86 protein-coding genes, 1 pseudogene and 1 riboswitch (1 of these 88 cut by a window edge) are annotated in these 101,339 nt (G+C 52.2%); of the genes and pseudogenes, 26 read left to right on the forward strand and 61 right to left on the reverse strand.

What is annotated here, in order from left to right:
• The 6 genes from AC0YOA_RS21045 to desA form a co-directional block, all read right to left on the reverse strand.
• On the reverse strand, window positions 1–286 hold the beginning of the coding sequence (locus AC0YOA_RS21045) for an extracellular solute-binding protein (protein WP_475788344.1). It extends 1,283 nt beyond the left edge of the window; only the first 286 of its 1,569 coding nucleotides appear in the window; it begins with the start codon at window positions 284–286; the stop codon falls past the left edge of the window.
• Window positions 287–613: 327 nt separating this feature from the next.
• The gene (locus tag AC0YOA_RS21050; RefSeq protein WP_475788263.1) at window positions 614–2,836 is read right to left on the reverse strand and encodes a helix-turn-helix domain-containing protein; all 2,223 of its coding nucleotides are present in this window, start codon (window positions 2,834–2,836) and stop codon (window positions 614–616) included.
• A gap of 406 nt (window positions 2,837–3,242) precedes the next feature.
• Window positions 3,243–3,968, reverse strand: a complete 726-nt coding sequence (locus AC0YOA_RS21055; protein WP_475788264.1) for a metallophosphoesterase family protein — start codon at window positions 3,966–3,968, stop codon at window positions 3,243–3,245.
• 12 nt (window positions 3,969–3,980) lie between these two features.
• Window positions 3,981–4,580, reverse strand: coding sequence for a response regulator (locus tag AC0YOA_RS21060; protein ID WP_475788265.1), 600 nt, complete (start codon window positions 4,578–4,580; stop codon window positions 3,981–3,983).
• Window positions 4,577–5,713: a histidine kinase gene (locus tag AC0YOA_RS21065; protein ID WP_210038737.1), complete on the reverse strand. Its 1,137-nt coding sequence runs from the start codon at window positions 5,711–5,713 to the stop codon at window positions 4,577–4,579. The genes AC0YOA_RS21060 and AC0YOA_RS21065 overlap by 4 nt, the downstream gene beginning before the upstream one ends.
• Window positions 5,714–5,748: 35 nt before the next feature.
• A complete protein-coding gene (gene desA, locus AC0YOA_RS21070; protein ID WP_475788266.1) occupies window positions 5,749–6,846 on the reverse strand; it encodes a Delta(5) desaturase DesA in 1,098 nt (365 codons plus the stop codon).
• A gap of 289 nt (window positions 6,847–7,135) precedes the next feature.
• Between desA and AC0YOA_RS21075 the strand changes: the two genes are divergently transcribed.
• Window positions 7,136–8,464: an FAD-dependent oxidoreductase gene (locus AC0YOA_RS21075; protein WP_475788267.1), complete on the forward strand. Its 1,329-nt coding sequence runs from the start codon at window positions 7,136–7,138 to the stop codon at window positions 8,462–8,464.
• Between the two features lie 128 nt (window positions 8,465–8,592).
• On the opposite strand, the gene AC0YOA_RS21080 is transcribed toward AC0YOA_RS21075, so the two are convergent.
• From AC0YOA_RS21080 to AC0YOA_RS21150, 15 genes are all read right to left on the reverse strand, one after another.
• Window positions 8,593–9,588, reverse strand: coding sequence for a phytanoyl-CoA dioxygenase family protein (locus tag AC0YOA_RS21080; RefSeq protein WP_475788268.1), 996 nt, complete (start codon window positions 9,586–9,588; stop codon window positions 8,593–8,595).
• Between the two features lie 91 nt (window positions 9,589–9,679).
• Entirely contained in the window at window positions 9,680–10,579 is a 900-nt protein-coding gene (locus AC0YOA_RS21085) for an AraC family transcriptional regulator (protein ID WP_210038731.1), read from the reverse strand.
• A 199-nt stretch (window positions 10,580–10,778) separates the two neighbouring features.
• On the reverse strand, window positions 10,779–11,840 hold the full coding sequence (locus tag AC0YOA_RS21090; protein ID WP_475788269.1) for an NAD(P)/FAD-dependent oxidoreductase: 1,062 nt from the start codon (window positions 11,838–11,840) through the stop codon (window positions 10,779–10,781).
• 32 nt (window positions 11,841–11,872) lie between these two features.
• Entirely contained in the window at window positions 11,873–12,871 is a 999-nt protein-coding gene (locus tag AC0YOA_RS21095) for a FecCD family ABC transporter permease (protein WP_475788270.1), read from the reverse strand.
• The gene (locus AC0YOA_RS21100; protein WP_475788271.1) at window positions 12,864–13,874 is read right to left on the reverse strand and encodes a FecCD family ABC transporter permease; all 1,011 of its coding nucleotides are present in this window, start codon (window positions 13,872–13,874) and stop codon (window positions 12,864–12,866) included. Before AC0YOA_RS21100 ends, AC0YOA_RS21095 begins: the two co-directional genes overlap by 8 nt.
• Window positions 13,875–14,000: 126 nt before the next feature.
• A complete protein-coding gene (locus AC0YOA_RS21105) occupies window positions 14,001–15,992 on the reverse strand; it encodes an ABC transporter substrate-binding protein (protein ID WP_475788272.1) in 1,992 nt (663 codons plus the stop codon).
• Between the two features lie 654 nt (window positions 15,993–16,646).
• Window positions 16,647–20,753: an IPT/TIG domain-containing protein gene (locus tag AC0YOA_RS21110; protein WP_475788273.1), complete on the reverse strand. Its 4,107-nt coding sequence runs from the start codon at window positions 20,751–20,753 to the stop codon at window positions 16,647–16,649.
• A 796-nt stretch (window positions 20,754–21,549) separates the two neighbouring features.
• Window positions 21,550–22,641, reverse strand: coding sequence for a PdaC/SigV domain-containing protein (locus AC0YOA_RS21115; RefSeq protein WP_475788274.1), 1,092 nt, complete (start codon window positions 22,639–22,641; stop codon window positions 21,550–21,552).
• Window positions 22,642–22,799: 158 nt separating this feature from the next.
• Complete coding sequence (locus tag AC0YOA_RS21120) at window positions 22,800–23,774, reverse strand: ABC transporter substrate-binding protein (RefSeq protein WP_475788275.1); 975 nt, start codon at window positions 23,772–23,774, stop codon at window positions 22,800–22,802.
• A 123-nt stretch (window positions 23,775–23,897) separates the two neighbouring features.
• Window positions 23,898–24,743, reverse strand: coding sequence for a helix-turn-helix domain-containing protein (locus AC0YOA_RS21125; RefSeq protein WP_475788276.1), 846 nt, complete (start codon window positions 24,741–24,743; stop codon window positions 23,898–23,900).
• A 46-nt stretch (window positions 24,744–24,789) separates the two neighbouring features.
• Window positions 24,790–25,944, reverse strand: coding sequence for a response regulator (locus AC0YOA_RS21130; protein WP_475788277.1), 1,155 nt, complete (start codon window positions 25,942–25,944; stop codon window positions 24,790–24,792).
• Entirely contained in the window at window positions 25,941–27,752 is a 1,812-nt protein-coding gene (locus tag AC0YOA_RS21135) for a sensor histidine kinase (protein WP_475788278.1), read from the reverse strand. The genes AC0YOA_RS21130 and AC0YOA_RS21135 overlap by 4 nt, the downstream gene beginning before the upstream one ends.
• A 227-nt stretch (window positions 27,753–27,979) precedes the next feature.
• Window positions 27,980–28,996: an LLM class flavin-dependent oxidoreductase gene (locus AC0YOA_RS21140; RefSeq protein ID WP_475788279.1), complete on the reverse strand. Its 1,017-nt coding sequence runs from the start codon at window positions 28,994–28,996 to the stop codon at window positions 27,980–27,982.
• Window positions 28,997–29,091: 95 nt separating this feature from the next.
• Window positions 29,092–30,015, reverse strand: coding sequence for a S66 peptidase family protein (locus AC0YOA_RS21145; RefSeq protein WP_475770206.1), 924 nt, complete (start codon window positions 30,013–30,015; stop codon window positions 29,092–29,094).
• 144 nt (window positions 30,016–30,159) lie between these two features.
• The gene (locus AC0YOA_RS21150) at window positions 30,160–30,447 is read right to left on the reverse strand and encodes a DUF6509 family protein (protein ID WP_210038717.1); all 288 of its coding nucleotides are present in this window, start codon (window positions 30,445–30,447) and stop codon (window positions 30,160–30,162) included.
• Between the two features lie 199 nt (window positions 30,448–30,646).
• On the opposite strand from AC0YOA_RS21150, the gene AC0YOA_RS21155 reads away from it, so the two are divergent.
• The gene (locus AC0YOA_RS21155; protein ID WP_475788280.1) at window positions 30,647–31,180 is read left to right on the forward strand and encodes a GrpB family protein; all 534 of its coding nucleotides are present in this window, start codon (window positions 30,647–30,649) and stop codon (window positions 31,178–31,180) included.
• A 123-nt stretch (window positions 31,181–31,303) separates the two neighbouring features.
• On the opposite strand, the gene AC0YOA_RS21160 is transcribed toward AC0YOA_RS21155, so the two are convergent.
• Window positions 31,304–32,137, reverse strand: a complete 834-nt coding sequence (locus tag AC0YOA_RS21160) for a sugar phosphate isomerase/epimerase family protein (RefSeq protein WP_475770208.1) — start codon at window positions 32,135–32,137, stop codon at window positions 31,304–31,306.
• A gap of 211 nt (window positions 32,138–32,348) precedes the next feature.
• Here AC0YOA_RS21160 and AC0YOA_RS21165 point away from each other — a divergent pair, with 211 nt between their 5' ends.
• The 5 genes from AC0YOA_RS21165 to AC0YOA_RS21185 all read left to right on the forward strand — a co-directional run bounded on the left by AC0YOA_RS21165 (window position 32,349) and on the right by AC0YOA_RS21185 (window position 35,487).
• The gene (locus AC0YOA_RS21165; protein WP_210038714.1) at window positions 32,349–33,389 is read left to right on the forward strand and encodes a LacI family DNA-binding transcriptional regulator; all 1,041 of its coding nucleotides are present in this window, start codon (window positions 32,349–32,351) and stop codon (window positions 33,387–33,389) included.
• An 80-nt stretch (window positions 33,390–33,469) separates the two neighbouring features.
• The gene (locus AC0YOA_RS21170) at window positions 33,470–34,168 is read left to right on the forward strand and encodes an SDR family oxidoreductase (protein ID WP_475788281.1); all 699 of its coding nucleotides are present in this window, start codon (window positions 33,470–33,472) and stop codon (window positions 34,166–34,168) included.
• Window positions 34,169–34,474: 306 nt separating this feature from the next.
• Window positions 34,475–34,810 carry an ArsR/SmtB family transcription factor gene (locus tag AC0YOA_RS21175; protein WP_475788282.1) on the forward strand — a complete coding sequence of 112 codons (336 nt, stop codon included), beginning with the start codon at window positions 34,475–34,477 and terminating at the stop codon, window positions 34,808–34,810.
• Between the two features lie 96 nt (window positions 34,811–34,906).
• Window positions 34,907–35,029 carry a hypothetical protein gene (locus tag AC0YOA_RS21180; RefSeq protein WP_475788283.1) on the forward strand — a complete coding sequence of 41 codons (123 nt, stop codon included), beginning with the start codon at window positions 34,907–34,909 and terminating at the stop codon, window positions 35,027–35,029.
• 35 nt (window positions 35,030–35,064) lie between these two features.
• On the forward strand, window positions 35,065–35,487 hold the full coding sequence (locus tag AC0YOA_RS21185) for a DoxX family protein (RefSeq protein ID WP_475788284.1): 423 nt from the start codon (window positions 35,065–35,067) through the stop codon (window positions 35,485–35,487).
• A 146-nt stretch (window positions 35,488–35,633) separates the two neighbouring features.
• Here AC0YOA_RS21185 and AC0YOA_RS21190 read toward each other — a convergent pair whose 3' ends face one another.
• Window positions 35,634–36,530: an aldo/keto reductase gene (locus tag AC0YOA_RS21190; protein WP_475788285.1), complete on the reverse strand. Its 897-nt coding sequence runs from the start codon at window positions 36,528–36,530 to the stop codon at window positions 35,634–35,636.
• Window positions 36,531–36,874: 344 nt separating this feature from the next.
• On the reverse strand, window positions 36,875–37,660 hold the full coding sequence (locus tag AC0YOA_RS21195; protein ID WP_475788286.1) for an arylamine N-acetyltransferase family protein: 786 nt from the start codon (window positions 37,658–37,660) through the stop codon (window positions 36,875–36,877).
• A 253-nt stretch (window positions 37,661–37,913) separates the two neighbouring features.
• On the opposite strand from AC0YOA_RS21195, the gene AC0YOA_RS21200 reads away from it, so the two are divergent.
• The 3 genes from AC0YOA_RS21200 (at window position 37,914) to AC0YOA_RS21210 (ending at window position 41,110) form a co-directional block, all read left to right on the forward strand.
• Window positions 37,914–39,167 carry an ABC transporter substrate-binding protein gene (locus AC0YOA_RS21200; RefSeq protein WP_475788287.1) on the forward strand — a complete coding sequence of 418 codons (1,254 nt, stop codon included), beginning with the start codon at window positions 37,914–37,916 and terminating at the stop codon, window positions 39,165–39,167.
• A 126-nt stretch (window positions 39,168–39,293) separates the two neighbouring features.
• Window positions 39,294–40,253, forward strand: coding sequence for a carbohydrate ABC transporter permease (locus tag AC0YOA_RS21205; RefSeq protein WP_475770215.1), 960 nt, complete (start codon window positions 39,294–39,296; stop codon window positions 40,251–40,253).
• Between the two features lie 29 nt (window positions 40,254–40,282).
• Window positions 40,283–41,110, forward strand: a complete 828-nt coding sequence (locus AC0YOA_RS21210) for a carbohydrate ABC transporter permease (protein WP_475788288.1) — start codon at window positions 40,283–40,285, stop codon at window positions 41,108–41,110.
• A 173-nt stretch (window positions 41,111–41,283) separates the two neighbouring features.
• Here the strand turns inward: AC0YOA_RS21210 and AC0YOA_RS21215 are convergent, their stop codons facing one another.
• The 8 genes from AC0YOA_RS21215 to AC0YOA_RS21250 all read right to left on the reverse strand — a co-directional run bounded on the left by AC0YOA_RS21215 (window position 41,284) and on the right by AC0YOA_RS21250 (window position 49,668).
• A complete protein-coding gene (locus tag AC0YOA_RS21215; RefSeq protein WP_475788289.1) occupies window positions 41,284–42,291 on the reverse strand; it encodes a PHP domain-containing protein in 1,008 nt (335 codons plus the stop codon).
• Window positions 42,288–43,133, reverse strand: coding sequence for an alkaline phosphatase family protein (locus AC0YOA_RS21220; RefSeq protein WP_475788290.1), 846 nt, complete (start codon window positions 43,131–43,133; stop codon window positions 42,288–42,290). Before AC0YOA_RS21220 ends, AC0YOA_RS21215 begins: the two co-directional genes overlap by 4 nt.
• Before the next feature lie 4 nt (window positions 43,134–43,137).
• On the reverse strand, window positions 43,138–43,947 hold the full coding sequence (locus AC0YOA_RS21225; protein ID WP_475788291.1) for a DeoR/GlpR family DNA-binding transcription regulator: 810 nt from the start codon (window positions 43,945–43,947) through the stop codon (window positions 43,138–43,140).
• A 73-nt stretch (window positions 43,948–44,020) separates the two neighbouring features.
• Window positions 44,021–45,088 (reverse strand): ABC transporter ATP-binding protein, encoded by a 1,068-nt coding sequence (locus AC0YOA_RS21230; RefSeq protein ID WP_475788292.1) that lies wholly within the window; start codon window positions 45,086–45,088, stop codon window positions 44,021–44,023.
• On the reverse strand, window positions 45,085–46,011 hold the full coding sequence (locus AC0YOA_RS21235) for an ABC transporter permease (protein ID WP_475788293.1): 927 nt from the start codon (window positions 46,009–46,011) through the stop codon (window positions 45,085–45,087). The genes AC0YOA_RS21230 and AC0YOA_RS21235 overlap by 4 nt, the downstream gene beginning before the upstream one ends.
• A gap of 42 nt (window positions 46,012–46,053) precedes the next feature.
• The gene (locus AC0YOA_RS21240; protein ID WP_475770221.1) at window positions 46,054–46,938 is read right to left on the reverse strand and encodes an ABC transporter permease; all 885 of its coding nucleotides are present in this window, start codon (window positions 46,936–46,938) and stop codon (window positions 46,054–46,056) included.
• Between the two features lie 116 nt (window positions 46,939–47,054).
• Complete coding sequence (locus AC0YOA_RS21245; RefSeq protein WP_475788294.1) at window positions 47,055–48,203, reverse strand: ABC transporter substrate-binding protein; 1,149 nt, start codon at window positions 48,201–48,203, stop codon at window positions 47,055–47,057.
• A gap of 946 nt (window positions 48,204–49,149) precedes the next feature.
• Window positions 49,150–49,668, reverse strand: a complete 519-nt coding sequence (locus tag AC0YOA_RS21250; protein ID WP_475788295.1) for a CcdC protein domain-containing protein — start codon at window positions 49,666–49,668, stop codon at window positions 49,150–49,152.
• A 214-nt stretch (window positions 49,669–49,882) separates the two neighbouring features.
• Here AC0YOA_RS21250 and AC0YOA_RS21255 point away from each other — a divergent pair, with 214 nt between their 5' ends.
• Window positions 49,883–51,043, forward strand: a complete 1,161-nt coding sequence (locus AC0YOA_RS21255) for a sensor histidine kinase (RefSeq protein ID WP_210038699.1) — start codon at window positions 49,883–49,885, stop codon at window positions 51,041–51,043.
• A gap of 17 nt (window positions 51,044–51,060) precedes the next feature.
• Complete coding sequence (locus tag AC0YOA_RS21260; RefSeq protein ID WP_475788296.1) at window positions 51,061–51,732, forward strand: response regulator; 672 nt, start codon at window positions 51,061–51,063, stop codon at window positions 51,730–51,732.
• Between the two features lie 8 nt (window positions 51,733–51,740).
• Here AC0YOA_RS21260 and AC0YOA_RS21265 read toward each other — a convergent pair whose 3' ends face one another.
• The 8 genes from AC0YOA_RS21265 to AC0YOA_RS21300 all read right to left on the reverse strand — a co-directional run bounded on the left by AC0YOA_RS21265 (window position 51,741) and on the right by AC0YOA_RS21300 (window position 59,899).
• On the reverse strand, window positions 51,741–52,595 hold the full coding sequence (locus AC0YOA_RS21265; protein WP_475788297.1) for an alpha/beta fold hydrolase: 855 nt from the start codon (window positions 52,593–52,595) through the stop codon (window positions 51,741–51,743).
• A gap of 121 nt (window positions 52,596–52,716) precedes the next feature.
• A complete protein-coding gene (locus AC0YOA_RS21270; protein ID WP_475788298.1) occupies window positions 52,717–54,192 on the reverse strand; it encodes a multicopper oxidase family protein in 1,476 nt (491 codons plus the stop codon).
• The gene (locus tag AC0YOA_RS21275) at window positions 54,192–55,667 is read right to left on the reverse strand and encodes an MFS transporter (protein WP_475788299.1); all 1,476 of its coding nucleotides are present in this window, start codon (window positions 55,665–55,667) and stop codon (window positions 54,192–54,194) included. The genes AC0YOA_RS21270 and AC0YOA_RS21275 overlap by 1 nt, the downstream gene beginning before the upstream one ends.
• A 193-nt stretch (window positions 55,668–55,860) precedes the next feature.
• Window positions 55,861–56,382, reverse strand: a complete 522-nt coding sequence (locus tag AC0YOA_RS21280) for a TetR/AcrR family transcriptional regulator (protein ID WP_475788300.1) — start codon at window positions 56,380–56,382, stop codon at window positions 55,861–55,863.
• A gap of 172 nt (window positions 56,383–56,554) precedes the next feature.
• Entirely contained in the window at window positions 56,555–57,418 is an 864-nt protein-coding gene (gene sigJ / locus AC0YOA_RS21285) for an RNA polymerase sigma factor SigJ (RefSeq protein ID WP_475788301.1), read from the reverse strand.
• 3 nt (window positions 57,419–57,421) lie between these two features.
• On the reverse strand, window positions 57,422–58,657 hold the full coding sequence (locus AC0YOA_RS21290; protein WP_475788302.1) for a phytoene desaturase family protein: 1,236 nt from the start codon (window positions 58,655–58,657) through the stop codon (window positions 57,422–57,424).
• Window positions 58,658–58,920: 263 nt separating this feature from the next.
• On the reverse strand, window positions 58,921–59,520 hold the full coding sequence (locus AC0YOA_RS21295; RefSeq protein ID WP_475788303.1) for a GNAT family N-acetyltransferase: 600 nt from the start codon (window positions 59,518–59,520) through the stop codon (window positions 58,921–58,923).
• 229 nt (window positions 59,521–59,749) lie between these two features.
• A complete protein-coding gene (locus AC0YOA_RS21300; RefSeq protein WP_475788304.1) occupies window positions 59,750–59,899 on the reverse strand; it encodes a hypothetical protein in 150 nt (49 codons plus the stop codon).
• 52 nt (window positions 59,900–59,951) lie between these two features.
• On the opposite strand from AC0YOA_RS21300, the gene AC0YOA_RS21305 reads away from it, so the two are divergent.
• On the forward strand, window positions 59,952–63,635 hold the full coding sequence (locus AC0YOA_RS21305; RefSeq protein ID WP_475788305.1) for a glucuronyl esterase domain-containing protein: 3,684 nt from the start codon (window positions 59,952–59,954) through the stop codon (window positions 63,633–63,635).
• A 109-nt stretch (window positions 63,636–63,744) separates the two neighbouring features.
• Here the strand turns inward: AC0YOA_RS21305 and AC0YOA_RS21310 are convergent, their stop codons facing one another.
• The 3 genes from AC0YOA_RS21310 to AC0YOA_RS21320 form a co-directional block, all read right to left on the reverse strand.
• Window positions 63,745–64,632 carry a fructose bisphosphate aldolase gene (locus tag AC0YOA_RS21310; RefSeq protein WP_475788306.1) on the reverse strand — a complete coding sequence of 296 codons (888 nt, stop codon included), beginning with the start codon at window positions 64,630–64,632 and terminating at the stop codon, window positions 63,745–63,747.
• Between the two features lie 317 nt (window positions 64,633–64,949).
• Window positions 64,950–65,441 carry a DinB family protein gene (locus AC0YOA_RS21315; RefSeq protein ID WP_475788307.1) on the reverse strand — a complete coding sequence of 164 codons (492 nt, stop codon included), beginning with the start codon at window positions 65,439–65,441 and terminating at the stop codon, window positions 64,950–64,952.
• A gap of 125 nt (window positions 65,442–65,566) precedes the next feature.
• Window positions 65,567–66,430, reverse strand: a complete 864-nt coding sequence (locus AC0YOA_RS21320; protein ID WP_475788308.1) for an NADPH-dependent F420 reductase — start codon at window positions 66,428–66,430, stop codon at window positions 65,567–65,569.
• A 209-nt stretch (window positions 66,431–66,639) separates the two neighbouring features.
• Between AC0YOA_RS21320 and AC0YOA_RS21325 the strand changes: the two genes are divergently transcribed.
• A complete protein-coding gene (locus AC0YOA_RS21325) occupies window positions 66,640–67,251 on the forward strand; it encodes a TetR/AcrR family transcriptional regulator (protein ID WP_475788309.1) in 612 nt (203 codons plus the stop codon).
• Window positions 67,252–67,450: 199 nt separating this feature from the next.
• Here the strand turns inward: AC0YOA_RS21325 and AC0YOA_RS21330 are convergent, their stop codons facing one another.
• The 11 genes and pseudogenes from AC0YOA_RS21330 to AC0YOA_RS21380 form a co-directional block, all read right to left on the reverse strand.
• Window positions 67,451–68,095 (reverse strand): formylglycine-generating enzyme family protein, encoded by a 645-nt coding sequence (locus AC0YOA_RS21330; protein WP_475788345.1) that lies wholly within the window; start codon window positions 68,093–68,095, stop codon window positions 67,451–67,453.
• 60 nt (window positions 68,096–68,155) lie between these two features.
• Complete coding sequence (locus AC0YOA_RS21335; RefSeq protein WP_475770240.1) at window positions 68,156–68,524, reverse strand: DUF4180 domain-containing protein; 369 nt, start codon at window positions 68,522–68,524, stop codon at window positions 68,156–68,158.
• Between the two features lie 27 nt (window positions 68,525–68,551).
• The gene (locus tag AC0YOA_RS21340) at window positions 68,552–69,205 is read right to left on the reverse strand and encodes a TetR/AcrR family transcriptional regulator (protein WP_475788310.1); all 654 of its coding nucleotides are present in this window, start codon (window positions 69,203–69,205) and stop codon (window positions 68,552–68,554) included.
• A 131-nt stretch (window positions 69,206–69,336) separates the two neighbouring features.
• A complete protein-coding gene (locus AC0YOA_RS21345; protein ID WP_475788311.1) occupies window positions 69,337–70,785 on the reverse strand; it encodes an MFS transporter in 1,449 nt (482 codons plus the stop codon).
• Window positions 70,782–71,843: a bifunctional transcriptional activator/DNA repair enzyme AdaA gene (locus tag AC0YOA_RS21350; protein WP_475788312.1), complete on the reverse strand. Its 1,062-nt coding sequence runs from the start codon at window positions 71,841–71,843 to the stop codon at window positions 70,782–70,784. Before AC0YOA_RS21350 ends, AC0YOA_RS21345 begins: the two co-directional genes overlap by 4 nt.
• A gap of 106 nt (window positions 71,844–71,949) precedes the next feature.
• Window positions 71,950–72,441 (reverse strand): annotated as a pseudogene (locus AC0YOA_RS21355) (FtsX-like permease family protein); the annotation flags it as partial.
• Window positions 72,442–72,667: 226 nt separating this feature from the next.
• Window positions 72,668–73,231, reverse strand: a complete 564-nt coding sequence (locus AC0YOA_RS21360) for a TetR/AcrR family transcriptional regulator (RefSeq protein ID WP_475788313.1) — start codon at window positions 73,229–73,231, stop codon at window positions 72,668–72,670.
• A gap of 167 nt (window positions 73,232–73,398) precedes the next feature.
• Window positions 73,399–74,478, reverse strand: coding sequence for an efflux RND transporter periplasmic adaptor subunit (locus AC0YOA_RS21365; RefSeq protein ID WP_475788314.1), 1,080 nt, complete (start codon window positions 74,476–74,478; stop codon window positions 73,399–73,401).
• Between the two features lie 29 nt (window positions 74,479–74,507).
• Entirely contained in the window at window positions 74,508–75,866 is a 1,359-nt protein-coding gene (locus AC0YOA_RS21370; RefSeq protein WP_475788315.1) for an ABC transporter permease, read from the reverse strand.
• Entirely contained in the window at window positions 75,863–76,573 is a 711-nt protein-coding gene (locus tag AC0YOA_RS21375; RefSeq protein ID WP_210038679.1) for an ABC transporter ATP-binding protein, read from the reverse strand. The genes AC0YOA_RS21370 and AC0YOA_RS21375 overlap by 4 nt, the downstream gene beginning before the upstream one ends.
• Before the next feature lie 203 nt (window positions 76,574–76,776).
• Window positions 76,777–78,054, reverse strand: a complete 1,278-nt coding sequence (locus tag AC0YOA_RS21380) for a phytoene desaturase family protein (protein ID WP_475788316.1) — start codon at window positions 78,052–78,054, stop codon at window positions 76,777–76,779.
• A 199-nt stretch (window positions 78,055–78,253) separates the two neighbouring features.
• Between AC0YOA_RS21380 and AC0YOA_RS21385 the strand changes: the two genes are divergently transcribed.
• On the forward strand, window positions 78,254–79,030 hold the full coding sequence (locus tag AC0YOA_RS21385) for an ArsR/SmtB family transcription factor (protein ID WP_475788317.1): 777 nt from the start codon (window positions 78,254–78,256) through the stop codon (window positions 79,028–79,030).
• A gap of 150 nt (window positions 79,031–79,180) precedes the next feature.
• On the opposite strand, the gene AC0YOA_RS21390 is transcribed toward AC0YOA_RS21385, so the two are convergent.
• The 3 genes from AC0YOA_RS21390 to AC0YOA_RS21400 form a co-directional block, all read right to left on the reverse strand.
• A complete protein-coding gene (locus AC0YOA_RS21390) occupies window positions 79,181–79,798 on the reverse strand; it encodes a hypothetical protein (protein WP_475788318.1) in 618 nt (205 codons plus the stop codon).
• Window positions 79,791–81,404, reverse strand: a complete 1,614-nt coding sequence (locus AC0YOA_RS21395; RefSeq protein WP_475788319.1) for a sensor histidine kinase — start codon at window positions 81,402–81,404, stop codon at window positions 79,791–79,793. The genes AC0YOA_RS21390 and AC0YOA_RS21395 overlap by 8 nt, the downstream gene beginning before the upstream one ends.
• A 140-nt stretch (window positions 81,405–81,544) precedes the next feature.
• Entirely contained in the window at window positions 81,545–82,225 is a 681-nt protein-coding gene (locus AC0YOA_RS21400) for a response regulator transcription factor (RefSeq protein WP_475788320.1), read from the reverse strand.
• A gap of 427 nt (window positions 82,226–82,652) precedes the next feature.
• On the opposite strand from AC0YOA_RS21400, the gene AC0YOA_RS21405 reads away from it, so the two are divergent.
• The 11 genes from AC0YOA_RS21405 (at window position 82,653) to AC0YOA_RS21455 (ending at window position 95,856) form a co-directional block, all read left to right on the forward strand.
• Window positions 82,653–84,260: a gamma-glutamyltransferase family protein gene (locus AC0YOA_RS21405; protein ID WP_475788321.1), complete on the forward strand. Its 1,608-nt coding sequence runs from the start codon at window positions 82,653–82,655 to the stop codon at window positions 84,258–84,260.
• Window positions 84,261–84,610: 350 nt separating this feature from the next.
• On the forward strand, window positions 84,611–85,924 hold the full coding sequence (locus tag AC0YOA_RS21410) for an extracellular solute-binding protein (protein WP_210038674.1): 1,314 nt from the start codon (window positions 84,611–84,613) through the stop codon (window positions 85,922–85,924).
• A 49-nt stretch (window positions 85,925–85,973) separates the two neighbouring features.
• Window positions 85,974–86,789, forward strand: a complete 816-nt coding sequence (locus AC0YOA_RS21415) for a sugar phosphate isomerase/epimerase family protein (protein WP_475788322.1) — start codon at window positions 85,974–85,976, stop codon at window positions 86,787–86,789.
• 3 nt (window positions 86,790–86,792) lie between these two features.
• Complete coding sequence (locus AC0YOA_RS21420) at window positions 86,793–87,926, forward strand: Gfo/Idh/MocA family protein (RefSeq protein ID WP_379113488.1); 1,134 nt, start codon at window positions 86,793–86,795, stop codon at window positions 87,924–87,926.
• 104 nt (window positions 87,927–88,030) lie between these two features.
• On the forward strand, window positions 88,031–88,903 hold the full coding sequence (locus AC0YOA_RS21425) for a carbohydrate ABC transporter permease (RefSeq protein ID WP_475788323.1): 873 nt from the start codon (window positions 88,031–88,033) through the stop codon (window positions 88,901–88,903).
• A gap of 32 nt (window positions 88,904–88,935) precedes the next feature.
• The gene (locus AC0YOA_RS21430; protein ID WP_210038670.1) at window positions 88,936–89,763 is read left to right on the forward strand and encodes a carbohydrate ABC transporter permease; all 828 of its coding nucleotides are present in this window, start codon (window positions 88,936–88,938) and stop codon (window positions 89,761–89,763) included.
• A 218-nt stretch (window positions 89,764–89,981) separates the two neighbouring features.
• The gene (locus AC0YOA_RS21435) at window positions 89,982–91,772 is read left to right on the forward strand and encodes a sensor histidine kinase (RefSeq protein ID WP_475788324.1); all 1,791 of its coding nucleotides are present in this window, start codon (window positions 89,982–89,984) and stop codon (window positions 91,770–91,772) included.
• Window positions 91,769–93,364: a response regulator gene (locus tag AC0YOA_RS21440; protein ID WP_475788325.1), complete on the forward strand. Its 1,596-nt coding sequence runs from the start codon at window positions 91,769–91,771 to the stop codon at window positions 93,362–93,364. The genes AC0YOA_RS21435 and AC0YOA_RS21440 overlap by 4 nt, the downstream gene beginning before the upstream one ends.
• Window positions 93,365–93,373: 9 nt before the next feature.
• On the forward strand, window positions 93,374–94,588 hold the full coding sequence (locus tag AC0YOA_RS21445; RefSeq protein ID WP_475770261.1) for an MFS transporter: 1,215 nt from the start codon (window positions 93,374–93,376) through the stop codon (window positions 94,586–94,588).
• Window positions 94,589–94,665: 77 nt separating this feature from the next.
• Window positions 94,666–94,745: riboswitch (ZMP/ZTP riboswitch) on the forward strand.
• Window positions 94,746–94,811: 66 nt separating this feature from the next.
• Window positions 94,812–95,393 (forward strand): DJ-1/PfpI family protein, encoded by a 582-nt coding sequence (locus AC0YOA_RS21450; protein WP_475788326.1) that lies wholly within the window; start codon window positions 94,812–94,814, stop codon window positions 95,391–95,393.
• A gap of 145 nt (window positions 95,394–95,538) precedes the next feature.
• On the forward strand, window positions 95,539–95,856 hold the full coding sequence (locus tag AC0YOA_RS21455; protein ID WP_475788327.1) for an NIPSNAP family protein: 318 nt from the start codon (window positions 95,539–95,541) through the stop codon (window positions 95,854–95,856).
• 521 nt (window positions 95,857–96,377) lie between these two features.
• Here AC0YOA_RS21455 and AC0YOA_RS21460 read toward each other — a convergent pair.
• The 4 genes from AC0YOA_RS21460 to AC0YOA_RS21475 form a co-directional block, all read right to left on the reverse strand.
• On the reverse strand, window positions 96,378–97,817 hold the full coding sequence (locus tag AC0YOA_RS21460; protein WP_475788328.1) for a sensor histidine kinase: 1,440 nt from the start codon (window positions 97,815–97,817) through the stop codon (window positions 96,378–96,380).
• Window positions 97,814–98,473: a response regulator transcription factor gene (locus tag AC0YOA_RS21465; RefSeq protein WP_475788329.1), complete on the reverse strand. Its 660-nt coding sequence runs from the start codon at window positions 98,471–98,473 to the stop codon at window positions 97,814–97,816. The genes AC0YOA_RS21460 and AC0YOA_RS21465 overlap by 4 nt, the downstream gene beginning before the upstream one ends.
• A gap of 214 nt (window positions 98,474–98,687) precedes the next feature.
• Complete coding sequence (locus AC0YOA_RS21470; protein ID WP_475788330.1) at window positions 98,688–99,881, reverse strand: HupE/UreJ family protein; 1,194 nt, start codon at window positions 99,879–99,881, stop codon at window positions 98,688–98,690.
• Window positions 99,882–99,958: 77 nt separating this feature from the next.
• On the reverse strand, window positions 99,959–101,339 hold a 1,381-nt coding region (locus tag AC0YOA_RS21475; protein WP_475788331.1), incomplete at its 5' end, for an Ig-like domain-containing protein.

Raw genomic sequence — 101,339 nt, forward strand, 5'->3', positions numbered from 1 at the left:
TCATGACATTGACTTTGTCGGTGGCGTCCGTACGCGGGATCGGCACGAATTCCACTTTAATGTTGTTCGGATCGCCGAAATTCGTCTGCACATAATCAGTCCAATAATTGTCGGTTACAGTAACTCCCGCAGGAGAATTGCCCCTGTCGAAAATACCGACCTTCAAGGTAACCTGCTCCGGCTTCGCCGTGGAGCCCCCTGTCGATGCGGAGGAATTGCCCGCCTCATTCCCGCCCTGCGAGCATCCCGCCAGCAGACCGAATGATGCGACAACCGCCAGCATCATACTCAACCCTTTCCTTCTCATAAAACACCTCGCCATCTTTTTTTAAAATATAAGAAAGCATAGAATTCGACCTGCACTTTGCTTATATTTTTGAGTGAAGAAACTTACTGCGCCTCATAAGGAAGGGCGGAGCATGCCGTTTCTTCTCTGCATCTCAAGTTATAGCGCTTCTTAAAAAGCAGGGCAATTTACACGTTTCCGCGGAACAAACAAAAAAGCAGATTGGCGCATCTGCCTGGAGTTTTGTATGGAGCAAACGAAATTCAGTTAACATACGAAAGGTCGGAAATCCCCGAAAACCCGCATAACGCCTAGCTTTCCGGCTTTTCACATTCCCTCTTGCGTTCTGCTGGGGTGCATCAGCCTGCGATAGTCGCCGGGAGACACGCCAACCATTTTCTTGAAAATCCTGCCGAAGGAAATGGCATGCTCGTATCCGACCTGCCGCGAAATTTCATTGATCGATTGATCGGTTTCACGCAGCAGCTTTTGCGCCTGGCCAACGCGCAGCCCGATCAGAAAATCGACAAACTTGACACCGAATTCTTCCTTGAACAGCTGGCTGGCATATTTCCCGTTCATGCCGAACCGTTCGCTGATATGATTCAGGGACAAGTCGGAATTCGCGTAATTGTCCTCGATATACTTTTTCACATCATAGATGATATGAGTATTGCTGCCGGATTCCAGAATCGTGACGTATTTATCGTACAGCTCGCCGATCAACGACTCATATATTGCCCGGATCTCCGTCATCGCCCCCGTCTCCTTGAGCGCCTCTGCCATCCGGGGATAGGTGACCGTATCCCAATATTCATTGATCTCCGGCGATATCTCCTCCATCTCGCGGGCGAAACGGTGGGTCAAATAGTTCAGGAGCAGCTGCATCTCTTCGTTCCTCAGCACCCGCTCCTCCAGATGATCGAAAATCCGGGCAAAATCGTCCATCCAGGCCGGCGCAGGAATTCGGAAATGATGAATCAGATCCTCCAGCCATTTGAAATAAAGCGAATCGACGCGATTTTCCTTGTCCCTGATTTGCTGATAGACGATAATCCGGTTGTTTCCGGCCGTCATCTTATATTGAAGAGCGGCGAGCGCCTCGCTGAAGGACGTCTTGATATCCGGCCAATCGTCTGCAGATGAGCCGATACCGATCGTTACCGAGAAGACCAGATCGCCCGCCGCCCATTTGCGCAGCCTGTCCATCATGGCGTCGATGGTATGCGGCTTGGCTTCCGGATCCGGATGAAGCTGAACCAGGAGAGCCAACCGGTCGCCGGATATCCACTCCGAGCCGACGACCATTGCGCCGGAATGCCGCCATTTCCCGGCCGCCTTGTCCAGCTGTTCCTTGGAAGCAAGCAGTTCCTGCCGGTCACGACGCAGCAGAGGGACATATTTATCAATTTCCATAATCGCGATTACCAAACCGCACTTATCCTCCGGCAATCCGAACAGACGAGCGTATTCCTGCCACTCCTGCATTGGGATGGTTTTCTCGTCCTCCTGCAGCTCATAGAAAAATTGCTTGCGCCTGACATGCACGCTCTCGGCCTCCTGCCGGTCGATCAAATCCATACGGACCATCATCGTATCGAATGCGTGCTCGATAATCGAGAACTCGTCGCTATTAGCCGCCTTTGTCTCCTGCTGATAGGATGAAACCCGCCTTACAATGTTCTCGATCGGCTGATAGTTTCTCCGGGTGACATACATGATATACGCAATAATGGCAGCCAGAGACAGGATAATGATCGCCAAGGGCATCAGTGAGCGTATCGCAGCCTGAGCAAACAGATTGGTACTGATCGTTCCGCTCGAATAATGCCAGCCGATGTAATCCGATTCCAGGTCAGTGAGCGGCTTCGCCCTCGGCGAAGCGGGACGCGTCGAATAGATCGGGCTGCCCTTCACGTCGGCGATGTCCATGAATTCCTTGGTGCCGCCTCTGAGCTTGCTTGCCATCGACAGCAGCAGATCGGCCTTTACGTTCAGCACGATGATGCCCTCATTGCCGATGGAGTTTTTGGTAATCGAAATAATTCTCTCCGGCGGATCGATCAACGGAAACTCGGAATATTTGCGGATGGGCGACCAGTGAACGCTCTGGGACTTATTTTGCACCTCCTGTACAAATTGCCTGTCCGTAAAGTCCTCAAGCTTCGCGGCATATCCGCCTGTCAGCACCATCTGGTCCTTGTTTCTGTAAAAATAGATCGAATGAATCAGCGGGTTGTTGCGGATCTTGGCAATTTCACTGGACGCTTTGTAGTTGATCAGACTCGGCTCGTAGGCGCTGCCGTTGAAATAATCGTTGATCGCCTCGTTCTTGACGATCTGATTGGCGAGCATCAGCTCGATATTTTTGAGCGAGGTCGTCATGCCGTCCACGACATGGTCCGCATACGTGCGGTTGGTCTTTTCGGTTTCCTTGACCACATTGTTGTATGTAACGGCAAAAACGATCGCGATAATGACGGCTCCGGAGACGAACAGAGTCGAGAGGTGGGAAAGCAGAAACCGCTTGTACCATTTTTTGTTTTCCATATCAACCTCGCCCCTTCCATTTGAGCTTTTTACCGGCAGCGGATTTCCTATACCGCAGGAAGAAACAGCCCTGCCTTCCTCTGACGGCGTAGTTGGTTTTTTCCCTCAACCTGACAGGCATTTGGATGCTATCTTGGCAAACAAAATAAAGCCGGCTATCTCCATCATACCCCCGATGTGTTATCGCAGTGTTGTCAGCGGGAAATTTGCCGGAAACAAGTAGAATTGGCTGGCGCCGTCCTTTGGCGGAGCATCAAAATTCAAATATAATCAATATATGGAACATTTTATTTTATCCTATGCTATGAAAAAAGAGCCGCTTCGAAAAATCGAAGCGGCTCTTTTTATGGAGAATAAAGGAATTTAATTGACGATGCTGCATGAAGTTTGCGCTTTTTCCGCCCCGCTACAGATTCACGCTGGCATTGCGCAGGATTCTTGCCATCATTTCGGCATTGGGATACTGCCCTTCCCCATACTGACGGATAACCTCTTCGATATCAAAATCAACGCGCTCAATTGAACAGCTGATTGAACCCTGAACCGCCTCGACAATGGCGTAAGAGGCTTTCTTCATCCCGTCAAATGGCAGGCCTACGCTCCCGATATTCATAAGCACCCTGCCTTTGATATAACGTATGTAAGGCTTATGAATATGAGCATATATGAAAATATCCGCATCCGCCCCCGACATAAGCTTCTCCTCCAGCAGCTCGTCCTCCCCGCCTGGAAGAACAACGTCGAACAGGCTGTCCGGCGTGGCATGAAACGCGCTGACGGAGACGCCTTCCATATCCAGATGAAGTCTGGTCGGCAGCCCGTTCAAATATCCGATATCCTGTTGATCCAGCCGTGATACCGTCCAGTCCCGTTCCGTATTCATCATGTCGATGACCTTATCGGGAACCTCCCCAGGAAGAACGCCCCGGACGACCCACTCGTCCGCGTTTCCCTTAATAACGCGGGTATGCAGCGACTGGACCAGAGCAAGAGAGCCCTTCGGATCGGGTCCGCGGTAGCACAGATCGCCAAGCACATAGATTTGATCGATGGCCTTCTTGCGGATGTCCTCCAGAACGGCCTGAAGCGCGACGGAATTGCCATGAATATCCGAAATAAATGCTGCTCTCATCAGCTCACTCCTTTATTTAAACCAACCCTTCTCCTTGAAGCGTGTGATCGCTTCGATCCGGTTGGTGACCTGCAGCTTATCCAGAATGACGGATATATAATTGCGGACGGTTCCTGTGGTAATGTCCATGTGGCTGGCGATATCCTTCGTGTTCTTGCCGTCGGCGATTAGCGCCAGCACTTCCTTCTCCCGGAGCGTTAACGGATTCTCTTCGCTGTAGCCCTCGTCCACCAGATCCGATGCATAAATACGGCGGCCTGACATAAGGCTCCGGATCGAATCCGCCAATTCCTCGCTGGGACTGTCCTTCAATAAATAGCCGTGCACATCGGCCTTGAGCGCGCGTTCAAAATAGCCGGAACGGGCAAAGGTGGTCAGAATCATCACCTTGCATCCGAAGCCCTTCAGCTCCTCGGCAGCGTCCAGCCCGCTCTTGATGGGCATCTCGATGTCCATGATACAAAGGTCAGGCCGAAGAAGCTTGACAAGCTTGACGGCTTCCTCGCCATTGTTGGCTCTCCCGACAACCTGCATATCTTCCTCAAGGTCCAGCAGGGAAGCAAGCGCGCCAAGCAGCATCCGCTGGTCCTCGGCAATTACGATTCGAATCATACCTCCGCCTCCTGTACCTGTTGTTTCAAGACGTTCGGGACGTTTATCACGAGGGTCGTACCAGCAGCTGAATGAATGTCCAGACTGCCATTCACAAAATCAAGACGCTCTTTCATCCCCTGAAGACCGTTTCCTCTCATGCAGGTGGTGGGATCGCCTATGCCGACGCCGTTGTCCTTCACGGTGATTCTTAAACCTGCCGGCGAAGGATCAAGTCTTACGGAACAGGCGGAAGCGCTGCTGTGTCTCACCACATTGGTTACAGCTTCCTTGAGGCACATGCTCACGACATTCTCGTTCAGCAGGGAAGTGTCGGTCAGCCTGGGATCTCCCTCCAGAGTGAACTCGATACCAGCGGCCTTGAGAATCTGCCTGATGCGGAAAATCTCATCTTCTACGGTTGTTCCGCGCATTTCCGTAACCATCTTCCTGACTTCCTTCAAGGCGCTTCTCGCCGTTACCCGGACATCGTCGATTTCGCTCTGGGCCTGAACCGGGTTCTGGGCGATTAATTTGTGAGCCAAATCGCTCTTCAAGCCGATCAGGGAAAGCTTCTGCCCCAGCGTATCATGCAGATCCCTGGCGATCCGCTGGCGTTCCTCCAGCTTCACAAGCTCGGATATCCGTTTGTTGGCATCCTCCAGCTGCTCCTGCAGCTTGTCGCTCTTGTTCCGGTTGTAAGTAGTTACCGGAAGAAGAATAACGGCAATGAGACTAATAAGCACGAAGGGCAGCTGGGTTATGATAACGGGGTTCTTGGAGACGAACCCGAAGTTGATGGTGACGATTGTGCTGGATAGATGGATGGCGTACAGCGTAATAAATCCGGCGCGATTTTTGATATTTCCGATAAAAAAAGCTAAAAATATAGCAAAATATACGTAACCGTATATTAAGCTCATGGCAATCGAGATCAAAATTTGGATGCTGATCCACACATATACCGGCCAGCCCTTTGAGATAAAGGAAAGCACGTAGCAGATAAAAAAAGCGGCGATGAGCATGCCTCCGACCATGACCTCATACGTCGAGGAAGAGCGGAATATAAAGTAATAAGGAAGAATGTAGAGAACGACCCAAACATAAGGGATGATTCCCGTGTTTTTATGAAAAATCTGATACCACTTCTGCATGGGCTTCCCCACCTTTATCTTGGCGCACGTATTAATTATAAGTTATTCTCGACCTTTACGGCAGGTTTTATTATTTTGCCGCCTTTAATGCCGCTTTTGAGTGTGCTGGCTGCGCCTGCCGCGGCGTCCGCGTGATTCAGCAAACGTCTGACTTTTTTGAAGCCGACAAATGTTTTGTTCTGCTCATCCCACAGCCGGAATTGAAGCGATTTCAAACTTGCGGCAATGGTAATGGTCGTCGCTTTCTGCAGGGGCAATGAAGCATTATGGGCCTTCTCCAGGTTATAATTCGGTACCCGGGGGCTCAGATGATGAACATGATGAAAACCGATATTTCCGGTGATCCACTGCAGAACCTTGGGTAGCTTATAATAAGAGCTGCCGTCTACTGCGGCCTTCACATAGCTCCATTCCTCTTCATTCTCGAAATACGAATCCTCAAACTGATGCTGCACATAAAACAGCCAGATGCCCATCGAACCTGAGACAAAGAAGACAAGGCCCTGGATCAGAAGAAAATCCTGCCAGCCAATAGCCCATATCAGCAGTCCGTACAAGGCGGCTATGGAAACATTGGTCACGTAAGTGTTGATACGCTCCTTGCGTTTTGCCCCTTTGCGGTTAAACCGGTATTGAATCAGGAAAACGAAGATCGGTCCTATGCCGAACATCACAATGGGATTCCGGTACAACCGATAAGCGATCCGGCGAAGCAGGGGGGCTGCCCTATATTCTTCCACAGTCAGGATCCACATATCCCCGGTTCCCCGTTTGTCGAGATTGCTGCTCGTCGCATGATGGATGGAGTGGCTCAGCTTCCACTGCTGATACGGCACCAGCGTCAGAACGCCGGTAATGGTGCCAAGAATATCATTCACCCGCTTGCTTTTAAAGAATGATCCGTGGCAGCAGTCGTGAAAAATAATAAAGGTGCGGATGACAAAACCTGATGCCGCAATGGCGATAGGCACAGTAAGCCAGTAGGATACCGAAATACTGAGGTACGCGGCAATCCAGAGCAGGACAAGCGGCGCAAGCGTGTTAATCAGCTGCTTCACGCTTGACTTTTTATCGTTTTTTTCAAATGGGGTCATATTTTCTTTCAATTGGGCTATGTTTCCGGCTTTATTCATCGCATATGCCTCCTGGGTATGATGCTCTAGTAGGATGAAATGAGCCGCTACGCTATAACTTCCTACTTTCATTATAGAGAACGCTTTCCATTTGCCACAGTCATAAACGTCACACCCGGGAGTATGACAAACGTCATCCTTTCGTACAAATCGCCCATATTTTGCTGACCCCTTGTCATTTTTCGGCAGGAGGCGTATACTAAAAGCAACAAAGTATTGTGAAATAAATCACATAGTAGTTTACATTGTGAATTTAATCACAATATTAACTATCGAGGAGGCGCTTCATATGAAGATTATTGTGATAGGCTGTACACATGCAGGAACGGCTGCCATTACCCAAATGGCCAAATTATATCCAGATGCCGAGATAGTCGTTTATGAACGCAATGATAATATTTCTTTTCTCTCATGCGGCATCGCGCTTCATGTCGGGGGCATCGTCAAGGATGCCGCTCAGCTCTTCTACGCGAATCCGGCGCAGCTGGCCGAAATGGGCGTTGCCACCCGGATGCGGCATGACGTGCTGGCGGTCGATACGACCGGCAAGAAGGTGCAGGTCAAAAATCTCGCAACCGGCGAAATCCTCTACGACCGCTACGACAAATTGGTCATGACCACCGGCTCGTGGCCGATTATTCCGAAGCTCGCCGGCATTGAGCTTGCGAATATCCTGCTGTGCAAAAACTACGCGCATTCGCAGACGATTATCCAGAAAGCGGCAGAAGCCGCCAAGATCACGGTTGTCGGCGCAGGCTATATCGGCATTGAGCTGGCTGAAGCCTTCCAGCAGCTTGGCAAGGAAGTCACGCTCATCGACAATACCGATCGCGTGCTGTTCAAATATCTGGACCGCGAGTATACGGAGCGGGTCGAGGAAGAGCTGACAAGCCGCCAGATCCGGCTGGCGCTGGGGCAGGGTGTTACCGGTTTTGCAGGCGAAGCCGGAAAAGTCACGCGGGTTGTGACAACGGCCGGGGAATATGAAACCGATCTTGTCGTTCTGTGCATCGGCTTCCGCCCCAATACAGAGCTGCTCAAGGGGCAGGCGAATATGCTGGACAACGGCGCTCTCATCGTGGATGAATATATGCGTACCAGCTGTTCTGACGTGTTTGCGGCAGGCGACAGCTGCGCGATCCACTACAATCCGACAGGCCAGGATGCCTATATACCGCTGGCTACCAATGCCGTCCGGATGGGCGCTCTCATTGCACGCAACCTGGTGAGGCCGACGGTCAAATATATGGGAACGCAGGGCACGTCAGGCATTAAAATCTACGATTATCATATCGCTTCAACCGGCATGACCGAACAAGCCGCCCGTTCTGCGGGGATGATTGTGAAATCTGTCACAATCAATGACAATTATCGTCCGGAATTTATGCCCACTTATGAGAAGGTGCTGCTCAAGGTCGTCTATGAAGAGACCGGAAGACGGATTCTAGGCGCCCAGATCATGTCGAAGGCGGATTTGACCCAGGCTATCAATACGCTGTCGGTGTGCATTCAGAATGAGATGACTATGGATGAGCTGAGCTTCGTCGACTTCTTCTTCCAGCCGCATTACAACAAGCCGTGGAATCTGCTGAACCAGGCAGGGCTGCAGGCAATTTGAGCCGTAGGGCTGTCAAAAAGACGCTTCCAGCGCCACTGATACAGTGGTCTTGGAGGCGTCTTTGCACGCTGCCCGGATGTGACTCGCTATCTCTTTTGGGATGGCTGCTTCCCGCTTCTGCTATTACTCTAGTCCTTCTTCTGCGCGACCGGCATCATCATGCCGTTATCCATGCCCATCATGGTTACGCTGTCCGCAGACTCGTTCTCTTCCGCGAGGAACACCTCGGTCCCGAAGGCAGGCTTCGCGTAAGGCAGATGCGTCCGGCCGCGGGCCAGAATCTGCCGGTAATTGCCGGAATCGCCTTCATACCCGTCATGATCCCAGGGCACCCAGGAACGGGCGCTGCAGTAATGACAGACATACGAGCGGCGGTAGCGGTCCTCCGTCCTGTTCGGATAAGACCGGTGAAACAGATGCGAATGGAAGAATAGAACATCCCCCGCTTCCATAGGCACCGGTATCGCTGGCGGGTATTTCGCCACGATCCTGGAGAGTGTGTTTACCTCATCATCGAGATGACTGACGTTGTGCACCGCGTTCAAATCCCCGAAAGCATCCAGGGCATGAACATTGCCGCCACCCATTCCTTCCGGCGGGTAGACCGGCTCATGATTGGAGCCCGGCACCACCCACAGGCAGCCGTTCTCCTCGTCCGCCCTCTCAAGCGCGACCCATGCTCCGACCAGCGTATCCGGATGCGTTTTGATGTAGCAGGAGTCTTGATGCCAGCCTTGTCCGCCCCGTCCCGGCGGATTCAGAAACATCATCGATTGAACCGCATAGACATCGGGCCCGATAAGAGCTTCCGTCACATCCAGGATTCTTGGATTAAGAAGCCCTTGCTCGGCCACGGGATCCAGCCTGGAGAGCATATGAACGCGCGTCAGGTTGGTGAATTCCTCCTTCAGCGGATCCTTGCTATCCAGATCGGGAGCCTTGACTTTCTCCTTGCTGTCCAATCGCGTTTGCTCTGCCAATTGATAGAGCCTGCCGATGTCTTCTTTTGATACGAGACCCTTGACGACGACATATCCTTCGCGATGGTAATGCTTATATTCATCCACGCTTACCAAATAACGATCGTTGCGCTGGCGCGACTTCGGTGTGTAAAATTTGCCCATTGCCGTATCCCTCCACATCAGCTGCTTTCACTATCATTGTGCATCATGCAAGAGAGCGTTCTCAATGGAGCAATCCGGCAAAACGATGTATTTATTTGATATGGTTATTGACCACAATATGACGGTTCACCGTGTATGGCGCTTCCGTACCGGCAGACTCGGCCATATGGCGGAAAATCGGGTTCCGGCATTGTTGAATGTAGTCGGAAGCCGAGATTCCGCGAAGCTTTTTATAGGTTTTGGAGAAATGATGCTCGTCGCCGAAGCCGACTTCATAGGAAATTTGCTTGACAGACCACTGGCCGTTCAGCATCAGCTGCTCCGCCCGCTTCAGGCGGTGCTCCAGCAGTGCCCGCTTGGGCGTCATGCCGACGCTTGCCCGGAACATCCGGGTAAAATGCTCATGCGACCAGCCTGTCTGGCGGGCGATATCTTCAATCGTCAACGCCTCGTCAAGATGCTCCTCCATATACGCGATGGCCCGCGTGATCTGGATGGGCACCTGAAGCAGGGTGTCCTCGGGCGGCTGATCCGCCGATGCGCTCAGTTCCTCAAGCGCCGCCGCGAGCAGAACGGACAGCCGCCTTTTCCAATGAAGGGACTGCTTGCCCGAAATGCGGAGCATTTGCCTGATCAGGTCGGGAATGAGGCTGTTCGGGCGGACCGGATGCACGGCACGATCATGCAGGAGCGAAATCAGCCGGTTATCCGTCAGGCGCAGCACCTCGTAATCAAAATGCACGAACAGATGGCGCACATTCTTCTCCTTGTCAAAGCAGTAGCGGTGACGTTCATCCGGGCGCGTAAAAACAAAGCACGGATCATTCAGTATATGCGGCTTGCCCTCGAGCTCGTAGACGGTATCCGTGCCCACTGGAAAATAAACCAGTTCATAATCCTCGATGGTCCGCGCATCCAGCACAAAACCGGCTTTAATGACGATATCCCCGACACTATGAACGATCGGCCATCCGTCCTCTGGTGCGGCCATACCCTGTCCACTCCTTTTCCGGTGAAATGCCCTTAAGCGGGCGGGTTTATGGCCATTATACCGCTTTTGGGCGCTCGCTGCTCGGGCGAACCGGCAGCTTCTCACGTTCTGACCGTTCATCTGCTTCCCGCCGATAGATATCAGGAGTCTGCAGCTTCCTTTCTCTCCTCCCCAGGAAACAAACAACCTGCTGATGTTCTCAGCGATGCGCCTCTTCCTCCGAAACGCTCAAAGCCTCATTCTTCTCATTGAATCTGCTATTATGCGAGGAGACATATGCCGTCTTCGGCGCATCCGGCTCCATATATAATTTGGCGCTGTTGACTGCCAGGGCCGCATCCGTGAATGTGCCGGCGATCAGATGGAGCTTGCTCGGGTAATTCGCCGTGTCTCCCGCTACGAAGACACCGGGCAGATTGGTCGCCAGCTTCTCATCCGCGTTAATATTCCACTCCCCCATATCCAGACCCCATCCGGCTATCGGACCCCTGTCGCCGCGCAGACCATGATTGACGATCACAGCATCAATCTCCAGCCGTTCCGCTTCTCCGGAGAGATGGCCTTCCGGATTCACGCGCTCAATCGATACCGCTTCAATCCGTCCTCCGCTGCCATGCAGCTGCGTAACCGCATAGGGCGTTCTTACATCGACGGACGATTCCTTCATCCGGCTTACACTCTTCTCATGCCCGCCGAAACGGTCGCGGCGGTGCACCACGGTCACCTGCCCGGCGATCGGCTCCAACTCATTGGCCCAATCCACCGCGGAATCCCCTCCGCCGGAGATAAGCAGCCGTTTGCCGCGAAAGCCTTCCACTTCCGTCACCGTGTAATACAGATTGGCGGCCTCGTAGCGTTCCGCTCCCTGGATCTCCAGCTTCGCAAGCTTCAATACGCCGTACCCCACCGCTAAAATCAACGTCCGGGTATGATGGCGCTCTCCGGTTTCAGCGGTCACAATCATCGTACCGTCTTCCAGCCGCTCCAGCTTGTTGATCTGCTGCCCCAATACGATCGCAGGATCAAATGTGCAGGCCTGCCGGACCATTTGACGGGTTAACTGCTCGCAGCGGATAGGCGGAACTCCGCCGACATCCCAGATCATTTTCTCCGGATAGATGAGCGTTCTTCCGCCGAGTTCTTCTTTTGCCTCGATCAGCTTGGTTCTCATATCCCGCATGCCGCTGTAGAAGGCGGAATACAACCCTGCCGGTCCCCCGCCTATAATGGTCACGTCATAAAGCTCTGATGCCTCTTTCATACCATTTCCTCCCGCCATGATGGATTTGCAAGTTATACCGCTTTACGTTTGAACAGCAAATACATGAAGAAAGGAGCGCCGACCCCCGCCGTGAAGACACCTGCCGGAATATCGAGCGGCTGGAACAGCATTCTCCCCGCCAAATCCGCGAGCAGTAAAATAATCGCGCCAAGCAGCGCAGAAACCGGGATCACGATTGTATAGGAGCTGCCTGCAAGCCTTCTCGCGATATGCGGAGCGAGCAGGCCGATGAAGGAGATGGTCCCTGCCACTCCGACCGCGGCTCCGGCCAGCGCCACGCTGTAAAACAGCAGCAGCATCCGGCTAAGCTGAAGGCGGCTTCCGAGTCCGACAGCCGCCTCCTCGCCCAAGGCTTGAATATTCAGCTCTTTGGCAAACAGCAGGGACAGCGGAATGAACACAGCGATCCAAGGCCATAAGGCTTCAACATAGCTCCAGTTGGTACCGTAAATGCTTCCCGTCATCCAGTTCAATACCTGCGCCGCCAGATAAGCTGGACCGCTTATGAGCAGGAACATCGTCATTGCGCTCATAGCCGTGGATATGCCGATACCGATAAGCACCAGTCTGAATGGGGACACCCCTCTCTTCCATGCGAGTCCATAATTGATAGCGACCGCAATATAAGCGCCTGCTATGGCAATTACCGGCACGAGATGTATGCTGTAGCCTGTGAATAAGGTCATAAAGGCGACCACCGCAACCGAGGCTCCTCCCGTTACTCCCAGCAAATCCGGAGACGCAAGCGGATTGCGGATCACCCCCTGGAGCAAGGCGCCCGAAACCGCCAATGCCGCTCCGATCAACAGGGCCGCGACTATTCTCGGCAGGCGGAGCTGCATGACGATGAGATCGCTGCTCTCTGCATTCGAGCCTATAAGAGAGAAGAATACTTCTTTGATGGGAACATGGACTCCGCCTATGGACAAACAAACAAGCGATAAAACGGCTGCAAGAAGACTCAAAGCGGCAAGGATAGCCATGGATTTTCCTGTTCGGTGTCTACGCATGCTTCCTCCTTCTCGCCACATGAATCAGGAAGGGCACCCCGATAAGCGCCGTTGCGACGCCTACAGGAACCTCCTTCGGCATAAGGACGAAACGGGCGGCAATATCTGCAGTCACCAGCAAAATGGCACCTGTTACAGCACAATAGGGCAGCAGCCAGCGGTGATCGTTTCCTGCTATGTATCTGCATAAATGGGGGACGACTAGTCCTACAAAAGCAATAGGACCAGCTGCGGAAACAGAGCTTCCCGCCAGCAGGACTACAGCAAGGCCTGATAAGGCTCGCGTAAGCATTAAACGCTGGCCGAGACCTCTGGCGCTGTCATCTCCCAGAGCCAATACATTCAACGAGCCGGACAGCATCGCCGCTATAAGCAGTCCCGCAGCCATATAGGGCAGCACAATCAGCAGCTGATCCAGCTGTCTTCCGGATACAGAGCCGATCATCCAGAACAAGGCGGATTCCAGCGAATCTTTATTAATCAGAATCATGCCGGATGTGACCGATGAAGCGAATGCCGCAATTGAAGCACCGGCAAGTGTAAGCCTAACTGGTTCAAAACCTCCGCTCCCCTGGGTACCCAGCGCATAGACCACTGCCGAAGTCACGACCGCGCCGGCAAAGGCAACCCAGATCATGCTGTTCATCGTAAGTGACGAGCCAAAAACAGCCAGTCCGATCACAATAAACAAGGCTGCACCGGAGTTAATCCCGAATATGGATGGAGAAGCGAGCGGATTCCTCGTTAAGATTTGCATAATCGCCCCGGCTACGGCCAGACATGCGCCTACCGCAGCCGCAGTCAGCGCCCTGGGAACGCGTGTCGTCGTAATAATGAGATGCTCATTGGAGCCATCGAACTGACTGTAAGCCAGCCATAAATCGCTTAAGCCGAATTGTTGATGGCCGAACAAAATACTGGCAAGAATTGTGACAAGCAGCAAAATCACACCTGCCCCCAGTCCCAGCAGCTTCCGCCATCGGCTTTGCATCCATAACGCCAAAATACGTCCCTCCCGTGTGCAGGCTTGAAGAACGCCCTCGCGCCCGCCTGTCATGGTTCCGTTGAAATAAAAACAAGCTGACGCCAAATCGTGCCGACATCAGCTTGCGGATGAAATCATGCCAATCTATTTTACGTCAAAATATTCAATGAGCTCGTCCAGGAGCAGATTAGCCGCTTTATAACCGCCTGCCGTATTCCAGATGGCTTCATCGACTTGAATAACCTTGTTGTTCTTGGATACGTTCAGGTTTTTGAACAGGGGATCCTTCATCCACTCTTCAACCACTTTGCTCCCGTCTGTCGTGCCGGGGGAATCCGTGACGAAGTAAAACATCACATCCCCGTCCATTTCGGGAATCCGTTCCTTGGACATAACCTCGATAAAGGCATCCTTATCCTGTGACGCTGGGCGGGCAATTCCTAATTGGCTTAAAAGTACGCCCGCGAAGGTTTGCTTCTGATAAATCCGCACCTGCGAGGCGGAGAAGCGCACAAGCGACACTTTCGTATCCGCTTTGCTGCCAAGCTTGGCCTTTACATCCTCAACGCGCTTGTCGAAGTCAGCCATAGCCTTCTCGCCTTCTTCTTTCTTGTTCACGGCCTCCATATACAGATTGAAGTTGACTTTCCAATCACCGCCCAGATCCTCCGCGAAGACAGTAGGGGCAATCTGCTTCAATTGCTCATATATTTTCTCTTGCCTGACTTTATTTCCAATAATCAGATCCGGCTTGAGGCTTGCGATCATCTCGATATTCGGCTGCAATTCGTCTCCGACAACTGTGACATCCTGCATATCCTCTTTTATATGGTCATACCAGGGATCGCCGATCCAGGACTGGACAGCGCCGATTGGCTTGATACCGACAGTAAGAAGGGCTTCGGTTCCTTCATTCGTCAGAATGACGACGCGTTCGGGCGTGCCTGTGAGCGTTTCTTCGCCCATTGCGTGTTTGATTACCCGCGGCGCTTCGGCTTCCGGTGTGTTCGCAGCCGCCGGCGCGGCGGCTGCCGCATTGCTCCCCGCCGTGTTGGCCGTATTGGCCGTATTGCCGTTCATCGTATTCGAATTGTTCGTGCCGGTCGTGCATGCGCTGAGCAGTAATGTGAAGCAAAATAATAATGTTGCGGCCATGGATATTCCGGACCTTCTGTACATGAGTGTATTTCCCTCTCCTTTATATTGATAATGATTATCATACTCATTAACAATATAACGTCGAAGCTTTTTGGCAGCAATAGGGGATCCCGACAAAAAGGATGGATTATTTCGACTCCCTTCCGTTTGATGGGCGTTTTCTTTGAAGCTCACCGGAGATACCCCTACCATTTTCTTAAAGACACGGCTGAAATAATAGCTGTCTGAATACCCGACGCTCTCCGCTATTTCCTTCAGCGTATATGCCCTGCTCCGCAGTAGCTCCTTGGCCTTGTTCATGCGGACGTGGATCAGATAGTCGATCGGACTGGTATTCTTCTGGCTCTTGAATATCCTCAGCAGCTGTCTGGAATTGCAATCCAGCAGCTCCGCCAGTGATTCTAGCGTAACCTGCTCCCGATAATGCTCCTGCATGTAACGGATGGCCTGCTCTGCCAGATCAGGCTTGACGCTGCAAACGCCTTGCTGGTGCAGCTGCTCCATAAGCTCATAGACAAACTGGTAGAACAGCGCTTTGACATGCAGCTTTTCCAGCGTATCGGGCCGCTGCCACTCTTTGTACATCAGCTCGGCCTTGGCGGATAAAGAAGCCGGAAATTGCGGAGAAAAGCCGTATTGCATGTGAAACGGGTTTTCGGTTTCCATGATCCTTAGCAGCTCCCGCCGGTACGGCATCGGCAGAACAGCCTTGTACAGAATCAGATAAAACTCGAGGATTTCTTCAACCGCAATATCCAGGCACAGTCCTTTGCCGCCATGAAGAACATGGAACCGCTCCACTATGCCGGCAGCTCCGTCCATCCGTATCCGGGCACTGCCGCGTGTGATATATATAAAGGCGCTTGCCGGCAGCCGGTAAGCGTGCAATTCCTCCCCGGACTCCATGATTGTATGGCGCACATCCATCACCCTGATGAAAACATGATTCCACAGTATGATATGGTCATTAAGCTTCATCCGTCTATCTTCCTTCCCTTCCAAACCTATCAAATGGATCAAATTCGAAAATATACCAGGCTTTGAAATCATTATAAATGATAATTATTCTCAGTTACAACCTGAAAATTTTAATGCCCCCTAAATCCCCCGGAGGGGGACCCCGAGGGCGCCTGCCCTCTGGACACCCGGAATGGTATAACGCAGGCGCTGCCGAGAAGCGTATTAGTTACTGCCAGATATCCTCGTTTACGTCCCTGTCGGGACCCATTTTAACTTTTTCCGCACTCGAGCTGCAGGACAATACCATTCGGCGGTAAGACTCGCCGTCCCCCGGCATCGCACATCTCCGGCCCTCAAGCCGGTTTTTCCTGCTTATATCGCATCTCCGCTGCGATTCGGACACTCCAGCAAGGAAAAACCTTGCTGGAGCTGCCCCGCAACCCCTCAGCACCTTTGCCAGCGATCGATTCTCCGCTCCAGGCCGGTTTTTCCTGCTTACGTCGGATCCCCGCCGCGATTCGGACACTCCAGCAAGGAAAAACCTTGCTGCAGCTAGCCCGCCCCCCCATGCTCCTCACTCTCCGGCCTATTCGCTCTCCCAGCCTTATATCTGAACATGAACAAGGCCGGGCAGCAATTGCCTGCCCGGCCTTGTCCATTCCTGATTTCCCTCTAGCTGAAGCTGATCGTCTGCACGTTCAGATCCAGCACTGTCCAGTCGGGTACTGCAACGACCAGATCGTAGCTGCTTGGCAGATGAATAGCCTCCACCTTATCGTTCTGAGGTGTATTGGCGGCTTTATCGATCGTGAAGGCGCGCACCTCGACGGTCTTCGCGCTGCTTCGGTTGCCGATACGCACGACCGACATTTCGGGAGACAGCGTGATGTCCAGTCCTGCGGCGGGTCCTCCGCCAATTCCCTGAATAGCGAACGCCCGTACCTGATCGTCGATTTGGCGGGCAATCGTCATCGTGAATTCCTTCTCCGCCCCCGGTGTAAAACGAAGCTGCGTGTAATCCGCATTCGTCGACAGCAGATCCTCCTGCCCCACTGTCGTGGATACATCCGAGATGACAATCGACAAACCGTTGGGGAGAATGGAGTTGTAGGTATAGGTCCCCGCGCCGGTGCCAATAATTTTCCGCGAGAGCGGCACATTTTCCGGCAGCAGGTATGCTCCGGGAATCAGATAGCATGGATGGCTGTCCGGAATGCCCGCATGCAGCTGCGAGCCGAAGCGGCCGGTCGCAAGCCCGTTCTCGTCCGTGATCTGCAGATCTGCCGGCGAGAGCAGGAAGTCGAACACGAAGCGGGTAAGCCCGAACGGTCCGCTGAAGGGCAGATCGTGATCAGCCAGCATATACTGGCCGTTCGTCATAAGTCCCAGCGTAATGCCATCCTGACTGCGGAAGCTCACCACGCCCGGATCGGCAAAGTATTCAAATTCGAAGATGCCTCCATTACGCTTGAATTTGAGCCTGCATTGATCGGATTCCGGACGGTTGCAGTCCCATACGAACATCTCGACACCGTCAAGGTCGTTAATCGTCGTTATTCCATCGGCGGACAGCTGTGGCCCGGGATGTCCGTTCGGATAAACAAACTTGTAAGGCATAACGCAATGCGAGCTGCTCAGCTTGTCCGTATACCCTGCATCCCATACCTCGCCTGATGGGATAAAGAAAAGCAGCGGAGCGTTGTCGCGGTCGCAGCCGCGCAGGAACGCAGCTTCAATCTCGCGACAGGTTTTCTCCACCCGCGCCGTTCCTTCGCGGCCCTGATCATGAAAGTGGATCAGGCTTTCACGGCTGAGCAGCTTGCCGTGCACGCCGGTCAGCTGCTCCTGCAGCTCTGCTTTTGTCAAAGTCGGCGTATCCGTCCGTCCCTGCCAGAAATTATCCGCGACGATGCTTGCCAGTGAGGTGCAGTAGCCGGTAGCCAGTCCGCCGTTGGCCGTCCCCTTGAGGAAATAATGATAGAAGCCGTAGAAGGCCGCTGTCAGGATCGGGTGGCCAAATACCGGGTCCAGCTGCTCATGCCAGATTTCCGCTGCCCCGAAGGTATCCTGGTACGTCCCCCAATCCGGGACGCCGTCGGAGAAGTTGCCGAATTTTAAATTATGGACGCCGTATTTGAACGGAATTTCCAGTACCCTGGCTACCGATGCGGATCGGCCGTTGCTGACCAGACCATCGGGATTTCGCACCTGAAGCGATACATTGCCCCCTGCGCTGCCCGTCCCGCCGGTTCCCGGCATAACAAAGGTGAGCTGGGTCCGGCCAAGCACATCCGCGGGTGCCGCAGCACCATTAACGAGCACTGAGGCTCCCGGCAGGAAGGCGCGTCCCGCAAGCGCGATGGTCGATCCCGGTATCAGCGCTGTCACGAAGGTATCCAGCTGCGGCTTGACCCGCATCGTGATCCGGTTGCTCTCTGTTGCGTCCTCCCGGCGCACGTATACGGTCTTCTCTCCCCCTGCCGCATCCAGCGGAATCGTGACGGACAAGCTTTCATCCGCATTAACTGCCGGCACAAGCACGGTTCCTCCGAATACGACGCGGTCGTGGCTGGTGAAATGGCTACCGCGAAGCGTCAGACTATCCCCCGGGAACGCCTGGGTCGGTGTGATTTCCGACAGCCAAGGGCGTTCCAGCAGGTCCTCCCAGGCATCATCGGAAAACTCAAAAAACTGGATACTTCCATCAAGGCCCTCGTAGGCGGCATCCATACCCGGATTGCCGCGCTGCCCCTGTGCCCCGCTTCTTCCATCCCGCGCATCCTTACAGGTTTCGCCCACGCCGCTTCTGCCGCCGAAGCCCGGAAAACCGCCTTCGGCGCCATTGCCGCCGCGTCCGCGCTGGCCACCTTGATTCTTGATCTTGAACGCGCGGCTGGTCACCGTCGATACCAGCGTTCCGTCCAATACGCCGATCGTAATATTGCCGCCTGCTCCCCCGTTGCCGCCACGGCCTCCGCGTCCACCGGCACCGCCGTCGCCGCCTTCACCGCCATCGCCCGGATCCTCCCAGCAATGCCAGCCGAATGCCCACCACCGGTCGCCCGCCTCCCCGTCAGCGCCGTCGCCGCCTCTGCCGCCGCGCTGGCCAAGCCCGCCCTTGCGGCCGTCTTCTCCATTCAAATCGAGATTGGGCATAGCGCTCATATCGCGCACCCACATTTCCAGATTGGGGGCCACCGCCCCCTTCGCCCCATCAATACCCGGTTCACCGGAGCGCCCGTCATCGCCGTTCAGACCATCCCGGGAATCCGGCTTGGTATGAACACCGGACCATCCCCGGCCGTTCAGATCGGGATTATCCAGCCTTGGAGGGGTTTCACCGCCCGGTCTGCGCCAGGTGATCCTGGCTTGATCACCGCAGATGATTTTCTCGGCGATGATATAGAAGGTCGATACGTTGGGCTCCACCACAAGCTCTGTTTCCGTCAGATCCAGCGTATGGGCGATAATAACGGCGCTGGATACGGGAATAGTCTTCAGGCTGAACAGCTGCGCACCCTTCTCCGAAAGGGACGGCCAGTCCGCCGGCTTGGGAAGCTCCAGCTTGTCGATGATCGCCACATCATTCAGCTGAATGGCGTTGCGGTTAACAGTGATCAGCTCCGAGATCGACGTGTTGCGCAAGGACTGGCGGAGAACCGGACTCTCGCGCAGGACATTGGTCGGCATCAGAACTCCGCCGCGCCTCACGGCATCCAGACTTCGCGAACCGGCAGCCGGAGACGTTCTGGTAACGGTCGGAATACCTATTCCTCCCGGAAAGCCAGGACGGGGAATCGTCGATATGGGAGGCGTGTTCTGCGACGGCGGCAGCCATCTCCTGAGAGTGGATGTGCTGTTGCGGTTCACCAGATACTTCGCCAGACTATCCCGCTTCGCCACAACATCTGTTACGGAGGACAGCTGGAGCGCAATTTGGGGCCAGTCAATGACGGCAGCCGACGTCTTGCGCGGGGCAATCAGAATTTTGCCAGGCGTCATAACTGTCTTGGCCGTGAACTTCAGGGTCCCCAGATCCGTCAGCTTCTCGACCCCAGCCGCATTCATCAGATCCTTCACCGGCTGCAGGCGCGCCCGGCTGATATCAGGCTGCAGAATAACCTTAATGTTGGGATTGCCGATCACCTGCCTCACGGATTGCTCGATGCCCGCTGCCTGCTGCTGCTTCAGCGTCGCGAAATTGGCGCTCACCGCACCGCCGCGGATAACCGTTTGGCCGATTCTTCCCGTGAACGCGCTGCTGTGGCCGTCAATGCCCGCCCCCAGCTTGAAGCCAAGCTGTCCGACATTTTGAATAGGACTCGAAACCGCTTTGGATCCCACAACCTGATTATTAATATGAAGCTCCATGATACCGGAATCATCCCTGGTAAACCGGACCCCGGCTGCTTCGCCCGCCTTGATCAGCGCGCTGCCGCTGTCCAGCGTCTCCCAGCCCGTGGAGGTGTGAACAGCACCAACGAGCCTGCCGCCTGCCTCGAGATACAGGGCTACCGAAGGACTTTGCGCCTCCATAATGGTCTGCCTGCCGCCGTCCACCCCATCGGGAGCGATGGTTGCTTCGAGCGTAAAGGACTGCAGCGACTCCAACGCCTTATTGCCCGCCAGTTCGATGTAGCCTTTGTCCAGATGGAAGCCCATGTCGCCGTCAAGGACCTTCGCATTGACGGTCTGCGCAATGGAGATTCCTTTTATTGAACCGTCAAAAGCCCCTTCGCTGTCGCTTTTCAATAAGAATAAAGCGGTTCCCTTTTCCATTCTCATACCTCCTCTTGGATTTACCTTGCGTGATTCCATTCGTAAATTCGAACAGCCACAATTCTTATATCCGCGAAGCTGCCAAGATGAAGGCATATATGACGTCAGCCCTGCGCTCTGACCGGGAACCTTAAATCCCGGAAAATCAGACAAATCCGGTGTGATTCAACCGTTTTCATTTTATTCGACTAGTTAAATATTCCAGACTGCAAAATTCGCAGCAAGCGCCTAAAGACCGAGTAGGATATCCATTCAATCGACCTACTCTGTACGCCGCCAAGTCTGCTTTTCCCGATTGTTTGAACCCGCAGTCCCCGGTTTTTTGCCAAAAACGGCAGGGTGCGACAGAGTTCGATGTATTTTGAAATCAGCAGGTCAATTAAACAAGCTGCGGAGAACAAATCGTAATATACTCCTTGCCAACATGCGGGCGATCCTCCTGTTTCCATTGCTTATACTGCGGGTCACGTATAACCTATCGAGCAGAAATAAAGGGCACCCAATTGGATGCCCTTAGTTAGTCGGAAGCTATTCACATGACTTTTTTGACAATGGTTATTGGATCAGCCTTATTGAACCATCATGAATTATATTAAATCGGACTTTTGCAGCAGCCGTTGCATGGTATAGCTGCCACAGCTTCTATTAAGGGTAAATTATTTCTGAACACTTCATACTACAATCCATCTTATAAAAAAAAGCCGACCCCCATTAGTTGGGATCGGCTGTAACGCTTAATTAAATGTGATTAACAGATTATGACCTGCCTGTCTGCATTCTTCCCTCATTAGCACAGTTATTTAAAAGCCGAATACGGAATAACAAACTCCGGCATTCCATCAGCAAATGCTGTGTATTCATATTGCGTGAAGTAAATAACAACCCCGTTGCGGTTGAGGAAATAATCGCGATTCGCCTCTATAGTCTCAAAAGGAGCAATCAACGATAATTTCCGGCTTTTAATTTGCTCTTTAATCTCATTATTAATAATGGATACATAATTCGCATTCTTTTCAATGACATCCTTCAATGACAGCAGATCGCCCGTTGCCAGATCGAATGTATAAGGCACGCGTGCCGTAATCCCGTGTGCTCCCCCCGAATAGACATAATAATCCACGTAAAGGCTCAATCTGCCCTTCTCATTATACGTAACGGTATACCGGCCGTCGAGGCTTGGCTGCCGAACCTCAGCCTTGGGATCCCCGGCCAGGATTTCATTGTTTCCTTTTACAACCGGGTCCATTTCCTTCGATCCAGCCGCAACATGCTTGTCGGCCTCCTGCTTCAAAAATGCATTAATTTTCTGTTGGACCTCCACATTGCTATAACCCGAGATCGCAGGATAGTAAACCGATAATGACTTGCCGTCTCCATCCGCACCGATAACTTCAGATTGAATTTGCAGATCATTCTCTTGAATCGCATGAATTCCGATTAGCTTTGTGCTTTGCTCATAGGCAATATCATAACCCATTCGCTCCAGCAAAAAGCGAAGCGGCAGGTAAGTCGTATTATCCTGAACTATCACTTGAGGTCCGGCAATCAGTTGGTTGTTCAATGTGATGGCATTGCTTTTCAGATTAATCTCCAGCAGCCGGTCGTGACCTGAAATTTTAGCTATCTGGGTATTCTTATCAAAATTTGTGACCAGCCCCAAGGCCGTATTAAAATTCCGCAGGGCAATGTAGGTTGAACCCTCTTTATTGATCGTACCGATGCTCGTTTTAGCTCCTTCTATGTTAAACGGCTGTGCTATAATCTTGAATTTCGAACTGGAAGCTGCGGCAGACGCATGATCAGCAATTGACAGTGCTACTGGAGATGCGAGAAATGCTGCTGCAAGAGTCAAGGCAAGCAGCTTTTTTTTCTTACTATTTCTTTTCAATTGTCAACAATCCCTTCATGTGTCGGGCAATCGCCCACCTGTAAGTCAAATGAATGCATCATCCAATAAACGGTATTATATCAAGAAAGGTTGCATTTTTAGAGCAAAAAATAAACGGGAGGCTGTTTAGCCTCCCATTTATCTTACTTTCGCAGGGACTATTTGTTCCCGCTCATAATTTGATCCATGAACTCCAATCCCTTGAACTGCCCCATGGCGAGCGGGCCCACGATTTCCGTGTCCACGATGAACATCTTCTTATTCTTCACCGCGGCCAGACTGTTCCACACCGCATTCTTCGCAAGCTCGTCGGCAGTCAGCTCTGCGGCATTGGTAAAGTCCTGGCCGAGAAAGATATAATCGGGATTCCATTTGCTGAGGCCCTCGAGGCTAATCTCCCCGTAATCCTCCATATCGTCAAACGCCTTGAAGCCAAGCTGTTTATAATAGGGCTCCATTCTGGGGCCGCTGTAATAATAGAAGCCCTTGCCCCAGGTCATCATAAACACAGCCGTCTTCCCCTTCTCCCCCGACTGCTCCATCCTGGCCGCAACCTCATCCAGCTTCTTATGGTACGAATCGATATACTGCTGCGCCGCTTCTTCTTCGCCGATCACTTCTGCAACCTTCGTGATTGTTTCCTCCCATTTCTCCGAAACGGGAATCACGATCGTCGGAGCGATTTTGACAAGCTTATCATAAATCGCCTCTTCATAATCCGAGGTGATAATGACATCCGGATTCAGAGCCATTATCTTCTCGAGATTCGCTTCGTCCCCCAGATCGGCGATTCGTCCGTCGCTTACGAACGGCTTGTACACCGGGAAATTCTGAAGCGATTTGAGCCCCACCACACCCGTGACAGCATCGGCTTGTCCAATGGCGAATAGATGCTCGGCGTATGGGAAATAGGTCACGGCAATGGTTTCAGGCTTTGACTCCAGCGCTACTTCTCCCTTGGCATCCTTGATGACCTTGGGGAATTCCGCAGCCTGCTGCGCAGGCTCTGCCGCCGGACTGTCATTGACTTTGTCGGCATTCGGAGCTCCGCACCCCGCGATTGCGATTAGCACTGCTCCAAGCAGCCAAGCTGCCCGGAACCGGAATCTGCTTTTCTTCTGTAATCCTGACATGATATCTGTTCCTCCACCCTTATCGTTTGTCCAGCCTCAAGCCTGAAGCTTGTAATATTATGATAATGATATTCATTATCAATGTAAATTATAAGCATAAACAGGCAGGAGGGGAATAGACAATTACTCAAGTAAATGTGGATTATTACCCAGACCGGCCCGGAAGGCTCTCGGCGAGCTGCCGGTATGCTTCTTGAACAGACGGCTGAAATAGTGCGGGTCACTGTAACCGATGCTCTCCGCGATCCCGCTTATGCTGCAATTGCTTTGTGCCAGGAGCTGCCTGGCTCTTTTCATCCGGTGCTGAATCAAATAATCGATGGGAAACATCCCGCTGTATTTATTGAATAAATAGGAGAACTGCTTGACCTCCAGCCCCTCCAGCTGCGCCAGGCTGGCTAAGGTTATCGGCTCCCTGTAACGGTTATGTATATAATCGATCGCATGCCTGATCAGCTCCTCACTCTCGCGGTTCTGCTGATTGCGGGCTGCCGTTAATGTTTCATAGAGCAGACTGTAAAATAATTCTTTGATTCGAACGGCCGACATATGGCCGGGGACGCCATATCCTTCATGCAGCAGCTGAAGCAGCTGAGCAATGATCGCATTCTCACCGGTATCAAGCGAATAATGGGTATCCGCATAGCGCTGCCTTCCAGCTTCCGCTTCATGGGCAAGTGTGTAATGAATCAGGCAGTACTCCAGGCCGGGCTCGTCAATGACAAGAGAGAGCTCCATATTCTTCGCCCCATGTACGATTTTTCCAGGAATCAGCTCATAGGCCTCCCGTCCTTCAAAGATGAAGGTCCCTCTTCCCCGCAGCGCAAATACAAAACCGGAAAAGGGAGTCGGGTATTCACGGGTATGGGCAGGATAGGAGCCTGACGGTAAAAACACTCGATAAACACCGTCTACGGACAGCTGTCCTCCGGCGATTTGGCCCGCCAATTCATTCAAATCCACTTCCATTGCGGCCAGCAGCCTCCTTTCCTTTTCTCATGCCTTTGACATTTCTTTATTTTTTGTTGTCGGAAGACTCGCTTACAAGCGAGTCATACAGCATAAGCAGTTCCTTGGACGGGCGAATGCCAAGCTCCCTGTTGAGCAGCTTTACGTAATCGGTATACTGGGCGGTCAAGCCTTTTTTGTTTCCTTCCTGCCCGTGTATCTTCATAAGCAGGCTCACGACCGACTCGTCCAGCGGATTGCGGGCATGCAGCTTAAGCAGCAGCTTCGAAGCGGCAGTCCTGTTCCGCAGGGATATTAACAGCTCGGAGAGCCTCTTTACGAAGGAGGCATACAGCTCGGCAAGGCGCTCCGTCTCGTATATCGCCCATACATAGGCTTTATTGCCGAACAAGTCTCCTGTGTACAGCCTTTCGAACTGCAGCACGCTTTCCACGTCGCTAGCCTCAATGTCCCCAGGCTTTCCCACCCGCAGTTCAAACACCTCGTAGTCGATAACGGCATTGGTTAATTCCAACGCGTAACCATCATTCTCGGAACGAACAACCTCCCGCAAACCAAGCGGCTCCAATGACTTGCGCAGCTGATAGACAGCCGTATTCAAATATTTCTCCGCACTTTCCCTGGTCATGCCCCCGAAAATATCCCCAACCAGCCGGGTACGGGCAATCCGTTTGCCCCGATGCAGCAGCAAGTATGCGAACAACTCGGCGCTTTTGCTGGAAATCCATTTCACGCGGCCCAATTCGTTCTGTATGGAGAAGTCGCCCAGCGCCGTAATGATAATTTCACCTGTTCCCTTGTCAGCCGAATCCTTCAGCGGCGGCATACGGAAGGATTCTCTGCCCGCCAGCGCGCGGTTAACCGTCCGTTCCAGCCGCTCCTGGGACACGGGCTTAACCAGATAATCCACCACCGACAGCTCATAGGCCTTTACGGCAAATTCCTTACTCGACGTGACAAATACGATCTGCACCCCGCCGCCCGCCTCCTCCATCCTGGAGGCAAACCCCATCCCGCTTTCGCCCGGCATGGAAATGTCCACGAAAGCCAGCCCGATGTCGTTGTTGGCGCTCAGAAATGCGGCTGCGGACTGTGTATCCTTGAAAGCCCCCGCTACCTGGACTCCGGGAAACTTGACCAGCATTTTCCGCATAATCAGATGCATTACAGGATCATCATCAATCAATATTACTTTCATCATGCGCCCAACCCCGTTTCATCGTTCTTAACCGTTCCCGTGCCGCCGGCGGAGCCAGGCAATGTGAATATAAAGGTCGTTCCTCCTCCGGGTATGCTGTCAAACTGGAGGCTGCCTCCATGAATGCGGAGAAATTCGCGGGTCAGCACCAGACCGAATCTCATCTCTCCTCCTTCACTCACGAAGCCCGAACCCTTGAAGAACAGCTCTTCCTGCCGCAGCAGCCTTGACGTCTCCTCATCGATGCCCGACCCGTTGTCCCTCACGTAAACCTTAACCAGACCCTCTTCCAAAGAGGCTCCGATTTCGATCCTTCCGCCAAGTCCGGTAAACTTGATCGCATTCGACAGTAAATTTCGGAGAATAAGGTCGAGCATCTCTTTGTCGGCATTCACCGTCAATAACTCGTCCACAAGCTCCGTCAATTGAATTTGCTTCATGGCGGCCCGAGTCCCGGCAAGCGCCACGCTCTGCCGCACAACCTGCTTCAGATTCCACACCACCGGATGAAAAACGACTCTCCCGTTTTGGCTGCGGTACCAGTCAAGCAAATTATCAACGAGATGGAAGGTGCTGCTTACCTGCCTTCTGATTTCCTGGAACACTTCGGCATGCGCAATATCGGGATCCGTCGGTTCCTCGCCCAAGAGTTCGGTCAGGCTGACAAGAAGCGCGATCGGATCGCGGATATCATGGGCCACGACGGTGAACAGCTTGTCTTTGAACGTGTTCAGCTGGGACAGCTGGCGGGCATTTTCCCGCAGGCGCTCCTCATTCTCCATCCACTCCGTAATATCGTTGAACATCAGCATTTTGCCAATCGGGGTCTTCCCGGTATCGTAAATAAAAGACATGCTGCAAATATAATGCCTGTGCCGATTATCCCGCAGACGCCGAAACGGGAAGCGTTCATCCCCGTTGTCCGCAGCGGAAATCCACACCAGCAGCTCCGGGGAAGCCGACAAAATGTCCTTGCCGTTCGCAGGGTAGCCTTTTGCACGGCCGAGCTCTGGAAACACCTCTTCGGCGGCGAGATTGTAATTCACGATTTCATCCTCATAATCCATCAAGATAACGCCGTCCCGGATAGTATCGAATACTTTGGCAAACGCCAGCGGCGTCAAGCGCAGCAAGTTGAACCGGTAAATGCCCCAAACGTAAACGACCCCCGAGACGGCAAATCCGAACGGCGTAAAGTCAATTGTTTCTCCCTTGCTGTATACATAGGCAAGATTAGAGAGCAAGGGGGCGGCCGCACCCAGAATAAGAACCATAATCTGTTTCCGCACAATAGGCAAAGACCGCAGATACATCGGGATAAACAGCAGCAATCCGCACACCATGATGCCATAATTGTAAAATCCGTGCACCCGATACCAGGGTCCCATAGTCATGGTGTACATGGGAACGGCTTCATCCGCCCTCAGTATGTATCCTTTATAAAAGAAATGATGCCAGTCATCGGTCAAATGGATGAGGAATGTCGCTGAAGGGATGATAAAAAGCAATAATACGTATCGTCTCCGGAGCCGGGTTGCCGCGCCGGTAAATTGAATGACCAGCAGGAGCCAAAATGTCGCGACAAACGGTATGCCCAAATATTCGAGCTGGAGGGAAAGCTTCACGTCGCGCAGGTTTGTGCTCAAAATCTCGAACGCGTAGCCAAATGAGTAACACGATGCTCCCAGCATAAGGTAAATCATCGTTCGCGCAACCTGCAGATGGCGTTTCCGGTAGGACAAAAACGACACGAACAGCATCAGCGCCGTTGCAAAAAAAAGCAATATCGACATCCATTGTCTTGTATCCACAAAGCCGCTCCTTACATCACTTACATGGGTAACCAACCCTGCAGACGATTTATCCAGCCTATACTGCAAGGTTTCATCCGAAACCCGGACTCTTCCCTGTTCAAATTCGACAGAGAGTGCTAAAAATCCTTGTTTTATGCGGTTTTCGGTCATTCATTTTATGAGCTTGTTTAAGCTTCAAAAAAAAGACAGCTGCATCACAGCTGCCCTCCGTTTCTCACAATCATCTACTCCGCAGCCGGCAGCCCAAACGCCTCCGCCAGCAGCTTGAACGACATCCGCTTGGCTTCATAATCATGGACGATGGTCGCGACCATAATTTCCTCGGTATCATATTCCCGGCCCAGGCGCAGCAGCTGCTCCTTCACCGTCTCCGGGGAGCCGACGACCACCCGCTTGCGGTTCTCACGCACCCGCATTCTCTCCACCTCGGAATACGGATAAGCCAGCGCTTTCTCCGGGGGCGCAATCCCGGCGCTGAACCGGCCCTGTTCAAGCAGCAGAAATTGATAATCGAAGCTCGACGCCAATCTCTGCGCTTCTTCGTCGGTTTTTGCGCAAACGACGAATATCGCCACCATCGCCGAAGGCTTGCCCCCTGGGAGGGCAGGCGTGAATGTTTCCTTATAATCCCTTACATAGGAGGCCCCGCCGCTCCCGTTAATAAACTGGGCGAAGGCGAAGGAGACGCCGCGCTCCGCGGCAAGCATGGCGCTGTCCCCGCTCGAGCCAAGCAGCCACACTTCAGGCGCCGAGCTTATCGCAGGGGATGCCGTCAACCCGGGAAACCGGTGATTCCCATGGTTGGCGACATTCAGATAATGCAGCAAATCTTCAATCTGCTGCGGATAACGGTCAATCGTGCCTGCATTGCCTTCCTGCAGCGCTCTTGTGGCAATGGGCATGCCGCCTGGCGCGCGTCCCAGCCCCATATCGATGCGTCCCGGGTACAATGCTTCAAGAAGACGGAAATTCTCCGCCACTTTATACGCGCTGTAATGAGGCAGCATCACGCCGCCCGAGCCTACGCGAATCGTCGAGGTATTCGCTGCGATATGCGAGATGAATACTTCCGGGCTCGAATGCGCCAGACTTTCCGTATTATGATGCTCCGATACCCAGAATCGATGATAGCCCAGCCGTTCTGCCAGCTCTGCCAGCCTTACCGTCTGCTTCAAAGCCTCCGCCGCGGTGCTTCCCTCCGGTACCGGCGATTGATCCAATACGCTTAACCGCATTCTCATCACACCTTTTGGCTTATTTCGTAATCATGACAACCCGTACACTCATGATAACGAAAGGCGCAGCCAATCGCAAACACCAGGCCCCAATTGAAGCATCAATACCGGACAGCCGGCTCCAGCAGCGTGACAGTCTGTGTATGGCTGTTAAGGTTCGCCACGACTCCAATCGGGACAGCGGCCTTGTAGCGTCCATGGCCGGAGGCCAGATTCGTAATAAGCGGTTTGCCCAGCGGCACCATCACCTCGTTGATCAAGTCCTCATAGGAAACACCGTAGGCATCTGCGCATTCGTTGCATTCACCCATGAGGATAGCGGAGGCGTCGCTGAACTTTCCGGCAAGCTTCAGCTGCTCCACATAACGGTACACCCTGTTGATCGGCTCATGCGTCTCTTCAATAAAGAAAATCTTCCCCGCCGTATCAATCTCGTACGGCGTACCGAGCGAACCGATGAGAGACGTGATGTTCCCTCCTACGATCGGTCCCGTGGCACTGCCCGGCACCTTGCCCGTCAGCGGCATACCGGGCGGATTGACCAGAGGACGGGGAGCCGCAGTAGATGAGGTCGCAGTAAAAAACTGCTCGAAATTATAGGGCGGCGTATTCGCCCTGAAGTCAAGCAGCAGCAGGCTGTGGAGGGTTACGATATCCGCATACTGATATAACACGTTCAGCAGAATGGTAATGTCGCTGTACCCGCTGATAAGCTTCGGATTTGCTTTGATCACCGAATAATCCAGATACGGCAGAATTCCCTCCACGCCAACTCCGCCTCTGACAGGAAGAATCATCTTCACCCTGGGATTGGTGAACATGCTCATCAAATCCTCCGCGCGCTGCTGATCCGAGCCTGCCAGAAAGCCGTTCTCCGCATATACATACCGTCCCAGAAGTACTTGAAGCCCCATGCTCTGCAAATAGGCGATGCAGGCATTTATTCTCTCCGCAGCCAGCGGGCTTCCAAGCGTTACAATGCCGATCGTATCCCCCCGCTGAAGAGCTAACGGTTTAATGGCCATTCTCCCAAACCTCCATCCAAAACTTCCTCTGCTATTAGATTATGAATGGTGGCGGAACAGGTATGCGGTTATTGGGCAAAAAAAAGAAGGGCGTACAGGGCCCTTGCATCCCTATACCCTCTTCCTTCGCATTGCCAAGGCCGGTCAGGCCGGCAAATGCTCTTTGCAGAAAGCGGCGATCGCTTCCTCTTCATCCTCTTCCATCTCGAAATCGAGTATCAGATCGGATGTTCTCTCATGCAGTTCATATTTGAGAATACCCTCGCGGTTCTCGTCCACGATGTAAATGAGCTTTATATAGACGCCTTTATCGGAGTGCAGCTCGTCTTCCTCCGGCACATCCAGATCCAGCACAAACTCATAACGCTTTCCAGTCAATATCCCGAATGGATCCTTCACCAAATCCGCACTATATTCCGTAACCTTAAACATCTGATCATCCTCTCTGGCACATCTGGATCTTATTATACCTTACACTGGACGGAAAAAGATGCAGTTTTCACGTTATGCCCAAAAAATGCCGTGTTCATACAAGCCCAACGATAAACATTGTGGTATTATACTCCATGCGGATTTGTCCAGGCAGCAAGCATGGGTTCCGCAATATTCAGGATGCTCAGGGGGATGAATAATGGCGGAGGAAGTTATCATTGCCGACTATCGATCAGAGTGGGCGGAGCAGTTTGAATACGAGAAGGCAAGGCTGCAATCGGCGCTGCACGGTAAGACGATTGTTATTGAGCATATAGGAAGCACCTCCGTTCAGGGGCTGCCGGCAAAGCCGATTCTGGATATTGCGGCAGGAGTAAGCAATTTGGCGGAAGCGGATGATTTTATCGGCCCGTTATGCGCAATAGGCTACGAATATGTTCCCAAAGCGGACTTTCCAAACCGGAGATTCTTTAGAAAGGGAGAATGGCGGAAGGGCACGCATCATCTGCATGTTTATGAACTGCAGAGCGAGGAATGGAGCAATAATATACGGTTTCGCAATTACCTGAGAAGCAATCCGGAGAAAGTTCAGGAATATGCCCGGCTTAAGAAACAGCTCGCATCCCTGTATGCTGAGGATAGAGCTACATATACGTTGTTAAAAGCACCCTTCATTAACTCGGTTATCAGATTGGCAAAAAACGAAGGCCATGATTTGTCCCCGAAACTGTAGCGGAAACCGCTGAATTCCTGCGGTTGCAGCACAAATATCTCAGCATGAATAGGGCTTGCCGGCGGCAGGCCCTCTTGTTCGCTCCGTGATAATATTCCGGTTATCATTTCTCTGACGTATTCCTCACAACGGGATATGCAGCTCCGAGGCGGTCTTGCGTATGTAATCCGCAGCCTGCTGATATTCCTCATTGGTAGACAGATGCTCGATGATCAAGGTGGTATCTGGGTGCAGCTTGTTCAATTCACTCAGGAATATCCGGTAATCGAGCATCCCGCGGCCCGGTATGACCTCATCCAGATGAACGGTCAGCTTGCCGTGCAGCAGAATGTCCTTGGCGTGGCAATTACGGATATAAGGCCCAAGCCTGGCAAAAAAGTCACGGATCATCTCGCCATTCCGGTAGTAGGTCCGGGGACTGCTGACAATGTTGACGGGATCAAAGTGGACGCCAAAGCCTTTGCGGTCAATCGCCTTGATCAGAGCAAGATAAGTGTCGGCAGAGTCGGGGAATACCCACGGCATCATTTCCAATGCGAATACGGTACGCTCCGGCTTGACCGCATCGATGATTTCGCGTGTCGTCTCCACAATGAGATCAAAGGTCTCGTCGCTGAAATTGTCCGGATCCGGCCCATCCCATTGTTCTCCGCGGGAACCGGCGATATTGACGCAGCATTGGGCGCCAATCCGCTCCGCGAGCTCCAGCCGCTTGATGCAGTAGGCGACGGCACTGCGCCTTGTTTCCTCGTTCCGGCTGATCGGATTGCTCCAGGCTCCAACCTCCGAGATCAGAATATCATGCTCCCGCGCCGCCTTCAGATAGTCTTCGAGCTCGCCGATATCGTCTTCCCCGTTAATCGGGCAGGTTGTTGCGCGAAACCCCGCTTGCCGCAATGCGGCTGACCAACTCTCCGGATTCTTGTCTTCTAGAAACACCTGGCCTCCAAGCCTCATTACAATCCCTTCCTTTCTTTCATACGATTGTCGCTAGCAGGAAATACTTGATGTTGCGGACAGTATATCATAGACACGCGTTTATACAAGTCCGGTTTTGCAGCACCGCCGAAAATGGACAGTTGAGGGGTTTAATAGATTGACAGCGATTTCAAATATTGTGTATGATTGACCCATAAACACGTGTTTACGAAAGAGGCTGAAGGACATTGTGAAAAAGGCGGATATAAACAGCGTTGAGATCGCCCGTTTGGCTGGCGTATCCAGAAGCACGGTCAGCAGAGTCATCAACAATTACGCCAACGTTCCGCCGAAGACGCGTGAGAAAGTCATGAAAGTGATCCAGCAGTATAATTATTTCCCCAATGCTTCCGCTCAGGTGCTTGCCGGCAAACGCGCGCGCACCATCGGGCTGTTCCTGATTGCGCCTGGGCATGTATCAAGCGACATGCTGGTGAACAGGATGATAGTAAGTGTCATTGAAGATGTCTCCGCTTACGGTTATTACGTGCTGACGCATATCATTCGTGACGCAAGCGACCAGGAAACGGTCAGAAATGTGAAGGAGATCTTCTTCCAGCGCCGGATTGACGGGGGGATCTTCATTGGCGCCGCCAATCGTGAGCCATTCATCGAAGAGCTTATTGCCGAAGGCTTCATCGTCGGCGTTGTGGATCAGCAGCATCCGGAAATTCCCCAATCCAACCGGATAGTCGCCAATTTCAACAATGATTCCGGCATGAAGCAGGCAGTCGCTTATTTGACAGGACTCGGGCATACCAGGATTGGCGTTATTAATGGCGATATGAACCGTCTATCAGGCCCTACAAAATACGAGGGCTTCCTGAAAGCCATGCAGCTATGCGGTTTGCAGGTCAATCAGGATTGGGTGCTGGATGGCAGCTTTCATGAAGAAAGCGGATATGAGGCGATCTATTCCTTTCTCCGCAAGAATGGGGAACGGCCGACAGCCATCATAGCGGCCAACGACAGCGTAGCTTTCGGAGCGATCCGGGCATTGAAGGAGCATGGACTGCAGGTGCCGGAGGATATATCCGTCATTGGCTTCGATGATCATGCGCTCAGCGAGAAGCATCATCCGCCGCTTACGACGATCAGGGTCGATTTCAGCGACATGCTGAAGCAGCTGACCTCCATCCTCATCGGCAAGATCGAGCAGCCAACCGACGATGTGAAACAAATCACACTCGAATGCAGCCTTGTGGTCCGGGATTCATGCCGGAGGGTGTGAATTTTTTCAATTCCATAAACACGCGTTCGTCTATCATTCAGACCTGTATGCTTACCAACCATTCGAAGGAGGATATAACAATGAATTTGCTTATAACAGGCGCCAATCGTGGATTGGGCTACGAGATTGCCGCCGAAGCGCTGGAGCGGGGACATGCCGTAATAGCAGGAGTGCGAAGCCCCGGTCAGGAAAATGACAAGCTGTCGGCACTTGCCGCCAAGTACGGAGAACGGCTTACCGTCGCCAAGCTGGATGTAACCGACGAAGCAGGCATCGCAGCGCTTGCTGCCCGGATGCAGCAGGAGGGCAGGACGCTTGGAGCGATCGTCAATAACGCGGCGATTCTGGTAGCCCGCAACACGCAAATTGAGAACCTGGATATGGACGATGTGGTGAATACATTTGAGATCAATCTTTACGGTCCGATGCGTGTAGTCAAGCATTTCCTGCCGCTCTTGACGGAGAAGGATGCTGCGATCATTAATATTTCCTCCGAAGCGGGCAGCATCACGAATGCCTATCCGGGTGATTATCCTTATGCGATTTCCAAAACCGCGCTGAATATGTTCTCGCAGCAGCTGCTTTCCTATGTGAAAGGCCGCGGCATTCAGGTGCTCAGCATCCACCCCGGCTGGATGCGGACGGATATGGGCGGAGCATCGGCCCCGAACGATCCGGGCAACAGCGCCCGCGGCATCATGGATCAGATCGAACGCAAAATCGTTCCGGAGAGCCGCTTCAATTTCGTTGATTTCTCCGGTAAAGAAATGCCTATTTAAAGGCACGGGCGCCCATTCATCGAATGGTTCTTCTGAGGCGGCGCACGCTTGTATGCCCATCTTTCGAGGAATGCAGAACTTCATGTGCATCTCTTCGAGGTGCACGATTGTCTGGAAATAACCCTGCCTGCCCGAAGCGGCATTCGCGCCATATCCCTAATAGTCATTCCATCCGCCGTCTCCTTTAAGGAGGCGGTTTTTTTTATGGAACGAAAACCAGCCATCAAAAACATGATGCAAAGACGCACCAAAATAAGTTTATAATATTCCTTGACAGGAATATTCCTATTGGGGTATATTCAATTCATGAATTCAAGCTTTATTGCCTTGGCCGAACCGAACCGGCTGCATATTGTCGAGCTCCTGCGCAGCGGCCCTCTTTCGGTAGGGGACATTGCCAGCCGGCTCGGCCTGAGCCAGCCGCAAGCCTCCAAGCATCTCCGCGTCCTCTGTGATGCCGGGATTGTCGAGGTGCATGCAGCAGCCAACCGGCGGTTCTACAAGCTGCGGCCCGAACCGTTCATGGAGTTTGAAATATGGCTGGAGTCTTACCGTCACGTCCTGGACGAGAGACTTGCCCGTGCGGACGATTACTTGAAGGACCTGCAAAGAAAGGATGTGATACATGGCGATATGCAGTAGCCCTGCTGGATTACACAACGAAATTGGAGGAATGGAATTATGTCAGCAAACCATTCAGCAAGCATACTCAAGCGTCAATAGAAGGCCGGGAGCTTATTGTCAATCGTATCTTTCATGCACCTCGAAGAGCTGGATACTGTGGTAAAAGAATACGGAGCTGTTGAAGGGGCCAAACAAACGCTGGATCGCTTCGAGGAGCAATTGGCAAAACTTGTGTAATTGTGAACTTAAAACCAGAAAGGAATGAATTTAATATGAAAAGAAATACATTGATCTATTGGATTTTTACAGGCCCTTTGGCAGCCTTAATGCTTGTTGGATCCATTCCTGACATCATGTCCGTCCCCGATGCCGTTGAATTATTCGATCATCTGGGCTATCCCCACTACCTGCTGCCCTTTCTCGGAATCGCCAAGCTGCTGGGTGTCGCAGCCATCCTGATTCCCGGATTTCCGCGAATCAAGGAATGGGCTTATGCCGGTTTGGTTTTTGATCTGGGAGGGGCCATGTATTCCAGCATTTCCGTGGGCGACCCTGCAGGCAGCTGGTTGCCCGTCATTATCGGAATCCTGTTCATAGCCGGTTCTTATGTGTTCTATCATAAAAGATCAAAAGCAGCAGCTTCGATTCGTTCCCATTCCGCTTATTCTTCTGAAAATGCCCCAATCCAGATCTGAAGAAAATAGAAACCAAACAGCCAGTGCGCGCCGTTATTCAAGTTGGCGCGTACTGGCTGTTTACGGATGATGAACACAGTCCGGCATTCTTTCTTAATCCGGGTTAACCCTGGCTTACCAATCCGCTCCGGCAGCCATCTTCCGATTTAACCTTGGCCTACCCAATCCGCTCCGGCAATTTCCTTCCAGCGCGTACGAATGGCCTCGTACTGCTGCCGGGGGAGAGGCCCCTTCTCAAGCAGCTTGGCATTCTCCAACCACCGCCCGGGGTTGGCCGTGCCGACAATTGCGGCATGAACGCCGGGAATGGACAGCGTGAAGCGCAGGGCCGTTCCCACCGATTCACTCAGGCCGCCGTCCAGGAAATCGTAGTTCAATTCCTGCAGCCGCCTCCAATATTCGCGCGGATATTCATCTTCCGGCAGCTTGCCTGTTTTCCAGGCCGCATTCGCAATCGGACGTTTGACGACAACGCCCATGCCCCGCTTGACCGCTTCCGGCAAGGTCAGCTCGATCGCTTCCTGATCCGCGATGCTGATGGATGTTTCCAGTGAGTCAAACGCCCCGCTTTGCACCGCGTACAGCGCGGCCGAAGAGTCCCCGCTGTACCCGATAAAACGGGTTTTACCCTTTTCCTTGGCCCGCTTCAGCACATCGATCACATCGCCTTGCCGCAGAATATCTTCCGAGCAGCTGTGGAGATGAATGGCGTCGACATAGTCCGTCTGCAGCCTGCTCAGGCTGCGGTCAATACTTTGCTCCAGCAGGGCGGGGTCCCAATCGGGCAAATCAATACCGGACGAATGCCCGCATTTGGTAAACAGATAATAATCGTCACGGCGATGCCCCACCGTCTTGCCGATCAATTCCTCGCTGATCGCATAGCATTCCGCGGTATCGATCAGATTCAGGCCCGCATCCAGCGCGCTTCCAAGCAGCTTGTCCGCCTGTTCCCCGGTAATGCCCTGAAAGCCGATCTCCGCTCCCCCCAAGCCCAGGATGCTTACATTCATTCCGGTACGTCCATACTGTCGTTTCTCCATGTCGTCCATGCCTCGCTTTCCCAATTTCCCAGAATTCACAAGAATCATTACCCTTGGTTTGACTTGTTTCAGCATCAATTCATAACCTGGATTACCCGTCCTGAAGCCCAATGTAACAGAAGTAACGGCTCCGCCCTTCTTGCGGCAGAGTAAATTTCTTCCCTCAGACCTTATAAAAATGGGTAAATGTGAAACTCATACATTCTATAACGTGTAAGAAGACACGGCTTCGCCGTCCTTTGGCGGCATCGTTAGTTTCTTCCCTCAAACCTTATAGAAATTTATAGGCGTGAAAGCTTATAAATTCTATAAGGTCAAAAAGACTGCCTGAGCGGCCCTCCCTGCTAAGGGGCGGCAATTCCGAAATACATAAGCAGCGCCTCATTATAATCGTCTTCCGAAGCTGGCGTAAAAGCATGAACCCCATCCGCAGTAAAAATGCGGAATTCCTGCCCTGCGATCGTGTTTCGCCCCTCGCGGGTGCGCATCGCCACCATGGCGTTCCTCGTGAAAATAGAATCCGGGGCGTTCTCGCACCAGTAGGTTGCCATAATAAAATCCTTGGGCAGCTGCGGCTCGTCGGTAAATGAATACAGCCAGCTCCACCCGCCCCGCTTCCATTCGCAGAGCACCCAGCCATAGTAGGCATCCCGCTCCAGACGATAGCTTTCTTCTCCTTGCGGCTGCTCCAGCAGCTCCTGCAACTGGATGGGACGGCGCGGCACGATGCCCCCCACGCCGACATCGCACAGGTAGGAGATGCCTTCGGCCTCCACCTTCAGCACATGATGGCGCCGTTTGGGCGGGGCATCGGTCTCATCGCGCCAAAACCGCGCGAACAGGTCGGTAACGGGGTATCCCAGCTCCCGCAGCAGCCAGCCGAACAGCGCGTTGAGCTCGAAGCAGTATCCGCCCCGGCGGCGCACAACGATTTTGTCGAGTAGCGCCGGGATTTCCAGCGACAGCGGAATTCGCTTCAAAACATCAAGATTCTCATATGGGACCGCATGAAGATGCCGCTCCTGCAGTTCGGCCAGCGCCGCGGCGCTTCCGTCAAAATTGCCTTCATAGCCGATCCGCTTCAGGTAAGCGGTTACTTCAGGATGAAGAGGGGCTTGGTTGGTCGTCATCGCATGAACTCCTTCGCAAGTGGTTGCGGTTCGCCGCAATGGGCTGATCCGGTGTGTTTCCTGATATTACTATACCACATGAACAGGCAATTGGATCGCTTCCAATCCTTTTCGTATGTAATTAACTTCCATATAATAATTCGTTTCAATCGTGTTATCTTTGTTTATTACATAAGGAAGTATAGCTTTTTTCGTACTTTTTACTTTTAGGAGCATACAAAAGTATGTACAAACAAAAAAGGGGGCGGCGTTAGTGGCAAAAAAACGGATTGCCTTATTATTATTCATTATAGTCCTGACAGTGTGCGGGTGTTCCGCTGGAAATTCTTCAAGTGAAAAGACAACGCTTACACTATGGTACTGGAACCGCGGCCTGGATGATAAGCTCATTGCTTCCCTTGAGACACAATTCCCGACACTGCAGATCAACGCGCAAAAAATCGGCGGCGATTTCAAATCCAAGCTGAAAACAACGCTTGCCGCCGGATCAGGCGGACCTGATATCGTCGCTTTCAATGACTGGGTGACGGAAATGTTCCCGAATTCAGACCGTTTCTATAATTTGTATGATCTCGGCGCCAAAGAAATTGAGCCGGATTATCTGGATTGGAAATGGCAGCTCGGGGTTTCGCCTGAAGGGAAAATGATAGCGCTTCCTATCGATACGGGGCCTACAGCTTTATTTTACCGCGCCGATCTGTTCGAGAAGGCCGGACTGCCCAGCGACCCCAAGGAGGTCAGCGATGCGCTGGGAACCTGGGAGGAATATTTCGCGGCGGGAGAGAAGCTCCAGTCTGCGCTGGGAGATGACGTTAAGCTTACGGATAATATCGGCAGCATCTATACCCAGGTGAACGCCCAGAGCGATAAGATCTACTTCAACAAGGATGAGACCTTCATCGGGGAAGATTCCTCTTCTTCCATGAAGAAAGCCTGGGATCTTGCTGTGAAGGCATCCCAAATGGGACTCCTGGCCAATGCCAACGGCAGCACCTCCGAATGGAACGCCGCCATGAACAACGGTAAAATCGCTTCCTTTGTAGGCGCGGTCTGGAACAAGGAAGTTCTGATGCAAGCCGCACCCGACACGGCCGGCAAATGGCGGGTGGCGCGGGCGCCAGGCGGAGACGGCAACAATGGCGGCTCCTTCCTGTCCATCATGAGAACAAGCAAGCATCCGAAGGAAGCCTTCGAGGTCATCAAGTGGCTGCAGAATCCCGAGAATCAGGTGAAATCCTTCACCGATGTCAACCTGTTTCCGTCGGCTGTCAAAGCGCTTGATGCGAAGGAGCTGCTGCAAAAAGAAGATTTCTTCGGGGGACAGGCGACCGGTGAAATTTTTACCGAGTCGGCAAGGAACGTCAAGCCTGCTTACTTCGGTTCTAAATACGCGAATCTTAACGGGATTGTAAGCCGCCAGCTGCAGTCCGTTGCGCTTCAGGGGAAGAACCCCGAAGAAGCATGGAAGGCTGCATTGGCCCGGGTTAAAAAGGAGCTGCTGCGCTAAAAGGCACCAAACCAGCCGCTTCCGTCCATCTATGGCATTTCAGCGTTGAGGCCATGCCGCCCGCAAAGGTTGAAAGCAGCCAAAATGAAAGGGCAGTACGCCATCTACTATAAGGAGGTTAAGCTTATGGCCGAACCAACCAGACTGCAAACATCAACGAAGCCTGCCCTGCATGCAAGGGTGCGGGAACCCAAACGCGGACTCGCCTCGGAAATATGGAAGCACCGCAAAGAATATTTAGCCATTTCGCCATTTTACCTGTTGTTTGCCATATTCGGGCTGTTCCCGATTGCCTTCTCCATGTATCTGTCGTTTCAACGATGGGACGGAATCGGGGAGATGACCTTCAACGGTCTGAACAATTACCGGTTCATGCTGTCGGACCCGGAATTCTGGAAAGCCGTGGGCAATACCCTGCTCATCTGGGTGTATTCCACTATACCGATGCTGTTCTCGGCGCTTGTCGTAGCTTTCCTGCTGAATGCGTCATTCGTAAAATTCCGCACCTTCTTCCGGATCGGTTATTTTCTGCCGAACGTAACGTCGCTGGTCGCGGTAGCGATTATTTTCAGCACCCTGTTCTCCAACAATTATGGCCTGTTGAACTACATTCTCTCCCTGTTCGGCCTTCATTCCGTGGAATGGCTGAACGAAACCTGGGGGATACAGCTCGCGGTCTCCCTGATGGTAGTCTGGCGCTGGGTCGGCTATAATGCGGTCATTTATCTGGCCGGACTGCAAAGCATTCCGACGGTGCTGTATGAGGCAGCCAAAATTGACGGCGCCTCAGGCGTCCAGTCCTTCTTCCGGATTACGGTTCCCATTCTGCGGCCGATTATTCTGTTCACAGTCATTACCTCGACCATCGGCGGCATGCAGATCTTTACAGAGTCCCAGGTGCTCGTCGGCAATGACGGCGGCGTGAGCGGCGGCGGGCTTACCATCGTGCTGTATTTGTACCGCGAGGCTTTCATCAACAACTACTTCGGCTATGGAGCCGCAGTGGGCTGGGGAATGTTCGTGCTGATCGCGTTGTTCTCGATCGTGAACTGGAAGCTGGTTCAGGGCAAGTCGGCCAATAATTGACGATTATATGATAAATGGGGTGATGGCATATGCCAACAGCAAAATGGAAATCGACTCTGCTGCATCTGGGACTGATTGCAGGATTAATCGTTTCAATCTTTCCTTTCTACTGGCTACTGGTGATGTCCACACGCACGACAGCGGAAATATACAGCTATCCTCCGAAATTATGGTTCGGCGGCGAGCTGTTTGACAATATATCGCGGGTTATGGCCAATATTGATTTTTTTGGCGCTTTTCTGAATACACTGTTCGTCGCTTCTGTCTGTACGGTGCTGGTATTGTTCTTCGATTCACTGGCCGGCATTACGTTTGCCAAATATCATTTTCCGGGCAAAAAGTGGCTGTTTATCCTGCTGCTGGCCACCATGATGGCGCCTGCCCAGCTGTCGCTCGTTCCATCCTTCGTCATTATGGCCAAGTTCGGATGGGTGGGGTCCTTCAAGGCGCTTATTATTCCCGGCATGGTGAATGCCTTCGGGATTTTCTGGATCAGGCAGTATGCCGAGGAATCCATTCCGTCGGAGCTGCTGGATGCCGGACGGATTGACGGCTGCGGATTCTTCCGCCTGTATTGGAATCTGTCCCTGCCGATTCTGCATCCCGCATTATCCTTTCTCGGCGCTTTCACATTCATCGGCGTATGGAACGACTATCTCTGGCCGCTCATTATCATCACCGACGAGAGCAAATTCACGCTTCAGATTGCCCTCTCGTCCTTGAACGGGATCTATATGACCGATTACTCCATGGTCATCGCAGGTACGCTGCTTGCGGTGCTGCCGCTGATTCTGCTGTTTCTGTTTATCAGCAAGCAGTTTATATCCGATATCGCCGCTGGCGCCATCAAAAGCTGACCCGGACCTGCCGGGCTTTATCTACAGCCTTGAACGATAACGAAAAAGCACCTTCTTTCCCACGTCAATCGTGGTTTTAAGAAGGTGCTTTCGTATGTTTATTGAGTTGGCTTCTAAGAGCCTGGCCTTATGGAAAAGCCCCCCATTTCATTTTCAGCTCAAAAAAAGCCTGCTTACAATTCAGATAAATAGCGCTTCCCGCCCTTGAACCAGGCGGCCTCGCGGTAGCCGGTCCGCTTCGCCAGCTCGACCGCTTCGTCAATCAAAGTGCCCAGATCGTCGGGATAATGCGCATCCGACGAGAACGTGACCGGCACGCCGTACTCGAACATTGCGGCAAGCAGCAGCGGGCTTGGACAAATCTCCTTTACCGGATACCGGTACGCCAGACCCGTGTTCACTTCAGTTGCGACACCCGCCTCCTTGAAGGCTCGCGCCGTCTCCCGGTAAAGCTCCCCCAGCAGCCCCTCATCCGGCCTGTAGCCGAATACCTTGATATTGTCGGGGTGGCCGATCATATCGAACAGCCCGCTGCGGGCCGCACGCTGGACCAACGAGAAATGCCTGGCATACAGCAATTCCAGATTCTCGTCCTCAAACCGTGAAGCCGTCTCCGGATTGTCAAAGCCCCAGCCGTCAATGAAATGGACGGAACCGATGACATAATCGACATCCAGCATCTCCAGCAGTCCTGCCAGCTCGGCTTCCCCGCCGGGAAAATAATCCGCCTCCACGCCAACCGACAGCGCGTCATCGCTGCCGGCGGCGGCCTTGGCGGCCTCAATAAACGCAGTCGCCGAGGTCACACATACCCGGTCCAGCCATTCCCGCTGCAGTCTGCCGAGCGGCGAATCGTCGACACGGATATGCTTGAGGTAATAGGGCTTGAACTCCTCGAACCGGTACAGATGATCAACCAGTCCGAACTTCCCGATTCCTCTTCGCCGTCCCTCCGCCAGGTACCGTTTAATCCAGTCCTGGTGGAACGGCCCCTGCTCAATGCGCCGTCCCAGCTGGGCGCTTACGCTATTGATCCATGACAGGGAGTGGAGAGGGGACCGCCCCGTCTCCTGTTCCCTTCCAATCTCATCCGACGTTGCAGAAAGCGCCCTCGCCGTCCGCTCCAGCCAGCGCAGCGAATACGGGCCTTCCTCCAGGTGAAAATGAAAGTCTACTTTCATTCCGTCCTGCCTGCAGCCGCTTGATTCAATGAACAGCCCGGCAGCTCAATCGGCCTCATCGCTGGCGAACAAGGAATACCAAGAAGTCCGCACACCAGCGGCGCGACCGCCAGCTGGGGAATGGGGTCTTCGTATACGCCCGGGGTAAACTCCGGTCCTATGGCGTAGAAGGGCACATCCCGTTCTCCCTGGCCGGTCCCTCCGTGCTGTCCGAATTCGTTCATGCCGTGATCGGCTGTGACGATGACGCGGTATTTATTTTCCAGCCATACGGGAAGCAGTCCGGCGAGAACAGCATCCGCCGCTCCGCTAATTTGCCGGTATTCGGCGGAACCGGACCCATGCTTATGGCCGATGTCGTCGATTCCCATCGGATGGACGTAGAGAAAATCCGGAGCATACGCCCGGCGAAGGTATTCGGCATCGGCGAACAGATGCGTATCCGGGTACGTATCGTCAAAATAAAACATCCCGTATTGGATCGGAGATGCTCCGTCCAGCTGAATCCGGTCGGTCATCGGATTGAACGGGGCGCGGTTGTACAGCTCGCTGACCCAATGGTAAGCCGCCGCCGCGGTTGTGAGTCCCTGTTCAGCCGCAAGCTGAAACACGCTGCGCTGATTCGACAGCCTCACCGTATGATTGGCTGTAATACCGTTCTCCACGGGCGGCGTCCCCGTGAGCAGCACCTCATACAGCGGCCTCGACAGACTCGGCAGCTCCGAGCTGACGCGGTAGCAGGCGGCACGGCCCTTCTCCACCAGATGCTCCATATATCCCATGACGGCGCGCGCCGTGTCATAGCGCAAGCCGTCAAGCACAACCATAATCACTTTCTGCATGGCGTTATTCCTCCTTCATGTATTCGGACGCTGCCGCAATCCACTGCACGCCGGATTGATCAACGGCATCCTTCCATTCATCCGGACATTCCACATTGCAGATGATAGCCTCAATCCCGTCAAAAGGCATGATTCGCGCGAAAGTCGTTACGCCCAGCTTCGAATGATCGGCCAGGACGACAACCCTCTGCGCGCAGCGGGCGAACAGCTGCGACATGGACGCTTCGTTCGCGTCGTAATCGGTTATGCCGTCGACGAGCGATACGCCGCCGACCGACATGAACGCGAGGTCCACCCGGAACTGCTCCATCATCCGTTCGCATAAGGGACCGCTGATCGACTGCTGCTCCGGGTTGAGCTCGCCGCCGAGCAATGTCACCTTGCCGCGGAACCGGCCCTGGTTCAGCGAGTCCGAGAGGACGGCAGCGACAGCGACGGAATTGGTAATGACTTTGAGCTGCTGCTTGTCCTGAATCGCCATAGCCAGCTCCATAGCCGTTGTGCCAACATCAATCACAATGGTGCTTCCATCCTCGATCCAGTCTGCGGCAGCCCGGCCGATCGCCCGTTTCTCCTCCGCATTCTGGCTCTTCCGCAGCGCATACGGCGGCTCCGAGGGGCTGTAACCGGAATGCCTGACGGCCCCGCCGTACACCCTTCGAAGCTGGCCTTCCCTCTCCAGCACATCCAGATCGCGCCGGATCGTCTCCGAAGACACCATGAACCGGTTCGCAAGCGGAAGCACATTCACTTTTCCCTCACGGTCAAGGATTTGCAGAATAAATTCTTTTCTCTGTTCCGATGAAACTGACAATTGCAACTCACCTCAATACTATTCGCTTACCTTTCATGACAGCCATTGCCGCTTGCGGCGGCATTCTATGCGCCTATCCTTCCAGCGGGACGCACGCGTCCCGGTCGACTGTGAGGCGGACCCGGCTGCCCGGCGCAAAACGGCGGCTCGCCGGCGCATTCAACTCGTCGGTCGTGATGCTCAAATTCCCCACTCTGACCGTGTAGCGCAGCAGTGCGCCAAGTGCCGTGCATTCCGATACGGTGCCATTCATCCGGTACGAGTCCGTGCCGGCGTCCGTTGCATTGTCCGCACCCCCATCTTCCGCTGAGGACATCCGTACCGCTTCCGGCCGGATGGCGAAGGCTGCCGGTTCGAAGCGTCCGGCTGAAGAAATCGCCGCTCCCCCGATACCCGCCATTTCATCTGCGGTCAGCACGTTGTAGTTGCCGATAAAACGGGCGACAAACGCCGTTTTGGGCCTCGTATATATTTCCTCGGGGGTTCCGTTTTGTTCGATCCGGCCCTGATTCATAATGCAGATCCGGTCGGACATCGTAAGCGCCTCTTCCTGGTCATGCGTCACGAACAGCGTCGTCATGCCCAGCTCCTGCTGAATGCGGCGGATTTCCAGCCGCAGCATTTTCCTGATTTTCGCATCGAGTGCGCTGAGCGGCTCATCCATCATCATCAGCTTCGGCTGAACGGCAAGGGACCGGACCAGCGCCACCCGCTGCTGCTGGCCTCCGGACAGCCGCTGCGGATACTGTCCGCTTTTCTCCGACATGTCGATGATCTCGAGCATTTTCTTGACCGTCCGCTCGATTTCGGCACGCGGCATGCCTTTCATTTTCAGCCCGAAAGCAACATTCTCATAGACCGTCATGTTGGGGAACAGCGCATACGCCTGAAAAACCATCCCGACATTCCGTTTTTTCGGCGCCATGTTCGTAAGATCGACCCCATCCAGCCGGACGGTGCCTTCGTCAATTCCGGTCAAGCCTGCCACGCAGCGAAGCAGCGTGCTCTTGCCGCAGCCGCTGGGACCGAGCAGTGTGACGAATTCGCCCTTCTCCACTCCCAGCGACAATGCATCCAGCACCGGCGCTGCGCCGGCAGTTCCGAAAAACTTCGATACGCCTTCAAATTCGACATAGCTCATCTAAGTTCCTGTCCTCCCTGCAAGTTGATTCCGCCCGCAGCGGTTCCCGGGTCCGAATGCCTGCCTTTCCTGGTCCCGGCTGCCGCCGGCTTGTCGTCGTCCGCCCCGGAAGGCGCGTTCAGCACCCGCTTGCCCAGTTTGAGCATCACGCCTGAAATAATGGCAACCAGTACGAAATACGTAATGGATACCGCGCTCGACAGATGTCCGCTCTCTCCCTGCCGCCGGTACAAATAAATCTGGATCGTTTCGTATTGTCCGCCGACCAGCAGGTTCGCCAGCACGAATTCACCGAACAGCACCGCAAACGAAAGCAGCAGCGATACGGTAAGGCCCGGCATAACGTTCGGCAGCAGCACATAACGGAACGTCTGCCAGCGTCCGGCGCCCAGCAGCATCGCAGCGTCCTGGAGCATGACGGCATTGACCGAACGCAGGCTGTTGCGGATTCCCTGGTACATGAAGGGCAGAACCACGACGAAATAGGCGCCGCACAGGAGCCAGATCGTGCCCGAGATGGCAAGCGGACCGGACGAATAGAGACGAATCAGCCCGACCGCGGCAACTACGCCTGGCACCGCATAGGGGATGAGGGCCAGAATATTCAGCACCTTCTCCCATTTCGGAAACTCAAGTACGACAATGATTACTGTAGGCACCATGACCGCGGTGCTGACTATCAGGCTTATCCCACATACGACGATCGAACGGACGAATGCATCCGTGAACCGGCTGTCATGCAGCAGGTCCTCAAACCACTTCAGCGTCCATGATTCGGGCAAAATCGTCGTCTGCCAATTCCCTGCCAGCGCATACAACAACGTCGCCAGCAGCGGGAGAACCAGATAGATGATGAGAATCGTCCAGATAATGCGATGAAAACGGTTAGCGCGCCGCTGCCCCCGCGGCATATTCCTGTTCAAGGTTAATGCCCCTTTCCGCCAAGCTTATTCGCATGCCGTGGTTTATACATTCGTAAGCTCCTTGCGCAGGCTGCGCATCAGCCGCGCATTGACCGCCAGCGCCGCCATCATCATCAGACCGAGCAGCACCGCCAGCGCGCTTCCCAGCTGCGGCTTCGTGACGACATCGCCGGCTACAAGAGATCCGATCCGGATCGCCAGCAGATTAAAGTTGCCGCCAACCAGGGCATACGCCGTCGCATAAGCGCCCATCGAATTGGCGAACAGGATAATAAATGTGCCGGCAAGGCCGGGGAGGATAACCGGAAGCCCGATTTTCCGCCAAAACGTGAAGGTGCCCGCCCCGAGCAGGGCTGAAGCGTCCTTCCACTGCTCCTGGATGCCGAAATAGACAGGATAAAGCAGCAGCGTGGCCAGCGGAATTTGGAAATAAACGTAAACCAGCATCAGGCCGGTCCAGGAATAAAGATCGGGACTGAAAGCGTCAAGCCCCCATGAATTCAGAAGAATCGTGAAAATCCCGTTATTTCCAAGTAAAATGATATAAGCAAATGCCAGCGGAACGCCGGCAAAGTTGGAGGACATGTTGGAGATCGTGAGCAGTCTCTCCCGTGCCGCCGTGGACAGTTTCGTAAGGGAATAAGCGGCGAACAGGGACACGATAAGACCAATGACGCTCGATCCGAGCGAGATCGTGACGCTGTTCGTGATCGCTTTCAGATAATACGGACTGGTCAGCGCCGTCGCATATTGGGATAACGTATAATGCGTTTCGTCATCGGACAGCAGGCTGGTCATGATCAGATAGATAAGAGGCAGCAATTCAAACATGACGATCAGCACCACGAACGGGATGAGCGCGAGTACGACGGGATTGAAGCGGTACCGCCGGGCAGCTTTCTTTTTGAGCGTCAACTGTTGGCTCATAATCTTTCCCTTCCTTATGATAGCTCGGTTGTTGTCCGCCGGCTGCTCACGGAAGCCGGATACGGGCGGCGCAGCCCTGCGCCGCCTGCATCCATATCCGCGTGAGCCGGTACGGATTAACTCATATGGATCAGTACGTTATCCTGCCACAGCTGCGGCAGCGTCTTCGCCGTCTCGTCCCAGGCCTGATAATCCGCAATCGGCTTGGCGTTCTTATACTGCTCCAGCGGAATCAGCTTGGCGGCTACGTCGTCCGGAAGCTTGACGCTGTCGCGGATCGGACGGGCAAAGCCTTTGGCCAGGTTGATTTGGCCGGCGTCGCTGAGAATATACTCGCGTGTCAGCTTCGCCGCATTCGGGTGCGGCGCGTATTTGTTAATAATGGTGGCATAGCCGCTCACGACGCTGCCTTCCGAAGGGATAACCACTTCGAATTGATCCGGGTTGATTTGATCGCGGTAGCCAAGAGCGTTGAAATCCCACATCAATCCAACCGGTATTTCACCTTTTTCCATATTGGCTGTCGTAACATCGGCGCTGCTGATCCGGTTCTGCTCGGCCAGCTTCTTGAAGAAGTCGACGCCCGGCTGGATATTCTTCTCGTCGCCGCCCATTGCGATGGCTGCGGCAAGTACGGACATTTGCGCTTGCGCGGCTTTGGTAACGTCGCCGACCGCTATTTTATAATCCCCTTTGAGCAGGTCATCCCAGCTTTTTGGCACGTCCTTCACGAGGTTCTTGTTGACCATGAACGCGATGGTGCCCTGATACCCGACTACCCAGTTGCCGTCTGCGTCTTTCGCCCAGGCAGGAAGCTCGTCCCAGTAGGAGGTTTTGTAAGGCTGTGTTACGCCTTTCTCAGCCGCAACCGGTCCAAACGCGATGCCTACATCGCCGATATCGGCGGTAGCCTTGTCCTTCTCCGCTTCAAACTTGGCAATTTCCTCGGCGCTCGACATATCCGTATCGGTATGCTTCAGGCCGTAGTTGGTGTTCATATCCGCCCAGGTGTCTTTCCAGTTCGCCCAGGAGTCCGGCATGCCGACACTGACGACTTCGCCTTCTTCTTTCGCTTTGGCTTCCAGATCGGCCGCCGATAATTCCGGCGCTGCCTCCGAATTGGCATTCGTCTGCGCATTTCCGCCGTTTCCGGCTGCCGCCGCATTGGCGCTGCCGTTATCCTTCGCCTTCGTGCATGCTGCCAGACTCACCGTCAATAGAATGATGGCCAGGAGCATAATCCCTCTTGTTAGCTGCTTCTGCATGGTTTCTTGTCCCTCTCCTTTTGTGGTTTGTTGCGGTTTCTTGTTGATTTATTTCTGTTCTCACTTTAACAGCCCTATGTTATCGGTTCTTCAACGCTGCGTGTTTCATTTGTAAAGGCTGGGGAAAAGAGGGCGGGTTTGCATACAGCCCGTACACAAAACCACATTCGCTTGCCGCAGGCTCCAATTCTCTTTTTTGACGCTTAAGCGTCCGAACATATCGACTGCTGCTGCTATCCCCGAACATATCGACTGCTGCTTCAACGAAGAGCCTCAATGATCCTGGCAAGTCCTATGGAATCGCCTAGCAAGGAAATTCCTGCTTATGCACTTTCACGAAGTCTCCACTGGCTCTCCAACAAGGAAATACCTCGCTGCAGTCACCCTCAGCATGCCGCTCATCATCCATGTGCAGATCCAATAAGGATTTTCCTGCTTGCAAGCATCCAAATTGAACCCCATTCATCTATAACAAGGAAAAACCCCACTGCACTTGCAACGGGACAGGGTAATGAATGGGACAGCTCTATGCGCATAAGACGCGAGAGCTTCTGATTCCGAGGAAGTTGGAGTGAGAGTATGGTCCATGCTGGAAGCTTGCAGATCAGACTGCATTTCAGAGCGAATGAGCCTGCCAAGGTGAGGAAGTGACATCAGCGCGAACTATCTTTAACGAAGACCGGAATCGGAGAACACGATGGCAGAGGTGAGGAAGTGACAGCGCGAACGGCCTATGACAAAGACGCGAATCAGAGAAAATCACGATAGCAGTAAATTTACATGCAGGAAAGGGCTGCCTTCCATGTTGTGGAGGCAGCCTTGACCGTAACTGCTGTCGTTTTGCTGTTCTTTTGTGCAGAGCCCTTGCGCCATCCCTTGCTGGGTTGCAAGATACGCATCGTCTCTTTCAGAAAAGACCAGTGGCTGACGGGGACATTCGAAAGCCTTACACTCCCGACATTCTCAATTCTTGCCTGGATAATAAAATGATATTGCAGGTGACATAATAAGCGAACATAATGAGCATCAGCCCCGATGTCCAGGAACTGCCCATATCTTTCAGCCGGTCGGATAATTGAAGGCTCTGCTCGAGATTGCCGGACTGCATCATATCGTATATGCGATAAATCAAACGCCCCAAAAAAAGAATGGTTACGGTTCCGCCAATCCAGGAGCTGGGACGGTACCGCCAATTTCCGTCCCGCCGCTCGAAGCGGGTCTTGGCCGCTCCGTAACAAGCCAGAGCAATACCCAGCGCAATTCCGATCATATTCGAAATCAGGCTTACGGTGTCGAAGGCTCCTTCAACAAAGAAAAGCAGCCCGACCACGCCCAAAATAACGGTCATGATCCGCACTTTTCCCAGGTTCAGCTGCTGCCATCCAAACGTTCGGCGGACGCGCAGGAAAATCCGGTAAACAATAAAAACGCCTAAGAGCAAATAAATAATGACTTGCCCACTCATGAACATTGCCTCCTTTATAAATTCCCGTCGATTGATGCTAATAATACCCCCTAATAGCGCTTGCGAACGACCAACTACAGATAGAACTTAAACATGCATCCTTATATCTGCCGATAGATATTCGCTTAAAGACAGCCGGGATTGTTGTATTCTGCCGATGGCCCGGTCTAAAATGAAGGGGTATGCAGCAAAAAGAACAAGGGAGGGGATAAATGTGGATTACCGCTCCTATGGAAAACCGTTTGCCAGCGCCGCGGTCATTTTTTTTCTTATGAATACAAATCGGATGTTTGAGGCTCCCCTTCCCCAAATCGGGATCCATCTCGTGATATGGGCGACCTTCTCAGGCATCCTGTTCATTCCGAAAACATGGTGGACGATAACGCGGGCAGTGATTGCCGCAAGTTTGCTCATCATCGAGTGCGCGATCGGGATCATTTGGTTCCAGGAGATGAAGCTGCTTTATTTTATCGCTATCCTCCTGTTTGCCGCAGCGCTTCGCCAGTCTCTTCTCAAAGGCCGGAATACGGCAATTGCGGTCATGTTCATAACGGCGACGTTGTATATCCGGTTTGGCCATGCGGACTTGTTCAATCTCGTTTCTTTTATTCTCCTTGCCATCGTGCTTTATTTTTTTATCCGCAGCCGGATCCAGAGAAATGAAATCCATGAAATGAACAAACGGCATCTGGAAGAGCTGCAGGACGCCTATGAGCAGCTGCAGGATGCTTCGGCTACTGCTTTGCAGAACGCAATCTTGGAAGAGCGGACCCATATCGCCCGTGAAATTCACGATGCCGTGGGACACAGTTTGACGTCATTGATCGTACAAATGCAGGCTTTACGCTATATGATGAAGGAAGATCCCGTCCAAGCGGGACAATCGCTGGAAGGAATGCTGGGCGTAGCCCGCCAGGGGCTGCAGGACATACGGTCTTCCGTACACGCCCTTGCCGGCAACCGCACGATTCCCGGGATTGCGGCTCTGAAATCGCTGCTTTCGCGAATGGAGGCTGCAGCCTCAATCGCTTACCGGTTTCATACCGATTTGCAAGACGAGGATGTGAGCGCCGAAGTATATGAGACTCTATTCCCGGTACTGCAGGAATCGATCACCAACGTTATGCGGCATTCCCGCGCAACGCTGCTGGAGGTCGGACTGGGCAGGGATGGGGACAATATCGTGATGCGCATCCGCGATAACGGCGTGCTTGCGGACGATTACAAAATCAGCGAAGGATTTGGCTTGCGGGTCATGAAAGCAAGGCTGGAGGAGAAAGGCGGAAGCCTCAGCTACAGGATTGCCGAACAGGACGGCTTTGAAATTACAGCAACCATCCCAAGCGTTGATACGGGCGGGCAAATTGAATCTTAAACAGGAGGTCCGGATTTATGCCGCTCAACGGAAAAATTCAAGTTCTGCTCGCCGACGATCAGACGATGATCCGGCAAGGATTCGGCTACATCATCGGCTTGCAGGCCGATATGATGCTAGCAGGGGAGGCTGCTGACGGCGTAGAAGCGGTTGAGCTGGCCCTGCGGCTTCGTCCGGATGTCATTCTGATGGATGTTCAGATGCCCCGCATGTCGGGCATTGAAGCGGTAAAGGAGATTATGAAGCGGATGCCGGAAGCAAAGACCGTCATTTTAACTACTTTTGACGATCAGGAGTATATTTATCAGGGGATTCGGGCGGGAGCGGTCGGGTATTTGCTGAAGGACGCGGAGGTTGAAGAGATGCTGGAGGCGGTCCGGTCCGCATTCAGAGGCGAAGCCGTGTACAAGACCGGACAGGCAGCCGTCGCTCTGCAGAGAGTGGCCGCACCCGGTTTTCCGGCAACCGGAGGTGACTCGAAACTCCCTCTATCGGAGCCATTGACGGACCGGGAGCAGGAGATTTTGCAGGAGATGGCTTACGGGCTGCGCAATGACCAAATCGCGCAAAAGCTGTACATTGCCGAGGGTACGGTAAAATCGCATGTACATCGTATTTTGCAAAAATTCGGATGCGAGGATCGAACGCAGGCAGTGGTCTTTGCGCTCCGCAGCGGGATGGTAAAGTGATAGAGTCACTATATGCGTCCAAAGAAGCTTTTGATAAGCTCTGAAACATGCCGGCTTTGTTCCTCCAGCACAAAATGCCCCCCGCATAAAAGACAGATTTCAATATGATGGAGCTCCCTGCCAAAGGCATAGGCCCCTTCCAACGTAAAGATAAAATCGTTTTCACCCCAGGCTATCAGCGCAGGGGGCTGATAGGTCCGCAAATATTGCTGCCAGGCAGGGTATTCCTCTACGTTCTTTCTGTAATCGTAGCCCAGCTCCAGCTGGATTTCACTGTTTCCCGGGCGGTCCAGAAAGAACTGGTCCATCGAGTACCCGTCGGGGCTGATCAGATACGGCTGGCATACTCCGGTCAGATACTGCTTTTTTGTAAAATCAAAGGTCGTCAGTTCGGAAAATGCCGCTTCGGTTGCCGGGTTTCTGTCCGCCCAAAGGGCTTTGAAGAGATCGAACGGCTGCCCGAGCCCCCTCACATCGGCCACTGCATTCTGAATGACAAACCCGAGAATACGGTGAGGATTGCGGACAGCCAGCCTGAACCCGACAGGCCCTCCATAATCATGAACGTACAAGATATAACGGGAAATACCAAGCTTGGCGATTAGCTTTTCCATCACAAGAGACAGATTTTCGAAGGTGTAAGGATAGTCTTGGGCCGCAGGCATGCTGCTGTTTCCAAAGCCGGGGTAATCCGGGGCAATGACATGAAACCGGTCTTCCAGAAGAGGAATCAGATCCCTGAACATATGGGAGGAGCTTGGGAATCCGTGAAGCAGGATAATTGCCGGATTGCCGGGATGCCCGGCTTCACGAAAAAATATATCCAATCCGTCGATCTTTATTTTTTTGTACAGCACCATCATGTCAACATCCTTTCCGATGCTTTCATTCTCCGCCATAACAAAAATATATGTAGCTCATGAGTCTTTAAGTATCTTCTTGTTTCGTCGGCAGCGGCGGCGGCATATAGACAGGCGGGCCGCCCTACAGATCAGGCAAATTTCCGGATTTGGTTCCTACCCGGTATGAAGTCGTGACACCCTCGTAATTGAGCATCATGCTCATGCCCATAGAGGCATGCATCAAATTATGGCAGTGCGCCATCCATAATCCAGGATTATTGGCCAGCACATACAACTCATAAGTCTCATCTTTCTTCGTTAGGATGGTGTCCAGAAAGACGGGGCTTCCTCTCAGGGCCTCACCGTTCCGGCTCAATACGCGAAAGGTATGACCATGAATATGAAAAGGGTGGTCGCCTCCTCCTTCGTTTGTGAGCGTGATCTTGATCCGCTCTCCTTCTTTCACCGTCATGGGCGGGATTTCGTGAAAGGACTTGCCGTTGATAGTATTAACGAACAAGTTCTGTCCGAGCCTCAGATCGAAGGTTTGGTCAAAGGTCGGCTGATCAACAGGATCATCTTCAGAGGCTGTGCCATAATCAAGGAAGTCGAATAAAATATTGTTCGCCGAATGGACAGGTTCCGCTCCTTCTCCGATCGTAATCTTCAAGCCTTCCTCCGTGAGGCTTCTGACCACGGCTGTACCTTGCTCCGGAATCTTCAGCAGCAAATCATACCGCTGACCTGCTCCCATCTGGAAATTCGTATGATAGAGCAGCCCCGGTTCATGGATATCGTTGCCATCCATCGCAATGATCCGATACGGCGCCCCTTCGACAGCCATCTCCATCGTATCGCTGGCGCCATTGGTCAGCCTCACCCGGATGGTATCGCCCGGTTTGCCGGATACCTCAAGTCCCTTCGTCCTGCCGTTAATGACGAAGCTCGAATCCAGCTTCTGCATGAGGCCGGCAATATCCTGTGCTGCAGCAGCCTTGGCCTGCTTGGGCTCCACGATGAACTGTCCCAGAAGTCCTTTTTCCGCCTGAATCGAGCTCATCTGGTGGGAATGGTACCAGTAGGTGCCAGGTTGGGATGCAATAAATTCATAAGTGAACTCCTCCCCGGGCAGCACCGCATTTTGCGTGACACCCGCTACTCCATCCTGCGAGCAAGGGACAACCACACCATGCCAATGAATCGTTACACCCTCTTCAATGTCCTTGTTATGAAGCGTCACCATAACCCTGTCGCCTTCGGTTACCCGAAGCTCTGGGCCCGGCGATGAGCCATTGAATGTCCATGCCTCTACAGTCTTTCCATTATCCAGCTTCAACGCGGTTTGAGCGGCGGTCATCTCAAACGTACGAACCAGCGCCTGAGTTTCTGCGGCTCTAATCGCATCGCAGGGAGTGACGGATGTTGCTGAAGTTTCCATCTGATGGCCGGCATGCGACATGGCATCCATAGCATGCATATGGTCGGCCATATTGATTTCTTCCGGTTTTTGAAGCCGGATCTGCCAGAAATACAAAGCGGCGGCTGCTCCGATCAGGATGACTGGCGCGAGCAGCAGTCCCATCCACAATTTACGCTTTTTGCTTGTTGTTCCAGCCATTATGCGTTCACCTTCTTTTCTGTCCGATGCACAAGGATAACTATGAGCGCACCGACGATTGCAAACACTGCCGCTCCCAGGAATACCCGGGCGAATCCCCCGGTCAGCGCCTGAAGATTGCTGCTGCCCTCAGACAACAGTCCATTCGTTCTGGATGCCGCAGCCGCAGCCAGGACGGCCAGCCCGATCGCTCCTCCGATTTGCTGGCTCGTATTGACCAGTCCGCCGGCAAGTCCTGCTTCGTTCTCCGTCACGCCGTGTACGGCAAGCTCTGTCCCTGCGACAAAAGCGCCGCCAAGCCCTGCCCCAATGACAAGCGTCGGCCCGAGCAAATGTGCGGCAAACGATGCGTCGCCTGGCGCGAAAGAAAGCCAGATCAACCCTGCCGCGAAGAGTAGAAGCGAGCTGGCGAGCGTCCATCTTGTGCCGATGGATTTGATCAATCCCGGAACGATTCCGGCGAAGACGACCAAAGCTCCTGCAAGCGGAAGCTGTGTAAGACCTGCAGTCAGAGCGTTGTATTGAAGAACCTGCTGCATATAAACCGAGAGTGCAAAAAACAATCCGGTTGCAGCTCCGCCAATAAGCAGCATGGCGAAACTTCCGCCCGTCACAGAGATATTCCTGAAGATGGAAAATGGAACAAGCGGCTCCGGCGTGCGCTTCTCAATGACCATGAATACGAGAAGCAGCAGGAGCGCGGCGGCGGCAAGAATCAGGGTCAGCGGATTGAACCATCCGATGCGCTGGGCTTCAGAAAGGGCAGCGACAAGGGCAACGATGCCTCCCGTAACCGTAACCGCTCCCGGAAGATCGACGCTCAGCTGCCTGCTAGTTGAATCTTTTGCAATCAGAAAGGGAATGGCTGCAATAACGAGAAGACCAACGGGCACATTCACATAAAATACGGCCTCCCAGCCAAAAGCCGAAGTTAGCATGCCTCCAAGAAGAACGCCCGCCGCGCTTCCTATCCCGGCCACAGCTCCCCAGATACCAAGAGCCTTGGCACGATCCTGGGGCGACAGGAACAGCTTCGTCACCAGTGCAAGTGCCGCCGGAGCCAAGAGAGCCGCCGATGCTCCCTGGACGGCACGGGCTGTCAGGAGCCATGCCCCCGATGCAGCCATGCCTGCCGCCGCAGAAGCGATTACGAAGCCGGCAACTCCGCTGATAAAGATCCGCCGGTGCCCGAACCGGTCAGCCAGGCGTCCGCCCAGCAGCAGCAAGCCTCCAAATGGCAAAACATAAGCGGTAATGATCCAGCTTAGCGTGCCCGCATCCAGATGAAGCTCCGTACCCACTGTAGGCAGGGCAATATTAACGATTGAGGCATCCAGGACCACCAGGAACTGCGCGAGCGCAAGAATAATCAATGCCCACCACCGGTTAGCGCTGATTGCATTCCTTACTTCCGGAGCAAATCCGCTCCTTGCCCGGCTTCTCTCCATAATCTTCACTCCTGCTGCGTTTTTCATATTAGCTTCTCTCCTTTTTAATTGTTATTGATTAGCCAATTACTATCGTTTAAAATTTTTTCCGGTTCTGGTTCAGATCAAGCTTTAATTCGTTCTATGCAACGCTTGTTGGAGCAAACAGTGAGTGCTCCCTCATAAAGCTTTTGCATTATGATTGATTGATCAATTACAGTTCCATAAAAAAATTTATATCTTATCTCTTTACCATCAAATTCGGCATATCCATGGCCATCGATACATTGCACAGCATGCCTCTTGCGAGAAAATCTGAAGTTCGGTCCCGCGCATCTTCAAACCCGGCTTGGATAAAGGCATTCTCCACGAGCTCTTTCACCTGGCCCATGCCCGTTCTCATTGCCTCCCGAATCGGCGTTTCCCGAATCGTCTGTGCCTGCATCTGAAGCAAAATTTCATTGCGGTGGGATTCCATGATCTCCTCATAGGCCCTTGTAAGACCGATTTCCAATTGCTTGGGGGTTTCTTTGTCAATGACAATCTGGAATGCTTTTATAATTCGTTCCCATGAAACCTCCAGAGCCTCCACCAGCAGGGATTCCTTCGTAAAGAAACGATAAACGTAGGGCTGCGAGATCGACGCGCGCTCTGCGACCTGTGCTGTAGTTGCGCGGTAATAACCAATTTCAGCAAAGACCTCAATCGCGGCGGAGACAATATCTGTACGGCGGTTAACAGAAGCTGCTGATCCTTTCGCCATGATGATGACATCCTTTCTCCAAAAGCAGTTCAAATTATTGATTGACCAATTACAGAATTGAATTCATCATAACCGATCTTTTTTTAGATTGCAACTCTTATTTTGAAAATGGATAACAACCCTCCAACAGGAGCTAAATTTATCTTCACTATTATTTTCCCGCTGTCCTGCTTTATAAATGTCTTAGTTTCTCTGGATTTGCTACAGCATAGATCGATTGGATTTTATTATGATTGAATGCAAACGAATACACATGTTGAATATCACCATCGAAGAGGATTCGAATCCCCGGTAATCCATTAACGTTAAGGAAAGAGTACGTAAATTTGCCTTCATACATCTTGAGCAGATTGAAATGCAGGTTGATGACTCGATCAAACCCGACTATAGGAACTTGCGCCGCTCTTGCTTTGCCGCCACCGTCTGAATAAAAAACCGCATTTTCACTTACCAGTTCAAGCAATTTATTCGCATTCCCCTGTAAAAGATAATTCACAAAATCCTTGACTTTCTTCTCTGCAATCGGGATCGGCAGATTCTGTTCAGGATCAAAATGAATACTTTTTTTGGCGCGATGGAATATTTGTCGGCAATTCTCACTGCTTTTCCCGACCATTTCAGCAATTTCGTCAAACGGGTAGTGAAAAATCTCACGAAGCAGAAAGACCGCTCTTTCCACAGCATTGAGCTGCTGCAAGAGCAGCAGGTACGCCGTGGATATTGATTCTTGTCGTAAATAAGCATCGGAGGGGTTGGCCTCCGGGACCCCTTGGTCAATCAAAGGCTCCGGGAGCCACGGCCCAACGTACATCTCCCGTTTTTTGGCCGATGAACGCAACAGGTCAAGGCAACGATTCGTAACGATTTTATACAGGAACGCTCTTTCATTATGAATAGTATTGGAATCGGGCAATTGATCATAGCTTAGAAAGGCTTCCTGCACAATGTCTTCTGCGTCCATGACACTTCCCAGCATTCGATAAGCCAAAGAAATAAGCGGAGCTTTGTAGACTTTATACAATGCTTCTGTGCTCATATATTACCAACCATCTTTCTCCTTGCCCTCAAGGGAGAGTAAATGTTGTACGGCTCTTTTCGCGCTCGCTGTCGCGGCATCAACCAATAATTCACCATGCGATGCCCATTCTCCTGCCACATATAACCCCTTGATTTCCGGGACAGCGGGGCCGGGGTTTTCCTGGCGTTTCATATGCATAAAATCATGGCAAACCGTGATCTTCGGGAGATATTGACGGACAATCAATTCGTCCCTCCAGCCCGGCTGAATAAGCTCCAGGGCTTGTTCCAGCTCCTGCAGATCTTTTTCCGAACAGGTCTCCTGCCCTTGGTACTTGATCATGGAAATGACCTGCGCACCATCTTCGCTTAGATAGGCCGCACGCGACTGGTTGGAGAGAAAGACCGTTTGATCAATTCCATAAACAAATTGTTGTTTCGGTTTTGGGAGACGCCGCAAAGCTACATCCAGACAAGCAGCCGTGATTTCTATTGCTTGTTCTTTCCAAGTATGAATAGCGGTTGCTTCAGCATCGGGCACGAGTTGGTGAGTGACCGCCGGCGGAGTGGTGACGATGATATTTTCCGCCTCAATTGGCGTTCCGTCTTCACATTGGACATGCTGCACGGCACCGTCGCAATGACCGATAGAAATGACCTTGTTCCCCGTTAAAAGCTGTACACCATGCTCCGATGCTTTTTTTTCTAATTCGTCAACCGCTGCTCCCCAGCCCCGATCCAGATAGAGCACGCCTTGAAGGGTATTTTGAAGCTGTTTGATGACAGGACCCGCGGCTTGTAAATCAGGCGCCACCACATAACTTGCCGTACGCGTCAGAGCGTAGAATAAATTCCGTACCATGGGATCCTGTAAATTTCCTTCAATCCATTCACGGAGGCTGATTTGATCATATCGATGGGCATCCAGTTTTCCTAATTTCGTGAGCCAGGAGGCAAGCTCCATTTTACCCTTCCAGGACAAAAGAGAGGTGGTGAGCAAGGATTTAACACCCATAGGTAAAGTAAGCAATTTCCCTTTCCAAATCGCGTAGCCATCGATCGAAGGTTTATTTCCCTGCAAACTCAGTCCCAATTCACGGAACGTCGCAAGAGCATCCCCATGATATAAGGCATGACCACCTAAATTAAAATAGGCTCCTTTTTTCTTATTGGAAATGGCCCGGCCGCCCAAGCGATCCTGTTTTTCGATGACTGCCGTTTTCTTTCCTGCTTTTGCGGCATAGATTGCCGCTGTCAAACCGGCAACTCCTCCACCTACAACTGCTACATCGTATTGTCGCATCGTGAATCACCCTTTCGGTTTTTTCACCTGTATGACGGGCAATGGAGGCGGAGTGTGACAGAAATAATAAAAAATTTTATGCCCCGGGATATGCTTTCTTTCCGTATTTTCATTCCATTGTGAGGCGATTCCTGCCAAAAGTTTCAAGAAAAAAAGGGTTATTCTTCAACCCGTTGGTGCAACCGGTTAAAAGGATAACCCCTGATGTTAATATAGTCTCAGGAATTTACGCCATATTCTTCTTTCAAAATAGAATAATGAGCGCTGTCGGCCAATACGCCATTCGCCACGTGGTTTCTCCGAAGAGTCCCCTCATAAGTCATCCCTAAACGGATCATTACTTTTCCGGAGGCGGGATTATTAACGTCATGCATCGCAAATACCCGCTCCAGGCCCAGCACATCGAAGGCTAATGCCAATATTAATTGGCCCGCTTCTGTCATGTAGCCTTTGCCCCAATGTTGCCTGCTTAACGTAAAACCCAATTCGCCGCTTTGGTTGGCTTCATGGACTCTGAACTCAATCGTTCCGATCATTTTATCGCTATCTTTTAACACGATTGCATATTTTCCAAGCGCTTCTTTCACAAAATAGTTCGCTATCACCTGTTTCGTTTTGTTCAAATCCTGGTGCTGGGCATAAATGAAGCGTGTCGTTTCTTTATCGGATGTATATTCGAACATATCTTCAGCATCCTTAAGCGAAACCGGACGCAACAGAATGCGCTCGCTTTCCATCCGGCTATGTGTAACTAATAACAGTGTTGCATTTTCCATGTAAGCTCTCCAATCTGACCTTCTCATGTTCAATCGTTTCATTATACCAGATGCCGGATGCGACCCTGTCCCTTTTATTATCTGTAAAATTTGATAGCGAAGTGCCGACAAAATAGAATTCTGTCCGTCCAGCAGCCTGCTTATGATGAATATAACCTCACAAGAGAGCAGCAGCGCGGATATCAAGAGATCAGTTCTACGAAATGCAATGAACCTCACTCCAGTCAGGTGGTGACCCGGAAAAAGGCAAATACAAACGAAACCTGCTCCACTATTTATCAAGCCGGGATTTCGAATCGCTACCCGTGGCAGACATGAGCGTCTGCGGGAAAGAGTGTTTTGCAAGCGCTTTCTCATTTAATAGCCTGGCCGCATAGCTGATGAAGACAATATCTTCGGTTCTCATGGTACCAAAAATCATAAGAGGAACCCCTGAATCAGGAGCTTCTCTTGGCAAACAAGGAGAATGAACTATGGATAAACGAATAATCTCGTTTCTTGTCGCCCTTTTAATGCTCTTCGGGTCGATAGGAACGGTCGCTGCAGCATCAAACTTCGCGCCGGATCCGGCCGGTCCGATGCCATCGGAGCAGTTGAACGCCCAGTTTACCGCCCAGAATGTAACCGTGGATGGTGTACGGGATCAAGCGTACAACATGGCTGAACCGTCACGGATCGGGCACGGGAAGAACGCGGCGGCAAGCGCCGACGTGGTCACCGCTACATACGGCGAGCTTCGCTCCGTTTGGGACGGGCCGGTGCTGTACCTGCTCGTCGAGGTGCACGACGCAACGAAGTCGCGCAGCGCTTCAACGGATACGGGACTGCAGCAAAACAACGCCAACAACCCTGCGCTTCGCGACAGCGTGGTGTTCGGCCTGGACTTCTGGAATGACAAGGTTGACAAATTCCAGGATGACGATGGTTTATTCACCATCAGCTCCAACGGCAATCTGACCTACCAGCTCAACGCGGGCGTCAACAATCACTCCTCCGTCCACGCGTACCCGCAGAACCGCGAGTATTCGAATCGGATTAAGAGCTATGCCGCTTCCGAAACGGCTGACGGCTACATTGTCGAGCTGGCGCTGCAGATTGAAGGAGCGGCGCTTCAGAATGGAACTTCATTCGGTGTTGAAGTCGCGATCAGCGATTCGCCCGCCGAAGGCGTGAGCCGTGCCGGCTACGTATTCTGGAGCCATAACAACAATGCTTATGCGGCACTGAGCCAGGACCATTCGGTTGACTGGGGAACCGTTACGCTTGCCGGCTGGAACGGCACGGCGCCCTTCAAGTTCAGCGACTGGCAGCTGAGAGACACCATCCGTTGGGTGGAATCCAATTCGCTGGTCAAGGGCGTATGGAACCCCGAGACGGAAAATGAATTGTATGCAGCGCTGGCGGCTGCAAAAGGAATTGTCGGTTCCAGCAATCAATCGATGGTCAATTCCGTGGCAAAGCGGCTGCAGAACGCTATAGCCGCGCTGCGTTGGGCCGACAAGAAATATCCCGATCCGATGGATCTGCCTGCCCAATTCACGCTGCCCGACCCTTGGACCTTTTTTGACGGACACAAGGTCACAAGTACCGGCGACTGGTTCGGCGATGGCGGCCGCCGCGAGGAGATCCTGGACATGGCCCAGTTCTACGAGTACGGTTATATGCCCGCTCCGCCGGATAAGATGTCGATTACCAATGTTGCGGCGGTTCCAGCTGGACAAGGCCGTCCCGCTGGGCTTGGCATTACCGTTTCCATCACGTATGGAACGATTACGGCTCCGATGACCTTTACGCTGTATCCTCCCACGGAGGAAGCAAAGCAAGCCTCCGGCCATGTTGATCCGGTGCCGGTTGTCTTGAGCTTCGGCGGGTACATCGCCCAGTACGGCGACGCCGGTTTTGCAGTTCTGGCCGTTCCGGCCAACGTCACAACGGATGACCGCAATAACCCTTGGGGGCCTCGCAGCGGCACATTCCGCACGTTCTTCCCGTACACCCGCGACGGCGATACGCAAGAGATCAGCAATGAGATGGGCGCTGCTTGGGGCTCGTCCCGCGCCATCGACGCCCTGGAGCTTCTGTCCGCATCGGGCAGCACATACGGCGAGGGTATCGGCTCGCTGATTGCTCCGGATAAGCTTGCGGTGACAGGGCATTCCATCAACGGCAAGTATGCCTTTATTTCCGCTCTGTTTGACGAGCGCATTGACGTGTGCATTCCAAGCGCAGCCGGCGCAACAGGCCCATCCCCTTACCGCTATGTCTACATCGGGCATGAGTACAGCTGGGGCAAAGCAAGCGGCACCGAGATGATGGGCGATTCCATCCGTCACAACCCGGGCCGTACCACCGAGCTTTTCCGCCGCTTCCTTACGCCTGGCCGCTTCTATGAGCGCCTCGACGGCGCCTGGGGCTACGGTGAACGCCTGCCCTTCGACCAGCATGAGCTGGTAGCCACTTTGGCGCCGAGAGCCATCGTGCTGCATAACACGATTAATGACTACGGCGATGGCGCGGAGAGCGATCCGTTGGGTCTGGAAACCGCCAAGTTCGTATATAACACGCTGGGCTATGATGCCGGCGATCTGGTGAAGTTCAACATCCGGCCGCTCGCTCCCGGTGACGGACATTCCGAGGACGCCTCTCAGAGACAGAGAACAGCGGAGTATCTGAATCACTATTTCTATGACAAGGAAATGCCGGCGGAAACCGCTGAATACCTGAGCGACGATCCGTTCGATAATGAAGGAAAAAGAGCGGAGAACGCATACAACCGTTATTTCGGGGGTTATGAAACGATCGCGCCGTGGAAGGATTATGCATTCCCGGTCACGCCGTCCGTGACGACTAAGGAGCTTCCGGGCGGAACAACAGGTACGGCATACAGCCAGACCTTGGCGGCAGCAGGCGACATGCCTATCGCATGGTCGCTGGACAGCGGCGCCCTGCCGGACGGGCTTTCTCTTGACGCTGCCACCGGCAGTATTGCCGGAACACCGACCGCTGCGGGAACGTTCAGCTTTACCGTCAAGGCGCAAAATGCCGGCGGCAGCGCGACACAAACGCTGAGCATCGTCATCTCTGCACCGGAATCACAGCCGCCGTTCTACTGGTCGTCAACACCGGTTACAGAAGTGCCATCCATCAGCGAGAGCGATGGGAATATCACGGTCAAAGGTAATAGCGCGGAGCTTACGATTCCCAAGCTTAACCTCGAGGCTGCCGCCGACAGCAAAGCTCCAAAATCCATCACCGTCGAAATGGCCGCTGGTACCGTTACTTTCTCGGAGGAGGCAGTCGCTGAAATAGCCAAGCAGGCCGGAGGCCAAGACGTAAAGCTGAGCATGTCAGTGACGAAGCCGGATGAGAACGGCGATGTAACCGTCTCGCTGACGCTGAAGAACTCTGACGGCAAGCAGATTACCCAGTTCGCCGCAGGTCCCGTCACGGTAAGCGTTCCGTATACGCTGGCCGACGGCCGCCATCCAGACGCTGTAATTGCCAGGAACAAAGGAGACAACGCTGTCCTTCGTGGTCACTATGACCCGGACACGAAGAAGATGATCTTTACGACAAAGCACTTCTCCGATTTCCTTGTCACTTACAACCTCGTCGAGTTCAGCGATGTTCCGAAAACAAGCAAGCTGTACGATTCTGTTGTATTCCTGGCCGCACGCGGCATCACGCAGGGAGTGGGCGGCAGCAGGTTTGATCTTGACTCGACGCTGACCCGCAAGGAAATGCTGGTATCCCTGATGCGTATCATGGACATAGCGCCAGACAAGACATGGACGGATAATTTCAAGGACGCGGGTAAAGACTATGCTGCCGGATACCTCGCAGCAGCCAAGCGTCTTGGCATTTCCAAGGGCAATAACGCCGCGGGTACCACCTTCGGGGGCAATTTGAACGTGAATGTATCGGAATTCTATCAATTCCTGTACAATGCGCTGCAAAATGATCTGCCCGCCAAGGATCCGAAGGCACCTGCTCTGACGAGCTATTCGGATTATGCCGACATCCCTGCCTGGGCGATGGACGCGACCAAAGTTTTTGCAGAAGCTGGCGCCGCGCTGCATGAGAAGCAAATTACGCCGAGAGCGCTCCTCAGCCGCAGCGGCATGGTGGAGCTGTTCTACAAGTTCCTGAAAAAATAAAACGAAATTTCACCATGCCGGTGAGCTGCGGCAATCCGCTCCAACACAAAAACACGCCTTGATCGGCGTGTTTTTGTGTTGGATAAGAATCTTGTTAATTTGAAAATTTTCAGGTGATGGATGCTTTATAAATGGACGCGATCGATTGGGACAGCATCGCGTTGAATTCTTCGTCCGTTTGCTGGGCTGTCAGCCCCTCCGACAAGGCACGCGAGAAGCTGGCGATCAGGCCGCGATTATGGGTCAGTTTCTCATTGGCCTCAACTTGATCGTATCCGCCCGACAAAGCTACAACCCTTGCAACCTGAGGATGTTCAATCAGATCGCTGTAGAAGTTATCCTCCGTCGGTATGGAGAGCTTCAGCATCACTTTTACGTCCTTATCGAGAGCCGACAATTGCTTGAGGATCTCGTCTTTCAGGATTTGCTCCGATTTCTGCTTGTCCGCACTGTGAATATCGACCTCAGGTTCGATAATGGGCACCAGCCCCATCGCCAAAATGTGTTTGCCGATCTCGAACTGCTGCTCCACAACCTGTCTGATTCCTTCCGGATTGGCTTCCTTAATGACCGAGCGCATTTTGGTCCCAAAAATATGCTTATCGTTCGCACGCTTCAGGAGATTGTTCAAATCCGGTATCGGCTTCATGAGCTGCACGCCGTTTGCAGGTTCGGCGAGCCCTTTATCGACCTTCAGAAAAGGGACGATGCCTTTCTTCTCCCACAGATAATCAGCGGTGAATTGACCGTCAATCTCACGGTCCATCGTGTTTTCAAACAGAATCGCACCCAAGATGCGTTCCGAATCAAATGCCGGACTCTTAATGATGCGCGTTCTCATCTCGTGGACCACTGCATACATGGCTTCTTCGCCGGAATAGCTGTCTTCCTTGATGCCATACTGCAGCAGTGCCTTCGGGGTGCTCCCGCCGCTTTGGTCCAGTGCAGCGATAAATCCTTTTCCCGTGGAAATACGATTCAATTGTTCCAGATTCATTGTTGTCGCTCCCTCCAATTCATGGATTCATACAAACATGCTTGATGCTTAAAGCAGTTGAAGTTCTTTATATTGTACAATAATTGCGAAGCCTAAGCACGGCAAAACAGACAAAGCTACAAAATCTTGATAAATTCTGCATGCCGGTAAATGTGACAATCTGTGCCGGAGGTATTTTATACGTTCTTATATTTAAACAAAAACCGCGTCCGATGGACGCGGTTTGAATTGTTATGTCGCGGAACCTTGGGACCCGAGTACCGGCCGCTGTTAAATAATTGCATAAGATCAACCTTTATTGCTTGACCGGAGTTCTGTTAATTTTCGTCTGCGCTGGGACCATAAATGGAAGGGAGCGGGACCTCAAGCATCCGGAGATAAACCGTTAGTTGTCCCCTATGGTGGTACCAATGATTGAACATTAATGTACGCGCCATTTCGACTCGGGGCATCTCCAGGACCGGGTTGCCTTCACGGGTGAGCTTCCATGTCTCCATAAGTCCTGCTTCTCCCCACGTGAGAAGTTTGTTTTCAGCGATTATCACATATTCATCAAATACCGAGAGGATCTCGTTCAGCGATGCTGCCTCAGGAAATGATGCAAATGTCGGAACTTCGCGTACCTGTTCATTCAGAAATTCGGCCACGCCTCCGGGCAAGCCCGCGATATGCAAAGCCAACTGACCCAATGACATCGACCTTTCATGCGGCTTCCAGGAAAGCTTGTCTGACGGCACACGTTCCAGCAATCTCCTGGTGGATTCGGCTTCCTGCTTCAACTCAGCAATCAATCCATCGTTTTGTTTCATTAGAACTCCTCCTCTGTATGCTTGCTACACATACAGTACCATGAAACAAAACAACACATTTCTTCTTGATTGCTAATATCGCAGCCATCCATTGACCGGAGTATCCATTTCTACATAGGATTCACTTATTCCAGCCGTTTATATTCAAAAACGAAATCCAGAATTTCATTTGCCGGTTTGCTGCCAGCCGCCAATTGAGTGTACAGAGCCTTGGTCGCTTCCGCTTCCGTCCAATTGTTCGATTCCATCAGAGTAAGAACGGCCTCGCCTATTCTTTTGTGAAAAGCATTCTGCATCTCATACGCGGCTGTGAGCTCTTCCTCACTTAGATGGATGGCTTTGAAGTCATAACCTCGTTCAGTGGTCGCTTCGGATAGCGCTTGACGCAGGCCCGGCACATCAAGATCGACACAATAGGCAGGCGTTCCGGGTTGTTGGCGCCATGACTCGTCCAACCCGCCAGCATCGACCGCATCAAACCCTGCCTCTTCCACCAGTTTGAATACGACTGCCTTAGCAGCATGATCATCGCCGGCTACAGGCATTGCCAGACGTCCCGGGGTACCTGCCGGCAGCCCTTTTGCCAGATTGTACCACGGAGTCGCATTGAATGCTTTAATGACCGGGTGTTTGATTTGCTGTTCCACCCAGCGGCTTTCAGTCAGGCCCCTTTCAATTGGCTCAATCATGGCATCGCGCAATAAGGGATAATAATTGCCGGTATCGATCACGACAGCGCCTGAAGCGGCCTCATCGAGAAATCCTGCTGGCAGACTGGGAATGCTTTTCGGCGGAATTGATATAATAACAGCTTCAGCGCCTTGTGCAACCTCCGTAATCGCAGCCGGCTTTGCGCCTGTCTCCTTGGCTATTTCCTGAAGGACTTGAGCGTTTCTGGCGTTAGTGATTGAGACCTCATGTCCCAGCCTGGTAAAAACTCTGGCGAGGCTGCTTCCAATATATCCTGCTCCGATAATGGCAATCTTCATTTTTGCACATCCTTCTTTCCGTATGATTTGGTGTATCTGTCACAGTCATTCGCAAAATGTGACTGCAGTCAGTATACTCCGGTCAATTTTGTTTTGTCAAACGCTTCTCCCTCCGATTCTTTGACTTGGTTGAAACACATGCATTATAGTTGTAGTTGGAAAATAGACAAACCAGCTTTATGACCTCAACGCTTCTAAGGGGGGATTGAATGAAGGCAACAGTGACGAGTCGACAGCTTAAGGGGAAAGAAACACAGAAAAGGATTTTTGCTGTGGCTAAGGAGCTCATCATAACTAAAGGGTATAATAATGTTACGGTTGACGAAATATGCGAGAAATGCAGCCTTTCAAAAGGCGCGTTTTATATTCATTACAAATCAAAAGAGGACATCGTCAGAAAATTGTACCGTGACGATATTACGGAATATATGAACGAGAATTTCAGGAAGTTTACGCTTGAACATAAGGATGCCAGTCCAATAGACAAGCTAAAAACGTTTATGATGTGTACCTTGCGCTTTCCGTCAGTCGTAGGGGAAGAGCTTACCAAGCTTTCTTTTATTGTCAATTTGTCGCCAAAATCGCCGGAGCAATCCTCTTTTTTTGCGGATTGTTTAGAGCCGGAGCTGCTCTTGGGGATTATTGATGAAGGCGTATCCGGCTCGGTGTTCAGGAACGATTTATCCACAGAAGAGATCGTGAATTATGTATACTCTTATTTAACGGGAGCCTTGATCACCTGGTGCTTATCAAACTTCGCATATGATATTGTCACGACGGGGGAGAAATCAGTGGGGGTCTTCATAAAAGGTCTTCAATGACGAAATCGCTTTACGTATGACAAAAAAACCGTTCTTTCGCAGATGGTTGGCTGGTAGCTCCATTTAACCAAAGAACGGTTTCTTTTTTTTTTTTATAAATTAAAGAACTCTCCCGCACTTACCGACCGCACGGCTCAATTACAAAGAAATACGTCCCCTGCTTATACCCTTCATCGTCATTCTTTACTATTTCCCCAGCCTACAGGGACCTGGCAAGGCGGAAGCCGAGATCATCAATGCGAAATGTGGGGTGACTGCGGCGGCGGCACGTCGCTCCACAGCCCCTGGCCTCTTCCGCCCAACTGCCGCCGCGGAACACTCTGTACGAACCGTATACTTTCACATCGTATAGATCCCAGCACCACTCCCAAACATTTCCCAACATATCATGGAGGCCCCACGCATTCGGCAGCTTTTTACCTGTCTCATGCGCCATGCCCGCGGAGTTTTCACGATACCAGGCTATCTCGTCAAGCTCGCCGTACCGGTACCCGGTTGTTCCCCCTTTACACGCATACTGCCATTCCGCTTCCGTAGGAAGACGGTAACCATCCGCCTCCCAGCTACAGACGACACTCTCACCATCATCACTTATCGAGTAACATTCCTTCAGACCCGATTGCCGGGATAGCAAATTACAAAAGAGAACGGCATCGTTCCATGAGACATCCACAACCGGAACTTGAGATTCATCATTACGTCCAGCTGTCTTTTGCGCGATCGAATGATATAACGCTTTTGTAACAGGAACCGGTGCAAGCCAAAAAGAATTCACCTGGGCCGTCCATACCGCCTTTATTCGATCGTCCCTTAATTCAATTTCACCTGCAGGAATTTGCACCATTGGATACTCAGTATCATTACGCCGCGCGTTTGACACCTGTCTTCCTCCTGTCCCATCTGCCTACCTCAACTTGCTTAACTTTTCAATCGCTTGCTGCTCGGTCGGCAGGAAAAAGAAATCGTTGCCGTTGTTGCATTCATAGATGAAATCCTTAAGGCTTTGACTTGAATAACCGGAAAAATCTCCAATAATGGCAAACTTCACCCGATAATTGATGAACTTCTGAAGTATTTCACCTGCAAGGCGCGTTTTCAAATCGAAAAAGCTTTCGTTTAACAGGGATTTGTTTATAACGATACGATCAGTGCCTGCTTCATATTGTACGGTTGCCATTAAATCCAATGCTGACTGTACATCTTCTATTACGATCTCGCTGCTGCTCACGACGGCAATAGTTCCCGCACCTGTTTCTACCTTCGTTATATTCATAAACATCCTCCTGATATAGAAATATACTCAAACATTGGTGAGCCTTCTCACATAATCCTCGCCGATGGCTCGATTATCTTCGCCATTGACAGGCGGAATGTCCGCTACTCGAAAGAAGCTTAGACCTACTGCCATCGCCAGCAGCCCATACGCAGCGTTTTGGGAATTTTCTACAGACATATGCCCCATCTTGTTTCCGTAATCAAAAATCTTTGCTATGCCATCGAAATCGGCCCGATAGCTCTTGGATGCGACTTCCTGCAAATTGCGATCCAACACGGCTTTTGAGAAAAATTGCAGAAAGAGCCTTCCTTGATCTTCATACGGGATAAACATCTTGTCAATTCCATCAAGCCGCGAAACATTAATCTTCTTCTCCTTGTCATCACGGTATGGCGGCAGTATATGTTTCAGCGTAACGTCAATCATTTCCCCGGCTGTCATGGTGTTTTCAATTTCTGATTCTATCTTCAGCCCATAAAAGGCCAAGAACGATTGGAAGGCTTCGATCGTCAGATTATCCTTATTCTTAAAATAATAAGTGACAACACCCTTCGAGCAGTCCGCATACTCGGCAACCTTATCCAGAGTCATGCCATCGATTCCGTAAATGCTAATGCAGGTTAACGTGGCGTTTATGACATCTGCTCGGCGCTTTGGTTCCATTCCTAATTTGGGCATGATTTCACCTTATCCAATATTTTATTTATACTGAATGGTCAGAATAAATAAATTGTACATAATGATAGACCCTGTTGTCAATGAGCAGCGCAAAACAGGTTGCTGCTGCGACGTTTGGGCTTTATGCTACTTTATGCTTGCTGATTCACTTTTGTGGCCTTACGCTGCGGTCGCAGTAATAATAGCCCAAGCACGACTGCAAGTGCCAGAAACAGCGCGAAGAATCGGAAACCGATGTTAGAAGCTCGGATCAAAGCCTCTTTCGACTGATTCAGCCCAGAACCATCTGTCCCAGATAACAGCCGGGATGCAGCATCGGTCTTGGCGACCAACTGAACAACAGCAAACGCGAGCGCTTGGCTGATAGCCCGGCACATGTTGTATACGGTCCAAAACATACCTGATGCTGAACCCGCTTGTTCTTGCGGAGCAGCAGACAATACGGCCTTTGCAAGCGATGGCCAGGAAAGCCCGGTAGCTGCGGAAATGATCAATAGCGGAGCAATGACAGCTATATTCGAAAGCTCAGGGCCGAGCTGCCCAAGCATCAGGAGCGCGAGACCGATCAGAAACGATCCAAGCAAAATCATTCTTGCGGGGCCAACGCGATCGGCAAGCCTACCTCCGAATAGAGCAGTGAAAAGCTGGGGTACTGATAGCGGAATCAACAATAACCCCGACTCCAATGGACTGAGATTTAGTCCCCCTTGCAAATACAGCGTGAGCAGAATGGTGACGGCAAAATAACCGATACAATAGTTCATGGTAATTCCGAGCCCGATCGAGTAATCCCTATGTGCGAGAAGACCCAGATCAAACAAAGGATGCTGAACCCTCTTCTCAATAATAACGAAGGCAACCCATAGAATCAGCGCTGCTGCGAGTAGTCCGAACGTTCTTCCCGAGGCCCATCCCCAGGTTTGGCCCTCAGACAAGACGATGAGGATTAGGGTTAAACCTGTTCCGTACGTCAACACGCCTGGCCAGTCAGGCTTCGTTTTTACGCTCAACTTATCGTCCTTTAAAATTAGAATACCGGCGACCAAACCAACGATACCGATCGGTACGACCGAGTAGAACATGGAACGCCATCCAAATTCGCCAATTAGCAGCCCCCCGGCAACAGGACCGATGAGTGAGCCCGTCACCCATGCGATGTTGTTAATGCCAAGAGCGACCCCAAGTTCATTAGGCGGAAATGATCGTATCAAGATCGGAGTGGAGGCCGCCATCGCCATAGCAGCTCCGGTACCTTGAAGAAGGCGGGCCGCGATCAGAACTGCGCCGGAGTCTGCCATACCGCATAAAGCAGTTGCTAACGAGAACAAAGTGATCCCCCATAGAAAAATGCGTTTGGTTCCGAACATATCAGACCATCGGCCGGAAGGAAGGAGGAATACTGTACTCGTTATGTAAAACGAGGTAATCGTCCACTTCCCTGTCCCAATCGAAAGCTGCAAATCCTCCATGAGCGGAGGCAGACCGTTGACCACAATCGTAGCGTCTAGATTTGTAATAAATGACACAAGTGTGACAACTAATAAAATGGACCATTTACCCGACTGCTTGTTGTTCATCATTTTATTTCCATTACTCTCCCATTCATCTCGTGGTTAAGCAGCCATTGTTTTCGAGATATACCTCCCCCATAACCACCCAATTCGCCGTTCAAGTTGATAACACGGTGACAAGGAATCACTATCGCCACCTGGTTGGCTCCATTTGCTTGGGCTACGGCTCGATAAGCACTTGGCTTTCCAATCGCCGCGGCAATGTCGGCATATGATGTTGTGCGACCCGGAGGAATTTTCTGCAGCTGTCCCCACACCTTCATTTGAAAAGGCGATCCCAGCAGTTTTACCGGCGTATTGAAATCTGTTAAATTGCCTTCGAAATAATCCCTGAGCTCCCTTTCGATTGAATTGATCGGCGGTGTACTGCCCGGAATAATCGCTGATTTTGTCATCCTCCTTAGGCGTTCTATCTCGCGCTCCAATCCTCTGCGATCCATGAATTCAAGCAAATATAGTGCTTGTTCGTCAGCTATTGCGATCATCGGACCAAGCCGCGTATCCAACCATGATGCTTTCAAAATCTTTTGATCGCCTAATTGAGCAGGTACTGCGCCCATAATGCGCGAGAACGCATCCCTAAAGCCGCTGCCAGATTCATACCCTACGGACAACTGTGCTTCGATGACTGCACTGCCTGCCCGGATATGCTTCAAGGCCATTCCCATTCGCCGAGCTCTTGCATACTCAACAAAAGTCATTCCGAACCTCTTCTTGAATTGGCGCCGCGCAGTTGAAGCATCCACGGATAATTTGCGAAAGTCTTCTTCCGTCCAGCGATGTTCCGGATTTTCTTCCACTGCCCTGACTAGCTTGCTAACCAACTCTGAGACATGACCCGGATGAGACAGCGGACGGCAGCGCTGGCAGGGGCGGAATGATGCCAACAGGGCTTCCTTGGCCGTCTCATAAAATTCACAGTTTTCATATTTGGGTTTTCTTGCCGGACATGTAGGTCGGCAGAATACGCCGGTTGTCTTGACTCCTACAAAGAAAATGCCTTCGTACTCGGATTTTTTATCGATTAACGCCTGGTAATATTCGCGTTTCCTGTCGGCCGGCAGCATGCTGCTCCTCCTTTTTTCATGCAGTTTTGATTTGGTTGATTTCTTTACAATTATGATTATATCGTTTCCGAAAAATAGTTCCGCCGAAAATCGGGCATTGATTATCTTATTCAATACTTTTTAATGATTCAATCATATTTATTTTGGATACTTTCCTCCTAAGCAGTAAGTTAGACAACATGGTTAGCAGAATGAAAGAACAACAGCTATCAATATGGTAATAATACTTAATTGATTCGGGATTTGTTGATGGATACTGGACAGCGCCTTGATAATAAATGTAAAAACATAGTCGCTTATCGGTAAGGCTGCAATTACCGCAAACAGGGTTAATATGATGTTTTCAAAAAATATAAGTTTATTTATTTTATTTTTTTGATAGCCTAATACCTTAAGTGTTGCAAGCTCACGATTTCTTACATAAATGTGTGGAATAAAATGACGGATTCGAATACTGTGTAGCTATTTTTAAAACCTTCATATCTACAGATTTATTTTCAAGCTCCGGTGCTGTGAACTTTATTTTGATTTATTTGTCGGCGTAAGACTTGGGTACTAGCACGCCGTTATTTTCTAATGGTATCCTATTGTCATTTTCGCGATTCTTGGCAGATTAACACCCTTCAAAAAATCAAAAAGCACCGGGAAATCCCGGTGCTACAAGGTTTTTGTTTGGTGAAGCCTTAGGGGGATATCGATCGCTGCCAGCGAAGCGCACTCCCAGCTGAGCTGCAGCCCAGATCCATTCTTCTTACACGCGCCAGCACTCTGCCGCTCTGACCGGACCTGCTCGATTGCCCTGCACATCCGGCCACACTTTCCATCTACACCCTAATCGCCTTCCACGACGCCTCCAGCGTCTGCTGCGCCTCAAGCTCCGTCAGCGGATATTTCTCCACCAGATAACCCTTGACGATGGCGGAAATAATGCCGTGGATGAGCTGGTGGCACATATGGGGAGCCATCTCCTTGATGACCCCCTGCTTCTGCCCTTCGACGATGACATCCTGTACGGCCCGCGAAGAGCCGGCATCGTCCATATTGCGCAGATCTGCCGAGATATAGGGCGAATACGAATAGTTGTCGATAAACAGAAATTCCTTGGGGAAATCGATCCCGAAGCGAAGCCTGTTCAACTGGAGGCATTTGAACCTCTCATACAGACTCAGCTCCGGATCGTAACCGGCCAGAAGGCAGTTGCCCATATGCAATCGCGCTTCTTTATATACTTCATTGACCAATTCTTCCTTGCTGCCAAAATAGTTGAAGACGGTGCCTGAGCCTACATTGGCCTTCTTCAATATTTTGGCGAAGGTGACGGACTGCAGCCCTTCTTCATCGATCAGATCCAGCGTAGCTTTCATAATATCCTGGCGTTTGCTCATCATACACACCTCATTAAACTCCACTTTAGTGTCGCCCGGGAGCGATGTCAAGTCTATGAGTTCTCCCGCCTGTTGTCAGTCTTATCCGACCCGTTTACCCTTTACTCCCCGGAACGGAAAGCCTGGGTAATCCTGCCGTCCTGACTGCTGCATTTCCCCTGCAAGCTGTGTTAATTCAGGACAACGGTATCGCCAACCTTCAAGCCTTCCAGCACCTCCGTATTCTCCGGTGTTTCCATGCCGATCTTGATATCCTTGCGCTCGTACATGCCATTTCCCTTGTCCAGCATTACATAGTAGGCATCCTGCTCACGCATGACCGCAATGGTCGGCACGACAGTGACCTTTTCCTTGCGCGTGATTTCAATTTCACCGTTCAGGCTGAGGCCCGCAATCAGATACTCGCTGGGCTCAAGCGCAATCACCACCTCGAACTGGGCGGCCTGGTCGATATTGTTCTGATCCGTCCCGGTCTTGGCGAATTTGGATACCTTCAATACGCTGCCCGAGAGCTTCAGCTCCTTCTTGGCTGTCATTCTGACGACAACTGGCATTCCCGGCTTGATGCTGAAGATATCCTGCTCGCCAACGAGCGCAATCAGCTGAAGCTTGTTCAGATCCACGATTTTGCCCACATATTGATTATCGGTTACCATCTGCGGATGAGCGCTGGCGCTGTCATACAGAAAAATACCCGAGGCGGGAGAGCGGTACTTGGCCTCGCTCAGCTTGGCCTTCTGCTGCGCAAGCTCCTTGAGCTTGATTCCGCTCGTCACCTCGCTTAGCTCCTGGTTCAGTCTGGCGACCTCCTTGGCTGCAAGCTCCCGTGCCCTGGCCGTTTCGTCGCCAAGCGCTACCGCCTCCTGGTCCAGCTTGTCCATGTAGGTGTTAAGCTCAGATTCGAGCTTCGATTTATGTATTTCCGCTTCCTGCTGCTCGATCTCGTTCTGCAGCTGTGTCTGGTCCAATTGAAAGAGGACATCCCCCTGCTTCACCTGCTGACCGTCCTCCACATTCCACTCCGTAACCCTGGAGCCAAAAGGAGCATAGACAAACGTCTCCTGCTCATACATCGATTTCCCTTTGACTTCAACCGTATTGACGAGCGTTTCCGTACTTACCTTGAAGGTGATGGCCTGCTTGTCCGCCATTTCTTCGATTCTGGGCGCTGGCTTGGATACGGTATAGAGTGCGTAGCTGATGCCAATGAGAATGATCCCGATAATCAGCCATTTTATTTTTTTCTTCATGCGTGCTTCTCTTCTCCCTTCATATACAGCTAATCTCGCCGGATGGCGGTCAGGGCATCTGTGCGCGACGCGCTGATCGCCGGATAAATGCCGGATAATACGCCTGTCATAATGGCAAACAGCATGCCAATGGGAATGGTCGTCAGCGGGATGAAAATAATGACCTGCTCCTGCTCGGGAGCAACCGCATTAATGATGCCGTTGATCCCCCATACAATCCAGTAGGAGAACAATACACCCAGCAGGCCTCCGAGAAATCCCAGCAGGGCCGCCTCCACGATAAACATATTGCGGATTTGTCCCAAATTCGCGCCAAGCACCTTCATAATGCCGATCTGCCTCCGCCTTTGATAGGTCGACATCGTCATGGCCACCACGATCGAGATAGAGGCGATAATGAGAATAAACACGCCGCCGCCCAATGCGACGCCCTTGATGATGCTGAACTGTTGGGCGATCCGCTCTTTCTGCTGCAAATTGGTTTGTGTTGACAGGGTGAGCTTCTGGATTTGTTTTTCAACCTGCTCGGTATACGCCTGATCGTCCACTTTGACGAGAATGGAATTATAGACATTTGCCTGCGCAAGCTGACTTTGGCCGGGAAATAATTCCTGCATGAGCATCTGCGCGGTTTCCAGCGATATGTAGGCCTTCTTGTCATAGGAGGCGGATTCCTCGCTCACCCCGCTTGCTTTCTTCAAGACCCCTGCCACACGGAAAGGCGAGCTGACCGTTGTTTTCCCCGGCTCCTGAAGATTGCGGAACTGGACCTGCCTTTGATAAAGCGGGGAGGGCGTCTGGTTCAATTTATTGTATTGCTCCGTCAGCTTGCTGTCGTAGGGATTCTTCTGCATCTGCTCCAGCACGCTCTGCCGCGCGGCTTCGTCGACGAGTCCGAGTGTCGCGCCGTAACTGAGGATAACGGTCCCCTGCAGATCGGAAGGAGCGCCCTGCATGAGCGGTTTATCGAATTCCGGAAGCAAATTCAGATCCGTCCCGATGATTTCAATATAGGAATTGCGGCTATCCACCGTTTGCATTTGAAAGCTGTTCAGCTGCTGGAATGGCGCCGCGGCTTTCACATGCGGGATCTTCCGGATAATTTCCAGCTTCTGGTCCGTAAGCTTCCCCCGCTCCAGGCTCTGCTTATCCGCTGTTTCCTGACTGCCTGGAGAGGATACGCCGCCGTTTTCCGTCACCGTAATCTCATCCATTTTGAAGAAGCTGTTCATTTCCTGCTCGATATAGGTCTGTGCCGATTCGCCCACGCTTAATGCGACGACAATGGCCGCGCAGCCGATGGAAATCCCCGCCGCGCACAGCGCCGTGACCACTTTCCGGCGTTTGACCTGATCCCACGACAAGCGCGTAATGTCGCGAATTCTCAACTTCTGTTCCCCCCTGCCCACACTGTGCTGGCCGCATCCGTCTCGGTAACGAGAAATCCGTCCCGAAGCGCAATAATATGCTGCGTTTGCTGTGCAACCTCCCGTTCATGCGTCACGATAATAAAGGTCGTCTTCATCGTTTCATTGAGCTGCTTCAGAATCGCGATAATTTCCTCCTCTGTCCGGGTATCCAGATTGCCCGTAGGCTCATCTGCGAAGATGACCGAGGGCTCCGTAATCAGGGAACGGGCAATACTGACGCGCTGCTGCTGTCCGCCTGACAGCTGCGAAGGAAACATATCCGCCTTCTCCGGAATGCCCACCTGCTCAAGCAGATCCAGCGCCCGCTGCTTGCGCACGGAGGGGCGGATCGATTGAAAAACAAGCGGCAGCTCCACGTTCTCGCGGACCGTCAGATTGGCAATCAGCTCATATGCCTGAAAAATAAAACCGATATGCCCCCGCCGGAACTCCGCCAGCTTGTTCTCCCCCATGGTTACAATGTTGTGGCCGGCAATATGGATCGTGCCTTCCGTTGGCTTCATCAGACCCGCCATCAAATTCAGCAGGGTGGATTTGCCGGAGCCCGAGCTTCCCAGGAGCGCGATCATCTCGCCCTGCTTGACTTCGAAGCTGATATGCTGAAGCACCGGGGTGATTTCGCCGCCGTTCTTAAAAGAATGAGACAAGTTTTCAACACGCAGCATACATTCCGATCCTTCCCTTTGTTATATTGGGCCGCCCTATATAATGGTAAATCCTCTATATATACGATTAACGGCTCCAAATAGCTTTATATGGAAACAATTCTTCAGAAAGGTAAATTAAAAAGACATCCGGCGGCAGATGTCTTCCTGGCGATGCTGGTCTATTTTGATGATGAAAATGAATCCGCTCCTTCGCATGCACGTTACATCGCTGCATTCATACCGCTCAGCGCCTGCTGCGCGGCGAGCCTGGCGCTGGACATTGCCGCATCGGCGAGCCGCTCATCCCTGCCGACCCAGTCGCCGGCGACGAACAGCCCGCGGACTTCCGGAACGGTGGGACTTGCCGCCGGCCCCTCTCCATTATGATGAATCGTGCGCGCATCATGCGCTACGAGAAGGCCGGGCAAGTATCTGGAGGCGACCATTTCCTCCTCCCATCCGGGCTGCAGCAGATCAAGAAGACCGGTCAACTGCTTCTTGTCGGCCCCCGGCTGTGCCTCGCTGCGGGTATTTTTGTATTTCATGAGATGCAGGACATAAGAGCCGTTATCGCTTAATCTAACCGAAGCCGAATGATTGGAATAATAGAGCGGCTGATCCATGCCGACAGCGAAGAGATGCTCCGGTCTCGGCACACGCCGCAGCGCCACATCCAGACACGCGGCATAGATCGGACGGGACTGCGCCTTCCAGGATCCGAGCGACATACGCTCCGACCCTTCAACCATCCGGCAGACTTCATCCGGACCGACGGCGGCAATAACAGCGGAGACTTCAACCGGCGTTCCATCTGACAGCACGATGGAGCGAACTTTCCCGCTTCCGACTGCAATTTGCTCCGTTTTGCACCCGGTGGCGATCACGGCACCCGCTTGAACGGCCAGCTCCCGCAGCTTATCCGCAACGGTCTGCCAGCCGCCTTCCACATACTTGACGCCTTGCGATGCAAGCTGCGACTGCCTTATGGCATAGCCCGCGCTTAGCAGATGCAGATCACCGCAGAACGCCGCCTGCCGGCACATGGCACTGAACAGGAGCCGGACACGCTCGTGGCGAAGATTGGTTTCCACCCACTCCTGAAGGCTGATCCCGCGAAGCGAAGCGGTATCGATTTGGCGCAGACCGCCCGTGAGCCGGGTCCATTCCGCATTTTCTTCGGGTGAAAAGTGCTGCGGAATTTGCATAATCTCCCCCTTCAGAATTCCCAGCATCCTGCCTGCGGCCGTATAACCTGTCTTCGGCCGGCAGCCGAGCTCCTCCAATATCCGCAGCGCCGCTCCTCCCTCGTACATGGCATGAGGACCGAAATTAAAGAGCGCTCCGTTCTTGTTGACCGTTTGGGCAAGGCCTCCCGTCCGGCCCGCTTTCTCCAGCACGATAACGGATTTGCCCGCTCTTGCCAGGAAAACGGCAGCAGTCAGTCCTGCCAACCCTCCGCCGACTACCGCGGCATCATATTTGTTCCTGTACGGATTCATCAATTAAATACCTCCGATTCATCACCCCGTTACGCGTGCGCAGCAAGCACAAAGAGTTGTCGCTTTTAACGGGGCATGATATAATGTGACCATAAAGTCACCTTTATATTATGTTACCAGCAAGTAACATGTCAACACCACGATAAGAAATATATGCGGTTTTCCGGATAACGGCTCCGGATCGAAAAATCTACAGGGGGTGTGTCGGCTGGAAAACGATATATTTAAAGCGCTGGCCGACCCGAGTCGGCGCACACTGCTGGATCTGCTGCAGGAATCGGATGGACGCACATTAAGCGAGCTGTGCACGCATCTGGACATGTCAAGGTTCGGTGTCATGAAGCATCTTAATCTGCTGGAGGAAGCAGGCCTTATTACGACAAGGAAGGTCAGCAGAGAGAAATTGCATTATCTGAATCCCGTGCCGATCAGACAAATTTATGAACGATGGGTCAGCAAATATGCCGAGCCCTGGGCCTTGCAACTAACCGCCATGAAATCTGAACTGGAGCGTGAACCTGTTATGGAGCATAAGCCGCGTCACATTAACCGTATCGCCATCCGGTCGACTCCCGAAAAGGTATGGCAAGCCCTTACCGACCCGTCTATGACATCCAGATATTGGTATAATGGCTTTATCCGGTCCGACTGGGGAATCGACTCTCCTTATGAGATTCTGAGCCCGGAAGGACAGGTTCAGGCAAAAGGAACCATCATCGCCTATGACCCTCCCCGCAGGCTTGTCATGTCCTGGCAGCTGCTCGCATTGGCCGAGACTGCAGAGGAAATTCCCTCCTGCCTCACATGGGAGATCAAGCCTCATGACGAGATGGAAGGGGTCACACTTGTAACCGTCACACATGACGAATTCGAGCTGTCGCCCCATACTTCCCGGATACTTGAAGGCGGGTTGCCTGTTGTTCTGTCGGGTATGAAGACATTGCTGGAGACCGGAACCTCCCTGTCAGGGAGTTAATGGCGGGCACGCATCACTGGTTCGTCATCAAAGACCCCGACGATAACCTGTTGATGGTTTGCCGGGAATAACATAGAAAAAACAGAGCAAGCCCATTGGGACTGCTCTGTTTTTCAAACCCGTTCATCGCTCGCAGCCTCTGCTGAGGCATTAATTCAAGGTTATTTTCTTTTTCCAGGTTAACTCCTGGCCTTGATCATCCTTGAACAGGAAGCTTACCTCGCCTTCCTCGCCCTTCATCGTATCCGGATAGAAGAAGCCGGAGAATTGTCCGTCTCCGCTGATGTAGAACCCGTCTTCCCCGTTTTGCCCGTGTTCAATGGCTTCCGCTATCGTATTGGTAATCTGGGTCTTCTCGGAAACCCACTGAATTTGACTCAGCGAGTACCCTTCCGGGAGCTTGTTCACTACAAAATCGAAACTGTTTCCCTCAATCGGCTTGGGAGTCTGATCGATAATAATTAAAATTTCCTTGTCGGAATCCGCAGCACTGCCATCAGCGGCGGCATTGTTTGGGGAATTCGCCGCAGCGCCCTCATTAGAGGCGGCATTGTCCGGGGAACTCACAGCATTGCCGTCCTGAGCAGCGGTATTGTCTGGAGAATTCGCCGCAGCGCCGTTCTGGCCGGCGGTATTTCCTTGATTGGTTTCAGCCGGGGGCGCGTTTTCAGTATCCGATAATCCGTTGTTTGATTTTGCACCGCATGCGCTGATCAGAACCAGCGCAATCAGAGCTGTAATAAGATAGCTGATTTTCTTGTTATTCATGGTGTTCTCCTCTGCTTTCATTTAATGTAAAAGAAAATGCGACGCCTTGACTCGTGTTGACCGCACCATACTCGCTTTCGTGAAGCTCCAGAATATGTTTGACGATCGCAAGTCCTAGACCAGTCCCTCCGGATTTACGGTCCCGGGAACGCTCGGCCCGGTAGAAGTGATCCCATATCCGGCCCATATCCGCCTCTGCAATAGGCGGTCCGGTATTTTCGATAACTGTAGTTACCTTTCCCGGAGAAGTCCGCCTGATGTCAATTGTAATGACACTGTTCTCCACCGCATGCCGAATGGCATTGCTCAATAAATTCATGACTACCTGTTCGATTCGTCTGGGGTCTGCCGTGACTAACGGTACTTCCCCATCCTCCTGGCTTAACCTGACCTTCAGTCGCTTGCTCTCCAATTGCCCGGAAAACGAATCAGCCGCCTTATGGACAAGGCTTGTCATCGACAGGCTTCCCGGCTGCAGCCGAACGGCCTTGACTTCAAATTTGGAAAGCTCCAGCATATCCAGAATTAAAGCGTTCATCCGATCCGTTTCATTGACGATGAGCGTGAGATAACGGTCTCTTTTATCGCTTGCCACTCCGTCCTGCAGCCCCTCGGCAAATCCTTTAACGATGCCGAGCGGCGTCTTCAGCTCATGCGAGATGTTCGCGATCAGCTCTTTGCGAAGCTGCTCGGACCGCTCCTTGTCTTCGATATCCTCCTGCAGCTTCTCATTCGCATGGGTAAGCTCCTTCAGAGCTGCATCCAAATTCCGGGATAACGCAGTCATATCGCGCGAAAGATCCCCGAATTCATCCTTTGAGCGGATTTCAGGCTGTGCGGTAAAATCCAGTTTCGCAAGACGCGCCGCCGAGCGGCTCAGCATCACTAACGGACGGGAGACAATTCGGGAATAAATCAGGGACAGAATGATTACAAGGATTAGAATGACAGGTGCGATATAAATAAAATATTGCTTCAGTGTCTCGACCGCTTCCCCGACAGGCTGCAGCGAGGTCATGACGAATAAATAACGATCCCCGCTCTTACCCTCGGGCAGCCCCCAGATCAGAACCGCGTAACTGACGCCGCTCCATTCGTCTGTCCATTCCACTTGAACAGGGGAACCATTCTGCAGCAGGGAACGGTATTGTTCCGACTGCTCTCTCCAGTCCTCTAGCGAATCGTCGATAAGGGAATCCTGATAGAGAGGGTTGTACGACCGCTGCTCGGGCAGCATCAAATCCGTTATTCTCCCTTTCACACGTACCAAACCCTGTTCGAGCTCCGAATTCTTCTGCTGGATGACCACGGGCTGCATGACGGTATCCGCCTCATCCATGAAGATCCCGTCCACCACCAGCGTATCGCCGATTTGCATCCCTTGCGGGATGGAATTAATCGTCATCCCATCCTGCGGGATAGGAATGGTAACCGTCTTGCTGCCCACTTGCAGCTTCAGAAAATAGGGATTGATAGCTGTCCGTTCAAACCACTCATTCAAGATTGCCGTGCTGGTATCATTATGGTTCATAAAGGCGCCGAGCAGCCTCGACACCTGCTGTCCGCCCGCTTCCGCCTGTTCGAATTGTTCCGCGAATTGATTCATATTCCTCTCTAACGCATGGATCTTGGACGACCGGTAAAACCGCTCGAAAAACAATCCTTCCGCCAGCATAACCAGGGAAAAAACAATTAAAATCAGAACAGATGTGATAATGAAAAGTTTTAGGACTACGCCGCGCCTTCTCATGCTTCCATGTCAAATTTATAGCCTGCGCGAATGACGGTGCCTATATACCGGCCTTCGTCTCCGAGCTTGGCTCTTAATTTTTTGATATGGGTGTCGACTGTGCGCAAATCCCCCAAGTAATCGTAACCCCATACCGAATCCAGAATATATTCACGGGGCAGAACCTTGCCATAGTGCCTGGTGAGAAAGAGGAGCAGATCGTACTCCTTCGGCGACAGATTGATCGTATTGCCCGCAACAGATACCGTATGCGCCATTCTGTTCACCAACAAATCCCCATAGACCAGCATGTCCCCTTCGCGTCCGATCGTTCCTTCGGTTCTTTTCATTAATGCAGTAGCGCGGGCTACCAGTACCCTCGGACTCAAGGGCTTCGTCACATATTCATCGGCGCCAAGCTCATACCCCATAACCTGATCATCGTCCTCCGCCCTTGCCGTGATCATGATGATCGGCACGTCCGATTTTTCGCGAATGCGCCGGCATACCGACCATCCGTCCATTTCCGGCATCATGATGTCCAGAACAATCAGATCAACGGTGGTCCGTTCAAAAATTTCCAGCGCGAGTCTTCCGTTCTCCGCCTCATGCACTTCCCATTGTTCCTTTATAAAATAATCCGTTATAAATTCACGCATAAGCATATCATCTTCTACTAACAATATACTTCGTTTCATTGCTGTACACTCCATATCTGCCTGCAATCTTGTGTATCTTAATTTAAGCTGCAGCATGCATTCTTATACCGTCATGTTATCACAAGCTTATACCGGACACGGCATTCTTCCTGCCCTCTTCATCATGCGAACCACACCTCCATTTGTAACGTCAAGACCAAGTATAGAAGACATCTGTGTACAACGTGTGTAGGCTTGGAGCAATATAGCGAAAAAAGAATGGGCCTCAAACCCGTTTAATATTTTGGGATATTATCATATTTGCGTAGGATATCGGTTCTGATTGACACGGATTATAATAAACACATTAACCTTACGTAAAGAAGAATGGGCTGAAGTCGTTCATTTGAACAAAAAATAAAGCGCATACATCAGCTTGAAGAACCTTATTCAGTTGATTGAAGCAGCAGAGGAGGAGAGATGCAGCATGAATTATGACGCCTTATGGAATCCTTACCCCTCCAGAAGGATGGTAACCTACGCAAAAAAAGGAATGGTCGCCACGACCCAGCCGCTTGCCGCACAGGCGGGTCTCGATATGCTTAAAGCGGGGGGCAACGCGGTGGATGCGGCCATCGCCGCGGCCGCCTGCCTGACTGTCGTCGAGCCGAATTCCAACAGCATCGGAGGCGACTCCTTCGCCATCGTCTGGATCGACGGCAAGCTGCACGGCTTGAACGCCAGCGGCCCGTCTCCCGAATCGATCTCAATCGATAAAGTCCGAGCCGCCGGATACGACAAAATTCCGGCCTACGGCATGCTGCCGGTTACCGTTCCCGGAACGCCGGCGGCCTGGGCCGCTTTGTCGGAACGGTTCGGCCGTCTTCCGCTCGGCGAAGTGCTGAAGCCTGCGATCGAATACGCGGAGAACGGCTTCCCGGTATCTCCGACAATAGCGAAATACTGGAAGCTGGGCTATGACAATATCAGCGCCTTGAACAATGAAGTGCATGAGCCGTGGATGGACACGTTCGCGCCCGACGGCCGCGCACCCGGTGCAGGCGAGATTTGGCGCTCAGCGGATCATGCCCGTACACTGCGCTCGATTGCCGAGACCCGGGCGGAATCGTTCTATCGCGGAGAACTGGCGGAACAGATCGATGCTTTCTTCCGCAAGCATGGCGGATTCCTGAGCAAAGAGGATTTGGCCCAATACAGACCGGAGTGGGTAGATCCGATCAGCGTAAATTATCGGGGCTACGATATCTGGGAAATTCCTCCGAACGGACAAGGACTCGTCGCTCTAATCGCGCTAAATATTCTCAAAGGCATGGATTTTGACGCGAAGGATACGGTAGCCACCTACCATAAGCAGATTGAGGCTGTGAAGCTGGCTTATGCGGACGGTCTGAAATATATTACGGACCCCCGCAGCATGAAGGTCACTGTCCAGGAGCTGCTCTCCGGGGCTTATGCCGAGCAGAGGAGAGCATTGATTGGGATGGAAGCTTTGCTTCCATTGGCCGGCGAGCCGCCTAAGGGAGGCACGGTTTATTTGGCAGCGGCGGATGGCGAGGGCAATATGGTTTCGTTCATCCAGAGCCATTCCGGCGACTTCGGCTCCGGAATTGTCATTCCCGGAACAGGGATTTGCATGCAGAACCGGGGTGCCGGATTTTCTATGGACCCTGACCACGCTAACGCCCTTGCGCCCAGGAAGAAGACCTACCATACGATAATTCCGGGATTTATCACGAAGGACGGAATGCCGGTCGGCCCCTTCGGCGTGATGTGCGGATCGATCCAGCCGCAAGCGCATGTGCAGGTCGTGATGAACGCCATCGATTTTCATCTTAATCCCCAGGCAACGCTGGATGCGCCGAGATGGCGCTGGATTAAAGAAAAGATAATCGAGGTGGAACCGCAGTTCCCCGATCACATCGCCCAGGCTCTGGCCAGAAGAGGACATGTGGTGCAGCGTGCACTGGATTCGGGCATGTTCGGACGGGGACAGATCATCTGGCGGGATTCCGCAACCGGTGTATTGGCTGGCGGCACGGAACCAAGGGCGGACGGTGAAGTGGCCGCGTGGTGAGTCCGGCTTTTATCCCGCCGCGCAGCATCCCGGTGCGTAATGCGGGCCCTGCATAAGGGCGGCTGGCCGCATATTTCTTCTGGCGGCAACAGCATTTTGCCCCCAGTATAATCGGTGGTACCCTGCCCTGCTTCCCGCCAAAATGCGCAATAGCAGGGCTTTTCATTATTTTCAACCCGACGGCTGTCCAATCGCGATATACCCGAAAAATAAGTATCATGTCCTGTATCTGCATTAAAAATTTGGATGTTATCATAATTCGCCGGGATAGTAAGAGCAAATGAGCTCATTATATAATATTCCCGTAAGGTTAATGTCAACAAAAATAACATAAGATGAGGGGAATGTGTATGGGTACAGGTTTTTTTCGAAAATCGCTTCTTGCTGTTGCTTCTGTTGCACTGATTGTCATTACAGCTTGCGGGAACAACAACACCGCCACGGAGAACGGTCAGCCTCAGACGGCATCCGATGAGAAGGTTACGCTCACCATGGAGGACAACTGGTCGAGTCCCAATGTGGACAATGAGTTGTACAAGGAGCGGATCAAGAAATTTCAGGAGCTGAATCCGAACATCACAATCGAAGCTCAGGATATCCCTTCCGCACAGTACCGTACCAAGCTGCGCACGGAAGCGGCCGGAAACAGCATGCCCGACATGTTCATCCTGTTTCCCGGCATCGATATGGACCCTTACATCGACGCCGATGTGCTGATGCCCATTGATGAAATCATGGACAACTGGAAAGACGTCCTTCCCGCTCAGGCATTGGCCGGTTATAACGTAGATGGCAAGCAGTACGCCATTCCGACGAAAATGACCTTTGTCGATATCATCTACTACCATAAAGATATGCTGGCGAAGGTTGGCTACAATGAATTTCCGACGACCTATGCCGACTTCCTTGACCTGGTGAAGAAGCTGAAAGCGTCAGGCGTCACGCCGATGGGTATCGGCAACAAGAACAGATGGCCGCTGCAGTCCACTTTCATGTCGGCTGTCGGAGACCGCGTTGCCGGCACCGATTTCCTCACCAAGGTCAAGCAGGGCGAGGCTAAATTCACAGATCCCGACTATGTCAAGGCACTGGGCATTCTCGATGAGCTGAACAAGGCCGAAGCCTTCAATTCCGATGTGAACACGATGGACGAAGTGCAGGTGCAGGATTATTTCCTGCAGAAAAAATCCGCCATGACGATGACAAGCTCGACGATCGACACCAAATTCCGCGTCAGCAATACGGAAAACCCGGATAACATCGGCATTGCGCTGTTCCCTTCCATCGAAGGCGGCAAAGGCTCGGCAGGCAAAAGCGCCGGAGTCGTCCAATACGGTATCGGGCTGAGCAAAGAATTAAGCGGAGCGAAGAAAGATGCGGCGCTCAAATTCCTGCAGTACTTCTACGCCCCTGAATTGTACCAGAACCTGATGAGCAAAGGCATCGTCGTTCCGGCTACGGTGGAAATGCCTGCGGATACGAGCAAATATTTGAAGGAAATGATCGAGCTGACCAAGAACGGCGATGCGCTTGTGTTCGACAGCGTAATGCCGGCAACGATCAAGGATGTGATCGAGAACGACCTTCAAGCCATCACCATGAAGCAGAAAACGCCGGAACAGGTCGCCCAGGATATGCAAGAGGCCATGGATAAGATCAAATAATTCGGGCGGAGCGTATATCCCGTCTGGTCAGGGAATGGAGGAATGGCAAGTGAAAGCTTCCCTTGGAGGATTCTCCTTCTACCAGCTGTTCAGCGAAGGCGAAATGGACATCTTCGGCTATCTGGAGACGGTCAAGCACCGCTACAGGCTGGAAGCTGTGGATCTGTGGAACGCTTTCTTCACAGATCGCAGCGTTCCGCTCTGGAAGCTCGCAAGCGATGACCATCTCCGCAAAATCAAACGATCGCTTGACGAGAAGCAGCTGACGGTTGCCAACCTGATCGTGGACCGGGCCCATTTGTGGGACCCGGATCCCGATGTCAGGGAGCAGCTTCACTGCAATGCGCTGGCGCATCTGCATGCTGCGCATCTCTTGGGAGCCCGGACGGTTCGGATCGATGCCAACCGGGGACCCGGCGAGATGACGGAGGAGCAGTTTGTGTATACGGTTCTACGCTATCGGGAATATGCACAGATAGCCGCCGATTACGGGTTTACGGTTGGCCCGGAGAATCATACGGGCGTATCGCTCGATCCCAGGTGGATGAAGCGGATCGCTGAAGCTGTAAACCACCCGGGATATGGTATTCTGCTTCACATCGGACGATGGAATGACACCGGTGAACAGGGAAACCGGCTTGTTGCCCCTTGGGTAAACCACGTACATCTGGATGCCCGGACGCTTGCTTCCCCAGGAGCGGAAGATGCCGTCAAGGCGCTGGCAGACAGCGGATATGAAGGATATTGGGCGGTCGAATATAACGCCCCGTCCGATCCGTACATCGAGATTGAATGGGCATTGGCCTCAATGAAAAGACTGCTGGCGGCGGTAAACCGGACTGCCGGGCAGAAATTGGAGGCGTAAACATTGGAAAATGCAAAAATCAGAATCGGCGTTATAGGCGTAGGGATCATCGGCAAGCAGCATCTGGACAACTATTCCCGCATTGAAGGCGCGCAGGTGGTTGCCGTATGCGACATCAACGAACGGGAAGCCCGGGAGACTGCGGAGAAATACGGGGTTCCCGATGTTTACACGGATTATAAAGAGCTGCTGGCGCGGGATGATATCGATGCGGTAGATGTATGTCTGCATAATAACTTTCATGCGCCGCTGACGATCGCAGCGCTCCAGGCCGGCAAGCATGTTTACTGCGAGAAACCGATCGCCGGTTCTTATCACGACGGCAAATGGATGGTGGATGCCGCCCGCGAGTCCGGGAAGATGCTGCATATCCAGCTGGGCATGCTGTACAAGAAGGAAACGAAGGCCGCGAAGGCACTGATCGACGACGGACAATTGGGCAAGCTGTTTCATGCCCGGTCGAGCGGCTTCAGGCGCCGGGGCCGCCCTTTTGTAGACGGCTTCGGCACCGCCCATTTCACGAGGAAGGAAAGCGCAGGCGGCGGCGCCCTTCTGGATATGGGCGTATATCATATCGCCCAAATGCTGTATTTGCTCGGGAACCCGCCGCTCGCACGGGTCACCGGCAAATTAATTCAAGAGATGGATATGGATCCGCAAAGAAGCGCGCAAAGCGGCTTCGACGTGGAAGAGCTCGCGCTTGGCTTCGTCACCTTTCAAGGCGGCGTGACGCTGGATATTTTCGAAGCCTGGGCCGTTCATCTCGGCGGTGTTGAAGGCAGCAGCATTATCGGCTCACGGGGCGGCATCCGGCTTCCCGCCTATCATTCGGCGGAGCAAACCTCCGAATTCAGCTATCATACGACCGTTGCCGATATGGATCTGGACAGCCGGATCGACTTGAACCGGATGGATACCCGCTGGCACCGGATGAGAGAGAATGAAGATGCGTACGATTCTTCCCAGCAGCACTGGATTGCTGCCCTGCAGGGCCGTGTCAGCCTTCTGCCGACGGCCGAAATCGCACTTTCGACCATGCTGATCAGCGAAGGCCTGTACCTCTCCGACGCGTTAGGCCGCGAGATGACGGCAGATGAAATCGCTGCGGGCTCGAAGTCTCTCGCAATCTGGATATAACCGAAAAACAGATCAGGGATTTATTGTATAAAGGCGGCTGAGGCTTGTCCCCGGCCGCCCTTCATCCCCCTTATAAGAAAACCCACAGCAAAGGAGGGCCAACTATGACGATAACGAAGCGGATGGCGCTGACTATTTTTATCGGGATGCTCCCCGCCCTGATTATTTATATCGGCTTCGCGATGGTTCCTATTGCGATGTCCTTCTACTATTCTTTCTTCAATTGGGACGGTCTGTCCGACATGACCTTCGCGGGCTGGGACAATTACACCTCCATATTGAAGGACGATATCTTCTGGAAAGGCGTCAAAAACAATCTGTTCATGATGGTCAGCGGAATCGTGGGCCAGCTGCCCCTGGGGCTGTTCTTCGCTCTGCTGTTGAACCGCTCTTTGAGAGGCCTCAAAATATACCGGTCCGCTTTGTTTCTCCCCGTCATCATCTCGGCGGTTATTGTTTCGATGATCTGGAATATGGTCTACAGCACGGAATCAGGGCTGATGAACGGCATTCTCGGCCTGCTCCATCTGGATTCCTGGAAACAAAACTGGCTGGGCAGCGAGCGCTGGGGCATGCTGTCCGTAAGCATCACCTATCTCTGGCAAAACTACGGCTTCTACATGGTAATTTTTCTGGCCGGCCTGCAAAATATTCCCGAAGAGATCCGGGAAGCGTCCGCTATGGACGGAGCGACCGGCTGGAGACGGTTCTGGCATATCACCCTGCCGATGCTGAAGGAAACGATCTGGGTGACGCTGATCTTCTCGATCAGCAACAGCTTCCGGGTATTCGATCTCATCTACGTGATGACTGCCGGCGGGCCTGCCCATAATACCGAAGTCATGACGATTTACATGTATACCAACGCCTTCAACAATATGAATTTCGGGCTCGGAAGCGCCGTTTCCATCCTGATTCTACTATTCAGCCTGATCGCTATTTATGCGGCCAAATTGGCAACCAGCCGAAACGATTAAGCACCGCAAGCCGCGTAAAAGGAGGAGCAGCCATGCAAACATCACGGGGCAAGAAAACCATCATTCATCTGTTTTTAGCGGTGCTCTGCATCATTAATATCATTCCGATCGTCTGGATGGTTGTCGGTTCGTTCAAGACCGAGGAGGACTTCGCAACCAACCCGATGGGACTGCCCAAGCATTGGAACTTCAGCAATTATACCGAGGCCTGGAAAGTGGCGCATCTTGGCACTTATTTCTGGAATAGCGTGCTCGTGACGGCGGGAGCGATTGTGCTCACCGTGCTTCTGGGGGCGCTGACCTCTTTCTTCCTGTCCAGATTCCGATTCCGGGTGCGGGGATGGCTTTACAGCCTGTTCATTATCGGGATGACGATTCCCATCCACACCACGCTCGTCCCAATTTTTATTCTGATGAAAAAGGTTGGGCTGCTCAATACCCATCTCTCTCTCATTCTCCCGTATACGGCGTTTCATCTGTCGATTACGATCTTCATTCTTGTGGGTTTTATGAAAATATTTCCGAAGGATATCGAGGAATCCGCCATTATGGACGGGGCCGGCATCTACCGGATCTTCTGGTCGATCATCCTGCCGATGACCAAGCCTGCGCTGGCCACGGTTATTATCATTAATTTCATTTATAATTGGAATGAATTCCTGTTTGCTCTCGTTCTGATCAATAAAGCGGCCCTGAAGACGCTGCCTCTGGGCCTCGCCAATTTCGCCGGCACGGAGACCCGGTTCCAGACGCTTCAGATGGCGGCCTTGAGCATGGCGTTGATCCCGCTTCTCGTCTTTTACCTGGCCATGGAGAAGCAGCTTGTGCAGGGTATGACGGCGGGCGCCGTCAAAGGATAACACACCGGCGCTCATCCGCTTCCGGAGGGATCTGATCTTCGCAGGGCGCCGTTTCACCGCTTCTCCGGATTCAAATGCCGCCTCCCGCACTCGTCTCCTTGCAGAAATTGGCCGCTTGTTATGTCAGCTTTCCTCCCAGGATTCCTTTATAATAGAAGGAACAGGACTTCCGATAGAGTACTCAGGAGTATGCAGACACCCGGGGGGAATGAAACCATATGAAATCAGGCGCAACCCGATTCCTCAATATCAGCTTGCGAAAAAAATCAGTGGCGATCTTCATTATGCTGGTCACCCTGCCCTCTCTGCTGATCGGCTATGTGATTCTGAGCCGGTATGAGACGATACTGCGGCAGCAGTTCATCGACTCGATGGAGAAGAACCTGAATACCATCGAGATGAATCTGACGGAGAAAATCAAGGCGATTGAAGATATCTCGGACTATATGATTTATCAGGAAAATTTCCGCAGCTTTCTGGAGGCCAAGCCCACTCCCGGCAATATGGAGCAAATCTACAAGGACAAAACGGCGATCGAAGGCTTCTTCGCGTTCCAGATCATGTCCAAGCAGTACATCAAATCGATTTCGCTGCAGGGCGTAGGCGGCAACGAGCTGCAGATGGGCGAACCGGTCAAAGGCCTCGAGCAGCCATGGAGCGACTTGGCGAAAGCCAACCGGGGCGGAATCGTCTGGACGGATTCCTATTCGCTGGAGAGCGGCTGGACCGGCAGCAAACGGGTCATCTCCATGTTCCGCGTTATTAATTCCTTCGAGAAGCCGTCCAACCAGGTCGGCCAGGTGATCGTGCGTCTGAACGAAACGGAATTCACCGATTTATTGACAACGCCGGTTCCCAAGGATCAGGGCTCGATATTTATCGTCCGCCCCGACGGCAGCGTCCTGCTGCATCCGGACGAGAAGCTGGTCGGCCATCCTTACCCGGACAGCAGCATGCTTCAGGAAATCGTGAACAAGCGGAGCAGCGTGTTCGCCTTGCAGGAGGAAGGCACCTCCTATGTCGTATTTAACCAGCATATGAAATCCACGGGCTGGAATATTGTCGCAATGGTCAAGGATGAGACGATCGTGGAGAAAACCAAGGCCATCAAAGCATCCTTGCAGATTTTGATTCTTGTGATCCTGATTCTCGGCCTGCTTGCCTTAATCGGCTTCGAGCTGGCGATCATCCGTCCGATCCTCGAGCTGAAGAAAGAGACGCACCGGCTCAAGCACGGAGACTTCTCGGCCCAGGTCGAGGTGCGTTCACGCGATGAGATCGGCGAGCTCGGCAGGCAGTTCAACAATATGGTCACCACGATTAAAGATCTCATCGACAAGAAATATAAGCTGGAGATCCGGCAGAAGGAATCCGATCTGCGGATCCTGCAGAGCCAGATGGATCCGCATTTTCTGTACAACACGCTCGATACGATCCGCTGGACGGCGCGTCTGGAGCAGGCGCCTGAGACCAGTCAATTAATCGAGACCTTGTCCCGGTTTTTCCGGATGGGCATGGACAGCGGGAAGCATCATACGACGCTCGCCGGTGAAATGGAATTTGTCCGGGCCTATCTGAATTTGCAGCAGAAGCGGATGGGCAGCAAGCTGCGGTTCTCCCTCTTTATGGAAGCATCCTTAGAGGACGCGGTGGTGCTCAAGAAGGTTATTCAACCTCTGGTGGAGAATAGCATCAAGCACGGCTTCAAACGGCAGGCCGGAAAAATCGACGTTCGCGCCTATCAGGACGGAGCGGATTTGATTATCGACGTGACCGACTCGGGGATCGGATTTTCCAAGGAAAAAAGACTTCTGATTCACCGGGCTCTGAAAGAGAGGACCGGCGATAAAAGCGTGCTGGATCACGCCATCAGCAACATTCATGAACGGATCCAGCTTGTGAACGGCAGCGGCTACGGAGTTGAGCTTCCCATGGAGCAGTCCATTACGGGAGCATGCGTAAGGTTAAGAATACCTCTTTGGATGAACGAAAAGGAGGAGGAAGCATGACCATTCGAATGCTAATCGTTGATGATGAACCGATCATTTGCCAAGGCTTGAGACAAACCATTCCTTGGGATTCGATCGGCGTGGAAGTGGCGGGAGAAGCCTATGACGGCGTAGAGGCCCTGCAATTCGTATCGGGGCAGCCTGTCGATCTGGTGCTCACGGATATTAACATGGATGGAATGGACGGACTTGAATTAGCCAAGGAGCTGAAGGAAAGATGGCCGCAGATCCGCATCATTATCGTCAGCGGCTATGATGATTTTGAGTATGCGCGCCGCGCCCTGCGTCTTGGGATCGAGGATTATTTGCTGAAGCCGGTCAACATTGAGGAGCTGATGGCGATGGTCCAGAGAATCGGCATGGAAATCTCGCTTGATGCGGAGCGGGAAAAAAAGCGCGAGCGCGAAAGCTGGTTAAAGTGGATGATCCAGCTTGTTCAAGGCGGGGCCGCTATACGCAAGGACGCCGATACGCCGCCATCGGCCGCATACGGCCAGTCGTCCTACCGGTTTATCGCCAGCCAGCTGGAGGATTATGCCGAATGGACCAGCCATTCGTCGGAGGAGTCGCAGCAATCCGCGCGAATCGGTTGGGAAAGTACCGTTCATGCGGCGCTGAAACCCTTCGATCAGGAAGTCATCTCCTTCTTCCATCATCCAAACCTGCTGCTTTCACTGTGCATCGGCTCCCGCCAGGTGAGCCAGCTGGATTTGTCTGCCGCCTTATCGGCAGCGCAGAACATGGCACCGCCGGTCCCCCGCCTTTATTTTGGCGTGTCGCCGGCTTTTTCCCAATTGGACGAGGCTTATGCCCGCAGTATAGAGGCCACCACGGCCCTGCAGCTTGCTGCAGTTCCGGAATGCCCCTCCATCCAGTTTCATAATGAAGAGCAAATTTCCGGGCGGAGCCCTCTGCCGTTCTCTCCGTTCGAGCTGGAGAAGCAGCTGGTCCACGTGCTCTTTCATGGAGGCTATGAGGAACTGGATGACATCATCGGGAGCATCATGCAGCAGTTTCGCGAGAGGGGCTATCTGCTGAAGGAAGTATTGCAGGCCTTCAAGGAATTGAGCATTATCCTGCATCGCAGACTGCATACGAACGGCATGGATTTGTCGGAGCGCACCGATCCGTTCAATTCGGGCGAAATCGATCTGTTGACGCACAACTCCTACCGCGCCATGGAATCGCTGCTCCGCAAAGAGCTTTGGTCCCTGCATGCGATGATTCATTCCTCCCTGGCCAACAAGAACCACTGGATCGCCGAACGCGTCAACAAGCATATTGATTCCAGCTACCATACGGATTTGAAGGCCTCTGAGCTGGCCGCCCTGCTCAAAATAACGCCGAATTATTTCAGCATCCTGTTCAAACAAAATTTCGGCAAAGGGTTCGCGGAGTATCTGAATGAGGTACGCATCGAACGGGCCAAAGCAAGTCTGGTCGGAACCGACGAGCGGGTATTCGAGATCGCCGAGAAAGTCGGCTACAAGGAGTACAAATACTTCTGCTCGATCTTCAAATCGCATACCGGAATCACGCCGACACAGTACCGGAAGCTTGCCAAAACAGGTTCGTCAGCGGGAAAGGATTGAGCGCAGTACATGTCACACCCATCATTGACCAACATACGTTCCCTGGGCTTCATAAAAGCGTTCAACTTTTTCATCTACGGGGCGATCTCCGTCTACAGCACTTTTTTTCCGCTTTACTTGAAGGAAACCGGCATGTCCAACTTTACGGTTGGCCTGCTTCTCGCCGGAGGTCCGTTCATCTCCCTCCTCTCCAACCCCTTCTGGGGATATTGGAGCGACCGGCTGGAGAATGCCAGGCGCGTTCTGCTCATGCTGCTGATCGGCAATGCCGTGGTCATGCAGATCGTCTTTTCTCTGAACGCGGGTTATCTTATCTTTACGTTCATGCTGCTCTATTTTTTCTTCCAGAGCCCGTTGTTCTCGCAAAGCAACAGCCTCAATCTGGATGTGGCCGACAAGACAGGCCTTAAGTTCGGCAGCTTCCGTCTGTGGGGTTCCCTCGGGTGGGCCGTTATGGCGGTGGCGACAGGGCCGGTCATCGAGCGACTGGGCATTCATCAGCTGTGGATCGTGTACGGGGTGATGATGCTTATCTCCATCGCCCTGGCCTTGAAGCTGCCCCGCGGAGGCAAAACGGGCAGCCGGAAAGGGGCCCCGGTCGGTTATGGTCAAATATGGGCCAACAAACCATTTATCATGTTCCTTGTCATCGGCGTTCTCATTTCGATTCCAAACTCCATGAACAACACATTTGTTTCGATCTATATCTCCGATCTGGGAGGCAAAAATTCTCTGATCGGCTGGTCCGCTTTTCTGTCATCCATCTTCGAGATTCCGGTTTACCTGCTGTTCGACCGGTATTTGCGCAAAAGTCAACGAACGATGATTTTCTGTCTGGCCGTTGTCAGTCTGCTTTACGCGCTGCGCTGGTTTCTGATGTCGGTGGCGGAAACCCCTTATCAGATCATCTTCATTCAGGCCCTGCACTGTCTTACTTTTGCAGGTTATTATTATGTAGGCACGCAATTGACCGCCCTGCTCGTTCCGAAGGAATACCGGGCCTCGGGTCAAGCGGTATACGCCCTCAGCTGGGGAGGGCTGTCCGGGATCGTAGCGGGCGTCACCGGGGGCTGGATATTCCAGAATCTTGGCGCGCATGCGATGTACCGGATCAGCGCCGGGACGGCTTTACTAGGTGTAGCGGGTTTTGCTCTCATGTACATGTTTATCATGAAAACCAGCCGCAAGAACCTGGAGGCTCAGGGCTATAGCAGTGAAGGATGAAAGCTGAAAAAAAACCAGGCGGAGATTTATCTCCTTGAACTTTCCAGCGGAAGAATGTAAGATTATAACACTAGCATGAAACGGTGCGTTACTGGCGTAAACATGGATAACCATGAGGGAGCGCACCGACAAACAGCCGTACGCCTGGGCAAAGTACTTGATCCTCTTCAGATCGGGTGCTTTTTTGTTTTATACCAGACAAACGAAAGGCCGGTGTACAGGAATGAAGATGGCATTTATTTTATTTGACGGGATGACGACGCTGGATTTTAGCGGTTTTTACGAAGCTGTAACCTGGTTGGGCATTTTGGGAGTCAAAGAAGCGGTGTCGTGGGATTTTTGTTCGACGAAGGCGGAAATCACGGACGATCGGGGATTAACCATAAAAATCCCGCATGTCTATCCGGATTTCTCCGGATATGATCTGATTTTTATCCCCGGCGGATTTTCTACAAGGCAGCTTAGGCATGACCCCGATTTTGTCTCCTGGGTGAAAACTGCCCGCGATGTGGAGATAAAGGCGTCGGTTTGCACAGGCGCCCTGCTGCTTGGGGCGGCTGGCTTTCTGGAAGGTAAACGGGCTACGACGAACCCTTCTGCATACGACCTGCTTGCCCCTTATTGCTCTGAGGTCGTAAAGTCCCGCGTTGTCAGGGATGGCAATGTGTTCACGGGCGGCGGCGTCTCTGCATCTCTTGACCTTGGCTTGTTCCTCGTCGAATCATTAAGCACTCCGGAGGTCGCACGGCAGGTTCAAGAAAAAATGGATTATCCATATTATCGTCCCGGTCGGATGACTGAATAGCCGGAATAGCCGGAATATCCGCAGCGGCCATTGCTTTTGACCGCAAAATGCGGGAATATATCAAATATGCCCCCTGTTGGCAGCGTCTTCACGGCGGGCAAGATCTGACAGGAAAACAATCATTTTACTTAGGGAGGAAATTAACTTGCTGTACGAACTGCGTATCTATTCCGTTCATGCCGGGAAGATGGAAGCCATGAATGCCCGTTTCGCCAACCACACCCTTGGAATATTCAAGCGCCTTGGAATGAAGGTTTATGACTTCTGGGTCGATCAGGAAGGACACTCCAAGCTGTATTACATCATGGAATACAACGATATGGACGAGCGGAACCGCCAGTGGGATGTATTCGGCCAGGATCCGGAATGGCTGGAAGTGAAACAGAAGTCGGAAGCGGACGGGCCGATTGTCGAACAAGTGGAAAAAATCTTCATGCAGCGTGCGGGATATTTCCAGCGCTAAGCGGGGATGTTCCCTTGAACAACAAGAGAAACTGTGCATTTCTGCATGTGGTCAGGCCTTCGTGAAGCTGTTTCCCCTCCATCTGCCGCTCGCGTCTGGCGCACTTAAAAACAGCCTGTTGAGAAGGTTCCCAACAGGCTGTTTAGTTATATTATTTTCCATTAATAGCAGTTTGAGTCTGAAAGGGAGTCAGCGGAATTCCATCCGTATTAAATATAGAGCCGTCATCAGCCACATAGTTTAATTCGCTCGTATCTGTGCTAAAGAGCTTGAACTGTCCTGTTGAATCCTCATAGAGCTCTTCCTTTACCGGGAGTCCGGTATCCTGATCGAGAAACTCAATGAGCTGCATCCTTTAGGGCAGCCAGGACGGTCCCGACTATTTTTTTGTTTTTACCTGCTGCCTGAAATTTCATGTTTTTTTATCTCCGCTATTGGTTTTTGTAGGCAGGAATGCGCGAGTTCCAGCTTACATCTCCATTGTAGAAAAACAATTCTCATAAGTATCGGTAAATTGTAAATTAATTGCATACCCCCGGAAGTATGATCCTCACAACGGTTCCCTCATTCAGACGGCTATTAATCTCGATCCTTCCCTCGTGGAGCCTGACGATTTCCGCGCATATGGCAAGCCCCAACCCCGCGCTGTTGTTTGCCCGCGAGTAGGCTTTATCCACCATGAAAAAAGGCTCGAACACCTTCGGTATATCCTGTTCCGGTATGCCAATCCCCTCGTCCTCTACCTCTATTGCATAGTGGTCTTCCTCCGTCATGAGCCCTCTGAAATAAATGATGCCCCCGGCTCCTGAAGCTTTTATCGCATTGTCGATTAGGTTGGTGAAGAGGATTTTGATCAGGTCTTTTTCAATAAGCAGCTTTGCAGGCTCAACTGATAATGACAGTTCAATATTTGCCTGTTCCAGCTGTGGCTTTAGAATCTGCTCCGTCTCCTCAAAAATCGGCATTATCTCTTCCATGTCCATGACCTTCTTTTTATTTCCGATGAGAACCAGGTCCATAAGCTTGAACGACAGACTTTCAAGCCGTTTTCCTTCGCTGTAAATATAGTTTAAGGCCTTGTAAAAGACTTCTTCGTTATATTTAGTCGTTCTCAAGAAGTCTGCATAGCCTATGATCGAGGTAAGCGGCGTCTTCAATTCATGCGTCAGATAGTGAATAAAATGTTCCCTGTTTTTGGCGGCATCCTCCAGTTCCTCGACCTTTTCCTCTACGGCATCGGCCATCTGGTTAAAGTTCTCCGAGAGCAAGCCAATCTCATCATTCGATAAAACGCCGACACGGTGTGAATAGTGGCCGGAAGCTATCGTCTGCGCGGACTTTGTGAGCATGCGGACCGAGCGTGTGAGAAACCAAATCAGCACATAAAGGCCAACGGCCAAAATAACGGTAATGACAATGTTGATCTTTACAAAATTTCTGATCTGAGCCGTCTTATCCTGGTAAATGCCTGTAATATCCCGGATGTAGGCGAGCTTAAAATCGTCCCCGTTCAATTGGAGCCCGCTTGTGACGAATAAATAGCTCTTCTGGCCAACATCCCGGATGATATAGGTTCTGCTGGTGGAATCCCCTATCTCAAGCTCATTCCTCGGGCCGGCTACGATTTGGGCGAAATCGGTAAAAACCGTTTGATTATGTTCATCCCATACTTCAATGGACACGTTATCGGTGTCAAAAGACTTCAGATATTTTTGAGTGTTATTCTTAATAAAATCATCTGCATTGTTTTTTGCCGAATTTAACAGCTGATTCAAATTATTAATATACGACCAGTCCGTCTCGATCTGAGCGTGCAGAACATGCTGCTCCGACAAGCCTCTGTCGATTTCTCTCACCAGATTCTGATTGAAATTATGCTCGATAAGATAAAATGAAGAGGCGTTGAACAGCAGCTCAAACAGGAGGAAGGTGCCAAAAAAAACCTTCTGCCAGAGTCTCATGCATGAGCCTCCAGCCTGTAACCGTATTTGTAGACGGTTTTAATCTGCTCTTCCCAGCCGAGTTTTTTTCGAATCTTCTGGACATGAATGTCGACAGTCCGCGTCTCGCCCATGTAATCGTAGCCCCAGACAAGCTCAAGGATTTTCTCTCGGGACAGGGCTTTGTTCCGGTTGTTGATAAGAAGAAGGAACAGCTCGTATTCCTTCATTGTAAGTTCGATAACGGTGCCGTCTCGCTTTATCGTGCGCTCCTCCAGGTAGATGTCAAGGCCCTCGCATGTTATCTGATCTGCTTTGCTTCCATAACGGCGAAGCACGACTTCTATTCTGGCCAACAGCTCCATTGCTTCAAAGGGCTTTACAATGTAATCGTCCGCCCCCATCTTGAGTCCTCTTACTTTATCAGCAAGGCTGTTCCGCGCAGTCAGGAATATGACCGGAACTCCGCTGCGGCTGAACCGGGGCATCAGCTCGTAACCCTCCATGTCGGGAAGGGAGATGTCCAGTAAAATTAATTGCGGAGAAAAACCCGAGAGAACGCTTTGAGCATCTTGTCCGTTATAAGCTTGTTTGCACTCGTAGCCCGCAACCTCCAGATTCAGTTTAATAAGGTCGGAAATGGCCTGATCGTCTTCTATAATCAATATGTTCTCCAATATGCTGCGCCTCCGCTCTATCCGCTGAATATACACTCTAGTTGTTGCAGAAGTTTGTGAGAGTTGTAAAAAAGTCCGCAAAAAAATACACCCCATAGAATAGATGTCGAATGAACCGGAGAGTTATTCAACGTCTGTCCTATGAGGTGCATCTCAAATTACCTGGGCGGGTTATTGTAATGCCCTTTGCCTGCCGTTAGGAGACTGGGCTGATTCATCCAAGAAATACCCGTTGAATGAGCCAGATTCCGCCCAGCATGAACGCAAGCGACGAGCCTGCAATAACGGTCCGCCTTGAAAATTTCCATCGGTGCAGCATAATAAGCAGCGGCAGCAGAATGGCGACCAGCGTTACCTGAACGGCTTCAATGCCGAGGTTAAAGCTGATCAGATCCACAGCCAGTTGGCTTCGCGGAAGATCCATTTCCTTCAAAATATCGGCAAAGCCCATTCCATGGATTAATCCGAAGAAGAACGTCAGCACCCAGCGGTGACTGACCTGTTTACGGATAATATTATCTACCGCGACAAAGCAGATGCTAAGCGCAATCGCAGGCTCGACAATGCTTGGAGATACATTAATAATTCCCAATACCGTAAGCGTCAGCGTGATGCTGTGAGCAATCGTAAATGCAGTGATCATGGCCGCATATTGCTTGAACTTCTGCCTTGCGATGAGCAGTGAAAACAGGAATAGGAGATGATCGTATCCGGATAATATATGGTTGATCCCCAGTGTAAAGAATGAATACCAGCCTGACATGACTTCCGACGGGCTTGATTCCTCTTCCTGCGGCTTGTCCATTTGCCCGCTGCCGCTGTTTTGCTGGACCAGCGCATCCTGCTGCAGACCGGCATAGTCTTTCTCGGTCAGCTGCATGCTCCAATCCCGGTATTTGCCGGATAGAGCCGATGTGCTTTTTTGGCTGCCGTAGTTAATCGTAACTAAATTAACATAGTTGGTGACGGAATCGTTCACGTACAGATTATCTGTCAAGGAAATGGGCTCGGATGCGGTTGCGGGCGGAAAGACAACCTTCAGGATCGCATTGGCGGCACTCCCTTTTTGTTCCATATCAAAGCTTTCTATTTGGGTCCAATCTTTGATTTCATTGTTAATTTGCAGCTTTAAATTTTCCTTGAACAATGCCGTAAGCCCATCTTTAATTGCAGCAAATTCTTCCTCTTCAAGCTTGCCGTTCTTATTCGTATCCCCGCCGGCCAGCTCGATCACAGACAGCTCATCCAGCGCATAGGTCATTTCGATATTCGATTTGGTCAAATTCAACGTCGTGTAGCCGGCGCTGTATGCGTGGGCATCCACCTGGCGTTCAATGGGTATCAGAAGAAGGGCCAACACGGCCACAATGCAAATGGAAAATCGCACAGCGGTGTTTATACGGAACATTGTATATCCTCCCTGTAAAGATAACAGGACGCCGTTCATAAGAACGGCATCCTTGTTAACCTATTACGATAAGACGCTTATTTGCTCAAAAGATTAAAGATGACTTGAGCGGCTTCACCGCGTGTAGTGATTCCAGCAGGCTGGAATACGCCTTCTTCGCGTCCGCCAACCAGGCCGAGCGCCGCTGCTTCTTTAATATAAGCGGCTGCCCATGACGAGAATTTAGCTTGATCCTTAAAGCTGATGCTTCCGTCTACCGACGGTTTGCCATGCAGCTTCTCGTATCCGCGCATAAGCATCGTTACCATTTCCTCACGCGTAATTTTTGCGTTGGCTCCGAATTGCGTTGCGCTCGTTCCTTGAACGATTCCCGCTTTCACGGCTGCGGCAACTGCATCCGCATACCAGTCTCCGCTTTTCACGTCTGTGAATTTCACAGTGCTTTGTTCTGTAAGCTCCAAGGCTCTTACCAGCATCGCTGTGAACTCGGCGCGTGTCACGCTGCGTTGAGGTTCAAACGTCGTGCCGCTCGTACCGTTGAGAATTTGTTTCGATACCAGGTCATTAATTGCTGCTGCTGCCCAATATCCGGCAGGAACGTCTTTAAATTGATTCGTCGTGCTACCATTGCCGCCAGTTGAAGGCGTTCCGGTTGAAGGTGTTCCAGTCGACGGTGTATCAGTCGACGGTGTATCAGTCGACGGTGTATCAGTCGACGGTGTATCAGTCGACGGTGTTCCGGTCGATGGCGTATCTGTCGATGGTGTTCCTGTTGATGGTGTTCCTGTTGATGGTGTTCCTGTTGATGGTGTTCCGGTTGATGGTGTTCCGGTTGACGGTGTACCTGTCGATGGTGTTCCGGTCGAACCGAATACAGTGATCTTGCTTGTTGCTTTGAAGCTGCCATCAGCCGTCGTTACTGTGATTGTAGCCGTTCCTGATGCTTTGGCAGTCACTTTACCATTTGAATCTACAGTAGCAACCGAAGTGCTGCTTGATGTCCAGCTCACCGCTTTGTTCGCTGCATCCTCGGGTTTTACAGTTGCAGTCAGTTGAGCCGAAGCCCCTTCCTGCAAATCAAGAGCAGTTTTGTCCAGTTCAACTCCGGTTGCCGGAACGGTGGTGGCTTCAGCCGTTACTTTAACCGCGCTTGTTGCTTCAAAACCGCCGTTTGTTGTCGTTACCTTGATCGTGGCTGTTCCTGCCGATACTGCCGTTACTTTACCCGTCGAATCTACCGCGGCAACCGATGCGTTGCTTGTGCTCCAGCTCACCGATTTGTTCGTAGCGTTCGTTGGTTGTACCGTTGCGGTCAGGTTTGCTGTGTCACCTTCCGTTAAATTAAGTGTGGTTTTATCCAGCACAACTCCGGTTACCGGAACGGTCGTAGTTCCAGCGGTTACTGTCACCGCGCTTGTTGCTTCGAAACTGCCATTCGTTGTCGTTACCTTAATCGTG

Source organism: Paenibacillus sp. JT22N12 (assembly GCF_056269365.1).

What these genes read in the sequence shown, in the direction of transcription:
- AC0YOA_RS21050 (WP_475788263.1), bottom strand. Translation starts at nt 2,836, where the DNA reads ATGGAAAACAAAAAATGGTACAAGCGGTTTCTGCTTTCCCACCTCTCG.
- AC0YOA_RS21055 (WP_475788264.1), bottom strand. Translation starts at nt 3,968, where the DNA reads ATGAGAGCAGCATTTATTTCGGATATTCATGGCAATTCCGTCGCGCTT.
- AC0YOA_RS21060 (WP_475788265.1), bottom strand. Translation starts at nt 4,580, where the DNA reads ATGATTCGAATCGTAATTGCCGAGGACCAGCGGATGCTGCTTGGCGCG.
- AC0YOA_RS21065 (WP_210038737.1), bottom strand. Translation starts at nt 5,713, where the DNA reads ATGCAGAAGTGGTATCAGATTTTTCATAAAAACACGGGAATCATCCCT.
- desA (WP_475788266.1), bottom strand. Translation starts at nt 6,846, where the DNA reads ATGAATAAAGCCGGAAACATAGCCCAATTGAAAGAAAATATGACCCCA.
- AC0YOA_RS21075 (WP_475788267.1), top strand. Translation starts at nt 7,136, where the DNA reads ATGAAGATTATTGTGATAGGCTGTACACATGCAGGAACGGCTGCCATT.
- AC0YOA_RS21080 (WP_475788268.1), bottom strand. Translation starts at nt 9,588, where the DNA reads ATGGGCAAATTTTACACACCGAAGTCGCGCCAGCGCAACGATCGTTAT.
- AC0YOA_RS21085 (WP_210038731.1), bottom strand. Translation starts at nt 10,579, where the DNA reads ATGGCCGCACCAGAGGACGGATGGCCGATCGTTCATAGTGTCGGGGAT.
- AC0YOA_RS21090 (WP_475788269.1), bottom strand. Translation starts at nt 11,840, where the DNA reads ATGAAAGAGGCATCAGAGCTTTATGACGTGACCATTATAGGCGGGGGA.
- AC0YOA_RS21095 (WP_475788270.1), bottom strand. Translation starts at nt 12,871, where the DNA reads ATGCGTAGACACCGAACAGGAAAATCCATGGCTATCCTTGCCGCTTTG.
- AC0YOA_RS21105 (WP_475788272.1), bottom strand. Translation starts at nt 15,992, where the DNA reads ATGAAGCTTAATGACCATATCATACTGTGGAATCATGTTTTCATCAGG.
- AC0YOA_RS21110 (WP_475788273.1), bottom strand. Translation starts at nt 20,753, where the DNA reads ATGGAAAAGGGAACCGCTTTATTCTTATTGAAAAGCGACAGCGAAGGG.
- AC0YOA_RS21120 (WP_475788275.1), bottom strand. Translation starts at nt 23,774, where the DNA reads ATGTCAGGATTACAGAAGAAAAGCAGATTCCGGTTCCGGGCAGCTTGG.
- AC0YOA_RS21125 (WP_475788276.1), bottom strand. Translation starts at nt 24,743, where the DNA reads ATGGAAGTGGATTTGAATGAATTGGCGGGCCAAATCGCCGGAGGACAG.
- AC0YOA_RS21130 (WP_475788277.1), bottom strand. Translation starts at nt 25,944, where the DNA reads ATGATGAAAGTAATATTGATTGATGATGATCCTGTAATGCATCTGATT.
- AC0YOA_RS21140 (WP_475788279.1), bottom strand. Translation starts at nt 28,996, where the DNA reads ATGAGAATGCGGTTAAGCGTATTGGATCAATCGCCGGTACCGGAGGGA.
- AC0YOA_RS21145 (WP_475770206.1), bottom strand. Translation starts at nt 30,015, where the DNA reads ATGGCCATTAAACCGTTAGCTCTTCAGCGGGGGGATACGATCGGCATT.
- AC0YOA_RS21150 (WP_210038717.1), bottom strand. Translation starts at nt 30,447, where the DNA reads ATGTTTAAGGTTACGGAATATAGTGCGGATTTGGTGAAGGATCCATTC.
- AC0YOA_RS21155 (WP_475788280.1), top strand. Translation starts at nt 30,647, where the DNA reads ATGGCGGAGGAAGTTATCATTGCCGACTATCGATCAGAGTGGGCGGAG.
- AC0YOA_RS21160 (WP_475770208.1), bottom strand. Translation starts at nt 32,137, where the DNA reads ATGAGGCTTGGAGGCCAGGTGTTTCTAGAAGACAAGAATCCGGAGAGT.
- AC0YOA_RS21170 (WP_475788281.1), top strand. Translation starts at nt 33,470, where the DNA reads ATGAATTTGCTTATAACAGGCGCCAATCGTGGATTGGGCTACGAGATT.
- AC0YOA_RS21175 (WP_475788282.1), top strand. Translation starts at nt 34,475, where the DNA reads ATGAATTCAAGCTTTATTGCCTTGGCCGAACCGAACCGGCTGCATATT.
- AC0YOA_RS21185 (WP_475788284.1), top strand. Translation starts at nt 35,065, where the DNA reads ATGAAAAGAAATACATTGATCTATTGGATTTTTACAGGCCCTTTGGCA.
- AC0YOA_RS21190 (WP_475788285.1), bottom strand. Translation starts at nt 36,530, where the DNA reads ATGGAGAAACGACAGTATGGACGTACCGGAATGAATGTAAGCATCCTG.
- AC0YOA_RS21195 (WP_475788286.1), bottom strand. Translation starts at nt 37,660, where the DNA reads ATGACGACCAACCAAGCCCCTCTTCATCCTGAAGTAACCGCTTACCTG.
- AC0YOA_RS21205 (WP_475770215.1), top strand. Translation starts at nt 39,294, where the DNA reads ATGGCCGAACCAACCAGACTGCAAACATCAACGAAGCCTGCCCTGCAT.
- AC0YOA_RS21210 (WP_475788288.1), top strand. Translation starts at nt 40,283, where the DNA reads ATGCCAACAGCAAAATGGAAATCGACTCTGCTGCATCTGGGACTGATT.
- AC0YOA_RS21215 (WP_475788289.1), bottom strand. Translation starts at nt 42,291, where the DNA reads ATGAAAGTAGACTTTCATTTTCACCTGGAGGAAGGCCCGTATTCGCTG.
- AC0YOA_RS21220 (WP_475788290.1), bottom strand. Translation starts at nt 43,133, where the DNA reads ATGCAGAAAGTGATTATGGTTGTGCTTGACGGCTTGCGCTATGACACG.
- AC0YOA_RS21230 (WP_475788292.1), bottom strand. Translation starts at nt 45,088, where the DNA reads ATGAGCTATGTCGAATTTGAAGGCGTATCGAAGTTTTTCGGAACTGCC.
- AC0YOA_RS21240 (WP_475770221.1), bottom strand. Translation starts at nt 46,938, where the DNA reads ATGAGCCAACAGTTGACGCTCAAAAAGAAAGCTGCCCGGCGGTACCGC.
- AC0YOA_RS21245 (WP_475788294.1), bottom strand. Translation starts at nt 48,203, where the DNA reads ATGCAGAAGCAGCTAACAAGAGGGATTATGCTCCTGGCCATCATTCTA.
- AC0YOA_RS21250 (WP_475788295.1), bottom strand. Translation starts at nt 49,668, where the DNA reads ATGAGTGGGCAAGTCATTATTTATTTGCTCTTAGGCGTTTTTATTGTT.
- AC0YOA_RS21260 (WP_475788296.1), top strand. Translation starts at nt 51,061, where the DNA reads ATGCCGCTCAACGGAAAAATTCAAGTTCTGCTCGCCGACGATCAGACG.
- AC0YOA_RS21265 (WP_475788297.1), bottom strand. Translation starts at nt 52,595, where the DNA reads ATGATGGTGCTGTACAAAAAAATAAAGATCGACGGATTGGATATATTT.
- AC0YOA_RS21270 (WP_475788298.1), bottom strand. Translation starts at nt 54,192, where the DNA reads ATGGCTGGAACAACAAGCAAAAAGCGTAAATTGTGGATGGGACTGCTG.
- AC0YOA_RS21275 (WP_475788299.1), bottom strand. Translation starts at nt 55,667, where the DNA reads ATGAAAAACGCAGCAGGAGTGAAGATTATGGAGAGAAGCCGGGCAAGG.
- AC0YOA_RS21280 (WP_475788300.1), bottom strand. Translation starts at nt 56,382, where the DNA reads ATGGCGAAAGGATCAGCAGCTTCTGTTAACCGCCGTACAGATATTGTC.
- sigJ (WP_475788301.1), bottom strand. Translation starts at nt 57,418, where the DNA reads ATGAGCACAGAAGCATTGTATAAAGTCTACAAAGCTCCGCTTATTTCT.
- AC0YOA_RS21295 (WP_475788303.1), bottom strand. Translation starts at nt 59,520, where the DNA reads ATGAAACGATTGAACATGAGAAGGTCAGATTGGAGAGCTTACATGGAA.
- AC0YOA_RS21300 (WP_475788304.1), bottom strand. Translation starts at nt 59,899, where the DNA reads ATGATTTTTGGTACCATGAGAACCGAAGATATTGTCTTCATCAGCTAT.
- AC0YOA_RS21305 (WP_475788305.1), top strand. Translation starts at nt 59,952, where the DNA reads ATGGATAAACGAATAATCTCGTTTCTTGTCGCCCTTTTAATGCTCTTC.
- AC0YOA_RS21310 (WP_475788306.1), bottom strand. Translation starts at nt 64,632, where the DNA reads ATGAATCTGGAACAATTGAATCGTATTTCCACGGGAAAAGGATTTATC.
- AC0YOA_RS21315 (WP_475788307.1), bottom strand. Translation starts at nt 65,441, where the DNA reads ATGAAACAAAACGATGGATTGATTGCTGAGTTGAAGCAGGAAGCCGAA.
- AC0YOA_RS21320 (WP_475788308.1), bottom strand. Translation starts at nt 66,430, where the DNA reads ATGAAGATTGCCATTATCGGAGCAGGATATATTGGAAGCAGCCTCGCC.
- AC0YOA_RS21325 (WP_475788309.1), top strand. Translation starts at nt 66,640, where the DNA reads ATGAAGGCAACAGTGACGAGTCGACAGCTTAAGGGGAAAGAAACACAG.
- AC0YOA_RS21330 (WP_475788345.1), bottom strand. Translation starts at nt 68,095, where the DNA reads ATGGTGCAAATTCCTGCAGGTGAAATTGAATTAAGGGACGATCGAATA.
- AC0YOA_RS21335 (WP_475770240.1), bottom strand. Translation starts at nt 68,524, where the DNA reads ATGAATATAACGAAGGTAGAAACAGGTGCGGGAACTATTGCCGTCGTG.
- AC0YOA_RS21340 (WP_475788310.1), bottom strand. Translation starts at nt 69,205, where the DNA reads ATGCCCAAATTAGGAATGGAACCAAAGCGCCGAGCAGATGTCATAAAC.
- AC0YOA_RS21345 (WP_475788311.1), bottom strand. Translation starts at nt 70,785, where the DNA reads ATGATGAACAACAAGCAGTCGGGTAAATGGTCCATTTTATTAGTTGTC.
- AC0YOA_RS21350 (WP_475788312.1), bottom strand. Translation starts at nt 71,843, where the DNA reads ATGCTGCCGGCCGACAGGAAACGCGAATATTACCAGGCGTTAATCGAT.
- AC0YOA_RS21360 (WP_475788313.1), bottom strand. Translation starts at nt 73,231, where the DNA reads ATGATGAGCAAACGCCAGGATATTATGAAAGCTACGCTGGATCTGATC.
- AC0YOA_RS21365 (WP_475788314.1), bottom strand. Translation starts at nt 74,478, where the DNA reads ATGAAGAAAAAAATAAAATGGCTGATTATCGGGATCATTCTCATTGGC.
- AC0YOA_RS21375 (WP_210038679.1), bottom strand. Translation starts at nt 76,573, where the DNA reads ATGCTGCGTGTTGAAAACTTGTCTCATTCTTTTAAGAACGGCGGCGAA.
- AC0YOA_RS21380 (WP_475788316.1), bottom strand. Translation starts at nt 78,054, where the DNA reads ATGAATCCGTACAGGAACAAATATGATGCCGCGGTAGTCGGCGGAGGG.
- AC0YOA_RS21390 (WP_475788318.1), bottom strand. Translation starts at nt 79,798, where the DNA reads ATGAATAACAAGAAAATCAGCTATCTTATTACAGCTCTGATTGCGCTG.
- AC0YOA_RS21395 (WP_475788319.1), bottom strand. Translation starts at nt 81,404, where the DNA reads ATGAATCAATTCGCGGAACAATTCGAACAGGCGGAAGCGGGCGGACAG.
- AC0YOA_RS21400 (WP_475788320.1), bottom strand. Translation starts at nt 82,225, where the DNA reads ATGAAACGAAGTATATTGTTAGTAGAAGATGATATGCTTATGCGTGAA.
- AC0YOA_RS21405 (WP_475788321.1), top strand. Translation starts at nt 82,653, where the DNA reads ATGAATTATGACGCCTTATGGAATCCTTACCCCTCCAGAAGGATGGTA.
- AC0YOA_RS21410 (WP_210038674.1), top strand. Translation starts at nt 84,611, where the DNA reads ATGGGTACAGGTTTTTTTCGAAAATCGCTTCTTGCTGTTGCTTCTGTT.
- AC0YOA_RS21425 (WP_475788323.1), top strand. Translation starts at nt 88,031, where the DNA reads ATGACGATAACGAAGCGGATGGCGCTGACTATTTTTATCGGGATGCTC.
- AC0YOA_RS21430 (WP_210038670.1), top strand. Translation starts at nt 88,936, where the DNA reads ATGCAAACATCACGGGGCAAGAAAACCATCATTCATCTGTTTTTAGCG.
- AC0YOA_RS21435 (WP_475788324.1), top strand. Translation starts at nt 89,982, where the DNA reads ATGAAATCAGGCGCAACCCGATTCCTCAATATCAGCTTGCGAAAAAAA.
- AC0YOA_RS21440 (WP_475788325.1), top strand. Translation starts at nt 91,769, where the DNA reads ATGACCATTCGAATGCTAATCGTTGATGATGAACCGATCATTTGCCAA.
- AC0YOA_RS21445 (WP_475770261.1), top strand. Translation starts at nt 93,374, where the DNA reads ATGTCACACCCATCATTGACCAACATACGTTCCCTGGGCTTCATAAAA.
- AC0YOA_RS21450 (WP_475788326.1), top strand. Translation starts at nt 94,812, where the DNA reads ATGAAGATGGCATTTATTTTATTTGACGGGATGACGACGCTGGATTTT.
- AC0YOA_RS21460 (WP_475788328.1), bottom strand. Translation starts at nt 97,817, where the DNA reads ATGAGACTCTGGCAGAAGGTTTTTTTTGGCACCTTCCTCCTGTTTGAG.
- AC0YOA_RS21470 (WP_475788330.1), bottom strand. Translation starts at nt 99,881, where the DNA reads ATGTTCCGTATAAACACCGCTGTGCGATTTTCCATTTGCATTGTGGCC.